At 63.7% G+C, this 115,343-nt stretch carries 89 protein-coding genes and 1 pseudogene (1 of these 90 running past the window's edge); 37 read left to right on the top strand and 53 right to left on the bottom strand.

Going from position 1 to position 115,343, the window contains the following annotated elements:
- A protein-coding gene (locus ACFMO7_RS03170; RefSeq protein WP_376794077.1) for an alpha/beta hydrolase crosses the window boundary here: on the top strand, positions 1-246 show its end. 711 nt of this gene lie to the left of the window's left edge; only the last 246 of its 957 coding nucleotides appear in the window; its start codon lies beyond the left edge, outside the window; the stop codon is at positions 244-246.
- A gap of 221 nt (positions 247-467) precedes the next feature.
- A pseudogene (locus ACFMO7_RS03165) lies at positions 468-1,988 on the top strand (IS1182 family transposase).
- Positions 1,989-2,525: 537 nt separating this feature from the next.
- On the opposite strand, the gene ACFMO7_RS03160 reads toward ACFMO7_RS03165, so the two are convergent.
- Positions 2,526-2,777 carry a hypothetical protein gene (locus ACFMO7_RS03160; RefSeq protein WP_376794076.1) on the bottom strand — a complete coding sequence of 84 codons (252 nt, stop codon included), beginning with the start codon at positions 2,775-2,777 and terminating at the stop codon, positions 2,526-2,528.
- A 653-nt stretch (positions 2,778-3,430) separates the two neighbouring features.
- On the opposite strand from ACFMO7_RS03160, the gene ACFMO7_RS03155 reads away from it, so the two are divergent.
- From ACFMO7_RS03155 to ACFMO7_RS03145, 3 genes are all read left to right on the top strand, one after another.
- Positions 3,431-3,640, top strand: coding sequence for a PTS glucitol/sorbitol transporter subunit IIA (locus ACFMO7_RS03155; RefSeq protein ID WP_376794096.1), 210 nt, complete (start codon positions 3,431-3,433; stop codon positions 3,638-3,640).
- A complete protein-coding gene (locus tag ACFMO7_RS03150; protein WP_376794075.1) occupies positions 3,640-3,786 on the top strand; it encodes a hypothetical protein in 147 nt (48 codons plus the stop codon). The genes ACFMO7_RS03155 and ACFMO7_RS03150 overlap by 1 nt, the downstream gene beginning before the upstream one ends.
- Before the next feature lie 119 nt (positions 3,787-3,905).
- Entirely contained in the window at positions 3,906-4,226 is a 321-nt protein-coding gene (locus tag ACFMO7_RS03145) for a hypothetical protein (RefSeq protein ID WP_376794074.1), read from the top strand.
- On the opposite strand, the gene ACFMO7_RS03140 is transcribed toward ACFMO7_RS03145, so the two are convergent.
- The 6 genes from ACFMO7_RS03140 to ACFMO7_RS03115 form a co-directional block, all read right to left on the bottom strand.
- Positions 4,165-4,725 carry a hypothetical protein gene (locus ACFMO7_RS03140; protein ID WP_376794095.1) on the bottom strand — a complete coding sequence of 187 codons (561 nt, stop codon included), beginning with the start codon at positions 4,723-4,725 and terminating at the stop codon, positions 4,165-4,167. The genes ACFMO7_RS03145 and ACFMO7_RS03140 overlap by 62 nt on opposite strands.
- A 245-nt stretch (positions 4,726-4,970) precedes the next feature.
- Positions 4,971-5,474 carry a hypothetical protein gene (locus ACFMO7_RS03135; protein ID WP_376794073.1) on the bottom strand — a complete coding sequence of 168 codons (504 nt, stop codon included), beginning with the start codon at positions 5,472-5,474 and terminating at the stop codon, positions 4,971-4,973.
- On the bottom strand, positions 5,471-6,307 hold the full coding sequence (locus tag ACFMO7_RS03130) for an ABC transporter ATP-binding protein (RefSeq protein WP_376794072.1): 837 nt from the start codon (positions 6,305-6,307) through the stop codon (positions 5,471-5,473). The genes ACFMO7_RS03135 and ACFMO7_RS03130 overlap by 4 nt, the downstream gene beginning before the upstream one ends.
- 9 nt (positions 6,308-6,316) lie before the next feature.
- The gene (locus ACFMO7_RS03125; RefSeq protein ID WP_376794071.1) at positions 6,317-6,850 is read right to left on the bottom strand and encodes a stage II sporulation protein M; all 534 of its coding nucleotides are present in this window, start codon (positions 6,848-6,850) and stop codon (positions 6,317-6,319) included.
- Between the two features lie 145 nt (positions 6,851-6,995).
- Complete coding sequence (locus ACFMO7_RS03120; protein WP_376794070.1) at positions 6,996-8,297, bottom strand: hypothetical protein; 1,302 nt, start codon at positions 8,295-8,297, stop codon at positions 6,996-6,998.
- A 118-nt stretch (positions 8,298-8,415) separates the two neighbouring features.
- Positions 8,416-8,712 carry a hypothetical protein gene (locus ACFMO7_RS03115; protein WP_376794069.1) on the bottom strand — a complete coding sequence of 99 codons (297 nt, stop codon included), beginning with the start codon at positions 8,710-8,712 and terminating at the stop codon, positions 8,416-8,418.
- A gap of 409 nt (positions 8,713-9,121) precedes the next feature.
- Here ACFMO7_RS03115 and ACFMO7_RS03110 point away from each other — a divergent pair, with 409 nt between their 5' ends.
- Positions 9,122-9,715: a hypothetical protein gene (locus ACFMO7_RS03110; RefSeq protein ID WP_376794068.1), complete on the top strand. Its 594-nt coding sequence runs from the start codon at positions 9,122-9,124 to the stop codon at positions 9,713-9,715.
- A gap of 234 nt (positions 9,716-9,949) precedes the next feature.
- On the opposite strand, the gene ACFMO7_RS03105 is transcribed toward ACFMO7_RS03110, so the two are convergent.
- Together ACFMO7_RS03105 and ACFMO7_RS03100 are read right to left on the bottom strand one after the other, a co-directional pair.
- Complete coding sequence (locus ACFMO7_RS03105) at positions 9,950-10,132, bottom strand: hypothetical protein (RefSeq protein WP_376794067.1); 183 nt, start codon at positions 10,130-10,132, stop codon at positions 9,950-9,952.
- Positions 10,133-10,476: 344 nt separating this feature from the next.
- Positions 10,477-10,818: an alpha/beta hydrolase family esterase gene (locus ACFMO7_RS03100; protein WP_376794066.1), complete on the bottom strand. Its 342-nt coding sequence runs from the start codon at positions 10,816-10,818 to the stop codon at positions 10,477-10,479.
- Between the two features lie 1,107 nt (positions 10,819-11,925).
- On the opposite strand from ACFMO7_RS03100, the gene ACFMO7_RS03095 reads away from it, so the two are divergent.
- Both ACFMO7_RS03095 and ACFMO7_RS03090 read left to right on the top strand, forming a co-directional pair.
- The gene (locus ACFMO7_RS03095; RefSeq protein WP_376794065.1) at positions 11,926-12,960 is read left to right on the top strand and encodes an alpha/beta hydrolase family esterase; all 1,035 of its coding nucleotides are present in this window, start codon (positions 11,926-11,928) and stop codon (positions 12,958-12,960) included.
- Positions 12,961-13,154: 194 nt separating this feature from the next.
- On the top strand, positions 13,155-13,355 hold the full coding sequence (locus ACFMO7_RS03090; protein WP_376794064.1) for a hypothetical protein: 201 nt from the start codon (positions 13,155-13,157) through the stop codon (positions 13,353-13,355).
- Positions 13,356-13,525: 170 nt separating this feature from the next.
- On the opposite strand, the gene bioB is transcribed toward ACFMO7_RS03090, so the two are convergent.
- The 8 genes from bioB to ACFMO7_RS03050 all read right to left on the bottom strand — a co-directional run bounded on the left by bioB (position 13,526) and on the right by ACFMO7_RS03050 (position 24,586).
- A complete protein-coding gene (gene bioB, locus ACFMO7_RS03085) occupies positions 13,526-14,572 on the bottom strand; it encodes a biotin synthase BioB (RefSeq protein ID WP_376794063.1) in 1,047 nt (348 codons plus the stop codon).
- A 42-nt stretch (positions 14,573-14,614) separates the two neighbouring features.
- Entirely contained in the window at positions 14,615-15,409 is a 795-nt protein-coding gene (gene bioD / locus ACFMO7_RS03080; protein ID WP_376794062.1) for a dethiobiotin synthase, read from the bottom strand.
- Positions 15,406-16,773, bottom strand: a complete 1,368-nt coding sequence (gene bioA / locus ACFMO7_RS03075) for an adenosylmethionine--8-amino-7-oxononanoate transaminase (RefSeq protein ID WP_376794061.1) — start codon at positions 16,771-16,773, stop codon at positions 15,406-15,408. The genes bioD and bioA overlap by 4 nt, the downstream gene beginning before the upstream one ends.
- Before the next feature lie 176 nt (positions 16,774-16,949).
- Entirely contained in the window at positions 16,950-18,155 is a 1,206-nt protein-coding gene (gene bioF, locus ACFMO7_RS03070; RefSeq protein WP_376794060.1) for an 8-amino-7-oxononanoate synthase, read from the bottom strand.
- A gap of 1,414 nt (positions 18,156-19,569) precedes the next feature.
- Complete coding sequence (locus tag ACFMO7_RS03065) at positions 19,570-20,394, bottom strand: hypothetical protein (RefSeq protein WP_376794094.1); 825 nt, start codon at positions 20,392-20,394, stop codon at positions 19,570-19,572.
- 329 nt (positions 20,395-20,723) lie between these two features.
- Entirely contained in the window at positions 20,724-22,328 is a 1,605-nt protein-coding gene (locus ACFMO7_RS03060; protein WP_376794059.1) for a sensor histidine kinase, read from the bottom strand.
- A 20-nt stretch (positions 22,329-22,348) separates the two neighbouring features.
- The gene (locus tag ACFMO7_RS03055) at positions 22,349-23,047 is read right to left on the bottom strand and encodes a response regulator transcription factor (RefSeq protein WP_376794058.1); all 699 of its coding nucleotides are present in this window, start codon (positions 23,045-23,047) and stop codon (positions 22,349-22,351) included.
- Positions 23,048-23,221: 174 nt separating this feature from the next.
- A complete protein-coding gene (locus tag ACFMO7_RS03050) occupies positions 23,222-24,586 on the bottom strand; it encodes a hypothetical protein (protein WP_376794057.1) in 1,365 nt (454 codons plus the stop codon).
- A gap of 278 nt (positions 24,587-24,864) precedes the next feature.
- On the opposite strand from ACFMO7_RS03050, the gene ACFMO7_RS03045 reads away from it, so the two are divergent.
- Together ACFMO7_RS03045 and ACFMO7_RS03040 are read left to right on the top strand one after the other, a co-directional pair.
- Positions 24,865-25,242 (top strand): lycopene cyclase domain-containing protein, encoded by a 378-nt coding sequence (locus ACFMO7_RS03045; RefSeq protein ID WP_376794056.1) that lies wholly within the window; start codon positions 24,865-24,867, stop codon positions 25,240-25,242.
- Positions 25,243-25,248: 6 nt separating this feature from the next.
- Positions 25,249-25,590, top strand: a complete 342-nt coding sequence (locus ACFMO7_RS03040) for a lycopene cyclase domain-containing protein (protein WP_376794055.1) — start codon at positions 25,249-25,251, stop codon at positions 25,588-25,590.
- 83 nt (positions 25,591-25,673) lie between these two features.
- Here the strand turns inward: ACFMO7_RS03040 and ACFMO7_RS03035 are convergent, their stop codons facing one another.
- From ACFMO7_RS03035 to ACFMO7_RS03025, 3 genes are all read right to left on the bottom strand, one after another.
- On the bottom strand, positions 25,674-27,047 hold the full coding sequence (locus ACFMO7_RS03035; RefSeq protein ID WP_376794054.1) for an MFS transporter: 1,374 nt from the start codon (positions 27,045-27,047) through the stop codon (positions 25,674-25,676).
- Between the two features lie 493 nt (positions 27,048-27,540).
- Positions 27,541-30,597 (bottom strand): beta-galactosidase, encoded by a 3,057-nt coding sequence (locus ACFMO7_RS03030; RefSeq protein WP_376794053.1) that lies wholly within the window; start codon positions 30,595-30,597, stop codon positions 27,541-27,543.
- A gap of 239 nt (positions 30,598-30,836) precedes the next feature.
- Positions 30,837-31,937: a LacI family DNA-binding transcriptional regulator gene (locus ACFMO7_RS03025; RefSeq protein WP_376794093.1), complete on the bottom strand. Its 1,101-nt coding sequence runs from the start codon at positions 31,935-31,937 to the stop codon at positions 30,837-30,839.
- A gap of 256 nt (positions 31,938-32,193) precedes the next feature.
- Here ACFMO7_RS03025 and ACFMO7_RS03020 point away from each other — a divergent pair, with 256 nt between their 5' ends.
- The 9 genes from ACFMO7_RS03020 to ACFMO7_RS02980 all read left to right on the top strand — a co-directional run bounded on the left by ACFMO7_RS03020 (position 32,194) and on the right by ACFMO7_RS02980 (position 44,133).
- Complete coding sequence (locus tag ACFMO7_RS03020; protein WP_376794052.1) at positions 32,194-33,474, top strand: cellulase family glycosylhydrolase; 1,281 nt, start codon at positions 32,194-32,196, stop codon at positions 33,472-33,474.
- A gap of 1,310 nt (positions 33,475-34,784) precedes the next feature.
- A complete protein-coding gene (locus tag ACFMO7_RS03015) occupies positions 34,785-35,339 on the top strand; it encodes a multiprotein-bridging factor 1 family protein (RefSeq protein ID WP_376794051.1) in 555 nt (184 codons plus the stop codon).
- A 31-nt stretch (positions 35,340-35,370) separates the two neighbouring features.
- Positions 35,371-36,195, top strand: a complete 825-nt coding sequence (locus ACFMO7_RS03010; RefSeq protein WP_376794050.1) for a hypothetical protein — start codon at positions 35,371-35,373, stop codon at positions 36,193-36,195.
- Position 36,196: 1 nt separating this feature from the next.
- Entirely contained in the window at positions 36,197-36,337 is a 141-nt protein-coding gene (locus ACFMO7_RS03005) for a hypothetical protein (RefSeq protein WP_376794049.1), read from the top strand.
- A gap of 19 nt (positions 36,338-36,356) precedes the next feature.
- Positions 36,357-36,698, top strand: coding sequence for a divalent-cation tolerance protein CutA (cutA, locus tag ACFMO7_RS03000; RefSeq protein WP_376794048.1), 342 nt, complete (start codon positions 36,357-36,359; stop codon positions 36,696-36,698).
- Positions 36,699-36,993: 295 nt separating this feature from the next.
- Entirely contained in the window at positions 36,994-38,502 is a 1,509-nt protein-coding gene (locus ACFMO7_RS02995) for a molybdopterin-dependent oxidoreductase (RefSeq protein ID WP_376794047.1), read from the top strand.
- 300 nt (positions 38,503-38,802) lie between these two features.
- The gene (locus ACFMO7_RS02990) at positions 38,803-40,710 is read left to right on the top strand and encodes a hypothetical protein (protein ID WP_376794046.1); all 1,908 of its coding nucleotides are present in this window, start codon (positions 38,803-38,805) and stop codon (positions 40,708-40,710) included.
- 53 nt (positions 40,711-40,763) lie between these two features.
- Positions 40,764-43,013 (top strand): hypothetical protein, encoded by a 2,250-nt coding sequence (locus ACFMO7_RS02985; RefSeq protein WP_376794045.1) that lies wholly within the window; start codon positions 40,764-40,766, stop codon positions 43,011-43,013.
- 4 nt (positions 43,014-43,017) lie between these two features.
- Positions 43,018-44,133: a hypothetical protein gene (locus tag ACFMO7_RS02980; RefSeq protein ID WP_376794044.1), complete on the top strand. Its 1,116-nt coding sequence runs from the start codon at positions 43,018-43,020 to the stop codon at positions 44,131-44,133.
- A gap of 25 nt (positions 44,134-44,158) precedes the next feature.
- Here ACFMO7_RS02980 and ACFMO7_RS02975 read toward each other — a convergent pair whose 3' ends face one another.
- The 12 genes from ACFMO7_RS02975 to ACFMO7_RS02920 form a co-directional block, all read right to left on the bottom strand.
- Complete coding sequence (locus ACFMO7_RS02975) at positions 44,159-45,073, bottom strand: class I SAM-dependent methyltransferase (RefSeq protein ID WP_376794043.1); 915 nt, start codon at positions 45,071-45,073, stop codon at positions 44,159-44,161.
- A 338-nt stretch (positions 45,074-45,411) separates the two neighbouring features.
- The gene (locus tag ACFMO7_RS02970) at positions 45,412-47,112 is read right to left on the bottom strand and encodes an NAD(P)/FAD-dependent oxidoreductase (RefSeq protein ID WP_376794042.1); all 1,701 of its coding nucleotides are present in this window, start codon (positions 47,110-47,112) and stop codon (positions 45,412-45,414) included.
- Positions 47,113-47,130: 18 nt separating this feature from the next.
- Positions 47,131-48,936: a WD40/YVTN/BNR-like repeat-containing protein gene (locus ACFMO7_RS02965; RefSeq protein ID WP_376794092.1), complete on the bottom strand. Its 1,806-nt coding sequence runs from the start codon at positions 48,934-48,936 to the stop codon at positions 47,131-47,133.
- A 231-nt stretch (positions 48,937-49,167) separates the two neighbouring features.
- A complete protein-coding gene (locus ACFMO7_RS02960) occupies positions 49,168-50,853 on the bottom strand; it encodes a TCP-1/cpn60 chaperonin family protein (RefSeq protein WP_376794041.1) in 1,686 nt (561 codons plus the stop codon).
- The gene (locus tag ACFMO7_RS02955; RefSeq protein ID WP_376794040.1) at positions 50,850-51,569 is read right to left on the bottom strand and encodes a hypothetical protein; all 720 of its coding nucleotides are present in this window, start codon (positions 51,567-51,569) and stop codon (positions 50,850-50,852) included. The genes ACFMO7_RS02960 and ACFMO7_RS02955 overlap by 4 nt, the downstream gene beginning before the upstream one ends.
- Before the next feature lie 264 nt (positions 51,570-51,833).
- A complete protein-coding gene (locus ACFMO7_RS02950) occupies positions 51,834-52,868 on the bottom strand; it encodes a carbohydrate ABC transporter permease (RefSeq protein ID WP_376794091.1) in 1,035 nt (344 codons plus the stop codon).
- Positions 52,869-52,934: 66 nt separating this feature from the next.
- Entirely contained in the window at positions 52,935-53,876 is a 942-nt protein-coding gene (locus tag ACFMO7_RS02945; protein WP_376794039.1) for a carbohydrate ABC transporter permease, read from the bottom strand.
- A 382-nt stretch (positions 53,877-54,258) separates the two neighbouring features.
- Positions 54,259-55,953, bottom strand: a complete 1,695-nt coding sequence (locus tag ACFMO7_RS02940; RefSeq protein ID WP_376794038.1) for an ABC transporter substrate-binding protein — start codon at positions 55,951-55,953, stop codon at positions 54,259-54,261.
- Positions 55,954-56,276: 323 nt separating this feature from the next.
- Positions 56,277-57,425, bottom strand: coding sequence for an ABC transporter ATP-binding protein (locus ACFMO7_RS02935; protein ID WP_376794037.1), 1,149 nt, complete (start codon positions 57,423-57,425; stop codon positions 56,277-56,279).
- Positions 57,422-58,702, bottom strand: coding sequence for an ABC transporter ATP-binding protein (locus tag ACFMO7_RS02930; protein WP_376794036.1), 1,281 nt, complete (start codon positions 58,700-58,702; stop codon positions 57,422-57,424). Before ACFMO7_RS02930 ends, ACFMO7_RS02935 begins: the two co-directional genes overlap by 4 nt.
- Positions 58,703-58,860: 158 nt before the next feature.
- Positions 58,861-59,967 carry an ABC transporter ATP-binding protein gene (locus tag ACFMO7_RS02925; protein WP_376794035.1) on the bottom strand — a complete coding sequence of 369 codons (1,107 nt, stop codon included), beginning with the start codon at positions 59,965-59,967 and terminating at the stop codon, positions 58,861-58,863.
- Between the two features lie 305 nt (positions 59,968-60,272).
- Entirely contained in the window at positions 60,273-61,376 is a 1,104-nt protein-coding gene (locus ACFMO7_RS02920; protein ID WP_376794034.1) for a LacI family DNA-binding transcriptional regulator, read from the bottom strand.
- Between the two features lie 267 nt (positions 61,377-61,643).
- Here ACFMO7_RS02920 and ACFMO7_RS02915 point away from each other — a divergent pair, with 267 nt between their 5' ends.
- Both ACFMO7_RS02915 and ACFMO7_RS02910 read left to right on the top strand, forming a co-directional pair.
- Positions 61,644-64,088, top strand: a complete 2,445-nt coding sequence (locus ACFMO7_RS02915) for a TIM-barrel domain-containing protein (protein ID WP_376794033.1) — start codon at positions 61,644-61,646, stop codon at positions 64,086-64,088.
- A gap of 38 nt (positions 64,089-64,126) precedes the next feature.
- Positions 64,127-66,169: a beta-galactosidase gene (locus ACFMO7_RS02910; protein ID WP_376794032.1), complete on the top strand. Its 2,043-nt coding sequence runs from the start codon at positions 64,127-64,129 to the stop codon at positions 66,167-66,169.
- 28 nt (positions 66,170-66,197) lie between these two features.
- Here the strand turns inward: ACFMO7_RS02910 and ACFMO7_RS02905 are convergent, their stop codons facing one another.
- The 4 genes from ACFMO7_RS02905 to ACFMO7_RS02890 form a co-directional block, all read right to left on the bottom strand.
- On the bottom strand, positions 66,198-67,655 hold the full coding sequence (locus ACFMO7_RS02905; protein WP_376794031.1) for an alpha-L-fucosidase: 1,458 nt from the start codon (positions 67,653-67,655) through the stop codon (positions 66,198-66,200).
- Positions 67,656-68,970: 1,315 nt separating this feature from the next.
- Positions 68,971-69,348 carry a hypothetical protein gene (locus ACFMO7_RS02900; protein WP_376794030.1) on the bottom strand — a complete coding sequence of 126 codons (378 nt, stop codon included), beginning with the start codon at positions 69,346-69,348 and terminating at the stop codon, positions 68,971-68,973.
- A gap of 813 nt (positions 69,349-70,161) precedes the next feature.
- On the bottom strand, positions 70,162-70,491 hold the full coding sequence (locus ACFMO7_RS02895) for a hypothetical protein (RefSeq protein ID WP_376794029.1): 330 nt from the start codon (positions 70,489-70,491) through the stop codon (positions 70,162-70,164).
- Positions 70,492-70,589: 98 nt separating this feature from the next.
- On the bottom strand, positions 70,590-70,862 hold the full coding sequence (locus ACFMO7_RS02890) for a hypothetical protein (RefSeq protein ID WP_376794028.1): 273 nt from the start codon (positions 70,860-70,862) through the stop codon (positions 70,590-70,592).
- 246 nt (positions 70,863-71,108) lie between these two features.
- Between ACFMO7_RS02890 and ACFMO7_RS02885 the strand changes: the two genes are divergently transcribed.
- From ACFMO7_RS02885 to ACFMO7_RS02875, 3 genes are all read left to right on the top strand, one after another.
- Positions 71,109-71,324 (top strand): helix-turn-helix domain-containing protein, encoded by a 216-nt coding sequence (locus ACFMO7_RS02885; RefSeq protein WP_376794027.1) that lies wholly within the window; start codon positions 71,109-71,111, stop codon positions 71,322-71,324.
- A gap of 398 nt (positions 71,325-71,722) precedes the next feature.
- Positions 71,723-72,022 carry a helix-turn-helix domain-containing protein gene (locus ACFMO7_RS02880; protein ID WP_376794026.1) on the top strand — a complete coding sequence of 100 codons (300 nt, stop codon included), beginning with the start codon at positions 71,723-71,725 and terminating at the stop codon, positions 72,020-72,022.
- A 92-nt stretch (positions 72,023-72,114) separates the two neighbouring features.
- On the top strand, positions 72,115-72,321 hold the full coding sequence (locus ACFMO7_RS02875) for a helix-turn-helix domain-containing protein (protein WP_376794025.1): 207 nt from the start codon (positions 72,115-72,117) through the stop codon (positions 72,319-72,321).
- A gap of 162 nt (positions 72,322-72,483) precedes the next feature.
- Here ACFMO7_RS02875 and ACFMO7_RS02870 read toward each other — a convergent pair whose 3' ends face one another.
- The 4 genes from ACFMO7_RS02870 to ACFMO7_RS02855 all read right to left on the bottom strand — a co-directional run bounded on the left by ACFMO7_RS02870 (position 72,484) and on the right by ACFMO7_RS02855 (position 76,004).
- Positions 72,484-72,954, bottom strand: a complete 471-nt coding sequence (locus ACFMO7_RS02870; protein ID WP_376794024.1) for a hypothetical protein — start codon at positions 72,952-72,954, stop codon at positions 72,484-72,486.
- The gene (locus ACFMO7_RS02865; RefSeq protein ID WP_376794023.1) at positions 72,951-74,747 is read right to left on the bottom strand and encodes a hypothetical protein; all 1,797 of its coding nucleotides are present in this window, start codon (positions 74,745-74,747) and stop codon (positions 72,951-72,953) included. Before ACFMO7_RS02865 ends, ACFMO7_RS02870 begins: the two co-directional genes overlap by 4 nt.
- Positions 74,748-75,134: 387 nt before the next feature.
- Complete coding sequence (locus ACFMO7_RS02860) at positions 75,135-75,662, bottom strand: hypothetical protein (protein WP_376794022.1); 528 nt, start codon at positions 75,660-75,662, stop codon at positions 75,135-75,137.
- 114 nt (positions 75,663-75,776) lie between these two features.
- The gene (locus ACFMO7_RS02855) at positions 75,777-76,004 is read right to left on the bottom strand and encodes a hypothetical protein (RefSeq protein WP_376794021.1); all 228 of its coding nucleotides are present in this window, start codon (positions 76,002-76,004) and stop codon (positions 75,777-75,779) included.
- Between the two features lie 403 nt (positions 76,005-76,407).
- On the opposite strand from ACFMO7_RS02855, the gene ACFMO7_RS02850 reads away from it, so the two are divergent.
- From ACFMO7_RS02850 to ACFMO7_RS02840, 3 genes are all read left to right on the top strand, one after another.
- Entirely contained in the window at positions 76,408-79,902 is a 3,495-nt protein-coding gene (locus ACFMO7_RS02850) for a LuxR C-terminal-related transcriptional regulator (protein ID WP_376794020.1), read from the top strand.
- Positions 79,903-80,387: 485 nt separating this feature from the next.
- The gene (locus tag ACFMO7_RS02845) at positions 80,388-81,395 is read left to right on the top strand and encodes an ABC transporter ATP-binding protein (protein WP_376794019.1); all 1,008 of its coding nucleotides are present in this window, start codon (positions 80,388-80,390) and stop codon (positions 81,393-81,395) included.
- 5 nt (positions 81,396-81,400) lie between these two features.
- Entirely contained in the window at positions 81,401-82,300 is a 900-nt protein-coding gene (locus tag ACFMO7_RS02840; protein WP_376794018.1) for an ABC transporter permease, read from the top strand.
- Between the two features lie 308 nt (positions 82,301-82,608).
- On the opposite strand, the gene ACFMO7_RS02835 is transcribed toward ACFMO7_RS02840, so the two are convergent.
- From ACFMO7_RS02835 to ACFMO7_RS02780, 12 genes are all read right to left on the bottom strand, one after another.
- Entirely contained in the window at positions 82,609-83,436 is an 828-nt protein-coding gene (locus tag ACFMO7_RS02835; protein WP_376794017.1) for a class I SAM-dependent methyltransferase, read from the bottom strand.
- Between the two features lie 162 nt (positions 83,437-83,598).
- The gene (locus tag ACFMO7_RS02830; protein WP_376794016.1) at positions 83,599-84,159 is read right to left on the bottom strand and encodes a hypothetical protein; all 561 of its coding nucleotides are present in this window, start codon (positions 84,157-84,159) and stop codon (positions 83,599-83,601) included.
- A 143-nt stretch (positions 84,160-84,302) separates the two neighbouring features.
- A complete protein-coding gene (locus ACFMO7_RS02825; protein ID WP_376794015.1) occupies positions 84,303-85,847 on the bottom strand; it encodes a hypothetical protein in 1,545 nt (514 codons plus the stop codon).
- A gap of 117 nt (positions 85,848-85,964) precedes the next feature.
- Positions 85,965-88,889 carry a hypothetical protein gene (locus ACFMO7_RS02820; protein ID WP_376794014.1) on the bottom strand — a complete coding sequence of 975 codons (2,925 nt, stop codon included), beginning with the start codon at positions 88,887-88,889 and terminating at the stop codon, positions 85,965-85,967.
- A gap of 117 nt (positions 88,890-89,006) precedes the next feature.
- Positions 89,007-90,284: a hypothetical protein gene (locus ACFMO7_RS02815; protein WP_376794013.1), complete on the bottom strand. Its 1,278-nt coding sequence runs from the start codon at positions 90,282-90,284 to the stop codon at positions 89,007-89,009.
- A gap of 111 nt (positions 90,285-90,395) precedes the next feature.
- Positions 90,396-93,470: a hypothetical protein gene (locus ACFMO7_RS02810; protein WP_376794012.1), complete on the bottom strand. Its 3,075-nt coding sequence runs from the start codon at positions 93,468-93,470 to the stop codon at positions 90,396-90,398.
- Between the two features lie 5 nt (positions 93,471-93,475).
- A complete protein-coding gene (locus tag ACFMO7_RS02805; RefSeq protein ID WP_376794011.1) occupies positions 93,476-94,717 on the bottom strand; it encodes a hypothetical protein in 1,242 nt (413 codons plus the stop codon).
- Positions 94,718-94,809: 92 nt separating this feature from the next.
- Positions 94,810-95,694 (bottom strand): VWA domain-containing protein, encoded by an 885-nt coding sequence (locus ACFMO7_RS02800; RefSeq protein WP_376794010.1) that lies wholly within the window; start codon positions 95,692-95,694, stop codon positions 94,810-94,812.
- A gap of 158 nt (positions 95,695-95,852) precedes the next feature.
- Positions 95,853-97,466, bottom strand: coding sequence for a serine/threonine-protein kinase (locus ACFMO7_RS02795; protein WP_376794009.1), 1,614 nt, complete (start codon positions 97,464-97,466; stop codon positions 95,853-95,855).
- A gap of 292 nt (positions 97,467-97,758) precedes the next feature.
- Positions 97,759-98,160, bottom strand: a complete 402-nt coding sequence (locus ACFMO7_RS02790) for a secondary thiamine-phosphate synthase enzyme YjbQ (protein WP_376794008.1) — start codon at positions 98,158-98,160, stop codon at positions 97,759-97,761.
- Between the two features lie 105 nt (positions 98,161-98,265).
- Positions 98,266-99,204, bottom strand: a complete 939-nt coding sequence (locus ACFMO7_RS02785; RefSeq protein ID WP_376794007.1) for a class I SAM-dependent methyltransferase — start codon at positions 99,202-99,204, stop codon at positions 98,266-98,268.
- Positions 99,205-99,475: 271 nt separating this feature from the next.
- Positions 99,476-101,776: a protein kinase gene (locus ACFMO7_RS02780; protein ID WP_376794006.1), complete on the bottom strand. Its 2,301-nt coding sequence runs from the start codon at positions 101,774-101,776 to the stop codon at positions 99,476-99,478.
- A gap of 381 nt (positions 101,777-102,157) precedes the next feature.
- On the opposite strand from ACFMO7_RS02780, the gene ACFMO7_RS02775 reads away from it, so the two are divergent.
- The 4 genes from ACFMO7_RS02775 (at position 102,158) to ACFMO7_RS02760 (ending at position 105,532) form a co-directional block, all read left to right on the top strand.
- Positions 102,158-103,123: a Rieske 2Fe-2S domain-containing protein gene (locus tag ACFMO7_RS02775; protein WP_376794005.1), complete on the top strand. Its 966-nt coding sequence runs from the start codon at positions 102,158-102,160 to the stop codon at positions 103,121-103,123.
- 108 nt (positions 103,124-103,231) lie between these two features.
- Positions 103,232-103,366 (top strand): hypothetical protein, encoded by a 135-nt coding sequence (locus ACFMO7_RS02770; protein WP_376794004.1) that lies wholly within the window; start codon positions 103,232-103,234, stop codon positions 103,364-103,366.
- 160 nt (positions 103,367-103,526) lie between these two features.
- Positions 103,527-104,453 carry a glycerol-3-phosphate acyltransferase gene (locus tag ACFMO7_RS02765; RefSeq protein ID WP_376794003.1) on the top strand — a complete coding sequence of 309 codons (927 nt, stop codon included), beginning with the start codon at positions 103,527-103,529 and terminating at the stop codon, positions 104,451-104,453.
- Positions 104,454-104,641: 188 nt separating this feature from the next.
- Positions 104,642-105,532 carry a DegV family protein gene (locus ACFMO7_RS02760; RefSeq protein ID WP_376794002.1) on the top strand — a complete coding sequence of 297 codons (891 nt, stop codon included), beginning with the start codon at positions 104,642-104,644 and terminating at the stop codon, positions 105,530-105,532.
- A 24-nt stretch (positions 105,533-105,556) separates the two neighbouring features.
- Here ACFMO7_RS02760 and ACFMO7_RS02755 read toward each other — a convergent pair whose 3' ends face one another.
- Positions 105,557-107,326, bottom strand: a complete 1,770-nt coding sequence (locus ACFMO7_RS02755; protein ID WP_376794001.1) for an ABC transporter substrate-binding protein — start codon at positions 107,324-107,326, stop codon at positions 105,557-105,559.
- Positions 107,327-107,735: 409 nt separating this feature from the next.
- Here ACFMO7_RS02755 and ACFMO7_RS02750 point away from each other — a divergent pair, with 409 nt between their 5' ends.
- The 6 genes from ACFMO7_RS02750 to ACFMO7_RS02725 form a co-directional block, all read left to right on the top strand.
- Positions 107,736-109,415, top strand: coding sequence for a thiamine pyrophosphate-binding protein (locus ACFMO7_RS02750; protein ID WP_376794000.1), 1,680 nt, complete (start codon positions 107,736-107,738; stop codon positions 109,413-109,415).
- Positions 109,416-109,689: 274 nt separating this feature from the next.
- Entirely contained in the window at positions 109,690-110,112 is a 423-nt protein-coding gene (locus tag ACFMO7_RS02745; protein WP_376793999.1) for a deaminase domain-containing protein, read from the top strand.
- A gap of 154 nt (positions 110,113-110,266) precedes the next feature.
- Positions 110,267-111,286: an SMI1/KNR4 family protein gene (locus ACFMO7_RS02740; protein ID WP_376793998.1), complete on the top strand. Its 1,020-nt coding sequence runs from the start codon at positions 110,267-110,269 to the stop codon at positions 111,284-111,286.
- A gap of 632 nt (positions 111,287-111,918) precedes the next feature.
- On the top strand, positions 111,919-112,236 hold the full coding sequence (locus tag ACFMO7_RS02735) for a hypothetical protein (protein WP_376793997.1): 318 nt from the start codon (positions 111,919-111,921) through the stop codon (positions 112,234-112,236).
- Positions 112,237-112,542: 306 nt separating this feature from the next.
- Positions 112,543-113,973 carry a deaminase domain-containing protein gene (locus ACFMO7_RS02730; protein ID WP_376793996.1) on the top strand — a complete coding sequence of 477 codons (1,431 nt, stop codon included), beginning with the start codon at positions 112,543-112,545 and terminating at the stop codon, positions 113,971-113,973.
- Positions 113,974-114,494: 521 nt separating this feature from the next.
- The coding region (locus ACFMO7_RS02725; protein WP_376793995.1) for a WD40 repeat domain-containing protein at positions 114,495-115,343 on the top strand (849 nt) is incomplete at its 3' end.

Genomic DNA, 115,343 nt, shown 5'->3' with positions numbered 1-115,343 from the left:
ATCGGGTTCGCACAAATAGATCCGAGGGAGTGGGCGAAGCGTGTCCGCATCCCCACGTTCCTCTACCAGGTCCACGACGACGTGCTGACGCAGCCGAGCGACGTACAGACCATGTTCGACAACATTCCCATCGGCGAGAAGAAACTGCAATGGATCTACGGCACCACGGCCCGCTGGGACGGCTACCTTGAGTTCCAGCGCCGCCCACAGCCGATGCTGGAGTGGTTCAAGAAATACATGTCCTGATGGCTTTTGAGTGTGGAGTGGAGTTAAGCAACGTAACTCCACCCCAGTATGAATGTGTTCGGGAAACAAGACACCTGGTTTCCTCTTCAGGTCATGAACGACTCCCTTGATCCATCGACAAGTCTCACCCTCACGCAAAGCCTCGGCCACGCAGGCTCAGCTCAAGCCGTGGGCTGAGCCTCGTTTGCCATCCGTAAAAAAGAAGAGCAAAGGAGCACCACATGCGCCCTACAGCTAGGCATCCTCCAGTGGAACTCTCACATGGAGAGCACATGGTCATCACACGCATCAAACGAGCGAAGTTGTTTGTCTTTCTCCGTTATCACCGCCACGGGTTATTTGATGACACGTTTTAAGAAGAACTGGCAACACTGTATGCCCCGGGTCTGCGTGGGCACCCTCCTATTCCGCCAGCACAATTGGCTCTGGTGACCATTCTCCAGGCATACACAGGTGCCTCGGATGATGAAGTGATTGAGGCTACACTCATGGATCGGCGGTGGCAATTGGTGTTGGATTGCCTGGATACCAGGCAGGCGCCGTTGAGCAAAGGGACTCTGGTGGCTTTCCGAAAGCGGCTCATCGAGACGCACATGGACCAACGGCTCATCGAACGTGCCATCAAGATGGCGAGCCACACTCAGGAGTTTGGAGCCCGGACCTTACGCGCAGCGTTGGACAGCAGTCCGTTATGGGGAGCGGGCCGAGTCGAAGATACGTACAATCTTTTAGGCCACGCGCTCAAAAAGGTGCTGCGCGTGGTAGCCGAGCAACAAGGAAGAGATTTGGTCGAAGTGGGACACGAGGCGGGAGCAGACGTGGTCAGTGGAACAAGCCTGAAAGCGATGCTCGACCGAGATTGGGATCAGCCAGGGCAGCGAGCAGAGGCGTTGAGCCTGGTTTTGAACGCGTTACAGGCGCTGGAAACCTGGGTGCAGGCATTACAACAGGATGAGGCGGAACAGGCCGAAGCATCTCTAGAAATTGCTCGCCAGGTGAAAGAGCAAGATGTGCAGGTCGATGAGAATGGGAAGGCCAGCCTGATCAAAGGCGTCGCCAAAGATCGACGCATCAGCGTCGAAGATGCCGACATGCGTCACGAACGCAAAAGTCGAAGTATACGAGTTGACGGATACAAACGCCATGTCTTGCACGACCTGGATACAGGTCTCATCCGTGCAGTGGGTATCACGCCTGCGAATGTGCCAGAAGCCAGTGTCGCCAGAGAGATCAGCGCAGACCTGGAACGGCAACATGTGGTGTTGAAAGAACTCCATATCGACCGGGGCTATTTGAGTAGCCATCTTGTGCGCAAGCGCAGTGGTGAGATGGAGATCTATTGCAAAGCCTCGCCGGTGCGCGAGGGGAAGCGCTTTTCTAAGCAGGCCTTTTCCCTCGATTGGAAACGGCAGGCTATCCGGTGTCCAGCAGGGCAAGAGAGGCCTTTTGTGCCTGGTGGTGTGGTTCACTTCCCCGAAGGTCCTTGTGCGGAGTGTCTTCTGCAAACGCAATGCACCACCAATTCCAAAGGGCGTAGTGTGAGCATTCATCCCGATGAAGCTTTGCTCGCGGAATTGCGTCAACGTCAGCAAACTCCAGAAGGCCGAAAGATCCTGCGTGAACGAGTGGCGGTTGAGCATACCCTGGCCCATATTGGCCGATGGCGAGGACGGCAGGCACGCTACTGTGGCACACCCAAGAATCTCTTCGATCTGGGCAGATGCGCCGTTGTCCACAACTGACATGTTCTGGCTCGTTCCCAGCAATCCTCTGCTAAGTTTCAGGAAGCTGCGTGATTTCTCGACCGGTTCTCTAGCAGCCAGAGCCAGATCAATATAGGTTCTCGTCACAAACAGACCCTGGCAGAAGCCGTTGATGCAGCACGCAGCCAGTTTGAGCAGCCTGTGGCCGATCTGCTTGCTCTGCGAGCAGACCTGGAACGCAAGGGACTCTCTGCCCGGCGGCTCTCTCATCTGGAGGGAGCTACTCTTACCTGAGCAACCTTCATCAGCAGTTTGCCCAGCACTATCCATTGACGGCTGCCAGTCTGGAGGCTGGCCTCCCCATCACAAAGGCACTAGCGATAGGTGGCTTTCCCGCTGACCGTACCGGGGGCGCCACCAATGAGGCGCTTTCTCTTCCGAGCGGGCGCCCCCGGCGTCGACGCTGCGCTGCCACGGCATGAGTCCAGCAAGCAACGAGAAAGTCACTGCCGCGCCTCGGCCTCGGGAGCCAACTCGAGCACAACTCGAATGGCAGCAGCCAGCCTTTGCCTCTCTTCAAGGTTGTAAACTCTGCCTCCCAGTGGCAATCGGGGCACAAATGACCTTGATGGGGCCGGTAGTGTCAAGGACGCCCCCAATGGTGATGGTGTCGGCACTGACGCCGGGCGTGCTCGCTGCTCCTCCACTGCCGCCGCTCGTGCTGCCACAGGCACTCACCAGGAGCAGCAGCAAACAGAGCAGCAGCCCCCTTCCCGCAACACTGGGCCAGCGGCGCTCCGCTGACACCGGTAGTCTCAGAAGCCTCATGGTCTCGCTTTCCTCCTTCCGCTGGTGACAGCCCCGTTGCTGCGCAGCCGCATCGAGTGCCGGGCCGTGCTCTTGGGCTGGGCAGACGGGCCACCGCCTTGACCGGCTGAGTGAACCATGAGTCACTCATCATATGACACATGATTCATGTATCATGATAGTCAGAAAAGCGCCGTTGTCAAGGGGGAAGTTGTCCTCTCTCCCTTGACAGATGCCTCGATATATGATACATGAATCATGTGTCACATACACCGCCGTCGATCAGCCGAGGCAGGCCCGGCCCGCAGGCTCTTTTGAGGATTGGCGGGCCGGGGCTGGCCGGCGGCGATCTCATCAGAGAGGGGCGTAGCCATGATCGCCTGCCAGACCGAGCTGGATTGTCCTTACTACGGTTGCCCGACAGTCCATACTGTCATCTACGCTTCGCTATATATCAAGCGCATTATCTGCCAGCGCTGTGCCCACGCCGTGGCATGGCCTGTGCTGCTCCTCGTGCTCGAATACTGCTGCGATCTTGCCTGGCGCACCACGGCCCTCGCCCACGCCTCAAACATGAGGCACGTGCCCACCCGATCCACTTTGTCCATGGAGAGCAATCGTCCCTCCGCTGAGGTTCGCGGAGCGAGGAGCGTCTCTTCGTCAGGTACCGGGCCATCGTTCAGGAGATCGGTCCGCTCGTTGAGGAGTTTCTGCCGCAAGGCATCCTGATTTTCTTTGATCAGCCGGCGCCTGCCGGGCTGGGCGAGGTCTCGCCGGTGCATGACGGCGCCGGCCTGCCTGCCCCGATCGCCGTCGGCGACCTGCAGCGCTTCAGCGAGCCGGCGCCTGGTGGGGGGAGACGCCGGTCGCCAGCTACCGCGTGATGGCGGTCGGAGAGGTTGCCAGCGCAAACTGGACAACGCTGGGCCGTCTGGTGATGCACTTTGATGCTGGGCGCGAGCCGGCCCTGGCGGGCCTGCCCTCCGCAGGCACCGCCCTTGAACTGCTCAGACTGGAGGAGGAGTATTAACGTCTTCTGGTAGCGGAACCTGAACAGCGCCAGCGCGAGAAGCGTCCGCTTCGCGTCGGGCTGGTAGAGGTTGGCCAGATGGGAACGGGCCTGATTGCCCAGATCGGTCAGATGCGGGGATGGTAGTGGTGGCAGCCGCCAATATTGAGACGGCTCGGGCAGTTGCGGCGTTCCACTCCTGCGGTCTGGAGAGCCTGGAGGGTCTTCTGGGCGATTATCTGCAGGCGGCCGGGCTGCTGGTATGTGCTTTCTCTGTGCGTAGCCTGAGCCTGGCGCGCGATGCCTCGTGGGGAGAGCTGCCGGGGGCGCAGCGGCTGGCGCTCAATGCCGGGGTGAGCGCTCTGAAAATGGCGCGCGAGAGCCGCAACGCCAGCGCCCTCACGGGGAGGCGTCTCCTGCATCTGCTTGAGCACTGGGTCGATGCTCAGCGACAGCCGTGAAGAGAATATTCAGCAAGGCGGGAGCGATCTGCAGTTGCTCAAGGGCGATCAGCCCAGCGAAGGCAATAATGGCACATCCCGCAATTGCGGCGAAGAGATGCGGTTGCCCCACGCCAGCGGCCGCCGTCGCCCCACGCACGATATCCGCTACAAAGCTGGCCGCCAGCGTCCCCAGGAAGAGGAGCAGCCCAGCGACAAAGACATTGGGGCTATGGACGATCAGCTCGTTCAGAATGCTATTCACCACCGTCAGCCTCAGAGCATCCACCGTCGGCACCAGCAGGAAGACGAACCAGTAGACGATCCTCCTCAGGATCGTCACCGTGTTCGGCCGCACCTCCGTTCTCTGCGCCAGACGATCGAGGCCGATGCGCGTCCCCAGCCGCTCAAAGCCGATCCTGCGCAGCACGACCATCACCGTTCTGCTCAGCACATTGGCGATCATCCAGCCGATCAGCAGAATGACCAGAAAACCCAGAACTTGGGAACAAAAGTTCAGTACGAGACTAAAGCGTTCGAGAGTGAGATTAGAAAACGCCTGACCAATATCGTTGACAACCGGCTTGCCTTCTACCCTCCTTGTGGAGACCTTTCGTGATCATTGACCGGTACAGCATCCAGAGGGAACCCTCGCGCTGCAGACCTCCCCCTTAGACAGCAAAGCCAGAAAAAAGTCATAGGGAATCAACTCACCCCACGGCGGCGCAGACATGCCAGACCAGAGCGGCCCTCATCGTTATGTCGTTATGCCAGCAACATGACCAGGACAAACAGAGAAGGAATGATCCCCACAATGAAGGCGAGGGGCCGGCGCTGCTCCCACGGCAGGGCCGCCCAGATGGCCGGGCTCAGGTAGAGACAGGAGAGACATTCGATCAGGATCTTCCAGGGCAGCGTCTGGGGCAAGAAGGGCAGACCCAGCAGCAGCCTGATGAGCAGATCAATGGCCGCGATGCGCAGCAGGATTCTGTAGGGCAGGCGGGCAGAGAAGAACCAGCCCAGGACGGCCAGGAAGAGGGCGACCAGCAGGGTCATCAGCAGGCTCACACAGACCCCCGTCAGGCCGACCAGGCCTATGACGACCGCTAGCGGCAGGCCCCGCGGCAGCAGGCCGCCCTGTCCGACGTGGAAGGCCGTATTCACAAAGGCCAGCAGAAGCAGCCCCACAAAGAGGGGATTCCACCAGCGGTCGAGGAGGAGCATGTTCAGCCACTCCACGGCTCTGTGCGCCTCCAGGCTTCTTTTCATCGCAAGGACCTCCTTTCATCATAGGCGCGAGAGGCAGGCAGCTCACCAGCGGAATCTCCCCCGTCGTCCTCCTCTTCTTCCTCCGCCGACTCGGCCTCCTCCTCATAGTCACTATCAGCACCCTCCTCGTCCTCATCGTCACCCGAGGGATCGAACCAGAGCGGCACCTGTTGCGACCAGTCAACGTCGGCCAACGGCCCGCTGTAGACGAGCTGGCCACGCCTGAGCACCAGCACCTCCTCAGCCAGCTCCCTGAGCATCGCGAGCAGATGGCTGGAGACCAGCACGCAGCGCCCCTGAGCGGCGCGCCCCTTGAGATCGTCGGCCAGCAGCGCCAGCGCCAGTGGATCGAGGGCATTAAAGGGTTCATCGAGGAGCAGAACCGGAACATCGATCATCAGCGCGCGAATGAGCGCGAGGCGCTGCAGCATGCCACGGGAGTAGCTGCGCACTGGCTGATCGAGGACACGCCCCAGGCGGTAGCGCTCAGCAAGCTCTCTGGCGCGCTCAACGGCCTCCGGCTGCCGGTAGACATCGGCGTGGAACTGCAGATGCTCCAGGCCCGTCAGGTGGGGCGTGGCAAAAGGAGCATCGGGGAGATAGGAGATACGCTGCCGCACCTGCAGCGCCTGGCGCTGGGGCGTCAGGCCAAGCACGGAGACACTCCCCTCATCGGGCACGAGCAGACCAACCATCAGGCGCAGGCTGGTGGTCTTGCCAGAGCCGTTATGGCCCACCAGCGCCGTCACCGCGCCGGCCGCAACGGTGAAGCTGACGTTGTTGAGCGCCACGAACATGCCATAGCGCTTCGTGACGTGCTGAAACTCAATCATGCATTCTCCTCACAGATGGTGGATGAGCAGCGGTGTGAGATAGCTTTCGATCAAGGCCGCCAGCACGAGCAGCAGCAGAGCAGCCAGCCCCTGCCAGAGCGTCCGCCGTAGGGCAGAGTGTTCCGGCCAGGGCGCAGCATAGAGCCAGTGCCGCAGGGCAGAGAACGGCCAGAACGCCCCGGTCCCTAGAAAGATGCCGAAGCTACTGATTTCCAGCAGACCGTGGGGCAGCAGCGCCAGGAGCACCAGGCCCGGCGTCCAGTGCGCGAACAGGGCGGCATGCACCAGGCTGCCAGTGGTTGCCCCGATAATGAAGATCATGATGGCTCCCGCCAGACCAAAGGTGAAAAGACTGGCCAGAGCAATGATCAGCGCCGTTGGCGTATTGGTGGCGATGATCTCCCAGAAAGCTTGCCCCCCGGCGAGCTGCAACGGATGCAGATGCACTGGAGCCAGGTCAAATGAGACATAGCCGCTCCAGCATCCCAGCAGGAAGAGTCCCCAAGTGGCCAGCACCACGAGCACCAGGCTGCGCACCGGCATGCGGATCTCCTTTCCTTCCTGTCCTCACTCCGCCTTATCTTGTCCTGTCCTGCCTTACTTTGCCTTGTCTTGCCGATTGCTCCTCTTGACAGCCCTCGAGGCTGACGGACTCACACACGGTTAGAGCAGTTCCCCAGCCCCCACCTCACATACAGAAAGCCGCCAGCAGCTCGATGAGTGCCAGCACCAGGAAGCCTCCCAGAGGGGACACACCGCGCCAGGCACAGTACGCCAGAGCAAAGACGCCCACCAGGCCGAGCAAGAGGCCGGGCAGGAGGCCAGGCGTGGGAGCAACCAGCAGGCTGATGACCAGGGCAACCACCATCGAAGGGAGATAGATCAGCGCACAGGCGACCATGAAGGCACGCAGGCCATCGGCTGGCGAGAGCGGCAGACCCTGGTCCTCCAGGACGCGATAGGTGTTCTGTAGATAGGGATAGAGCGGCCAGCCGAGCTGAGCCGTGGCCAGGAAGAGAGAGGCCAGCCAGAGTTCTTGATTGTTCAAATGCATCAAATACCAAATTGGAACAATATTTATGACACAATTCAATGTAAGAGGAATCACACGCAGCGTGGGAGAGAAGATCATATCGAGAGCAAGCCAGCAGGCCAGAGCCCATCCGGAGTCGGGACGCCAGCGCAGAGGATAGCCGGAGGAACGACGAGGCGCGCGCTCCTGCTGTTGCCAGTAGCGCAGCAAGCCCGGCACACTGACCCAGGCCAGCAGGGCAGTCGCGCCCACCAGCGGCAGCCAGAAGATGAGCGCTCCCCGCATGCTCTCGACAGCCCAGGTGCTCGGCCAGAGCCAGAGCGAGACCAGTTGCGTCAGATGCTCACGCAGAGTAGCAAGGAGCTGCGACTGAATCTTAAGCTGCTCCAGAGGCGAGATATCAATAACAATGATAGAGATGCATATAAGGCTCATCAGGCGAACGGGAACGGTCACATAGGCTGCTCTACGCAGAGAGAGCAGATGTAGGGCCACACCGGCCAGGATGATCAAGAGGCAATAGAGCAGCAAGGCAGCCTGCGCCTGCAGCGTCAGCGCAAAGGGAACGCTCGCTGTGAGCATACAGGCCGTCAGAGGAGCAATCAGGAAGGCGACGACAGAGAGGACGCTGGTCAACAACCACTCAAACAGCTCCACAACGGCAATACTGACCGGCGAGAGCGGCAGGGTTGTCAGAAACTCCCACTCGCGTGCCAGAGTGAGGTTGAGCGGGGCCTGGCGTCCGACGTTGAGATCGATGAGCAGCACTCCCACCATCAGCAGCCAGATCTCGAGAGCGGCCGGCGTCAGATGACGGCCCTGGCTCAGACCAAAGGCTGTGGCAAAAGTGAGCAGGCAAAAGAAGAGGGCGCAGACAGCCACAGTGCTCCAGACAAAGAATGGACCGGCGTTGTTGCGCCGCCCGCTCAGATACTTATAGCGAATCAGGGCACGCATCAGGCAACCCTTCTCAGGAGGGGAAAAGCGAGCAGGTGCTTTTCCCCCATGCGACATAGAGAACGCTACGCGCTTCAGCCGACAATAGTATACACCGTATTCCTGCCCAGGGGTCGGGCTAAAGGCTCACCGCAGCCCAGTAGCCTTGCTCCACAAGCCAGACGGTAATCGTAGCCGCGATCGGGCTGATGATGGGGAACTCCAGAGCAGCCAGCCAGACCCCACCGGAGGCTACGGCTTCGACGATCGCAATGGCAACCCCCCATTCGCAGACGTCCACTACAGAGCAGAGGAAGGCATAGACCTGGGCCCCGCCGTGCGAGAGATGGCTCAATGCGGCCAGCAATAGCAGGCTGGTCGCCAACAGCAGCCATCCCGCCAGGGAGCGCCTCTCCATCTTGAGTGCAAGCATCATTTGACCTCCTTGCCTCTCTTCCTTCATGATCAGTGGATCGAGATCCCAAAAGGCATGCCGAACGGCAACGGCCGAGCGGTCCTCTCTAGAGCCTCCAGATATACACACGACAGGTTGTCCGGGTGACAGGCAGAAAGCCCTCACTCAGGCCAAGCACGGGGCCAGCACTTTGCCGATCTACACACCGGCTAGCTGCGACAGCTCCGTCAGATCCCTCGCCGTCCGTCTGAGTAGAGAATAAAGGAAAAGCCACGTTATTTTCAATAAGCGTCCATAGCAAAATTTTCCTATTTATCTATTCCAATATTGTAATATATATTGGAATAGGAATATAGTGCTATCATGGATTTCATATAAAAATGGAATACGGAGACGGTGTACGTTTGCTGTCTCCAGAAAAAGGAGTTCTATGCGTCATCAGAACCAGGTCGGGCAGTACCAGCTACTGATCCTGATGTTGCTACGAGTCATAGCCCGTCAGCACTGCGAGATGGAGAGCCTGCTGGCCGGCGGTCGAGCCACGCGACGCGCCTACAGCGACGACGATCTTCTCTGCGGACCACTGGCGCAGATGCTCCTGCATCTGGCCGAGGTCGCCGCCGGCCGTGAGCCAGCCAGCGAGGGCCGGCTACGCCATGAAATCGAGCAGGTCTGGGCGGTGCTGGACCGTCTGGCGCTCAACGAAGACCAGCATTCCCTGGTCGATGCCATCTACGAGATGGTCAACCAGGTCCGTCTGCGCTTCCTGCCGGCGGCCGAGCTATTAAGCCTGAGTCAGGTAACACACCTGCTTGCTGTCCATCGGCCCAAGGTCTACGAGTACAGCCGCGCTCAGCCACGGCGCCTGCACGCCTTGACGCTCAACCGCCATCTCTACTTCGAGCGCGCCGAGGTTCTGGGCTTGCGGACCCGCCTGGCATCCCACGCCCTCCGCAGGGAGGCTGGGTCTGATAGCGAGGAGACCTCCAGCCAGGACCCGGAAGATCTCATGGCGAGCGAGTGAGCCACTGAAGACCAGCGCCCTAGCAGTGCAGATCGATCTCTGGCCTCCCAAGGGCAGTTCCCGCAAGGGCAATTCCGACTCCTTCCAGCTCCACAGCGTCCTCGTCTCGCTCACCTCCTGGCCAACCTGAGTGTCATCCATCAGGAGAGGCGCTTCACCGTCGCACCTCTCCTTGACCTGTCCGGTGGGACCAGTGGTCCTCAGCGCCTCTGTACAGCGCTCTCCCTTATCAAATCAACAAACCAGCGCATCTTTCTTTCCATCTCTGCGGCGCCCCGGCCTGCCCCAGGGTAGAGCCTCTGAGATCAGATAGAGTACCAGAACGAGGCTCACGAAATCGCCGAATCGGTTGACAAAGAGGCCGCTGAAGAGCACCCAGAGGATGCGAGGCTCCTTCAGCTGTTGATAGATCGGCATTCTGGGACATGATCCTCCAACTCGCGTGCGTGGAGGAGATCCAGCCCACGGCTTGTGGTCAGCGCTCCGCCCCTTTGACCTGTTCCCTCCTGATCATCTGGTCCTGTTCCTCCGTCAGACCGTCGGGCATCAGGTCAGGCAGGACGAGGAGCCGCCCGCTGGAGCGCCGACTGGCCTCTTATGCGTCCTCTATCCCGACGTTCGAGCGGGCGACCCCGATCCCACCTGCCCAATCAATGGGAGCGAGGGACGTTTGCCGCTTCCTATGACATCGGTGATGCTGACGGCACTCCCCGTCTGGCTGAAGGTGCCATTCCAGCCGAGGGTGATCGCCTGGCCATCGGCTAGCGGCGAAGAGATCGGGATAGGTCGCCCCCATGGTCACAGCCATCGCCGCCCCCCGGCGAGAGGTCGGCGACATACACGCGCTGGGGACCGATGTCCCACTGCGCCTTGTTCCGCTTCACGCTCTGGACAATGCCGGCGATGATAGCCGGCTCGCCGTAACCACGGACCTGATTCCCCGGCAGGAACCAGTTCCAGCAAGAGGGGGAGTTATAGCTGCTCGTCTGCTTTGGGTAGACGACGATGAACTGCTGCTGATCGGCCAGGGCGCTCGCCTGGGTGCTGCCGGCGAAGTCGCTCGGCGTCTGCGTACAGCCGTGCAAGATGGCGATCAGCGGCACGGTCGTACCGACTCGGTAGCCAGCGGGGGTGTCGACGTAGTAAGGGGCGACTCCCGGCTGGACGGCTGTAGATGCATTGGGTAGGTGCGGCTGCTGGCCTGCGCCGGTTGCAGGAGGAGCAGGCTGCCGACGAGCAGGGGACGAAGATATCTTCCTATGACAGTCTCCCTTGCATACCTGGCTGAAGGCCGCTGCACTCTACTGCGCTCCAGGGGCATCATGGCACCCCGCTGAACGAGCGGTATAGAGCGCGACATGAGTGGATCGCTGGATCGTTGCCTGAATGGCCCAGATGGCGAGAGGGAACGGCCGAGCCGTTGCTCATACTATACGGCACAGCACCGTGGGCGGATGCGCGTGGTCCGCCGCGCTGCGTGTACCCCGGCGTGCCTCCCACTCTCCTGCTGGCCGGCCTGGCAAAGGACCTGCGGGAAACCCCGCTTCAGGGTGCACGCACCATGGTGGCTTCCTCTCTGGCTGCGCAGCGCTGGCTGAGTACGGGCCGGCCGGCGCATTCGACTCGTATACGATATATAAATCATCCATAATATTATGATATATAAATCATTCATCATATCGCGGTGGCCCTTTCAAGAGGGAAGCCGAGAATCTTTCCACTCTGCCTCTTGACAGCGGCCTCTTTTCAGATTGGCATAATATATGAATCATATGTCATATATCGAGCACCAGACCATGCTCTTGGGCTGGGCAGAGGGGCCACCGCCTTGACCGGCTGAGTGAACCATGAGTCATTCATCATATGACACATGATTCATGTATCATTACAGTCAGAAAAGTGCCGTTGTCAAGGGAGAAGTTGTCCTCTCTCCCTTGACAGATGCCTCGATATATGATACATGAATCATGTGTCATACACACCGCCGCCGGTCAGCCGAGGCAGGCCCGGCCCGCAGGCTCTTTTGAGGATTGGCGGGCCGGGGCTGGCCGGCAGCGACCCGCGTCGCGACGCCTGACAAGCGCAGGGCAATGATGCCCTTTCCTGCCATGATGGTCACAACGGCCGACTCATCCAATCGTCGGCCGGGCCTGCTGTTCTGAAGGCGATGCCATGAGGGCATCGGCGTTGCAAGCAAGGGAGATTGCCGTATGTCGAAGGTCCTTCCCCTCTACTCCTCGCGTGTGCGTCCTCTCGTCATCGTAGGTCTCCTGCTCTGTCTAGCAGCTCTCCTGCTGCTGTCGCCGCCCGCCGTGCGGGCCAGCGGCGGGACATTTACCCAGTACTTCTATAGTGGGCCAGCCGGGAGCCGTCCCTACTATGTCTACACGCCCGCCGGCTACCGCGTCGGTGCGCCGGTGCCGCTGATTGTCATGCTCCACGGCTGCACCCAGACGCCCGTTGATTTTGCCGCCGGCACCCAGATGAACGCCCTGGCCGATCAGCAACAGTTCATCGTCGTCTATCCGCAGCAGACCACGCTCTACAATGTCTCCGCCTGCTGGAACTGGTTCCTGCCGGGGAATCAGGTCCGTGGTTACGGCGAGCCGGCTATCATCGCCGGCATCGTCCAGACGGTCGAACAGAGTACGGCCCGCTGGACCATCGACCGTAAGCGCGTCTATGTGGCGGGACTTTCGGCAGGGGCGGCGATGAGCGTCATTATGGGCGCGACCTACCCTGACCTCTTTGCCGCTATCGGGGTAGCCTCGGGCCTTGAATATCAGGCCGCCACTTCGGCCTACACAGCGCCGCTGGCCCAGCTCTACGGGGGTCCCGATCCCCAGCAGCAGGGTCAGCTCGCCTACCAGGCAATGGGGAGTCGGGCACGCGTCGTGCCCACCATCGTTTTTCACGGTCAGAGCGACTGTGTGGTCTACCCGATCAACGGAGATCAGGTTGTGCAGCAGTGGATGACAACCGACCGCCTGGCTTCGGGCGGCAGCTATAAGGCCAGCTTTGGCAGCCCGGCGAGCAGCACTAACGGCCAGGTGCCCGGGGGCCACACCTACACGGTCCAGACCTGGAACGACAGCACTGGTCGCGAGATCCAGGAGTACTGGGAGGTCTACGGCATGGGCCATGCCTGGTCAGGAGGGAGCAGCAGCGGCAGCTACACCGATCCCGCCGGTCCCAATGCTACCAGTGCGATCTACACCTTCTTTATGAATCACCCCATGCCCTAGCTGGATATTGTGCCACGGCAAGCAGCCAGACGGCTATCTGCCGGCGAGGGAGGGGCCGTCCCGCCTCTGGCAGGGCAGGCGGCGGTCGCTCCCTCCCTACAGCATAAAGTGGCTCCAGGAGCAGATCAAGAGGCAGCCACACTTCCTCGAGAAACTCAAACAGACCACAGCCGCGCGCCCTTATCGAGGAAGGCTTGCAACAGGGCTTCCAACAAGCCTTGCAAGAGGGTCGTGAGGACTTCACGGCAGCAGTTAGCAGCCGTCGCCCTCAGTTGGAGCAGCTCGTCTCCACCTTTGCCCCTCATATCCACTCGCTGCGCACGATCCGCCAGTTGCTACTTGCCATCGGCCAGGCTTCCAACCTCGAGCAATCGCGCGCCCTCCCGCTCTCCTGACCTCTCGAAGGGGAGGCCCGGGAGCCAGACCAGAGCCAGCGCCGCTCATCGGGCCAGCGGGCAAGATCCAGGCCCAAACAAGGCACTCGCCCTATCAAGCCACGACGGAGCGAGGGCCTTTTCTTCCGCCTTTCAGCCTGGACTGGCCATCCAAGGCCGCAGCCTCCCCCTCAGTCTTCACCGCCCCCGAAAGCCTGGACGCCCGTCAGAGCCGGCGCGGCCTCTTCCGGCTCTTCAGGCGCATGCTCCTCGATCTCAAACCCGAGGTCGTGAATCATCTGCCAGGTCTCCTTGTAGTGCTGCCCCGGCGTCGTCAGATACCCTGAAACAAAGACCGAATTGGCCGCATACAAGGCCAGCGGCTGTAACGAACGCAAATGCACCTCACGCCCCGCCGAAACACGAATTTCCTGCTTCGGATTGGTCAGGCGCATCAGGCAGAGAATGCGCAGACAGTCATAAGGGCGCAGATAGCGTGTGTTTTCCAGGGGGGTGCCCGAGATGGGTAAGAGGAAATTCACCGGAATCGATTGTGGTTCCAGCTCGCGCAAAGCCAGAGCGACATCAACAATGTCCTCAAGCGACTCCCCCTGCCCAAAGATCGCCCCACTGCACAGATGCAAACCTGCGCGGCGGGCCGCCTGCAGTGTCTCCCAGCGATCTTGATAGGTATGCGTTGTGCAGATGGCCCCATAGTAGCGCTCGCTGGTATTCAAGTTATGATTGAGCTGCTCCACTCCTGCCTCATAGAGCCGGCGCGCCTTCTCCTCCGAGATCAGGCCGACGCTGCAGCAGATAGCAATGTCAACCTCCTCTTTAATGCGGCGCACCGCTCGCACCAGAAAGTCGATCTCGCGATTGTTTGCCCCCCGTCCACTGATAACAATGCAGTAGCGCCGACAGCGCGCCTCTTTGGCCCGGCGCGCTCCCTCCAACAAGCGCTCCAGGCTCACCAGCGGATAGCGCTCGATAGCCGCCCGTGAAATACTGGACTGCGAGCAATAATGGCAGTCCTCGGGACAGATGCCGCTCTTAGCATTGATCAGCATGTGGAGATGGACGCGCCTGCCGCAGAAGGCCAGGCGCACACGATAGGTGGCGGCCAGCAGCTCTAATACGCGCTCATCAGGACATGTCAACACAGCGAGGCACTCCTCGCGCGTGAGGATCTCGCCCCTCATAGCCTTGTCGGCCAGACATTGAAAATCAACCTGCATGTGTCGTCGCTTCCTTCTCAGATTGCTTGCCGGTGATCAAGATCAGGCACCCGCCTCATTGAGCGGCTCGGTCGGAATGCCCTCCTCATCAGTCGAGGCCGCCGCCGGCGCATCGAAGCCCTCGGCCACGTCGAGGGCCATCCCTTCCAGCAGCTCCGCGCTCAGCAGCTGCTGGCCCAGCACGGCAAGCGCCTCCTCGTCGAGGTCGGTGAGATAGGGCGCGGGACCATAGAGCGGCACCGGGCACCAGCGCCGCAGCGCTGCCGCGTTGCTGCGCACCGCCGGGTCGCTCTCGTCGGGGGGAGCCGGATGGTTGAGGACAACGCCCAGGACGCGCGCGCGCTGGCTGGCCACGGCGACAGTCAGGCAGGTATGATTGATGACGCCAAGAACGTTGCGCGCCACCACCAGCAGCGGCAGTCTCAGGGTCACGGCCAGATCAAGCATCGTCTGCTGTGCCGTCAAAGGCACCAGCAGGCCACCAGCCCCCTCGACAAGGACCACGTCGTGCGTGGCCAGCAGCCGACGGTAGCAGCGCACGATCTCGCCAGGCTCGATAGTGACGCCGGCCTCTTCTGCCGAGAGCGCCGGCGCCAGCGGCAACGGCAAGGCATAGGGAACCACCAGCTCTAGCGGGGCCAGACAGCGCGCCGCCCGCTGCAATAGCTGGGCATCATGCGCACCCTCACGCCCCTGCTCCAGAGGGCAATCGGTCTCCGCCGGCTTCATGACCCCGACGCGCAATCCCCGCTGTCTCAGGGCCACCGCCAGAGCCGCCGTCACTACGGTTTTTCCCACACCGGTATCAGTTCCCGTCACAAAGCAGGCCCATTTCATGGGAGCACCTCCTCCGCAACTTTTTCAATGGCAGCATAAGTAATATCCAGCAAACGCACCAGCTCCGGATGGGAAATCGCCAGGGGCGGCATGATCACCAGGACATCACCCAGCGGACGCAGGATCAGCCCACGCTTGCGCGCCTCTTTGATGACGCGCACGGCCACGCGCTGCTCGGGCGGAAAGGGCTTCCTGGTCTTCTTGTCCTCTACCAGCTCGATGCCAACCATGAAGCCACACTGGCGAATGTCGCCTACAATCGGCAAGGACTCGAAGGAACGTAGCCATTCCTCCATCAGGGCGATGCGCAGCTCCAGGCGCTGGAGAGTCTCCTCCTCTTCAAAGACTTTCAGGTTGGCCAGAGCTGCCGCACAGGCCAGGGGATTGCCGGTGTAGGTGTGACCATGGAAAAAGGTCCGCCCAGGACCCAGGAAGGCACAATAGATCTCTTCTGTGGCCAGAGTGGCCGCCAGCGGCAGGTAGCCGCCGGTCAAGCCCTTGCCAATGGCCATCAGATCGGGTTCGATGCCCTCGTGCTCACAGGCAAACATCTTGCCCGTGCGCCCAAAACCGGTAGCCACTTCATCGGCGATGAAGAGGAGGCCGTGGCGCTTGGCGATCTCCCAGACGGCGCGCGTGTAGCCCTTGGGATAGACATAGATGCCAGCCGCCGCCTGAACCAGCGGCTCCATGATAACCGCTGCCAGTTCATGGGCATGGGTGCTGATGACACGCTCAACCTCTTCCAGGCAGGCCATCTGACATGAGGGATAGGTCTTCTGCAGATGGCAGCGGTAGCAGTAGGCGCTGCGTGCCTCAACATGGGGAAAGAGCAGCGGTAGATAGGAGCGGCGATACATCTCGATGCCGCCGACGCTCATGGCGCCGACAGTGTCGCCATGATAGGCGCTGTGCAGGGCAAAAAATTTGGTCCGTTGCGGCTGAGGCGAGGGACATTGCTGCCAGTATTGGACGGCCATCTTGAGGGCGATTTCAACGGCGGCCGCGCCTGTATCGGAGTAAAAGACGCGCTGCAGGCGGCCCGGCGCCAGATCGACCAGTCGCTGCGCCAGTTCAATGCCGGGCGGGTGCGTCAGGCCAAGGAAGGTCGTGTGGGCCACCCGCTCTAGCTGTTCGCGAATGGCCTGATCAATGGTCGGGTGGCGATGTCCGTGGATGTTGACCCACAGCGATGAGACTCCGTCAAGATAGGGATTGTTCTCGCTGTCGATGAGATAGCAGCCATCGGCGCGCTCGATGACAAGTTGCGGCTCCGCCTCCCAGTCGCTTTGTTGGGTGAATGGGTGCCAGAGGACGCTCTTGTCGAGATTCTGCCAGCGAATGCTTTCGCCGCGAGAGGCCATAGCATCTCCTTTCTCTTCCTCAATGTCTCCTTCCTTTCCACATTGTCGCCAGAGGGTTGGAGCGTGCGTTCGCTCTCCCCCTGCCAGGCTGCCTTGCCACGCCGACCGCGGGTTCCGCCTTTGCTTCTCGGCTTTCTGGTGCTTGTGCTCTTCTGGCGAGCCACAGACCTTGCGCCTCAGAGCAGTCTTAGCTCGCGCCCGACGCGCTCGAAGGCTTCCAGGGCGAAATCGAGGTCGCTGCGCGTGTGAACGGCCATGACGCTGGCCCGGATGCGCGCCATGCCCGCCGGAACGGTCGGCGGACGGATGGCCACGGCCAGCACTCCAGCTTCCTGCAGACGGGCCGCCATCTCGAGAGCCTGACTGGCTTCGCCGACCAGCACCGGTACGATGTGGGTGCTGGAAGCCAGGGTGTTAAAACCCAGGGCTTGCAGCCCTTGACGCAGGTAGGCGGCATTCGCCTGCAGCCGTTCGACGAGCATGGGCTGCTCTTCGAGAAGGGTGAGCGCGGCCAGGGAGGCGGCAACGACAGGAGGCGGCAGGGCGGTGGTGAAGATGAAGGGGCGCGCAACATTGATCAGGTAGTCGGTAAGCAGCGCGGGTCCTACGACGAAGGCGCCGAAGCTGCCCAGGGCTTTGCTGAGGGTGCCAACGGCGATGAGGCCCTCGTAGGCGCGAACCTCCTCATCCAGGTCGGCCAGCAGGCCCCGCCCGCCAGGACCAAGGCAGCCGGTGGCGTGGGCTTCGTCGACCAGCAACAGTGCGCCATGTTGACGGCAAAGGTCGACCAGCTCCTCCAGGGGGGCAACGTCTCCATCCATGCTGAACAGCGAGTCGGTCACGACGAGCGTCTTGCCGCTGTGACCGTTCCGTCGGGCCTCGGCCAGGAGCCGGGCAACGGCGGCGCTGTCCGCGTGGGGGTAGACCTTGCAGGTAGCGCGACTCAGGCGGCAGCCGTCGATGATGCTGGCGTGGTTGAGGGCATCGCTGAGGATAAGGTCTCCGGGACCAACAAGAGCGGTGATGATGCCAAGATTGGCAACGTAGCCACTGTTGAAGACCAGGGCGCTTTCGCTGCCCTTGAAGCGGGCGAGGCGCGCTTCTAGCTCGGCGTGCAGGGCGCTGCTGCCAGCAATCAGCCGCGAGGATCCCATGCCACAGCCCCAGCGTTCAAGAACCTGGCGCGCGGCGGCTTTGAGGGCGGGATGGTCGGCCAGGCCAAGGTAGTTGTTCGAGCTGAGGTTGAGCAGACGGCGCCCATCCCGCTCCAGCCACGGCTCGCTGCTCCCCAGTTCGGGTCGCAAGCGGCGGTAGAGCTGGGCCTCCTGTAGGGTTTGCAGCCGTGCGCGCATGAAGTCGAGGGGCCTGCCCTCTTGCATCATTCCGGGCGTTTCCTCTGTTGACGTGATGGCAACTCGCTGACCTCGCCGGCTGCTGGAATCGGGGGAAGCGGTCCGGCGAGATGCTGAGTCTGGCCCTATTGTAGCGAAGCCGGCCCCGACTGACAAGGGCGCTAAACCGCTCCTTCCGGGTCAAGCAGCGGGAGATGTCAGCCAGCCTCGGCTGGCCCCGGTTCTGCCACCTGGGGCATCATGGAAGAGGGGGAATGGCCCGGCTCGCCGCTACTCAGTCAGTTGAGGCTCTCACGCCGCGGCTGGTCGCGCAACGCTCTGGCTCGCTTACACCCACCAGATGCCGGGCCGCCCGGCCCTCGCTCGCCTCGATCTGATCGCTGCCCCTGGTCACCTCTTCGAAATCATCGCCTTGGGCAAGGGACCGCAGGATCCCGGCCTGATCACTCACCATCGGCATGGCCTACATGGCCTACCAGGGCAGCCTCCCGCGCCAGCGCGGACACTTCCTTCCAAACCGCCACCTGGTACTGCGAGCCGCCCGCCCCCAGCTATAACAGGACAGCGAGGCTACCCAGGGCCTCTACTACGTCCAGTTCTCTAGGGTCTACGCCGACAGTGGCCAGGAAAGGCCCCATCCGCTCTGCATCGAGCGTGCATGCAAGCTGGCCAGCAGCCACCAGATGAGCCTTGCCAGCCTCGCCAACGACTTCAACCTCGATGACGCCCTCTGAGCCAGGGTTGGCGGCTATGCCGAACCCTAGAATTCTGGCGCGATTTTGAGGATTTACAATTATGAAGATAAATCGCGCCTATTCAGGCCACTGCGAGAGTTGGGGACGTATATGATCGCTAAGGAAGAGGCTTACCTGCGCCTCGCCTGGATGGAAAAGCTAAATGAAGGCATCTCTCTCACCCTGACAGGACAGGATATGCAGGGCCTGCTTCCCACGCTTACGGCAGCCAGAGCTTGAGCCACCGGCTCTACGCCGTCGCTCCACATTGCTCGCAGACCTTGGGGCCACCCTTGCACGCACAGGTTGGTGATGTACAAACTGCTTGTTCTTATTCAGGACAAGCCTTAACGATCACCACGTAATATACACGGTTTGCCAGAGCACGTGCCTGGCAGCACTGCAGCAGATCATCTCCCGCCGCCGACCATAGTCCCCAGCCAGTACGGGCCAGAGCAGGCAACAGAACAGGTCTGTCTCTCTCCAGCAGCATCTCTATCAGATGGAGCCTGCGGCCACTACCTTACCTTAGCACGCTCGACGCCACTACTGAGGGGCTTGGCCCGAGGCTGGGCCCGCAATCTCCCCTGTTAAGGGCGAGCCGCCGAGCTGGCCCAGAAGAGAAAAAGCCAGAAGGCGACCCGCCATCCGTTGCCGAGATAGCTGGGCCGTCCTGCAGACCTTGCTGACCCAGGTTCCCCGATCGACACTCAGTGCGGCTCAGGCGGACGCCGCTGGACATCGCGGCGCGTGAGACTTAAGTAGGCCACAAAGAGGACCAGCAGAATCAGCAAGACCAGCGAGACCTTGCCATCGCCCAGTCCCAGGCCACCCAGATAAGGCTTACCGAGCCAGTCGGCAATCGAAGCTCCCAGTGGCCTGGTTACAATATAAGCCCACCAGAAGGCCGCAATGGCATTGAAGCCCAGCAGCCAGTACGCCAGGGCGGGCAGGGCAAAAAGAACGGTGAAGAGCAGAATCGAGGGAAAGTAACCGAGATTCAGGGTAGCCGCCGTCAGATCGCCGGCGGCTGTCCCCAGGGCAAAGGTGGCGATCACCACCGCCCAGTAAAACAGCTCGCGGCGCCCGCGATAGACGCTGTGAATCGAGAGCGTGTGTTCGCACAGGTACCAGACCACGAAGATCACCGCCAGAGCCGCCGCGAAGAAGACGGTCGAGACAACATACGAGATACCAAGGACAACGTGCATTACATCGGCGGCCATCGTGCCAAAGACCGCCACCATCAGGGCCGCCAGCCAGTAGACCCAGGCGAGATAGCGCCGCAGCGAGAGCTGCAAGATCAAGGCCGCCACCAGCCCAAAGCAGCCTAACCCCACCGCGACATAGGGATTAATCTGGTAGACCAGAAAATCCGAGGTCGATTCTCCCAGAGCCGTTGTCAGCAGCTTGATGATCCAGAAATAGACAGTGATCTCCGGAACCTTGACCAGCAATGGCTGGAGCTGCTGAGGCGAGAAGAAAGGGGAGCGCTGAGCGGCGGCCCCGGCTGCCGGTGGGGAGGAAGGTGTCATCTCAGGCATTGTTCCCCTCCTCACGCCCGTTCAGCAGCATCTGGCTCGAGCACAGCAGGCTCTTCGCCGCCGCTCCGGCAACAGAGGCCATCACAACAACAGTAAGAGATGGCATTGGACAAATCTCTCCCTCCGTGCGGAATAATAAGGCAAGACAGCAGAGCGGGATCAGCAAACACCTGTCTGCTCGGACAGAGCAGCCATGCTTTACCTCAGCCTACCCCGTCTCTGCCTGCCATCGTCTGGCTCAACGATGGAGAAAGCGTCTTGGCCACCGCCAGAGGAAAAAAGGAGGCCAACCCCTGGACCTGCAGTCAGGCCAGATCAGACTATACCTCCGCCAGTGGCAGCCTGATCGTAAAGGTACTGCCCTGACCCGGCCTGCTCTCGACGTCAACACTGCCGCCATGAGCCTGCACAATGCTGCGCACAATCGCCAGTCCGAGGCCGCTGCCGCCAGGCTCGCGGCTGCGAACCCGATCGGCCCGATAGAAACGCTCGAAGATAAAAGGTAGGTCCTCGGGGGCGATGCCGATCCCTGTATCGTTCACACTGAGGAGCGCCTCCCCCCCGGAGACGGAGAGGGCCAGCGTCACCACGCCCTCCGTCGGCGTATACTTGAGAGCATTATCCAACAAGGCGACCAGGGCCTGCTTGAGGGCATCAGCATCGCCGTAGACCTGGACCGGCATCGTTTGCAGCAAGACCAGGCGCGGACCCTCTTCCCGCTGCGCGCCGCTCTCAGTCTGCAGAGAGGGCAAAAGGCGCCGGTATTGACGAAAGACCTCCAGCAGCAGGTCGTCCAGGTGAACCAGGGCCGGTGCCCCGCGAGGCGAGGAGAGCCGCCGCTGCTCATCGCTGCGCGCCAGAAGGAGCAGATCGTTGATCAAACGCCCCATGCGCTGAGCTTCGGCCCGGGCATCTTCAAGAGCTGCCTGCGCCTCGCCAGCCGGCAGATCCGGCGCACGCATCAGTAGATCTAGATTGCAGCGAATCGAAGTAATGGGGGCACGTAGCTCATGAGAGGCATCGGCAATAAAGCGCTGCTGCGCGCGATAGGTCTCCTCCAGCGCAGCCAGCATACTATCCAACGTATGGGCCAGCTCCTCTAGCTCCCTGCTTCCTGCTGCTTCGCCTCTTTGGAGAGCCAGCCGCCGGCTGAAATCGCAGCTCTCCTTAATCTGCCGCGCCGTCAGAGTCAGACGCTGCACCGTCCTCAGCAGGCCCCGTGAGAGCAGCCAGCCCCCAGCCATCGCCAGCAGAAGCGTCAGCGTTCCCCCTCCCAAGAGCGCCGTACGCAGCCAGCTTAGCCCCCGTTCGATATCCTGCACCGAGCGCGCCGTCTGAATGACATGAGGCGCATCCCCCACACAGAGCGGCTCACTGATCAGGGTATAGACTCGGATACGCAGGCCGCCATAGCCAACGGTCGTAAAGATACCTGGCGGCTCCGCGGTCCCGCTCCATTGGAGTTGACGGCTCCTCTCAACCATCTGCCGCAGAGCCGAGGCATCCCAGGGGACCGGCTGAGGCCAGGGTGTCGCGCTGCTTGGATCAAGATAGATCGACTGCCGCTGCGGATCGGTACCGCTGGCAGAACCCGCCGTCGTGGCCAGCAACTGTCCGCTGGCGGTCAACACCTCAATCGAGACCCCTCCTTCAGCAGCATCGACCCCATTGAGCAGCACCGGCAACTGTTGCGGCCAGGCCCCTGATGCCGCCGGGTCACAGAAAGCAGCCAGGAAGCTCTTACCGAAGCGAACGCTCTCGGCCCGAGTGCGCAGCAGATCATCCAGGCCCTGATAGGCCGTACGCTCGGCCTGCAGATAGACTGGCAGACCAAAAGCCCCCAGCGCCAGAGCCAGCAGCAGAGTGTAGACAGCCGTCAGGCGCGCCGGCAGCGGCAGCGCCTTCACCAGCGCCATAGCCCGCATGGCATACTCTTCCCCCCTTGTCAGTCCTGAAGACGCAGAACATAGCCAGCCCCACGGACCGTCTGAATCAGACGCCGCTCCCCCTGCTGCTCCAGCTTACTGCGCAGGCGCCCTACATAGACCTCCAGAATGTTTGGGCTGCCCTCGAAATCGTAGCCCCAGACCTGTTCCATCAGAAATGCGCGTGTCAGAACAACACGTGGATGACGCATGAACAGCAGCAGGAGTTCGTACTCAGTGGTGCTCAGCTCGATCAAGCGCGCACCGCGCCGGGCCTGGCGCGTGGCCGTATCCAGCTCCAGGTCGGCGAAGTGCAGGATCTCCTGGCTGATAGCGGCTTGGGCGGTCCCGGGCGAGGAGCGCCGCAGCAGGGCCCGAACACGCGCCAGCAGCTCCTCCAGGGCAAAGGGCTTCACCAGATAGTCATCGGCGCCCAGTTCCAGACCCCGGACCCGGTCGGGGACCGCATCGCGGGCAGTGAGCATCAAAATGGCAACGCGGTCTCTGGCCTCCCGCAGGCGGCGACAGACCTGCAGGCCATCCAGGCCAGGAAGCATAATATCGAGGATAATCAGATCAGGGGCAGAGGCGCGCACCGCGGCCAGAGCCGTTTCACCATCGCTGGCCATCGAGACCTGGAAGCCCTCGTAGGTCAGGCTGCGTCGAAGAGTATTCACCAGCCGGCTATCGTCGTCAACGATCAGGATATGGGCTTTCATGGCTCGTCCCGTGCCTGGCAAAGAAGACAGTCGCTTCTCCGCGAGCCAGGGCAGGAGGGAGGCCTTTCAGCCTGCCGTCTGTCCTGGTCAAGCAGGCTCAACCGATCGGACAGGCTGGCCGGCCCTCCGGCCCCTTTCTCCGTTCTTCTTTTCCTCTTTTTTATTTCTTACCCCTTATGGCTGGGAGGCGCCCAGCCAGCCAATGCCCCACGGTGCTCGCGCGGGCACCGGCAGCGGGCGCTCCGCCATGCCGCTGGCGCTATCGATAGGAATGATACCCTCCGTTGGGCCGACTGCATAGAGGCGTCCTTGCCCAATCTCTAGCTCCAGCCCAGTAAAGACGCTCTGGGGCAGATAGACTGTCAGCAACTCTAGCCCAGGCAGGCTAAAAACCCAGATGCCGCGCAGACCCACGACGTAGAGGCGCGTCTGCTGCAGGGAGGCCACGGCTCCGTTAGCAAGCTGCCGTTGCATGGCTGCCGCATCGGCGGGGAGACGCGGCAGAGAAGGATGGAAGCTAGTCGTCCAGGGTTCACGGAGAGCCGTGACGCCGCCCTGGGCCATGGGCGCCAGGCTGATGAGAGCGGCCACACCCAGAGCAGCATTGACCGCGTAGACGGTTTGGGTGTCGCGCCCCAGGAAGAGGATATAGAAATGCAGCAGGGCACTGGCCTGCGGACCGGTGCCAGTCGGCAGATCCAGGCACCGCGCCACAAGCGGCACACCGGTCCGGTAGGTCAGAGGCAAGACATGGATAAAAGCCTTGTTCGTCTGGGGATTGATGTAGAGCGTAAAGGCCACCTCCCCATCAAGCGAGAGCTGCCGCGTCAGGGCCAGACCCTGCATCTTCTCATCAGGCTCATTCTTATCAACAATAGCCCCTGGAACAAGCTGACCAGCGGCCAGATCGTAGACACGCACATTGTAGCGATAGGCCGCCCGATCAAGATACTCCAGCAGATAGAGAGCATTGCCCTCGGGAGCGATGGCATCCAGATCAAAATCGCCCTTGAGGTCGATGGTCTTGACCACTTTCGCGGCCCGAGTATCGATGAGGACAATGTGAGTCATGCCGGTGGGCGTCTTGAGATCGCGCAGAGCCAGCCAGCGCCCATCACCCGAGAGCATCGACTTCCCCGTCCCAGCATCGGTGGTAGCATAGGAGCCGGGGATCACCAAAGAAGGGAGTCTGGTTCCCGTCGACAGATCGGTCACCTCGATGGTCGTCTCCCCTCCCTGGCTAAGAGCGCGGTAGAGATGCCTGCGATCGCTTCCTAACAAGCCCGCCGGGAAGATTCGCGCATTGATGGAGCCTCCGCTGCTCGGCTGGAAGACCAGCAGACGCTGGCTGCCACTGGAGGGCAAACCATCGAGCACATAGAGGGTAGGAGGGGCAGAACCCTGCGCCATTTGCCCTCCTCCACCAGGTCCCCTGGCCGCTTCTTCCCCACAGGCACTCAACAACAGAAGCAGGATCAGCAGCGCTACGATTTTCAGCCAGGAAACTTGTCGTTGTTGGCAATCGGACAGCTTATTCATAGCCTTCTCTCCCTCTGCAGTCGTCGGCGATAGCGTATCCACCTTTCTCCTCCTCAACCACCGCTATGGTATACCTGAGCGACCTGAACTGAAGCTGAAACGAGGGAGCCAAAAAAAAGACCAGGGAAGGGTAGAGACAGGCGGGCCACCCGCCCGTTGTGATGGAGAGGATGGCAGGAGGTGGCTCGCATAGAGGAGGACCAGAATAGCCGGCCCACGGCGTCCTTTCTTTCTGAAAGGAAGGAAAGAACAGCTTCATCAGGAAGAGGAGACGAACTATGACTTACGCTGGCTTTCTGGCCCTGTTCCTGCTTCTACCCTGCGCACTACTGTTGCTGCTGCTCCGCCGCCGTCTGTGGCACCGTCGCTACTGGCTCACCAGCGCCTTGCTCGCCGCGATTGTCCTGATAGCGATGGCTCCCTGGGACCACGCCGCCGTTGCGCGCGGCATCTGGAACTGGTCCCCCTCCCAGACCTGGGGACTACGCCTCTGGCTGATCCCGCTTGAGGAATATCTGTTCGCCCTACTGGAAACCCTGCTGACCACCCTCCTGCTCTGCGCCCTTCTGCCATCTGGACCGCGTCCTCACCCGCAGTCCGCCGCCGCGGCACCAGAGCCGGCGAGGCAGAACCTCAACAGGGTGAAGGGGGCCTGAACCAGGATGGCACACATCACGTATCTGTTTTTCCTGCTGGTCTGGGCCTTACCGATCCTGGGCCTGCAATGGCTTGTGGGCTGGCGCAAGCTCTGGGCCTTGCGTTGGCGCTGGCCCTGGGCCGTGCTCCTCGTCGGCAGCTATCTGACGCTGGCCGACAGCCTGGCCATCGCTCAACACATCTGGTTCTTCCAGCCCTCGCTGCTTCTGGGCCTCACCCTCGGCAACGTTCCCCTGGAGGAAGCCCTGTTTTACTTCCTGACCGCGGCCATGATTGCCCAGGGTTTCGTACTCCTGCTTCCTGGCTCGCTCAGCCCCACCTGCGCGCCGCCGATCTCTCCCGACTGAGGGAAAAGGAACAGAGGCGGGCAGCGGCGCTACCCGCCTCACGGTGGCCCCCCTCCCCAGCGACGAGGAGGAGCCAGGCCAGGCTAGGGCGTCTGGGCGGCCAGGGTTGTTCCCTCGCCACCTACCTCCTCAACGGCAGCCTGACCGGCCAGCTCCCGCCCGATCAGGGCCGTTGAGATGAAGGAAACCACGGCCATAAAGATAATGAAGACGGCGATCAGCGTGTAGGGCGGTGCCCCCGCCCCAATAAAGGAGCGCGTATTGGCCACCAGCCAGGTCGCCAGAATAGGGGCCGGACCACCAGCAGTAATCGAGGCGAGCTGGTAGCCGAGCGAAGCCCCACTATAGCGCAGCCGCGTCCCAAAGCGCTCCGAGATCAGAGCTGCCTGCGGACCGTAGAGCCAGTCGTGGCAGAAGCTGATCGAGAGAATCATGGCCAGGACCACCACTGGCGGGACCCGCGTCTCCAGCAGCAGGAAGTAGGGGAAGGCATAGAGTGCCATCAAGACACAGCCGATCATGTACCAGCGCTTGCGCCCGAAGCGGTCCGAGAGATGGCTCCAGGTCGGCATCAGGACCAGGCTGCAGACCGCCGCGATAATCAGGCCGGCATAGAGAACGCTGGAGTCGACCTTGAGCGTTTTGGAGCCATAGGAGAGAATAAAGGTCGTGAACAGATAGAACGGTGCCTGCTCCGCCGAGCGCACCAGGGCCGAGAGAATAATCTCACGCCAGTAGTGGCGAAAGACCTCCACCAGGGGAACATGGGCGATGCGTCCTGTTTCCTTAACACGCCGAAAAGCGGGCGTCTCCAGGATGCGCAAGCGAATGTAGAGGCCGACAAAGATCAACAGCACGCTCAGCAGGAACGGAATGCGCCAGCCAATCGTCAGGAAAGCCTCTCCGGGGAAGATGGCCTGGAAGCCAAGGACCGCGATGGCCGCCAGCGCCAGACCCAGCGGCACACCGGTTTGAGGCCAGCTCATCCAGAAGCCGCGCCGGCGATCGTCACCATACTCCATCGAGAGCAGGACCGAGCCGCCCCACTCGCCGCCGACGCCGGCCCCCTGCAGGAAGCGCAAGACCGAGAGCACCAGCGGGGCCGCCAGACCGATCTGAGCATAGCCGGGCAAGAGGCCCATCAGCGCCGTTGCAATGCCCATCAGCAGCAGCGTCGCAATCAGCGTTGACTTGCGTCCAACACGATCCCCAAACCAACCAAAGAAGGCCCCTCCCAGCGGACGCGCAAAGAACCCTACGAAGTTCGTCGTAAAGGAAGCGATCGTCCCGGCCACCGGATCCAGCTCCGGGAAGAAGAGCTTTGGGAAGACCGTCGCCGAGAGGAAGCCGTAGAGGAAGAAGTCGTACCACTCGATGGCTGTCCCGACAGTGCTGGCCGCCAGAATGGGGACCATGCGGCGCACAGTCACGGGACCCGTCTCTGAGACCGTTGCCATGCATTCCTCCTTGAAGCAATGCGTGAGATCAGGACATACAGCACAGCGACGTCGTCACGCTGTGGAAAGGCTCCCGGGAGCGCCTCCGCTCTCGATCACGATCGGCTTCGGCAGCAAGCAAAAGCAGCAGGACAGGCACTGTCCTCCAGGTTCCCCAGGAGCACCGGCCTCGTCTTCGCGGCACTGAACGACAGGGCAGGCGACAGCGTTGCTGGCCCGAAGAGGCAACGGCTTATTCACTTGTTGATGGTTACCGGTTGACTGGCCTTACTCCCCGCTGGATTCCAGACGGCCCCCTGGCCGGTGAGCAGCCCCCAGCAGCGCTGGTAGAGGCAGACTCCGTGCGAACGGCAGGCCAGCGGGAAGAGGAATAGAGTTAGGTATAGTATAACCGCTCGAACATGCTCTGTCCAGTGGAGCTGGCAGCGCTCCCCGAGCGGAGCGGGCTGCAGCAAGTGCTCGCTGCCCGCTCTCCCGGTAATGACGTCAAAGCTTACTCTTGCCTGGCGAGACGCAGGCCGCCGAAGGTCCGCGGCGGCTGACCCGCCAAGAGCAGCACCGCTCCCGCGCGCTGTGGGGCTACCACCAGGCTCAGCCCCTCCTCCTCAAGCCAGAGAGACTGCTCGCTCCCGGCCTCGGAAGCCACCAACAGCAGGGTCCCTTCCTTCAGCGGACGGCGCACCAGCAGCCAGGGCCGACGCTGCCCCTCGGGTTGCGGCTCCAGCGGCGTCTTCCCCAGCACTCGCCGGTAGAGACGCGCCAGCGGCTCCAGCTCGCTCGCCAGCTCCAGCGGCAGTCCGACCCATAGCAAGCGCCCAGTCCCAAGCGCCAGCTCGCGCAGCTCGTTGTGGGCCTTCCGCACATAGCCCGTCTTTTCCTGCGTAAAACTCAGCTGATAGCGGCTCCCATCCTCAAGGCGCAGCTCCTCGTAGGGAGCGACCGGCTCCGGAAGGGTGTGCCCGATGTTCAAACCTGGATCGAAAGGCAAATTATGCAGATCGCGCCCCACGACCCCACTCACCAGGGCGGTCCCTCCGCGCTCGACATAGGCGAGCAAAGCCAGCCAGGCCGCTGGCTCGCAGAGCTGCAGGGCCGGCACAATGACCACCCGAGGCCGATAGCGTTCGAGCGCCAGCTCTGTGAGGCGATGCTCGCCGACGAGCTGGGGGATAACGCCCAGCTCATTGGCCAAAGCTCGCACGGCCTGGCGCGTTGGCAAAGCTCCCAGGTCCGGGCGGGCAAACCACTGGCTGTAAGGGATCACCAGCCAGACCGGTGGCGGCTCCGGCTCCTCCTGCACCTGCCCCTCCAGCTCCTGTACCAGGCGACAGAACTCGCGCATCACCAGCAACTCCGGCTTGGCGCTGCCATCGGCGCGCACCAGGCCGATGCTATTCTCGTTCTCGCTCGTCATGTAGGCGTTGGTATGCCAGAGCCACTGGATCAGGCCAGCCCCGCGAGCCATCAGGCCCATGATCAGCTTGCGCTCCAGCAACCAGGCGTTGGCCTGCTCTGTGCGCCAGGGGCGACCATCGACGTCGCGCACCAGCATCACGCCCGTCTCCTGGATCAAATTGGGCCGCTCGGGTGTCTTATCGAGCAACATATCCCAGAGCAGGTCATCGACATTCCACCAGGGATGCGTCGTCGTATAATCGACGGCCTCAGCGTAAAACTGGGGAGCCAGCCGGGCTCCGGCCTCATCCTGGCCGACCCCGATCAGCGTCTGGCTGCCGGCGGCGCGAATAGCGCGATACATGCGGCGCGCCCAGACCACAAACATCTCCTGCGAAAAGCGCGTATAGTCGGCCACCTTCAGCAGAGCGCGGGCCGTTGTATCGCGCACCGAGGTTGAATAGTCGGTCTCGCGCGGCAACCGGAGCTGCTCCCAGGAAGGCAAATCCGCCGGCGTCTCGCGCCAGCGCAGCTGCAGTTGCTCCAACGGGTAGCGCTCTTGCAGCCAACGGACAAAAGCCTGCTGCTCGTAGCGATCATAGTTGGGCAGTGGGCGCTGAGCGAAGGCGCGAGCCGGGTCACCAAAGCTCGGCTCGTTGATCAGGTCCCATGACAGCAGCTCCAGGCGTGCGTAGCGGCGAGCCAGCAGCGACACAAAGCGCTCCTGAGCCTCTAGCGAGCGCGGATCAAGCCAGGGATTGAGGCCATCGAAGAGAGGTGGGAAGAAGGCGAAGAAGGTAAAGATGACCTGGAGATCGTGACGGCAGGCCGTCAGCACGAAGGCATCGAGGGCCCGCAGAAAGGACTCGGTTGGCACCCCAGCCGCAGGCATCACCTCGCGCCAGGCTGTCCAGAGGCCCGTTCGCAGCAGATTGATACCAGCGGCCTTCATCTCGGCCATCTCGCGGTCCCAGCGTGCCGGATTCGGCAGGCGCCAGTACTTGCGCTGCACGCGGCTATCCATGTAGGTCGTCCCGCAAACCAGAAAGAGACGCTGGCCCTGATAAAAATAGTCCCGCCCGGCCAGCAAACGCTTTCCGCGCGTTGCAGCCACCAGGGCCTCATCCCAGATCCAAAAGCCTGTCTCCTGGCTCAACCACTGGCCACCGCCAGGCCGATAGTCGGTGAGCACACGATAGAGGCCAGCTTTTGGAGGTGGCGCTAGCTGCAGATAGCGCTCATAACGGATCGACGAGGCCGGCAGCTCGAAATGCCAGCTCTGCAGCACCTCCCCGTCATCGGCGTGCTCTACCCTGATCCTCAACTCCAGTGCCAGCCGCTCGGGTAGAGTTGCCACCAGAGCTGGGGCCTCCTCTGGCTGATAGCAGGCCAGCACGGGGCGCACGGCGAAGCAGAGCGGATCTTCCAGGGCAAAAGCCAGCAAGCGCCGCAGCGGCTCAGCCAGAGCCAGCCAATCCTCTTCTGCAGCGGGTTCCCAGAGCGAGAGCAACCAGCGTCCCCCCCTGAAGCGCCCACCGACCTGATCGAGCACAAGGGCTGGGGTCGCCACCCTCTCTTCTCCATAGGGGGTAGCGGCAACAGCAAATATCAGGGGTAGCAACAGCGTATCGAATGGGCCCGCCGAGCCGATCTCTTCAGGATAGTCGGACCTCTGCGTCAGGCGTGGATAGCAGGCCCAGAAGCGTCCCGGATGCTCGGCAGAAAGGGGCAGCTCGCAATCGTGCAGAAAGAGGGCCTGCGGGGAAGGCTGCAGGCGCAGTGAGCCGGGAAGGGCCGCAGTGGCCGACAGATCGAGTGGGAAGAAGGGACCAAGGCCGAGCTGACGGGCATAGACATCCTGCTCTGGCTCTACCTCGCCGGCGGCGGTCACAGGTCGCGCGAAGGGCATACCGCCGAAGATAGCCAGATTACCCCCGCGCTCCAAAAAGCGCAGCAGGGCGTTCCAGGCGGCTTTGGGGAAATAGGGTCCGTGAAAAGAGATCAGGAGGCGCGGGGCGCTCTCCAGAGCCTCAGCCAGATGGGCCGCATCGCAGACCTCGAATGGTCCGGGCAGCAACTCGTGCAGCAGGGCCTGGCTGCAAGCCCGCGGGTAAGCTGGATCAGCGAAGACAAGCAAGCGATCTGAGCGAATCAAAGAGACCATCGTTCCTCACACAAAAGCATCCATACAAACAAGGCGCTTCCGCCCCGACCAGCGGGCGCGAGACGAAGGCGCCACGAGAATCACCTGTCAGGCAAGCCGGGGTGTCTCGAGGGCATCCCTGCCGACACGGGAGCGACGACGACAGGGCTGAGCAAGGCCGTCCGCAGAGGGCAGGCTTCCAGCCGGTAGGCCCTGGACGGACAGAGCCAGGAGCCTCGAACCTACCAGGCTCACAGCCCAGCGGCAAGAGCCGGAGCGCAGGCCGACTCGCGTTTCACCAGCTCCACATCTAGCATAGAGACCACATGCACGGGATCGGGATGGCTGATCAGGGAGAGCAGCCGCCGCAAGGCCACCACGCCAAGGGCCTCCTTGTTGACGCGAACCGTCGTCAGGGCAGGCGTCAGGTGCTCGACCATGTCGATGTCATCGAAACCAACCAGAGAGACATCTTCAGGCAGGCGCAGGCCGGCCTCACGCAGGGCCTTCATCGCCCCGACAGCCATCTCATCGTTGGCGCAAAAAAGGGCGCTAAAGGCCACATTGCGCTCTAGCAGTCGTTTGCAGGCCAGATAGCCGCCATCCATCGAGAGGCCACCGTCCTCGTATAGCTCCGGCAGAACCGGCAGGCCGGCCTCCAGCAGAGCCAGACAGTACCCCTGGGCGCGGCGCTCAATCGTGTGGACACGGTTCCTCGGCGGCAGCCGGCTCTGCTCTCCCTGGTGCCCGCGCGCGCTCTCCGCCTCTCTCACAAAGGGACCACCAAGGAAGGCGATGCGGCGATGACCCAGACCGATCAGATATTCGACGGCTTGACGGGCACCGTCCAGGTTATTGCCTAAGACGGCATCGGCCTGGGGAACATAATTGTCAACGAGCACCAGCGGCGTGCCCGTCTGCTGAATGGTCCGCACCGTGATGGCCTCCGCTGGCCCTACCAGGAGGATGCCCCCGAGACGCATATCGTAGATCGTCGTCAGTAGGCGATCGGGGTCTTGCTGGATCTCACTGATGGACCGATAGGTCACTTTGACGTTGACCCGCCGCGCCTCGCTTTCGACGCCGTGCAGGATGTGCGACCAAAAAGGATTGGTGGGGACGGAAGTCTTGGGAAGAAAAGAGCAGAAGAGGAAGCCAATCTCTCTGACCGCCCGCCCCTCAAAGGGCCGCTCTTCTCCCCCCAGTCCCTGCCGCACTCCCCCAAAGTAGCCAAGCCGCGAGGCCGCACGCAGCACACGCTGGCGCGTCTCCTCGCTCACGTTGCCATGATTGTTGAGCACCCGCGAAACGGTGCCCACAGAGACCCCCGCCTCCCTCGCAATGTCTCTCAAGGTGACAGTGTTCGCCAACGCCGATTCCTCCAAGGCTGTGAAACGTTCACGCAAAAGATAACATCCATATTGATCAATGTCAATCTTTGGGCCGGTTGTCAGGAGGCAATAGGCGGCTCAACCATGAGAAGGGGTAGTATTGACAGAATGGCATCCAGGATGGTACCATTCTTCCGTGTAACGGTTCATTGAAAAATTTGCATTGTTCTTTGAAACAACTGGAGCGCAGCCACCCATCCAGGAAGGAGCAGAGCGTATGCAGGATGCACATGCTGAGACCCCGCAACCGCAGAAGCAGGCGAGCCGGCGGGCCTTTCTAGGAGCTGTTGCCGCCGCTGGCCTGAGCCTTTGGACGGCGAGCGCGGGCTTTACCGCGGGGACGGCCTTTGCGCGCCCCAGTGCTGATGTGGAATCACCCCCTCGCTTCTCGGCTGCCAGCCTGCGGCAGAAGCGCGATAGCTTCGTGGGCCGGCGTGGGCCTGTCTTTGTGCTGGACGGCGAGCCGTTCTATTTCGCCGGCACCAACAATTATTATATGCATTATCAATCCCACTTTATGATCGACGATGTGCTCAAGGACGTCGTCGCTATGGGTCTACCGGTCCTGCGCATCTGGGGCTTTCTCGACGGGCAGCCGCACAACGGCTTTGTGATGCAACCTTCGCCCGGCGTCTACCCTGAAGACGGCTACGAGCGCTTCGACTACACGGTCTGGCGGGCGGGCCAGCTTGGCATCAAGCTGGTTGTGCCGCTGGTGAACAACTGGGACGACTTCGGCGGCATGAACCAGTACGTGGCCTGGTTCGGGGCCAGCAGTCATGACGACTTCTATACCAATCCCCAGATCAAGGCCGCCTATAAGGCTTACGTGCGCCATTTCATCCACCGCGTGAACCGTTACACGGGCAAGCCGCTCTATCACGATCCGACGATCATGACCTGGGAGCTGGCCAACGAGCCGCGCTGTCAGTCGGACACCAGCGGTCAGACCCTGACGGCCTGGGTTCGTGAGATGAGTGCCTTTATCAAGAGTATGGATGGCCTTCACCTGGTTGCGGTCGGCGACGAGGGCTGGTACAATCAGCCGGGTAACGCCGACTGGGCCTACAACGGCAGTCAGGGGGTGGACTGGAAGCGCCTGGTCGCGCTGCCGACCGTCGACTACGGCACCCTGCATCTCTATCCCGACTACTGGGGCAAAGATAATGCCTGGTCGCTGCAGTGGATCGCCGACCACATCCGCGATGGACATGCCCTGGGTAAGCCGGTGGTTCTGGAGGAGTACGGCTGGCTGGATCTGACGACGCGCGACGAGATCTACCGCCAGTGGACCAACCAGGTTTATCGCCTGGCCGGCAACGGAGATCAGTTCTGGATTCTGACGGGACTCCAGGACGATGGCACGCTCTACCCCAACTATGATGGGTTCCGCGTGACCTATCCGAGCAGCACGGCCACTGTCATCGCCCAACATGAGGCCCAGATGCGAGCCAGATCTGGGCGTCCTTCCCGGGGACCGCGTTCCCGGAGCAGTTGACAGGTCTGGAGAAAACAAGGGTCTTTGACCTCGCCAGGGCATGAGCAAGGGGCAGAGGGAAGCCCCATGCGCCGACCGGAGCGGCCAGGTTTCGCGCACCAACGGCTGAGGCTTCTGCTTTGAGATGATCGCGGATGGCGCGGCCCAGGGGCGAGCCTTGCCGATCAGCAGACCGTTACCGCCCCACCGACACCCTCACGCCCTGGGTTTCCTGCTTGTTGTGTTGTGACACTGGGCTGCCTGGATCGCCCGTTCCAGGCAGCCCCTTTTTGGGGAGGCCTCCCGCCTGGGTCTGGCCCGTCCGCCACGCCGGCCTGCCTGGCCTGACGGAATGGCCGGATGCCCTCGGGTTTTGGAAATTCACGATCGGAAGGAGAATCGAGTGGTCTCCTAAGAGCAATCGTTCCCTTCTTCCTTCCATGGCGCCTCTTTTTGAGGATGCGGCAGCGACTGGCAGCTATGCTATCGCCTCGCTACTTCCCGCCAGGGAAAAGGGGAAGCTACGGCCAGTCAATCTGGCCAGCATACCTCAGCACTGTCCTTTTCGCTCTCCCTGGAGAAGGACCTGGCCTGTACCTTACAGACGCCGCCGGCTCTCCCCCGCCAGCCGAGCAAGCCGCGCTCTGCTTCCATTCATCCGACTTTGCTCTTGCAACCCTTCGCTGGCGGTGGCAGCCATAGCCTGACGCTAAGGAATTCACAACGCAGACAGTGATGGTGAAGCTAGATGCAGAGGGAGCAGCCGTCTGGCAGGCCATTTAGCAGGAGGAGAGAAGCCGGATCCAGCTCAGCGAAGAGTTTTGTCTGTCCCCCTGGAAGGTCCGCAGACAGACAAGCCCTTCTCCAAGAGCAGAGAACCCATGCGTCTCTTCCTCCCTGGTGAGGAAGAGAAGGCCCTTCGCTTCGACCTGCCTCTCTCCATCGCCCGGGCCTGGGCTAAGACCTCAGATAGGAGAACGACGGGCGTGTCAGCCAGACACCCAGGATGAGTCCACAGAGCAGACAGAGCAGGGCAATCGTGCAGAGTAACCAGACATCTAGTGTCACCATGTGCAACCTATTGCTTATATATTGACATATAATATCTCTGGCATATAATTTCTGCATACGGCTGTCGTATTTCGCTCGAAGCATAGCACACCCCTTGAACGCCAGGAACCTCCCGCGAGGAGCCAGCACGGGAGCAGCAACGGGGCCAGGAGCATCCAGGGCAGGGGCCAATAGGGGGGCCAGCGAGCCTCATACGGCTTCTGCACGAAATATTCTTGAAAGACGGTCGCTTGCTGAGTACACTGAAAGTGAGAGCGGCGATGAGCGAAGGGACCAGAGAAGCACCTCCACTCAAGCAGGCCAACCAGTTGCTCAAGCGTGCGCGCGAGCTGCGCGGCTGGTCACGCCAGCGGCTGGCTCTTGAGCTACAGCAGGGCTTTCCTGGAGTGGCGGTCACAGCTAAAGAGATTGCTCGCTGGGAGAGGGGGAAACGCAGGCCAAGCCCATACTATCGAGAGAAACTCTGTCTGATCTTTGAGCTTACTGCGGAGCAGCTTGGCTTTATCGAGTCATCGCCCTCCGCCGCAGCAATGCCAGAGCCGTATGCCGCTGCCTCCTTTCCCAAGCCACTCGCTCAGCCTGCTCGTGTGATAACGTTGGCTTTGTCCCCAGCCAGGCAGGACTCAGAGCTGGGCGATCTCGCTACCTGGCTCGGCATCAAGCTAGCGCAGATCGTGCGGATGATCAGCTCCTGGCAGGGCCATGCACTCGCCTGTGAAGAGTTACAGGCACTGATCGATCAGGAGTTAGCCATGATCGACGATAGACTTCAACACGATAGCAGGCAGGAAAAGTTAGAGCCTATCGCGGCGTGAGGCGCTGGTCACCATCGCTGCTCTTCCGACGGTGTTGCTCTCCTGGCACCACCCGGAGTGGACGAACGAGCTACTCGCCGAAGAGTTCCTTCCCCAGTGCTCTGCCAGCCTGGCCGCCTGCTGGCATCTGCTGAAGGGCAATGGTCTGGCTACCGTCCGCGAGATTCTCCCGCGTTTTGCCCCAACCTTAATGCTCATGGCGCGGCAAACGACGCGCTACCAGCGGGTGGCAGCTCGCCTGGCCACGCAGGCCGCCATTCTGCAGGCCATCCTGGCGATGCACCGCATGGACATCGCTGGACGTGAACGCTACTGTCTGGAGGCCATTCGCTGCAGTCGCGCTGCCGCCGATGAGCGCCTGGAGTGCGCAGCACTCATGTATCTCGGCTATACGTATTCGTTCTGCTATCGCCCACGTCAGCCCCGCAAGGCAATTGCGGTCTTTGAGGAGGCGCTGCGCGTGCTGGGCACCCACTCTTGGCTACTGCGCAGCGATGTAGCGATGGGACTGGCCGAGGCCTATGCCCAGTGCGGTGACGAGCGTCAGGCGCTTCACTTTATGACGGTCGCTCAGGACGCTTTCCCTACTCGCCCAGAACTCGATCCCAGCTTCGCCTACGCCGAATGCGGCCTTGAATGTGCTCTACCAGTGGGAGGGAAAGATGTGCCTCGAGCTGAGCGCTCACTACTCCAACTCTGGCTATCAACAGCGCGGCTGGCAGGCTATGGAGCTGAGCCTCGCCACCCCCTCGGTCTCAGAACGCGCCAGCAACGAGTCAATGATTTATCGGGCCGACGCCGCCCGCCTGATCGGAGAGCTGGATCTCTTCGTCCGCTATGTACGCCAGGGGGCTGAGATGGCCCTGACGCTGGGCAGCCAGAAACGCTATAATGAGATGCTCGAAGTCTTTCAACGGGTGCCGCTCTCCTGGCAGCACGAGCCACAGATCCAGCGGCTGGCCCACGATTTTTTCAATCCGTTGCCCGCCCCAGGTTAAAGGAAGGATCGCGCAGACAATGGCAGAGTTTCTTGAGGTACGCACAACGATCGATTCGGAAGAGGGCGCGCGCGAGATCGCCCGCCAGCTTGTCGAGCAGCGTCTGGCCGCCTGTGTCCAGATCTCTGGACCCATCCAGAGCGTCTACTGGTGGCAGGGCCAGATCGAACAGGCTCAAGAATGGCTCTGTAGCGCCAAGACGCGCGCCGACCTCTACGGCGCTGTCGAGCAGGCCATCCGTGCAGTCCATTCCTACGAGGAGCCGGAGATTGTCGCCGTGCCGCTCGTAGCCGGTAGCGAGGGGTACTTGCGCTGGCTGGCGGCTGAGACGACGCCTCCCGCGAGCAGCACCACAGAGTGAGCAAGAGGGGTTGAGGAGCGCCCTCAAGCGCGGACAGGAGTCGGCCTTGTTCCCCTCCTGTCCGCCCCCGAAAACAGCCTACATCCGCTGCTTCACGCAATATGTTCTCCATGTTGTCTGTCCATCTCCCAGCACATCCGGCGTACAGCCGCTCTCGCAATCCCGGCAGCGATAGCAGAGTCTCCTTCAAAGCCCGAGCCACGTATTGAGAGTAGAGCGATCTCCATGCATGGTAGAGATAAGCGACTGCGCCAGCTTCCCTCTTATCGCCTCGGGAAAGGAGACCAGGATTCCTATGCTCGCCCTGGCTTCGCTGAGTTTTCCGCTCTGGCTGCGGCTGAACCATTTCTTGAATCTCTTCTTCATCGGCCTGCTCGTGCGCAGCGGCATTCAGATTCTGGCGGCCCACCCGCGTCTCTACTGGGACGATAGCTCGGACCCGCATCGCTCCTGGCTACGCTTCACGCGGTGTCGAGTGCCTTCTCACGGCCTCTATACTTCAACCGACGACGAGCTGGCTGCCTCGCCCTGGCTGGCTCTGCCCGGCGGGGACAACCTCGGCCTGGGGCGTCACTGGCACTTTTTTAGCGTCATTTTCTGGATCGCCAACGGCCTGATTTACATCCTGCTGCTCTTTGCGACAGGCGAGTGGACGCGCCTGATCCCAACTTCCTGGTCGATCTTTCCACGCGCCGCCCAGACCCTGGTCACTTACCTGACGCTCCACGTGCCACCCAGCAGCGATTTCCGCCCTTACGATCCTCTGCAGCAGTTGACCTATGCGGCGGTGGTCTTTCTGCTCGGCCCGTTCCTCATTCTGACGGGGGCAGCTCAGTCTCCGGCTATCGAGGGGCGCTTTCCCTGGTACGTCCGCCTGTTCGGAGGGCGCCAGGGAGCGCGCAGCCTGCATTTCTTGGGTCTGGCTGCCGTGGTTGGTTTCACCGCGCTTCACACAGCGCTGGTGCTGATCGTTCATTTCCCCGAGAACATACGTAATATTGTGCTGGGCAGCCCCCAGGGCAACTTGACTCTGGCGGTCGGGATCGCCATTGTGGCCCTGTTAGCGGTGCTGGCTTTCTACATCTGGGCCTCCTTCTTTTCCTTACGTCATCGGCGCCTCATCCAGCACGCGCTGGGCGCGCTGGTCGATCCGCTGCGTCGGCGGCTGCTCCACCGCGCGGTTTCCCGCCAACACTACAAGCCAACGGCCATTACCTCCTATTTCTGGGTCAACGGGCGTCCGCCCGACGACGAGGAGTACGCACGGCTGCAGCGGACCGGCTTCCGCGATTGGCGCCTGGAGATCCGGGGACTGGTGGCACGCCCGTTGAGCCTCTCGCTGACCGAGCTGCGGGCGCTGCCAAAACAGACGCAGATCACGCGCCATAATTGTATCCAGGGATGGACCGGCATCGCCCAATGGGGAGGCGTGCCCGTCAGCGAGATTCTGCGTTTATGTCAGCCGCTGCCCGAGGCACGTTATCTGGTCTTCCATTCGCTGCAGCGCGGCAGACAGGCGGTGCGCCCAGAGCTGCAGGAGGCTCATGCGGTCCACTACTATGAAGTGCTCGACCTGGAACTGGCCCGCCACCCGCAGACGATTCTGGCTTACGAAATGAATGGGCAGCCGTTGCCACCCGAGCATGGGGCACCGCTGCGTTTGCGTGTCGAAACGCTGCTGGGCTACAAAATGGTGAAGTACTTGCAGGCCATCGAGCTGGTGGCAGATTTCCGTAACGTGGGCCTGGGTCAGGGCGGCTTTCGCGAGGATTTTCAGTTTTATGGACGGGGGGCAGAAATCTAATTATCGGCCCCTGACCTCTCCGTTTTTCAGCGAGGAAGAGCCGCCGGCCCTTGCTGCTCATAGCCGAAATCGAATATAATAGCCCATCATCGATAGAGAAGTCGGGTGGAGAGCACGCTTTCTCGCAGCTCCTACGCGCCTGCCTGAAGAAGCAGCCGCCACCTGGTAGCCACCAGCTCGGTGACGTGACCTGCCCTTCCTGCCCGCTATCCCGCTCATGGCAGCCGCAGGACCGTCGCTACCAGTCCGTCCATCACCGGCTGCTTGCGGCAGCGGAGCCGAACGAGCAGGAGGGTGGCTATGACCAAGCTTTTCCAGGCCCACGACGGCCATTATTATCTTATCGCTGGCCAAAGGTACGGCACGCTGCAGATCAGTCCCCAGGGACTGGATTGGCTGAAACAGACGGGACTGGACTTTCCTACCGAACGAGGCCGCAACTGTGGCGTTCCACTTCCCCGGAACACCTTTCACGTTTTGCAAGACCGCAACTTTCTGCACACTCTCCAGACTTACGCGCCTGGAAAGCAGACCTCTTCCTCGACCGCAAGATTTCCTGAAGTAGAGGCGGAGGAAGAAGACGAGGAGAGTGAAAGGCCCCACGGCCTACCTCTGCTGCTGCTGGTCAATGAGCGGCAGGAGAGCTGGCAGCTCTACCTTGACCTGGTGGCTTTGCCCGGCGAAGTCTGGACGGAGCTAGACAGGCTGCGGATGACCTACGGGAACTCGGCTTTTCTCCAGGCGGGCCAGGCAGACACCCCCCTACACTTGCCCTTGTCAGATCTGGCGTTCAATAGCTATTTGCCCGTCCCTCCTCAGAAAGAAGCCTACCAACTCTTCTGCCGGCACAGCTCAGGGTGCCAGCCTCTCAGGGAGGCTCCTTCCACAAGCGGCCTCAGCGGGATATGGTCCGGGGAATTTTTCAGCGAGGCCGAGGATACGAAGCTGCTTCAGCACCAGACCCGGGACAAATGCCTGACCATCGAGCAGGATCTGCTCCTGTACTGGCTGGTGCGGAGCGACCTTGAGGCGCAAAAGGAACTGCTCGAGAGCTGGCCCGGTAAGACACGCCCAGTGGGTCCCCCTGTCGCTGGCTGGCAGTTGTGGCAATTGACATTAGCCGTCGCTGACCTCACCCGGGAGGAAGTTCAGAAGGATCTCGAGCGCTGGTCCCGCTACAGCGGACTGAAGCTGCTGCTGCCCCACTGGTCGCTGAGCCTGGTCAGTCCGCCGCTGGCACTGCCCGAGAGCGAACCGTCTCGGCTGCGCGCTCAGAGCAAGGTAATTGTGAGCTACAGTCCGCCCGCCTGCTTTGCAACAGCAGCTTTCGGGTCAGCGTACTCGGCGACGCTTGACCTGCGGCTCTCTCCCCGCGACCAGGATCACCTTCCGGAAAAGCGCTGGAGGTTGGCTCTCTCATCGGGAGCGACGACCTACCTGGCCCTGGATGGCCTGACGCCAGGAACGTATTCCCTCAAAGAGGGCAGGCAAGGGAAATACCTCGATATTGCCATCGACTCCGTTGGTGAGGAGTATGGGCCGGACTGCTGGTCGCCCGCCCTGCTGGACGGCCTGCGTTGTGCGGCAGTCGGGGCGGACGGGAGCCGCCAGGAGTTCGCGGTTTTCTGTCCGACAGCCGAGGCTGCCAGGGAGACTTCAGGGTTCCAGCTTCGGGTGAACACGGCAGAAGAGGCAGCCACTCTGCGGTGGGAGCTGGCTCCGGCAGGTTTGCCTGTGGCCATCTCCTGGCGCTGGTGCACCGCTGGCCCGGTCTGGCACCACGATCGGGCCTTCTTTCGCGTGACAACGGGCGAGCAGCTCACGGAGCGCTGGAGGCAGCAGATCTGGCCAGCCCTCTCCCAGTCCAGCCAGGCCCGCCTGATCCTCGACGGGGGAGGGCTAGGCTGCCTGGAGTTGACGCTTGTGAGGCAGGTGGAGCCACCAGGGATAAGCCCCTCCTTGCGCGCGCAGTTGCTCTGGCTCAGTCGCTGGGCCACAGCAGCGGGGCCAGCGACTCCAGCAGATAGGCTTGCTTGCTCAGCAGCCCTCTCGCCTCGGCTGCGGCAGCAGCTAGAGACCCTCGAGCGGGCCGTTCGCCGGAGCGATCCAGCGCTCTTCCTGGCCCTGAGACGCCTGCTGACCTGCCGTCTGCCTCCCTGGCTAGCGGCCCGCCTCGCTGCCCTCTTCGCGGGGAAGTCAGCACCATAGCCGTCTTTCATCTGCTGTGCGCTTTTATGCTCTTTGATGGAAAGGTCTCAGCCATGTCCGATGTGGAAAGCTATCAATGGATCGGGATCATTGCGAAAGACGATGAAAAACAGAATGTCGCTTTTCTCACTCCACTCGCATTTTGGAATGATGAAACAGAGGTCTGGGAGCCACTACCACGGCAGGCCCGCAAAGAACTCTTTCCCAACCCCGGTAAGGTTGCCTGGCCACTTGGGCAGAGCGAATGGACGACAGAGCTGCTCTACAGCTTCTGGGTCGAACCGACTCCGGAGCGCGAACACCACAACAAAGACCGTCCGACCTACGCACACTACCGTATTTCTGGCACCCCTTCTTTACTCGTGGCAGAGGATCTGGCCCAGGTGCTGAATTGGAGCGCTGTCCCGCGGGAGCGGCTTCCCCACAAGCTTAGCCAGCTTCTCGCCACTCCATGCTATACGAGAATTATCTATATCCAGCATGGGCAACAGCTCTACGGCCCGATCCCCCTCGACTACCAGCGGCTTCAGCCTCAAGCTTACGTCAATCGCAGCCAGGGGTTGCACGTGACCGTCTATGATCTGACGCCGAACAAGCAGGATCTTATCACGTTCCAGCTTGAGAACGGCGAGCACCTGCACCTCCTGACAAGAACGCCCCGAGGCGGCACCGAGCAGCAGGACTGGTCGCCCCCGGATTATGTCATCAGCAAGGTCATCAGCGCCTGTCAGACGCTGCCTCAGGTCAAAGACCTTGACATGTCGGTTCTCAAAGCTGTCAAGCGCTTCCTCGGCTCCCCAGAGGCGGAGACGCTGGCTTTCCCCCAGGCTCCGGATACGCTCGCACGCGCCCGTGCCTTGCTCAAAGAGGCAGACGAGGCCTTCACCGCCCGGGAGGAGTTCATCGACTTCGTGCTACAGCTTCCCAAAGTTCAGCAGCAGATCAACGCCGCCAGCCAGAAAGCACGCGAGAGCGCCTATCAGGAGGCCCAGCAAGAAATAGCGCAGTTCCGCTGTAAGCAGGAGGAAGAGATCGAGAGAGAGCTTGCCTCCCTCAGGGATGAGCAAACCCAAAAGATAGATGAATATAAGCAAAAGCTTGACTCTCTCAAATCAGAGATCCAATACAAAGAAGAATATCTGGAATTATGTGATCAAGAATTGGAATCTAAAAAGAAGCAGATACAAGAACAAGAAAAGCAGCAACGAGACCTTGAAGAACGCATCCAGCGGCGCCTGGAAGAGCTGCGCCGAGAGCCGCTAGAGATCCTGAGCCAGGCTCTTCTTGGATCCTGGCTGGTGGGCGCGGGAGGCAGCAGAGACGGCGGAACCACCAGCCGGCGTGCGCCAGCGGCCCCCCAACCCAGTGCCGAGATGCTCTGGTCGGGGCTAGCTGAAGCCGGGCCGGGCGAGACCATTTCCGAGGCCGCCACCCTGCTCAAGCTGCCGACCGTCCGCCCGGCGGCCCAGCGAAGCGGCGTCAGGGCCGAGGCCGTGCGTGCCTGTCTGCTTGCTCTCCTGGCGGGCCTGATTCCCACCCTCAGCGGTCCCTACGCACTGGCCACCCTGGAAGCCCTCAGCCTGGTCCTCAGCGCCGGGCGCCTCTGCCGCGTTCCCATTCCCCTAACGGCGGTGCAGCCCCTTGATCTCTTTGGGCAGCTCAGCAGCCAGGAGCGTCTCTTTCGCCCAGGTAGCTCCGTTCTAGCCGACGTCGTACTCTGGGCCGAGGACCATCCTGCGGAGCTGGCCCTGGTTGTCCTCGAAGGGCTAGACCGCGTGCCTGGCTTTCCAGTCTACGTACCACTTTTGCAGCAATACATTGTCCTGCAGCAGCGACCTGATGGAAGCGCCCTTCCGGTCCCGCTCTTTCATCCTCAGCTCCTCGACCCCAACGATCCCTACCGTCGTCTAGCCGCCTTCCGCTGGCCAGTCAACCTGCTACTGGCCGCCACCTGCGATGGCGACGAGCATAGCCTGCCTTTGCCCCGCATCTGCGAGAGCTGGCTCGCCTATCCCCTACTCAGCCCGCGGGCCTCAAGCCCCAACGGGGCGGCGGCCGCTCCCCCGCCCCGGCGGGCAGTCGCGGCTCAAAACTGGCAGCACTGGCGCCAGATCGTCAGGCAAGCGCCTATCGGCGAACCCAACGATGATGAGCAGAGCGCTGGGCAGGCCGGGAACGTCATGCGCCTTCTCCAGCAGGCTGCCACCAGCTTTCAATGCGATATTGACATCAACAGAGTCTTCAGAAGCCCGTTTGAGGCTCCCCCGGCACAGGCAGGAGTACCGGTCAGAGAGGAGAGCTAGAGTCATGAGTCTAGAGATCGAGATCGTCCAGATCGAGAGAGAAGAAGCCAGAAAGCACATTGCATATCAGCTAGTCGGCAGATTCGAAGCCCCATTGCTGGCTCTGCAGGCCGAGGCCGTGCGCGTCGCCTTGTGGGCCTTGAGCCGAGGTCGGGGAAGGCCACTCAGTCTGGAAGCCGCTGTTTCCGGGCGCACCCTGCTCTATCGGGCACGCCAGATACTGCAGCCCTATGCCGAGGCCGGGGCCGTCAGGCCGGCGGAGGCCGCTGGCGCCAGCTCGCTCCTTCAGCCCTCCATGCTGAAGCGCCTGCATGAGCAAGGCGACCTTCTCATGCTCTCACAGGCGAAGGAGTGCTGGCTACCGGCACCGGCCCGCCTTGTGCCTCTAGGCAGTCGCTATGTGCTTGCCGGAGGGCTGCCTTCCCTCCTCCTGCCAGAAGCCCTGCGACAGCAGCTCAGGCTACACCAGACCCTGCGCCTGCTGCCCTCTTCCGCGGGCCGCAACTGGCCCTTCGCCTTTCAGAGCCTGGCCAGTTGGCTTGGTCCCCAGGCTCCCAGCCTGCAGGAGCTAAACCTCTTCTTCCAACACATCCCGCTCACCAACGTTGACAGGCCCCCTGACGAGAGCGACCAGATCGAGATCTACCTTCCCTGGGCCAGCGGGCCCCAGGAAAAACGCTGGCAGCCGCTGGCGCAGCAGCGCAGCGCCCAGGGGCGCTACCTGCTGCGCTGGCGCCAGTCCCAGCCACAGCAGATCTGGCGCTACAGCATCGCCCTGTTGGACCAGGGGCGCCTTCGTCAGGAGCAAGAGCTAGCAGCAGACCACAACATCCCGCGCTTCTGCTACGCCCTCGACCAGGCCGCCGGCCGGCTTAACCAGGCCGAGTGGATAGCGACAGCCCCCGGCGGCCCCCTGGCGCTGCACCTGGAGAGCCGGCTGCCCCGACGCGAATATCGCCTGCTGCAGGCCCTCGGCGAGCAGCAGCCCAAGGACCCCAAGGACGCACGGCCCTACCGCTGGCGGGCGATCGCCGCCGAAGACCGGCCCCTTGTCGAGGCGGCTCTTCAGCCCCTGGGCGTGCGGCTCATGGAACGGCCCGGCCGCAGCAGCCTTGCTTGAGCCAGGTCAGGCCGTTCCAGCCCCCTCAGCGCAAAGGCTTGCGCCCCACCGTGACATGAAACTCGAACTCTGTTCCGTAGGTGCGCCATTCCTCCGGCAGCGAGGCCAACAGCTCGCGCCATTCCTCGACCGGCATAAAGGCGGCCACCCGCTCGGTGAGCGCCGACATCACAGCCAGCATGTCCTTCTCCAGCAAGCGCCCACCCTGGCCGCCGGCCTCTCCCATCAGCACGCCATAGGTCCGCTTCTCCACCGCGACGGCTCCCGCCTGCGCCAGCAGGGCCGGCAGATTGAGAGCAATCAATGGGTCAAAGCCCCAGCCAGCGATGGCCCGATTGACCAGGTCACGCAGGCGCGCCGAGCTTGGTCCCGGGCGATTGAAATACATGCCCGCCTCCGTCAACTGCAGCCAGCCGCCAGGACGCGCCAGCCGCAACAACTCGCCCAGCACCTGCGGCCAGGACTGGGCCGGCACCGCCAGAATCAGCAAACGCTGATGGACCAGATCAAAGCTGTTCTCCGCGAAGGGCAGCCCTTTGAGAACGTCGCCGTAGACATAATCAACGTTGGCCGGTACCGTTGGCAAGCGCTCGGGTGGCTCAACATCGACTCCGACCACCCGGCACAGCGGATAGCGCTGCCCTACCTCGCGCGCCCAGAGTCCCGTGCCACATCCCACATCGAGAATCGCCCGGGGATAGTCCTCCAGAGGCGCAATAATGTGCTGCTTCTGCACACTCATGAGGGCGTAATGCTGAAAGTTGAGGCGGTCGATCTCGGCTTCATCTTTCGGTAAGGCATAGGGGACATCCTGCAGATAGCGACGCTGCCACCGCTGTTGCTCCTCCAACGAGCGCCCTTCCCGCCGAGCCTGCTCCCACTCACCAGTCCTGATAGCTGGTAAACGCCGCGTTCTCCTGAACAGGCCCCATAAAGGCATCCTGACCTCCTTCATGACAGTATGGTAAGGTGCTCCCTGGCAGCTCCACGCTCTTCTCGCATGCCAGGCCAAAGAAGATGCAAAGAGAACAGCATGCTCCCCTTGCTCATTAGAGAGTATACTCTGCCTTCGCTCAAAAATGGAAGGATCGGCTCAAATCGCAGATCGCTTGATTGTTTGCCTGAACTTTACGGCGGCAGAGCCGACGAATATGGCAGCAGATCCAGTCAAAGCTCCAAAAGCGGGCGAGGCTACCCGCCGCGGGAAGCAGGCAGCCTCGCCCATCTCGCGAGCGCTCATTTGCGCCGCGCAGCCAGGGTCCACTGGAAGGGCAGCTCTTAGTCTAAGACGCCGATCATCTCCAGTTGCACCAGCAGGTCGAGGCCCGAGCGCAGCGGCAGGCGTGCTGTCTTCGGCAGGGCTTCCAGCGCCCCGACGGCCTCTTCCAGGTCAGCCAGGGTATGAGCGCCATCGAAGAGCGAGAGCAGAACCTCCTCACCGGGATGCAGATCCAGATAGCGCTGCGTCCGACGATTGACCACGCGCCGCGTCTGCCGGAGCGCCCCCTGATAGTAGTAGAGGCCGTCGCTCAGCTCGGCTTCCTTCAAGCGCAGAGGACGGCCAGCATACTGGGCCGCCAGCTCCTCGCGCCGATAGGGGGCGCCGAAGAGGCCGTTCACCAATTGCTGCGCCTCGTGCAGGGGATAGCTGCCAAAGAGGCTCAGCGACTCCGCCCGCGTCGCGTAGCCCGAGGCCAGGCGCGTAAAGGCCTGGCGATCGGAGAGATTCAGCTCGCTGCCGCTGCGCGCCAGGATGCGCCGCGCCTGCCAGAACCAGCTATCCAGCGAAAAGTTATTGCTGTACCAGAAGGCTGCCATATCGCGATAGGCTTGCAAATAGGTGCGATAGGTCTGGGCATAAAACTCCCAATAGCGCCGGATCTGCTCGTCGCTGTCAGCGGCGAAGCTTGAGACCAGCGTATAGGCGGCCTTCTGTCCCAGTTCATGTGCCAGCATGACGCCCGACGAGAGAATCGGATCGACAAAGCCCGCCGCGTCGCCAACCAGGGCCCAGCCCGGCCCACTGAGCTGACGGCTGCGGTAGGACCAGTCCTGAATAGCGCATACATCGCGCCGCTGATCAGCAGCGATTCGCGTCAGACGAGCTTCTTTCAGCAAATCGCGCACCTCGGGACAGTCCTGTAGCTCCTCCAGATAGAGCTGCTCCGGTCCTGCCGCCATCTCCTTCAGCGTCTGGCGATGGGTAACGAAGCCGACGCTCATCACATCGCGCTTCAAGGGGATATACCAGATCCAGCCGCGGGGCGTCGTAATGATGCAGATGCGCGTCAGCTCGGGGTAGCCCGTATACTCGTAGAGCCACTTCGCTCCCTGCCAATAGGCGAAGAGAGCGTAATTGTTCATCTGCTCGTCGTACTCGCGCAGCTTGAGCGCATGGCCGAGCAGGGCCTGCTGTCCGCTGCAGTCAAGCAGCCACTCGCACAAAACAGTCTGGGGGCCGCGCTCGGTGACAAACTCAACGCCGATGGCGCGGGGCATCTGGCCATCAGAGGGCGGGGTCGCCTCCGGCTCCCGCTCCCAGAGCACGCGCGTGACGCGCGCTCCCTGGCGGACCTCGACCCCCAGGCTGGCGGCATGGCGCAACAGCAGCTCATCGTATTCGGCCCGCCGCACCTGCCAGGCCCGTGTATAGAGGCGCGGCAGGCGCTTGCCCTGGGCCACGAGCTGCGAGACCAGCTCATCGAACTCGAAGCCCCACGGCTCACGGTTGCGCCCCCAAATGAAGGTGGCTCCCAGCTTCTCCAGAAAGCCCGCCCTGGCCACCTTCTCGTAGGCCCCCATTTCCTCCAAGACCGGCGAGGCCCCCGCTAACAGCGACTCCCCCACATGATGGCGGGGAAAGATCTCTTTTTCCAGCAGCAGCAGACGCAACTGCGGAGCATAGCGGCGGGTCAGGGCCGCTACCGTGCTGCCTGCCGGCCCGCCGCCGATAATGACCACATCGTAGCGCTTTGTCATGGTGCGTGCCTCCTCTCCCTAGAGGCGACGTTGACAGATCACCCCTCCGCTGAGCAAGGCCCAGAGCCGTGTCGAAGTGCAGGCAATATCGGCGATGCGCACCAGCGGCAGCCCCTCATGCTGGGCCTGCCAGCTCTGGCCCAGATCGTGCGAGCGGAAGATACCGCCGCCCGCCAGGACGAAGAGCAGGCGCAAGCCCTCATGCAGGCAGGAGACCACGCGCCGAATACCGCCGCCGCCGTGGCCGACCGGGCTACGGCGCCAGGTGCCGTCGGGCTGGGCGACCAGCAAGATATTGCCCACGCCCAGGGCCAGCGGCTCGGCACAACTGGCCACGAGGGGCCAGTTGGTATCAGCCTCCAGCCCACGAACCCAGGTGCTCCCGTCGTCGGTTGAATACCAGAGGCAGACATGGTACTGTCGTGGGTCGTAGGTTGCCGCCACCAGGTGCTCGCGGGTGGCCTGCAGCGCCACCAGGGGCGTCACTCCAAAGGGGGGCGCCAGTTGGTGCCAGCTCGCCCCATCGTTGGCGCTATGCCAGAGCCGCTGACCGCTGCCGCTGGCCACCCAGATCTGGCGAGCCGGGCCGTCACCGGCCCAGGTGATCAGGGTATTGCCCTCCAGGGGTTCCGCCAGCAAGAGCTGATGCTCGCCACTTCTCGGCCAGAGGCGCAGCAGGCCCTCGGGGCCGGCCAGCAGCAGCGTCTCGTCGTCAACGGCGGCGCAGCCCGTCAGCGGCAGGGTCAGTCCTTGCAGGCGCTGCCAGGTCGGCGCCTCATCTCTGGGGGTCAGCTCGAGCTGAAGCGGCGCCGTATGCGTCCCCAGCAACCACAGCCGCTCACCCTGGGGCTGCAGACGCAGGAGATCATGCAGCGGCGGCGTCGGCAGCGGACGCCAGCTCTGGCCATCATCCTCGCTTAGCAAGACGCCCTCGGCGCAGCCGGCGTAGAGCCGTCCCTGTCCCTGGCGCAAGACGTGCACCAGGCGACCATCGACCGTCTGCCAGCCGCGCCCGCCGTCGGCTGAGCGCAAGAGGCCGCGCTGCGTGCCCAGCAAGAGCGTTCCCCGCTCTGTCGTAAAGAGCGAGAGGGGCTGCACCCCCTCCAGGCCATCTGGATCTTTTAGGGGCTGCCAGCGCTCGCCCTCGGTCCCGGCCTCGGCCTGCAAAAGAGCGCCGTTCTCCAGGACCGCCAGCACTCCCCCGTCAGGCAGGCGCGTCAGGGCCTCGACCGCGCCCTCACTGCTCTCCAGGACGCGCCGCCAGCCACGCCCGCCGTCGCGCGAGCGATAGAGGCCCTCATCCGTCGCCAGCAGCGCCGTCGAGCCATCGAGCCAGAGCAGATCGGTAATTTCCTGACTTTGCAGACCAAAGGAGACGTTGCGCCAGCTACGGCCCCCGTCGGTACTGCGCAAGACGCCATTGGCCAGGGTGCCGGCCAGCAAGGTGTTATCGCTTCCAAAGCGGGGCGAGGGTGCCAGGACCGTCACGCCAACGCTCCCATCCTCGATCTCGGCGCGCTGCCAGCCGGCTCCACCCGTGAGGGAATAGGCCAGGCCCCCATTGCCACCGGCCAGCACGAGATTGCCGTAGGCCCACAGGACCGTCACCGGGGCCGGTGGCAAGAGCACTGGCCCCGGCTCCCACTCCTCAACGCGTTCCCCCAGGGCACTCACCGCGCTCCGATAGCAGGCCACGCCCCCCAGGCCGCCGGCCCAGAGGCGTCCCGGGGCCGGCGCCAGCGCATAGATCGGCGTCGGCAGCTCCGGAAGCGCCAGCTCGCGCCAGCCCTGCTCGTCTGGAGTTGCTCCACTGCCCGCTGTCATGCTCAACAGCAGACACCTCCTTCCTCGTTGCTTGCGGCACAGGTCGGGCGCCCCCTGAAAGGGACGCCGTTAGCCTCTTGTCATTATCGCAGAGCGCCGCAAGCCCGCAAGCCCTTGCCACCTGCTCCGCCATCGGCCAGCCGCCGCAGCCGGAGCAGGCCCTGGATATCCAGCCAGACCGGATCGGATCGGGCTGGGCCGGACCGGGCTGGTCTCCGGTAGCCAGGAAACTCAGGCGTTGAAGACCACGGCATCGGTCGTAATCAGCATCGTCGCCAGGCTGGCCGCCGCGCGCAAAGCGCCGCGCACAGTAGCGCAGCAATCCAGAATACCCCGCTCCCACATCGAGGCCACCTCACCGCGCAGGGCATCGAAGCCATAGTCGGCTCCCCGGCGACGCGCCTCCTCCAGCACCAGCGGCGGATGCAAGGCTCCGTGATTGCGCACAATCTGCAAAAATGGGGCAGAGAGCGCGGCCTCCAGCAGGGCGACACCCGAGCGCTCATCCTCGTCAGCAGAGGCGGCCCGCGCCTCCTCCAGGGCCGGAAGGCAGTTGAGCAGAGCCACGCCGCCACCGGGCACCAGGCCCGTCTCGTAGGCCGCCTCCAGCACACGCAGGGCCTTCTGGGCCTGCTCCTTCCTCAGTTCCAGCTCGTGCTCGCTGACAGCCCCGACCTTCAGCACGCCGATCCCGCCCGTCAGGCGGGCCAGGCGCAGGCGCAAAAACTCCCACTCGCTATTTTTCCCGCGCGGGGTCTCTCGTAGCTGAGCGCGCACCGAGGCAATGCGCTGCTGAAGGGTCGCTCTCTCTCCCTGGCCGCCGAGAAGAGTCACCCCAGTCGGAGTCAGGATGGCCTGCTGAGCATGCCCGATATGCTCGCGCCGAACGTGGCGGCAGAGCGTGCCCGTCAGCTCCGAGAGGACAGCGCCCCCGGTCAGAGCCGCCATATCGGCCAGATCATCGTGCACCAGGGTGGCGCCGCTGGAGAGCACCAACAAGCCGAGCGTCACCAGGCCACGCACGTGGTTAGCCGTCAAGAGCGTCAGGGCCGGCCCCGAGAGCGCACGGGCGACCAAGAGCAGCGGGGGCCGGCAAGGCTCCGTCAGGACCAGTTCGAGCATCGGCAACACCTGCTCAACGTCGTGCAGCTCCTCGTCGGCCAGGACAATCCAGGGCTGGCGCAGGATCAGCCCGGCCTCCCCCTCCGGCAGCAAGGCGCGGGCCGGCAGGTAGCCATCCCACTTGCCGCCCCGAATATACTCGTGGTCCAGACCGGGGCGGGGCTGCTCCTCCACAACCACTGTCGAGCACGGTCCCAGCACCTCGAACATCTGCGCCAGCACCTCACTCAACTCGGGATCGCCGGTGGCGCCCAGAACAAGGGCCTGCACCTCCCGACAGCTCCCCAGCGGACGCGCCTGACGCTCGAGGGCCACCTCGGCAGCCAGCACGGCGCGCTGCAATCCGCGGGCCAGAGCTGGCGGGCTGGCGCCTGCCGCCAGCCGGCGACAGGCCTCGTGCACCAGGGCCCGAACCATGACGGCCGCCAGGGCCACCCCATCGCCGTAGCGCTCGTGCAGCTCGAGAGCCATCTGGCGCAGGAGCATGGCCCCCAGATTATCGCTGCGCCGGCGCAGAGCAATAATGCGCCGCGCGATCGTACTGGCATCGGCCAGCACCTCGCACTCGCCGGGATTGCGCTCGTTGAGCACCAGGGTCCGCGCCGGCCCCAGAGTCATGGCAAGAGGCCGCGCCAGCAGGTCGATCCCCCGCACAAGCAAACGCAAAGCCCGCGGCAAGAGGATCAGCGAAGGCTGTTGCGCCGCCCGCCGCAGCTCAGCCACCAGGCGCCGCGCCTCCGCCAGCCGATAGCCGGTCGTGACCTCCCGCGGATCACGCGGCCTCATCGTCGTCATGGCAGCTCCACCCTCAGCTCACCGCGACGCGCCAGCAGCACCAGCGTCCGCCTCCAAAGGAGCAGGGCCGCCAGGACGGGCGCAATCAGGAAAAAGCCGGCGATCGAGAGATAGCCCACGAGCATGATGGCCAGAACCAGCAGCAAGCTACAGGCCGTCGCGAGCGGATAGCGCCAGGCCAGGCGCAGCGCTCTCCCCCCCAGCAACCAGGCTGGCTGCTCAGGCTCGGCCAGAAAGAGCGGTCCCCAGTAAGCGGCGCTGAACAGCAAGACCAGCAGCCCCAGGCGCAGCAGCACATCGACCAGCAAGAGCCTGACAGGCCCCACAGCCACAATCAACAGGCAGAGCAGGCCACAGAGTCCTGGCAGAGGCGCCAGCGTGCGCAGGCTTGGCAGAGCCAGGCGTCGCAGCTCAGCGCCCAGCGTGACCAGGTCCAGCGGCTCCTGCCGATTCAGGCGCGCCACCCCGCTAAAGAGCAGGGCCGTCGCCGGCATGAGGGCCAGGGCGCTGTAGGCCACCAACAGCAGGCGCAGTCCCAGCGGCCAGCCAGGCCAGGCCAGAGCCACCAGGGCCGGCAACAACTGCAAGGCCCAACCGACATTGAGCGCCACGAGCCGCTCCAACTGCTCGCGCAAGAGCGCGAAAGCCCCCCGGATCGGACGGCGCAAGGTCTCTTCCGCCAGCGCGTCAGCCTCGAACTCCTCAAAGAACGGCATCGTCTCTTCTCCTCCCTGTGCCCGAAACAGAGACCATAAACATGCCAGCATAGCAGCATCCAGTCACCGCCCAGACAAGCAGAGCAAAGCGCTAAAGCACCGGCACGGCGGGCAGGCAGATAGGCAGCCAGGCAGCCAGAGGCGCAGTCCGCCTTTCCCCGCCCGTCGTGCCCCGCGGTACCCGTTGATACGTCGGCCAGCCGGGCGCTCGCCGACGCCTTCCCAGTCGCGCCGGCTGACCGTGCAGGCAGGTCCTGAGCGAACCTACTTCAAGCCCTGGATGCGCACGCCGCGCAGCAGATACTCGCGGCAGAGAATAAACATCACAAAGATCGGGAAGGTCTGCAGGAGAGCCAGGACCATCAGGCCGTTCCAGGAGAGGCCCGCCGCCAGGGCCGAGCGCATGGCTGCCGACTGGCTGAGAGCAGTGGCGCGATCCATCACCCCCGAATTGATGAAGTTGTTCATCACCGTATAGATCGCCAGAGCCGTCGGCGCCTTGTCGTTGCTCTGAATGACCAACTGCGGCCAGAGGAAGCTATCCCAGACGGCGTAGAACTGAATCCAGGCCACCACCGAATAGACCGGCACACTCATCGGGAAGACAATGCGGCGGAAAATGTTAAACTCCGAGCCACCATCGACGCGGGCCGCCTGCAGCACCGAGTCGGGGATAGTATCGAAGTAGCCCTTGAAGATCAGGTAATTGTAGGCGTTGAAGATGCCCGGCACAATGATGGCCCAGGGCGTATCGTAGAGCGAGAGCGTCGGGAAGGGCTGATCCGTGCCCGGCAGATTGGGAACGGAAGCCCCCGGAACAGCGAAAGGAAAATTGAGCGTCAGAAAGAGCATCGGGATCAGGAGCACGGCCAGCGGGATCATCAGCGTGCCGATAAAGAAGAGAAAGGCCCAGCGCGCGCGTCGTCCGCGCAGCAGCTTGCTGGTGGCATAGGCGGCCATCGAGGTCACCGGGATCGAGATCAGCAGGGTCACCGAGGTCATAAAGAACGAGTTCCAGAAATAGACCCAGAACGGTTCGCCCGCCGACCCGGCCAGCAAGGCTCCAGCGCCGCTGTTCTCGGCCCACTGGATCACCAGCTTCCAGGCCGCCAGCGTTGGGTGCAGCGGCCAGAGCACCGGCGTCGTCGACAGCGTATCCTGAGCCGGCGTGATCGAGGTCACAATCATGATGTAGAACGGCAACAGGTGAGTCAGCACGCCCAGCGAGAGCAGGATCACCATCGCCCACCAGCCCAGCCTCAGCAAGGGCTGCTTGCGACCAACCTTCGGAAAGAGCATAGACACAACAAACACCCTCCTTGTGCGACCTGCCAGCGAGGACGCCGGTCGCCGTGCAACGCTCCACTAGGCATCGGGGTCCTCCTTGAAGAAGGTGCGGAAGAGCACCACGATGGCAAAGATGGCCAGGAAGAGATAGATCGAGAGCGCCGTGGCATCGGCGTAGCGCTGGTTCTGGATATAGGAGAAGAGGTAGAGCATCACCGTGCGGCTGGCCCCCTCGGGCTGGCCGCCCGTCAGGATCTGCGGCCAGGTGTAGTCTTGCAGCCCCTGGATGATGCCGTAGACCAGCATCACAGCGATGACGGGGCGCAGGCGCGGCAGCGAGACAGTCCAGATTTTACGCCAGAAGCCAGCGCCCTCGATCTCCGCCGCCTCGAAGTAGGAGCGCGGGATGCCCTGCAGTGCCGCCATATAGGCCAGGCCGGCCACGCCCGGCCCAGCGACCACCACCGAGGGAAAGACCAGCCAGAAGAGAACTTGATGGGGATCGTTGAGAAATGGCTGGTGCGGCAAATGGAGAATGTCGGTGGCAATGTACTCCAGAAGACCGTACTGCTCATTGTAGAGATAGCGCCACAGGATGCTATTGGCGATGACGCTGATGGGCAGGAACCAGAGAATCATCATCCAGCGCATCAGGCGCGGCGGCAGCTCCATCAAGAAGATAGCGATCAGCAAGGGGAAGATAAAGGTCAGGGCCACCAGCATGGTCCCGTAGACAAAGGTGACGCGAAAAGCCTGACCCACCAGCGGATCATTCCAGACCCGCATGTAGCTCTCCAGCCCAGTAAAACGGCTGGGCAGCATGGGCTGAGCATCGGTGAAGCTGATCAGAAAGGCCATGACTAGCGGATACCAGCCCCAGACGAGCTGAAAGAGGGCCGCCGGCAAGAGAAAGAGCCAGGTCTCGAGCCGATTGCGCCGTCGCAGGCGCTGGGCCTGCAGGCCCTGGGCCGTCTCGCTCGCCCGCGCTGCCACCGCCACTTCGGTGAGCGATTCAGACATTGCTCCTACGCTTCCTTCCAGAGATCAATAGCTGCCTGGGTCCGTTATTGTCTGCTTCCTTCCGTTGAGCCGCCTGTCCGCAGAGCAGATCGGAGAGCGGAAGGCATGGCAGGCCAGCCAGCGCCCGCCCAGCGGTGCCTGGCTGGCTGACTGGTTGACTGGCAGTCACCTGCCCAGTCAGCCCCTGGGACGGCCCTCACCACCGGAGCAGAGGCCAGGGAAGGCGCGCCGCCCGGCGGGGCCAGGACAGACCGGGGCAGGGCTGGGCAGAGCCGGCGAGTCCGTCGGGGCCCGGCTCGCCAGCTCTGCCCGCCTGCCAGGTCAGCACAGCGACACTGGCCCTACGCGGGAGGCCGGGGAGGGTCATCCTTGCGCGGCTGACTCAGCCTCCCAGGGCCGGCAGCACCTTCTGCACATACCAGGGATGGAAGAGTTCCGCCGAGTAGAGCGGGGCGTACTTGGCCCAGAAGGCATCGAGGTCGGCAAAGAACTTCCTGGCACTGGCAATGAAGGTCTCCCGGGGCACGCTGGAGGAGAGCGAGGCGAACTGCGCGTTCTGGACGTTCTGCAGCTTCAGGAGGACCGCCGGGATGCTGTCCTGGGTATAGGCCAGGCCCGAGTTGGCGTCGTTCCAGGCGTCGCCCGTGGGACCGGGATTCTGCTCCGCCGGGAAGTAGAGGCCGGGGTCGGGCAACTGTGGAATGGCGGCGGCAGCGTTGACTGCCTGCATCGTCAGCTTGCCCCAGGCCTGTTCGGCGGTGCCGTTGATGCCATAGTTGATCTGCAGCTTCGACATCGGCGGAATCTCGAGAAAGACATCCTTGAGGTCATGAGTGACCTTGTAGATCTCCTGACGCTGCTTGACCAGCTCGTCCCCGATGATAAATTGCACCAGGAAGTCGAAGGCTTTAGCCAAGGCCGGCTTGTTGCGCTGCAGGTGGGGATCGATGGAGCCGATGGCCGAACCGGCCTGCGTGGCGCCGAAGGAGCCGAGATAGCCGATGGGATGCGAGATCCAGCCGACCACCTCCTCAAAGGGCTTGCCCACCCTGGCGGCAATGTTGACGGCGCTGGTCGGGTCGGTGACCGGGCGCGTGAAGAAGCCGGTATTGTTGGCCATCATGGCCACATCCCCGCGGGCAAAAGCCTGAGCCACGTCGCTGTCGCCCGTCGAGAGCGAGGAGGTAATCGATTTGTCCGTGAAGTACATGCCGCGCCAGTTCTCGATGACCTGCTCGTACTGGCTGAGCCAGGGGGTGAGATTGTAGCGCCAGGGCCAGGCGTTGGAGGGAGTCGGCTCCAGGCCGAGGGCTCCGTAGCCGGTCGGACCAGAGTTGAGGCCGTTGGCCTGCAGGCTCTGGTCGAACACGTAGAACTGCAGGGCCGCCCCCTTCATCTTGGCGGTGGTCAGGGCCCTGGCCAGCTTACGGAAGTCGCTCCAGGTCCAGCCTGGCGTCGGCTCAACCAGCCCGGCCTGCTGGATGAGATCGCGGCGGAAATACATGCCGTCGCCCGCCCCGTAGCCGCCCGGAGTGCCGTAGTAGCGCCCGTTGACCTTCCAACTGCGGTAGACGGGCAGGTAAATATCGGTGAGCTGACTCTCCAACCTGGTGCTGACGACCAGATCGGTGACGTCCGCCGCCAGGCCGCGCGCGAAGGCACTGCGCACAACATTGTTGATGAAGGAGCCGAGAATGTTGCCCTCAAACCAGGTGGGGGCGGTGCCGGCGGCAATGGCCTGGGTCACAGCGGACTGGCTCCAGATGTTGGTGTCGGTATGCTTGATCTTGACGCCAGGATTCTTTTTGAGCCAGTCGGCCAGAGCGTCGGCGTAGGCTTTGAGGGTGATGTTGCCCTTCTGCTGCTCGGCGGTGGGCATGGCATCGCCCGGCCAGCCGTTGGTCAGAAAGGTTACGTTGACGACCGCGTTGGAGCTGCTCCCTCCACAGGCGGCCAGCATGGCCCCACCCGCCAGGGCCACGCTCCCCGCAGCAGCAGCGCGCAGGAGCTGCCGGCGCGTCAGCGTCCTTTCGGGCGAGAGTAGCGGCTCAAGAAGGGTGCGCGTTTCGTCCGTCATGATCTTCTCTCCTTCTTTGGATGCTTCTCCGGTTGTCTGGGTCCATCCTGTCTTCCTGCATCTGAAGCCTGCGTTGGGCCGCGTTCAGGGCGGCCTGCCTCCGCTACCTGACGCGCTGCCTGTCCTGGCCCATCCCTCCAGCGCTCTGCTCGCCTGCCGACCCACCTCCAGGCTGCACATCAGTTCAACCGCGTGTGCGGTCAAGCTCTGGTCAGCCGCCGGGTCGCCCGTGACTCAAGTTCTAGTTATGGGAGCGATCCCAAAAACTCTAGTGTTAGTGTACATAACAAAAGGAGAACTGTCAAGTTTGCTACGGCATAACTCTATTCCACTTGTAAAGCCCGCTCCGAGCGCGGATCGAAGAGCACCAGGCGTCCAGGATCCAGCCCGATCGGCAGCTCGGCCCCTGCGGCCGGCAGGGCCTCCAGCTCCTCCGGCTCCGGCCAGACGGCTACCAGGCGCGGGGCCGGCTGCCGGGCCGTCGGCAGCTCCAGCGTGACCTCTACTTCGCCGATCAGGGGTTCGACCGTCAGAGCGCGGGCGAGACAGCGACAGAGCTGGGGTGAGGCGGCAGCCGCGGCCTGCTCCAGCTCCCAGGGTGGGACGATCTCGCGCGGGCGCAGGCCCACGATGATGGTCGGCTCCGGGCGGCTGGTCAGTGCCTGCTGCCAGGCGGGGTTGAGCGGCAGGCGCAGCTCGCCCAGGGCGCAGCAGGGGCCGTCCGCCCCGCTGACGATCTCTCCTTCCAGCAGGTTCATCGGCGGATTGCCCAGGAAGCGGGCCACGAAGAGGTTCGCGGGCCGCTCCAGCAGCTCGCTGGGGAGACCAACCTGCTGCAGGCGGCCTTCGGCCATGATGGCCAGGCGGTCGGCCAGGGCCAGGGCCTCGCTCTGATCGTGGGTGACGTAGAGGCTGGGAACGCCGCGCAGGCGGTGCACGGCCACGACGTCGCGCCGCGCCTGATGGCGCAGGCGCGCGTCGAGGTTGGCCAGCGGCTCATCGTAGAGAAAGACGTTGGCGTCGCGGGCCAGAATGCGCGCCAGGGCGACGCGCTGCTGCTCGCCCCCGCTCAGGGTGTCGATGCCCCGGCGCAGCAGCGGCGTGAGCTGCAGCTTCTCGGCGGCCTCGAAGACGCGGCGCTGAATCTCTTCCCGCGGCAGGCGCTGGTTCTCCAGACCGTAGGCGATGTTGCCGTAGACGTCCATGCTCGGGTAGAGGCCGTAGTCTTGAAAGACCATGCCGACCTTGCGCTGGCGCGGACTGAGGTCGGTGATGTCCCTGCCGCCCAGGAGGACGCGCCCGGCATCGGGACGCTCCAGGCCGCAGATGATGCGCAGGACGGTCGTCTTGCCGCTGCCCGATGGTCCGAGCAGGACAAAGAATTCTCCGTCTTCGATGCGAAAGCTGACGTGGTCGACGACGCTGCGCCCGTCGTAGCGCTTGACGAGATCCTGTACTTCGAGTGTGCTCACGCTCGCTCTTCCCTCTCGTGACTGGCTTGGCTGGTTTCGGACTCTCTCACCCTGACAGGCACCGGCTCGCTCGCCGTCGGCGCGGGCGCCGGCTGGCCCGGTTGGCGATCGTGCAGCAAGGCTCGCCCATCATGGGGATCAAAGAGGTGGATCTTGCGCAGGTTGACGGCCAGCGGCACTTCGCGCCCGAGATAGCTGCCGGGCAGGCGGGCTTTGAGGGTGGCGACGAAGTCGCGGGGGGCCGGCTCCAGAGTGCTCAGGTAGACGGTGCAGCCGCTGACGGTCGGCTCGATAACGTTGACGAGGCCACGGATGGTGCTCTCCTCGCTGACGGCGAAGTCGGCGCGGCGCGGCGGCTGCAGGTGCTCGGGCCGAATGCCCAGGTTCAGGCGCTGGCCGCTGTAGGGGGCGACGCGCTCCTGAAATTCCCTGGGCACGGGCAGGGTGAAGGCCGGATGCACCAGGCGCAGGCCCCCGTCTTGCCCAGGCCGCTCGTCAGGGCGCACCTCGACCTCGAAGAGGTTGATGCCCGGGGAGCCGATGAAGAAGGCGACGAACTGGTTGCAGGGCCGCTCGTAGAGATCGAGACCACTGCCAACCTGCTGCAGCTTGCCGTCGCGCATGACGGCTATGCGGTCGCCCAGTGCCATGGCCTCGGCCTGGTCGTGGGTGACGTAGACCGCCGGCTGCCCTTTCTGACGGTGCAGGGTCAGGATGTCTTCGCGCGCCTGATGGCGAAGCTGGGCGTCCAGGTTAGCCAGCGGCTCATCGTAAAGGTAGAGAGCGGCGTCGCGCACCAAGGCCCGCGCCAGGGCAACGCGCTGCCGCTCGCCTCCGCTGAGCTGGCGCGGCTTGCGCCCAAGCAGGTGCTCGATCCGAAAGAGGCGGGCCGCCGTCCCAACGCGCTCGCGGATGAGGCTGCGCGGGGCATGGCGAGCACGCAGGCCGTAGGCGATGTTCTCGAAGACCGTCAGGTGGGGAAAGATGGCGTAGTCCTGAAAGACCATCGCGACGTTGCGGTCGCGCGGGCGAATGTCGTTGACCAGACGCTCGCCAAAGTAGATGCGCCCGGCAGTGACCGGCTCCAGCCCGGCCAGCAGACGCAGGGTCGTGGTTTTGCCGCACCCAGAAGGACCCACAAGGACGAAGAGTTCCCCTGGCTGGATGCGCAGGTTGAGATCATCGACGACAGCCCGCTCCCCAAAACGTTTGACGAGATGCTCGATGACAATGCCTCCGCTGGCCGGACCCATCGGCTCTTCCTCCTTACCAGTCAAGATTGACTCCCTATGCTCTTGGCATCATGTTCATTCAATTGCTCATGGGACCGCTGTCTGTCTGTCAAACTGTCTGTCCGTCCATCCGCCTGGCTGGCCGGCTGATCGGCGGCGCGCGCCGCTCCCCGCAGGGCCAGGCCAGACCAGGAGCCGCCCGCCTAGAAGAGGTCCGGTGGGCCAGGACTGGCCAGGAGCCGCTCGTCGTCGGCGGCAAAGTAGAGGAGCTGCTCCCAGTCGGGCCGCAGGCGCCGCAGGCCAGCGCCCTCGCCGGCCTGCTCGAGGGGCAGAGAGACGGTGACGCGCTGCCCGAGCCAGGTACCGTAGAGGAGGGCGATGCGCTCCGTGGGAAGCTGCTCGCTGTGGCTGACCTCCAGCGGCCGGCCGTCCTCCTGGTCGCGCAGCCAGTGCTCGGCGCGTACGCCCAGGCGCAGAGGACCCGGCGGCAGGCTGGCGGCCAGGGAGGGCGGGAGCGGCCAGCTTTCTCCGGCCAGATAGAGGCGCCCTTCGCCCACGGCGGCGGGCAGGACGTTGAGGGGCGGGCTGCCGATGAAGGTGGCGACGAACAGGTTGGCGGGACTGTAGTAGAGGTCGTCAAAGCTGCCTACTTGCTCGATGCGCCCCGCCCGCATCACGGCCAGGCGGTCGCCCATGAAGATGGCTTCTTGCTGGTCGTGGGTGACATAGAGAGTGGTGACCTGAAAGGCGCGCAGGAGCTTCTTGATCTCGATGCGCGTCCTCTCGCGCCGCTTGGCATCGAGGTTGACGATCGGCTCGTCCATGAGGAAGATGGTGGGGTCGCGCACGATGCAGCGGGCGATGGCCACGCGCTGCTGCTCGCCTCCGCTGAGCGTCTCGGGGAAGCGGCCCAGCAGGTGCTGAAAGTCGACGCCCATCAGGTCAGCGGTGCGCCGTACGCGCTCTTCCATCTGCTCGTGGGTGTAGGCATGGTGCTCGAAATAGTAGGCCAGGTTCCCTTTGCTCTTCATGGCGGGATAGAGGGCGTAATCCTGAAAGACCATGCCGACGCCGCGGTCCTGGGGCTTGATCTCGGTCATGTCGACGTCGTTGTAGTAGATGCGCCCGTGAGTGGGGAATTCGAGGCCGGCAACGACCTTGAGCAGGGTGCTTTTGCCGCAGCCGGAGGGGCCGACGATGGCCAGGGTCTCGCCGTCGGCCACCTCAAGAGAGATGTCGCGCAGGGCCGGCTGGCGCCCCCCGGGACCGTCGTAGTCCTTGACGATGTGTGCGAGTCGCAGGCTGGTCATGCCTGTCTGCCTTCCTCCCTGAACTGCCCGGTGGTCGGCCCCGGCTGCTCGCTCTCCTCCGGACCGACTCCCGGCGATTCCTTTCTTCTCTGCTCTTCTGCTTCGTCCGGCTCTGTCTGTGCCCTCCGTTGCTTTGCCCTGTTGCGCTCCTCCCCGCTCCGCGCTCTCTCCCTCCGGCTCTCCTCGGGCCGCCAGCCGAGGCTTGTTGAGATTCTGTATTCTGTATTCTCTGTAGGCGGCGGCGGAGGAGCCGGCGCGCCGCGGCTGGTCTGGCGCCAGAGCAAGCGGGAAGATGGCGACCTGGCCTAGCTGGCCGGGGAGCCGGGGCCAGGAGCGGATCTTGGGGCGAGGCGGTTGCCGGCCCCGCTCTCGGCCTGGGCGGAGATCCGCTGGCGGTAGCCACAGGACTGGCGAACGATGAGGGTGGTGGGCAGGATAATCTGGGCGCGCTCGCGTCGGTTGTGCTCCAGTTGCTCGATGAGCAGCTCGGCGGCGCGCGTGCCCATCTCGACGCAGGGCTGGCGGATGGTCGTCAGTTCGGGAAAGATCATGGTTGTCTGCAGGAGGTCGTCGAAACCGACGATGGCCAGATCGTCGGGGACCTTGAGGCCGCGCTCCTGGACGGCGCGCACGACGCCGGCGACCATCATGTCGTTGGAAGAGAAGAGGGCGGTCGGCGGCTCTGGCAGGTCCAGAAAGCGTTGTGTCCAGGCGTAGCCGCTGGCGGGGGTCCAGTCGCCGTCGCCGACGAGGGCCTCGTCGAAGGGCAGGCCGGCGGCAGCCAGGGCCTGGCGATAGCCCTCCAGACGCGCATGGGTGCAGACGTCTTTGGCCAGCCCCTTGAGCATGGCGATGCGCCGGTGCCCCAGGGCGATCAGGTGCTCAACGGCCTGGCGCGCCGCGGCCACGTTGTCCACGTCGACGTACTGCAGGTCCTGGTCGTCCTCGGGGTCGTGGCCAACCCGCACGTAGGGCATGCCCGCCTCGCGCAGCATGGCGGCGCTGCGGTCCTGCCGGTCGCTGCTGATGAGCACGACGCCGTCGAAGTGGCGCCCGCGCAGCAGGCTGAAAAAGGTGGCCTCGTCCATGTCTTGCCGCCCGATGAAGAGCATCGGGGTGTAGCCCTGCTGGGCGCAGACCTGGCTCACGCCGCGCGCGATCTCGGCGAAGATGGGGTTGCCAAAGAGATGGTGGGCGTTGTCCGGCAGGATCAGGCCGATCAGGCGCGTCTTCCTGGTGACAAGCTGGCGCGCCGCCGCCTGCGGCGCGTAGCCGTAGCTGTTGATGACCTCCCGCACGCGCTCCCTGACGCTCGGCCTGACGTTGGGTTGCCCGTTGAGCACTCGCGAGACTGTTGAGCGAGATACCCCGGCAATGCGCGCGATATCCTCGATCGTTAATTGCGACATGAGCCACCTGCGCGTGTCCAGGTCAGTTACACGTTTACTTTTGGCTGAAGTATCGTGTACAATAGCTCTGGGATCGCTCCCACAACGCTGCTATGTGCAAGCTTACCCGATCCTCTTCCTCCTGTCAAGGGGTGCGCCGGCCGCTGGCTCCGGCCGCTGGCCCGGACAGGCGGGGGATGGCGCGGGTTGACTGAGGACAGGATGTCGGTACTATCGGACAAAGCAAGTAGGCATGCAACAAGGAAGGAAGGAAGAAGGAGTCTCTTCATGGCAGAGCCGGTTCCACTGCTTCCCTACAATCTGTACATGACTGAGCCGCCGCGCCTGCCGGTGCGCGGGCCGGAGGATGAGGGCGGTCCCGATTACGTGGTGGAGGCCAGGCTGCTGGAGCGCGGCGAGCGAAGCGTGCGGCTGCAGGGGCGCACGCTCAGCGGCTCGACGGTCCTGGTGACCCTGGGCCTGGTGGCCGACGGCATCGCGCGCGTCGTGCTGGAGGAGGAGCCTGATCCGACGCGCGTCCGCCTGGCGCGCGATCTGCCTCCCCCTCCGGCAGAGGTGCCGCTGCTGGTCGAGGAGCTGGCGACGGGCCTGGCTCTGCTCTCCCCCTCGTTGCGTCTGGAGGTGACGCTGCGCCCCTTCGGCCTGCGCTTCGTCGATGCCTCTGGCCGGACGCTGCTGGCCCAGAATTATAGTGAGCTGACCAATGTGCGCATGAAGCTGACGATCCTGCCCTTCGGGCTGAGCCGCGTCAATGGTCAGCGCGTGGCCTTCCACGATACGTTTACGGCGGAGCCGGACGAGCATTTCTTCGGCCTGGGCGAGAAGTTCACGGATTTCGATAAGCGCGGCCAGCGCATCACGACCTGGAATTGCGATTGCGGCGGGGCCTTCAGCGAGCGCGCGTATAAGAATGTGCCTTTTGTGGTCAGTTCGCGCCGCTATGGGATCTTTGTCGATAGTCCCTGCGCGGTTGATTTCGATATGGTGGCCAGCAATACGGCGACGTTCACGCTGATCAGTCGCGATAGCGCTCTGGATTATTATGTGATCGCCGGGCCGGATCTGAAGACGATTATTACGCGCTATGCCTCGCTGGTGGGCTTTCCGATTCTGCCGCCGAAGTGGGCTTTGGGAACCTGGATCTCTTCGGGCTTCCAGCGCGATAGCCAGGCCCAGGTTCTGGAACGGGCGCGGCTGATCCGCGAGCTTGAGATTCCTTGCGATGTGCTGCATCTCGATTGCTACTGGCAGCGCTTCGGGCGCTGGTCAGAATTGCTCTGGGATGAGGAGCGCTTCCCCGATCCGGCCGGCCTGATCGCTCAGTTGAAGGCCCAGGGCTTTAAGGTCTGTTTGTGGATTCATCCCTACCTGGGAACGGCCAGCGAGCGCTTTGCAGAGGGGGCGGCGCACGGCTATTTTTTGAAGAATGCCGCCGGGGAGCCGTATGTGGCCGATCTGTGGGGCGGCTTCCATCCGCCGGTGGCGATGCTGGATGTGACGCACCCGGAGGCGGTGGCCTGGTTTCAGGGGCTGCTGCGCGAGCAGTTGCGCCTGGGGGTGGATGTCTTTAAGACGGATTTCGGCGAGGGGATCCCGACGGATGTGGTGGCCTATAGCGGGATCGCGGGCGAGCGCTTGCATAATCTGTATGCTCTGCTCTATAACGATGCGGTGGCCGAGGTGACGGCCCGCGAGACGGGCCGCGCGGGCCTGGTCTGGGGCCGCTCTAGCTACGCCGGCGGCCAGCGCCACGCCGCTCAGTGGAGCGGCGACCCCAATGCGACCTTTACGGCCCTGGCTTCAACGCTGCGCGGCGGCCTGAGCCTCGGGATGTGCGGCCATGCTTTCTGGAGCCACGATATCGGCGGCTTTACGGGCCAGCCTTCCCCCGAGCTGTATATCCGCTGGGCCCAGTTCGGTTTCTTTTCTCCTCTGACGCGCGCTCACGGCAATAGCTCTCGCCTGCCCTGGGAGTTCGGCCCGCAGGCGCTGGAGATCTTCCGCTTCTATGCCCGCCTGCGCTATCGCTTGCTGCCCTATATCTATACCTATGCCTGCATCGCGGCCCGCACAAGCCTGCCGCTGCTGCGGGCAATGGTGTTGGAGTTCCCCGATGATCCGGCTACGTATACGCTCGATCTGCAGTATATGTTCGGCTCGGAGCTGCTGGTGGCGCCGCTCTACCGCGCCGGCGGGGAGCGCCCGGTCTATCTGCCCGCCGGTCGCTGGGTCGATTTCTGGAGCGGGGCTATCCTGGAGGGGCCGCGCACGCTCCAGGTCCAGGCTCCCCTGGAGCAGCTCCCGCTCTATGTGCGCGCTAATTCGCTGATTCCGACGACGGAGCCGGTTCCCTTCGTGCGCGAGGAGCCGTTCGCCTCGGTGACCTTCGAGGCCTATCTGTTGCCGGAGGGAAGCGGCAGCTTTACGCTCTGCGATCTGGATGGGGAGACGACGGTGACGGCCCATCTGCAGGGCGGAAGGCTGGCAATCGAGGTAACGGGGGCCAGGCGCCGGCTGGGACTGCACTTGCTGCCGCTGGCCGGGCGGCCTCCGGTGGAGACGGTCCTGCTCAATGGCCGGGCCTGCCCGCGCTGGGATGCGGCCAGCTCCGGCCCAGAGTTGGGAGAGGCGGCTCTTGCCCCCGCGCAGGCTCCGGCTTCGGGCTGGCTCCCCCTACCCGATGGAGGGATTCGGGTGACGATGGTCCTCTGAGATTCGTCCTGTCTGGCATCATGCCCAGGAGGAAATGCATGGAGGCCTTTCCACCGTTGAATCCGCGTGCTCCTTTTATCTGGTACGGTGGCGACTACTATCCTGAGCAGTGGCCACGCGCGCTCTGGGATGAGGATCTGCGCCTGATGCAGGCGTGCCGCTTCCGCGTGGCAACGGTGGGCGTCTTTAGCTGGACGGCCTTGCAGCCGGCGGAGGAGCGCTTCACCTTCGGCTGGCTCGACCAGGTGCTCGATAAGCTGGCGGCGGCGGGCTGCAAGGTCTGTCTGGCAACGCCAAGCGCGGCTCAGCCGGCCTGGCTGTCGCAGCGCTATCCCGAGGTGCTGCGCGCCGATGCGACGGGCCGCCGCCGCCACCACGGCTGGCGCGTGAATTATTGCCCTACTTCTCCTCTCTATCGCCGCCTGGCTTCGGAGCTGGCCGCTCGCCTGGCCGAACGCTACCACGCCCATCCGGCTCTGATCGCCTGGCATGTCTCGAACGAGTATCTGCCTGCCTGCTATTGCGAGCAGTGCGCGGCGGCTTTCCGCGATTGGCTGCGCCTGCGCTATGGCAGCCTCGATGAGCTGAATCGCCGCTGGTGGACGCGCTTCTGGAGCCATACCTTTACGGATTGGTCGCAGATCGAGCCTCCTTACGCCAACGGCGAGGGGTCGATCCATGCTCTGACGCTGGATTATCGCCGCTTCCAGAATGAGATGTTGCTGGAGTGCTTTAAGCTGGAGCGGGAGGCGATCCGCCGCTTCTCTGGCGATGTGCCGATTACGACCAATCTGATGCGCTTTTATCGCGACCTCGATTATCGCCTCTGGGCGCGCGAGATGGATGTGGTGGCCTGGGATTGCTACCCTTCCGTGGAGGATGAGCCGCTGGATATCGCCCTGGCCCACGATCTGATGCGCGGCCTGCGCGATGGGCAGCCGTTCCTGCTGATGGAGCAGTCGCCCAGTAGCCAGAATTGGCAGCCGTACAATACGTTGAAGCGCCCGGGGGAGCTGCGCTTGCAGAGCTTTCAGGCCCTGGCCCACGGGGCGGAGTCGGTCATGTTCTTCCAGTGGCGGCGCAGCCGCGGGGGGATCGAGAAGCTGCATGGGGCGGTGATCGAGCATGGTGGGCGCAGCGATACGCGTGTCTTCTCCGAGGTGCAGGCCCTCGGTGCGGAGCTGGAGCGCCTGGGCGCGCGCACGCTGGGCGGGGTGACGCCGGCTCAGGTGGGCTTGCTCTTCGATTGGGAAAACTGGTGGGCCCTGGAAGACTGCAGCGGCCCAACGCGCGAGAAGCGCTATCTGGAGACGCTGCGCTCCCATTATGCTCCTTTCTGGCGCCGCAATGTGCCGGTGGATGTGGTGTTCTGGGATTCTCCGTTGGAGCGCTATCGTTTGTTGGTGGCACCCTTGCTCTATTTGCTGAAGGAGGGACTGGCGGAGCGCCTGGCGGCCTTCGTTCAGGAGGGGGGAAGGCTGCTGCTGACCTATTTGAGCGGGATGGTCGACGAGTGCGATTTGGTCTTTGAGGATGGCCCGCCCGGCCCTCTGCGCCATCTGCTGGGGATCTGGCAGGAGGAGATCGATGCGCTGCCTCCAGGACGGACGAACCGTCTGGTCTTGAACGATGGACGCTCGTTTGTTTGCGGCCATCTGTGCGCGCTGATCCATTGCGAGGGGGCCGAGGTCCTGGGGCGCTACGGGGAGGATTTCTATGCGGGACGGCCCGCGCTGACGCGCCATCGGGTGGGCCAGGGCCAGGCGTTTTATCTGGCCTGCGAGCCGGAGCCGGCTTTTCTGGAGCTGTTCTATGGGGAGCTGTTGGAGGAGCTGGGGATCGCGCCGGTCCTGGCGACTCCTCCTGGCGTGGAGGCGACTCTGCGCCAGACGGCCCGCGAGCGCTTGTTGTTTGTGCTCAATCACGGGCGCGCGCCGGCGACGGTCTCGCTGCCGCCGGGACGCACCTTCGAGGAGCTGCTCTCGGGCCGCCAGGTGCAGGAGCGGTTGACGCTGGCCGGTCTGGGGGTGGCGCTTCTGGCGGAGCCGCTCGAGACGACGGGGGAGGGCCCGGCCGCCTGAGTGGGCCGCCCCCCGGCGCCCCCCTTACTTAGTTGGGGGGCAGGATCTTGAGGACGCCTCCGCGCTCGCCCGGCGGGTCGGCGGGCAGGTCGATGTGCAGGCCGCGGTCGTCGCGCTGCCAGCGCAAGGGGGCGTCACCGCCCAGAAGTTGGACGGCGCCAATGGCCTGGGGCGCCTGCGGCCCTCCGGCGGCCAGGGCCTGGATGCTGATGCGGCCCCCCTTCGGCCAGACGGGCAGCAGGACGTAGAGGGTCTGGCCGCGCCGCGTGAAGCGCAGGTCTCTTTCGCTAAAGGCGCTCTGCTTTTCTTCGCTGAAGGGGCCGCCAACGCTGGTGGTGGGACCTTCTCCGTGGAGGTGCCAGGGCTGGCTGTCGTAGATGGCTTCGCCGTTGATGGCCAGCCAGCGCCCGAGCCGACGCAGCAGGTCGCTTTCGGCTTCGGGAATGCTGCCGTCGGCGCGCGGGCCGATGTTGAGCAGGAAGACGCCGTTCTTGCTGACGGTGTCGATGAGGTCGTCGAGCAGGGTGCCAAAGGTTTTGTAGTCCTGGGCGCTGGTGTAGCCCCAGGAGTTGCGGGCGAGGCTGGTGTCGGCCTGCCAGATCCGCGGGCTGAGGGTGGGCCGGCGCCCGCGCTCGATGTCTTCGACGGCGCAGCCTTCGTCAAAGGCGCCTTCTTTGTAGGTGATGACGACTTCTTCTCCCCACTGGGCGGCCCGGTTGTAGTAATAGGCGGCGAAGCGCGCCAGATAGGGCCGGAAGGCGGGCCGGGCGATCCACCAGTCAAAGTAGATGAGGGCGGGCCGGTAGCGCTCGACTAGCTCGTAGAGGCGGGCCAGCCAGTCGTCAAGGAAGGCTTGATCGGGCGGCTCGTCTTCGGAGCGCGCCGGCCCGTAGAGGTCGGCGTAGCGCGGGTCCTGAACGTCGCTGGGCAGGCGCCTGCCTCCGTTGAAGAACCACCAGTGCTCGGCCCGGTGCGAGGAGAGGCCAAAGGTGAGGCCGGCGGCCCGCACGGCAGCGGCTAGCTCTCCCAGGACGTCACGCTTTGGCCCCATCTCGACGGCGTTCCAGCGCGAGAAGGAGCAGCGATACATGGCGAAGCCGTCGTGGTGCTCGGCGACGGGGACGACGAAGCGCGCCCCCGCCTGACGGCAGAGGTCGGCCCAGGCGGCGGGGTCGAAGCGCTCGGCCCGGAAGCGCGGGAAGAAGTCTTTGTAGCCGAAGCGCTCGGGCGGGCCGTAGGTGGCCAGGTGATGGCGGTGGGCCTCCGTGTCGGGCAGGTACATGTTGCGCGGGTACCATTCGTTGTCGTAGGCCGGGACGGCGTAAGGCCCCCAGTGGATGAAGAGGCCAAAGCGCGCCGCCGCGTACCAGGCCGGCACTCGCCAGGCACGCAGTGCCTCCCAGTCGGGGAGGTAGGGGCCGGCCTGGGCCAGCCGGTCGATCTCTCTGAGCGCTTCCTGCTGCTCATAGCTTTTATGCTGCTGCACGGAGAGGCTCCTCCTTTCCGTCGCTTTGCGCTTTCTCTTGCCTGTGAGTCCCATTCGGCATGGCGGGACTCGGGTCGGGTGAGAGGGAGACTTCAAGGGTCTGGCCGCCCGCGATGGCTTATTTCACTGCCCTCATTTCGGTATCCTCGAACTTTCGCCACCCTTAAACGGATCGGGGTCGCCGGCGGCGCCCCCCGCAAGAGCCAGCCCGGCTCGCCCGGGAGGACGGGTTGCTTTCTTCGGCCTCTTCGCCACCTGAGGCTCTGTTTTTGGGACCTCTGGGCCTCGCTTTGCTTCCGCTCCCCCTTCAGGAGCAGAGCAGACAGGGAGGAGGTTGGCACCTCGGCGGCCGGGCGGGCGAAGGACGAGGTTCGAGGGAGCTGCGGGCCGCGCTCTTCGCTCTGGCTGGCAGGCGAGCGGGTCGACGACGCGGTCGGCCGGCAGCTTCAGGCCCCGGCGATGGATCAGGGGGGAGAGCGGCGGCCTGGCGACGACGCTGCCCGGGCAGGTCGAGCGGGAGCGCTGGCGGGCGAGGCGGAGCGGGGACCGCAGGAGGATGGCTTGCAGGACGGTAGAGCTTCCTGCCGGCTCAGCCAGGATGGGCTGCGGCTCAATGGGCCTCTCCAGGGAAGCGGGGGCCTGGAGCAGGCCGGGAGGGCGACAGCAGCGGCGGCTCGCGCTGATCCCGGCGACGGCCCGGCCCGCCCAGGCGACGACCAGGCTGGCCTCGAGACGATCTCTCTCCCGAGCGTTGCTGATCAGGGCGCGGCGCAGGCCGCGCCGAGGCGGGAGGGCGGCGGTCTGGAGCAGTCTGGCGGTCAGGCCCGCTCGCTGACAGCCGCCGGCGCTGGTCAGCCTGGGCCTGGTCTGCACTGCTGTCCTCTTTCGTCGGTCAAGCGGCGGCTACTCCTTCCTTGCCCTGGACGGGCGTGCTGCCTTCTCGGGCCGCTGGTAGACCGTCAGGCACGCTCTACAGGAAAGGGTAACAGAGGGGTCGCGCCCCTGTCAAGTGGGAACGCTCTCAGGGGTGGCCGGCAGGCCAGGGACTTGCAAAGAAGGACACAGCGGCGGGACCGGAGGGCGCCGTGAAGGGGGCTACGACGCCACTCCGGTCCCCGTCCGCTGCGCCCGGATCAGAAGAGGGCGCTACAAAGAAGGGCGACAAAATGAAACAGGAGAGAGGTATCTGGTGTAAAGAACTACTCACCGCCTTTGCGAGGCGCAGCGAGGTATGACCAGACCTCGCCGGCTGCGCCCCTTGAGCTGAGCCGCGGCGCGCCGCGCTCAGCGCCTGGCTCACCTCTCGCCTCTCGCCTCAGAGAATGCACCACGGCTCGCCGTCAAGCTGTGGATAGTCGCGCCGATGGATGCGCTCCGCGCAGCCAGGACTGCAGGCGCTGAAGGCGATCGAGGCGTATTCAAGGACCTTGTGCAGGCAGAGGTCGCTGGCGATGCGCAACTGCCACTTTTCCGGCAAATAGCGGTACTCATGGGCCACATAGTCGCGCAGCTCCTGGGCCAGCCGGGGAGGCATGCGCAGACCATAACGATGGTCGGTCAGGCGACCACAAATACAGCGGGCGGGCGCGCTCGCTTCGGGAGAGGGGGCCGCCTCTCGCTGGGACGGCGGCGGCTGGCCGGCGCGGTCCTGGTCCTGGTCGATGAGGGCCGCGCGCTCTGTCTGCTCTGGCATGGCGTGCTTGCTCCTTTACGTTTCTCGCTAGCTAGAGCTGGCCCGACGACGAGATGGACGAGCATGGCCAGATTGGGCCGGATTGAACGGGACAGGGTTCGCTCCGACCCGACCGACTCGACTCGACCCGACCCGGGCGGCTCCGACCGGGCCGAGCCGGACCGGGCCAGGCTGGGCCGGGCCGAGCCGGAAGCGGCGGCGGCGCCAGCCTGACCGGCCAGGACGCGGCGGGCGCGCACCCCAAGACCCCCACTCCCGAGAACACCGGGGCCTTGGCGCTCGACACCCTGGCGCCCGACCGGCGGGCTGGCCCAGCCGCTCACCCTGCCTCCCTGCAGCTTCTTCCCCCGCTCCTCCTGAAACATCCCTGATCTGAGGCTGCAGCGGACGTGGCCGGCCCGGGTCCGGGGAGCTGCCGCAGGCTGCACGGGCCGCCCACCAGGGCGCCGGTGCCAGGGCCCACGATCAGGGCCGGCGCCTGGCCGCCAGCCGGCAGGGCTGCGGCCCCCAACGGCCCGCCCGCGCGCAGCGAGAGTGCGAGCGGGCCGGGGGTGATGGCTCGCAGGAAAGGAGCGTCGGTACGCGACCACGATCCGCCCGGGATCCCTCCGGGCCTGTCGCTGGCTGCTCCTCATGCCGCTCGTATCCCCCCAGACGGCCCCAGAGGAGACCTCGCGCCGACCCGCCCGGGCCTGGCCGGGCTCGGTTCAATCGAGCCAGGCCCGCAACGCGCCAGCGGAGCTACCCCTGCAGGCCGCCACGAGGATGAGGACGAGCCGGCAACAGGTGCATCCAGTTGAGCAAGGAAGAATCTCAAGGAAAGGCAATGAACCGGGAACGTTCCCCCCGCACTGACGGGTGGGTGGGCGCAACGTCCCGCCTGCTTGTCGCGCCCCAACGCTCCACCCCCATAGCTCCCGCGGGGGACGAGAACGGCAGGAGACGAAAACGATAGAGCAGCTCGCGCTCGCCTCCTCCTGACTCCCGGTACCAAATCTGCACCTCCACTGGTACAATCACAAAACGCTTCAGCCGCCGGCAGTGCGCCAGAAGTTGATAGGGCCAGCGATATTCTCCCACCAGAGCCGCCGGCCGGCTCAAGCTCTTCCGCTCCGGATGGATAATCTCTAGTTCATATGCCATAGTTCACGGTGCTCTTAAGTTCATTGTACTCGCGGGCCAATAGCAATGAATCGGTGTTCTTTTTGCATCTTTAGTCACCATAACGACTCACAAAGACGCTAGCCATCCTCTCCAGGTTCCGTCTCTGCCGCTCCCCCCTCCAGCTCCCGCTGAACGCGCCTCTCTCCTAAACGCAGGATCTCCTTCCCCGCTCGCTCAACAACGATGACGAACGGGTCAAAGGCCGGCTCGGCACTTAGCTCCCGCAGGATCTTCCAGACACATCGCCCACAGGCAGCAGGCAAGAGAAAGAGGTCGCCCCCACCCTCGCGATAACAAATCACCAGGTACGGCTCCCTCTCCCCCCCTCCCCCAACCGGCGGCAGGTTCATCTCTTACCTCCAGGTTCCTCTGTAACATGAGAGCCTGTTTTCCTCTACAAGATTAACATCTATCTTCCAACGTTTCCAGTACGTAATTAAGTGACTTTAAAAGATAATCTAAAAAAGTGATCTCGATAAGTTACTCAACGAGGTCACTCAATTGAGTGACTTGATCTGGAGACTCCCCATAGAACAGCTCACTCCGCTATACTCCTAAGTAAATCTCATCAATGAGGCTTATTTGCGAGCGAGAATATGTTCAGGTTACGAGTAGAAGAAGTTATTAGACGACAGGGTAAAACAGTGGGATGGGTAGCAAGAAAGGCAGAATTATCCTATTCCGTCGTCAGGAGGATGGTCAAAGACCCTCACTACATGCCGCAGGCCAGAACACTCATGCAAGTGGCCAGGGCACTCAAGTGCCGAGTTGAAGATCTAGTCGAGTACTTCCCCGATGAGGAAGATGCCTGAGCTGCTGCCTGTCTTCGACTCCTTCCACTGTTCGCTCCCCTAGCTCATCACAAAGGGAAGCCGTGCTTCCCTTTGCTTGTTATCCCCATGGTTAGATAGCCCCACCTAAATAGATAGGTGTGCTCACATATATTTATTTACACCTATCTATATAAATAGTTGTAATTAACCGGGTTCTTTTAATCAGATAAGTACACTTATAATTTTTTCAGTGGTGCAAATAGAGCTGGTGGTCTAAACCGCTCAATTGCATCCCCCAGAGCAGCTTCCATATGCAGGATCAGAGGGCGCTTAGCTGGATGCGATAGTAGTGAAAGCAGGGCTATTGCTTTCGCGTGGGGAGCTGTTTTGGGGAAATTTTACACAAGATGGGCGACAAATTCAGGAAGGAGTAGAGGATGTACCGTCTACGAGTCAAGGAGGTCCTTCGTGAAAAGGGCGTCACACAGACATGGCTCGCACGGCACACGACACTTACTGAAGCAATGGTACGACGACTAGTACGTGACCCCTCGTATCTCCCCTCGATAGCAACAATGGCCAAGGTTGCTAAAGCACTGCAGGTCCATATCGATGATCTGATTGAAGAGATTCCCGATCTACCTCCATTTACTCAGGTCACTGAGTCGCCGCTCTCCTCACAGACGCACCCGCACGAGGGAACAGGTCAGCAGATCAATAGGCACACCACCCGCTGATTAACGTACGGAACTAAAGCAGTCAGGTTGTCCGGACAAAATGAGTTTTTTTTCCTGCTCTCTAGCGGGGCGTGAGGTAAGGAGCGTCAGGCATGTACCGATTACGGCTACATGTGATCCTGCACCAGAGAAGGTTGAGTGCCCAATGGCTGGCACAGCGCACTTCATTGCCAGAGGCAACAATTAGCCGTATGCTAAAAGATCCTTTCTACATGCCTCCAGCCTCAACGCTGGTGCGCATTGCACGAGCTTTGCACATTCCAGCCGAGGAGCTTCTTGAGGAACTCCCCGATCGCTAGCCCAGTGACTCTCCACAGCACTAGAAGCACCAAGGCGTGCCCGCCCGGCATCCTGGCGATGTCGGGCGGGCGCGTCCTCTTGCTGGGAGGGAGAGCGGGCCGGTGCGGCGGCGGTCCCTCTCGGCGGGGAGCGGACGGCGGTTGCCGTTCTGGGGAGGGCGCTCAGCGGGCCGCGGCGGCCAGGGCATTGACGGCCAGCACCAGGCCAATCAGGCGCTCAATCTGCGGCTCCAGTTGGTCCGCCGCTTGCGCGCTCAGCGCCCCATAATCGCGCAGGCGAGCCGGGCGCAGATCCTCCAGATCGCTCCAGAGCAAGCCGAACTCCGCCAGCGCCACCGTGCGCAGGCTCTCCTCCTTCTCCGGCAGCCGATAGGCCTGGGCCAGGCGGGCCACCTCTGCGCGCAGCTCCTCCAGGCGAGCCAGCAGCGCGGCCCGCTGCTCGGGCGTAAAGGGATCGACCATGCGCGTCAGGGTCAGCGGCGGCCTCTCCCTGGCTCGCAGGCGCTCCTCCAGGCGCCAGGCCGCCAGCTCCAGGCGGCGCAGGGCTGTCATCAGAGCCAGCCGCTGCCCCGGCGAGAGGGCGGGCGGCGCCTCCTCTTCCGGCTCTGGCCGCTCAAAGGGTGGCTCCCTCATCGGACACCTCCTTCCTCCTCGGTCAGCCCGCCCCCCTTGAGCCGGGCGCGCATGCCCGGAGCCAGGCGCAGCAGCGTGCGCAGACGCACAAAGAGCGGCAGCACCAGAGCCAGGGCCGGCCCGGCAAAGGGCAGGTCATAGCGTATCAACCCTTCCGGCGTGCGCGGCTCGAAGAGCGTCAGTCCCGAGCCGAGCAAGGAATAGCGCAGCTCCAGCGACGAGAGCGACCAGGGGGCCAGGCAGCGCACGAGCACCGGCCCCGGCGCTCTTCCGGGAACCGCGCGCCCCTCGGGAGCCTCCAGCACCAGCAGCCCGCTGCGCGTCAGGGCCAGCCAGCGGGGAGGGCTGCCGTAGCCGTCCAGAGCCGGCAGTTCCAGGCTGAGCAGCACCTCCTTATCGTCCAGGCCCTGAGCGGCCAGCCACTCCATCAGAGCCGTCTCAAAGCGCCGCCTCAGGGCCTCCGGCAGTTGGCCCCCCAGATCGGCCAGCTCCTCCCGCTGGCCTGGCCCCGGCTCCCAGGGCGTCAGTGTCGGCCAGACCCGCAGGCGTCCCTCCCGCTCGCGCTCCTCCGGCGGCAGCGGCAGAAAGGCCCGCACCAGGGCGCTCAGGCCCTGCAGGGCCTCCTCGGCCTCGGGCCAGGCCGGGAACTCGAAGCCCAGCCGCTCCTGGCCGCCGGTCGCCGCCACCTGCAGCACCGCTCGCAGCAGGGCCGGCGGCTCCCCGCGCATAGCGCGTCGGCCATCCGGCGCCGGCCCCTCGCGCTCGATCAGGCAGGCCCGCAGCCGTTCGACCGGCAACGTGCGCGCCACGTAGCCTCCCTCGCTAAAGCTACTGCCCTGAGCAAAGTAGGCTTGCAGCCAGAGCACCTGGCGATCGCTGACCAGGAGCAGCCCCTCCGGCAGATAGCGCTCCTGGCGACGCAGCAGGCCCTGACCCAGGCGCAGACGCAGGCGCGGGCGCTCGACAAAGGCCAGCACCTGCTCATCCTCATCGAGCAGGTGTCGCAGGACCGGCTGAAAGCGCGGCGCCACAAAGCGCAGCAAGCGGGCCGGCTCGGCGAAGGGCAGCGAGGCATCGGCCCGCAGCAGCAGGCCCCCGGCGCGCAGCGTCCTCTGCAGCTCAGCCAGGCTGGCGGCGGTCCGCCAGGTCAGCGGAGCCTCCTGGTCGCTGCGCGCCTGAGCCTGCAGCGTCCCGCTGGGCCGGGCCACCTGACGAGCACGCCGGGCCTGGCGGACGGCGGCACGCAGAGAGCGCAGAGCCTGAGCCGCCTCCTCTGCCGTCAGCCAGCGCAGCGCCGGCGCGCCCGCCGACGACGAAGCCGCCGAGGTTGAGCGCTCGCGGACAAAAAAGTCCTCGACCTGACGCCGCCAGGCCGGCTCAGCCAGGCGTCTCAGTGGCGACGGCTCCTCCCCCGCCTCTCCCTCGCCGTCGGCCAGGCATCCCAGCCAGAGCCAGTCGGACGGCTCGCGGGCCGGCACCATCTGAAGAGCCGCCACCAGGCGCACACGCAGCCACGTCTCGGGGGGCGCGCTCTGCGGCAGCAGGAGCAAAAGACGAAGCTGCAGGCCCTCCTCCGGCCTGCAGACGGCCAGATCCGCTGGCAGCTCTGGATGGGAGGGAGCCAGCCCGCACACCCAGAGGCGGCCCTCCTGCCAGCGATAGCGCAGGCAGTCCCTCTGAGGCAGCGTCACGCAGGCCGTCAGCAGCGGCCCAGGCTCGCGGGGCCGCTCGTCGGTCAGCCGGCCCTGTCCTCTAGCCTTCTCAGCCTCATGATCCGGCGATGGCAACGACATAGCGCGGTCATCCTCCCCTCTGGACCGCTGGCCTGCCGGAGCCTGCGCCCTTCTCTGGCCTGCTGGCCGTTTTACGGGCGCGCGGTCAGCAGGTCAGCAGGTCAGGCAGGCAGCGACCCTTCCGTCTGGTCTGGTCGCTGGGGGATGGAGAGCGAGGCCAGGAAAAAAATGGCTTCTACACACCATCCCCCAGAGAGCGAGATAGTGAGTAGAAGCCATCAGCCGAGAGCGGCGTTATGCGGGCCTCATCGCAGCGGCCAGCGAACGGCTCCGACCCGCCGGCAGCAGGGACGGGGCCATTCGCCAACAGCACCAGCGTAGACAGTATAGTTCACAGCGCGCAGTCCCGTCAAGGGCGGCCCTGAGTGAGACAGAGAGGTCCGGCCCTCACTCCTGGCCGTGGGCCGCCTGGCGCAGGCTGAGCAGGAGCCGGGCCGCCTCGGCCGCCGTCAGCCAGCGCAGAGGCGGAGCCGGCAGCCCCGAGGCAGACAGCAGCCAGTCCCCAAAGAAGCCCTCCAGGGGCCGGCCCCAGCCAGGGGCCGTCTCCCCCGTTGTCAGCGGCTCCAGCGGAGGCCCCGCCTCACCCTCAGCCTCAGCCGCCTGCACAAACAACCAGCGCGCGCAGGGAAGAGCGGTGGCCTCCGCCTGCAAAGCCCCCAGCAGGCGGAGCACCACCTGACGGGTCCCCGGCCGCCCCGTCGGCAATTGCTCAGGCATCAGCACCAGGGACGGCAAGCGCTGCCCCCGCGCGAGCGGGCCAGAGCCTGGCTCCAGCCAGGCCAGGCGCCAGCCGTAGCCAGCCAGCGGCGAGGCCGGCAGGGTGGGCAGTCCTGGGGCGGCAGCTCCCTCGGCGCCTGCTGGTCGCCGCTCGGGTCTGTCGCCCCGTCCCTCAGGCGTATCAAAAGCTCTCTCCATCGCTTGCATCGGCCTCCTTTGTCAGTCCGCTCTGGCCAGAGCCGCCAGCCCAGGACAGGACCGAGGCGCTCGCCGGTCCCCCAAAGATGAACCGGTCTCCGGCAGCCGGAGCCATCAGGCTCCTGGCCGCGACTGGCGCCGGGCCAGCAGGCCCATCGCCAGGCCCATCAGCAAACCCAACACGCCCAAGCGCCAATCCAGCGCTGATGCCCCCCCATGCGCCATCACCAACAGGCCGCTGCCCACGTAGACGAGCACGGCCACCACCAGCAAAGCCAGGCCCAGACCGAGCACCACCGGCAGCAGCCGGCGCCCCACCTGGGGCGGGCGTCGCTCAGCCACGCGCATCGCTCCTTTCCGCCCTGCTCGCTTCCCGAGAGAGGCGAGCAGGTCCACCAGAGACCCCCAGAAAGAGAGGTCCCTCTCCTTCATGCCCTTCTTTATCCATCGCGCTTATTATACAAGCTATCCAGGCGGGTAGCCAGAGCGGAGCGGGGCGCCTTCCGGGCACGGCGGGAGAGAGCGCCCGAAGCTGGAAGAGCGCCTCCGAACTTTGATATACTGGGGAAGGCAGAAAGCCCCATCCAGCCCCAACGCAGCAGCGAGCGAAACCAGGAAGGAAGGCCGCCGCAAGCCGAGGGGGGAGCAACGCCATCGTGGTTATTGGGAGCATCCTGGGCCGGCAGCGGGGCCAGGACTGACGAGCGGGCCGTCTCCCTGCGGGCCTGGGGGAGGAGAGGACACCTTGCACTGCGGCGAATCAGCAAGAGCGAAACCAGCCACCCAGACAGCCAGCGAGATCATCTGGAGAGCGGAGCAAGAGGACTACGTCCTGCGTCGTGGGCCACAGGCCCCACCGGAGCCAGTACCGCGGCAGGCGCAGGAATGGCGGGCCTGGCTAGAGCAACAGAGCGCCCTCACCTTCAAAGGGCGCCTGGGACGCCTCAGCCTGCGTCGCGAGACCCGCAAAGGGCGCCCCATCTACTGGTACGCCTTCCGCCACTGTCTTCATCGCACCTTCAAGCAGTACATCGGCAAAACCGAGGTTCTGACCCTGGAGCGTCTCGAAGAAGTAGCCGCCGAGCTAGAGCACAGCTGTCGCCACCTGCACGAGCGCATGCGAGCGCGCCACGGCTCGCCCTTCCATCAGGCAGCGGAGCCGTTGCTGCTCGCCAGGCTCAGGCCACCGCAGCCAGCCAGCGATCTCATCGCGCGCGAGCCACAGCTCTCCCTTCTCGAACGCGGGCGTGAGCGGCGGCTCATCCTGCTCTGTGCCCCGGCGGGCAGCGGCAAAACCACCCTCGTACTGCAGTGGCTGGCCCACCTCCGGAAGAGCGAGAGCGGCGCCCCACCCGTAGCCTGGCTCACCCTTGAGGCCGGCGACAACGAGCCAGCGCGCTTCTGGCGCTACCTGGTCGCCGCCTGCGCCCCCTGGCTCCCGGCCGAAGAGAGCCAGCGCCTGGCCACCGTCGAAGGCAGCGTCCTGGCCAGCGGCCTGGCCGCTCTGCCCTCGGTCGCCGTCAGCGTTAGCGAGCCGCCGGCCAGCCTGCTCGCCCCGCTGCTCAACCTGCTCAACGAAGGCGGTGCCCGCGGCCTCCTCATCCTGGACAACTACCACCTCATCAGCAACGAAGCCATTCACCAGATCGTGGCCCTGCTCATCAGCCACCTGCCCGCCGGCCTCTGCCTCGTCCTGCTCACGCGCGAAGAGCCGCCGCTGCCCCTGGCCGGCCTGCGAGCCGCCGGAGAGCTACTTGAGCTGCGCGGCCCAGAACTCCGCTTCACCCAGGCCGAAAGCGCCGCCTTCCTGCAACCCTACGGCCTGGCCCCCGCGCAGCTTGAGCAGATCGAGCGGCTCATTGCCGGCTGGCCCGCCGGACTGCGCCTGCTCTCCCTCCTGCTCGAGCGGGAACGCCTGGCCAACGAGCGAGACGGCAGGCCGCTGACCCCCGCCGTCCTGGAGCGCCTCCTGAAGGACTTCCGTGGCAGCCAGCATCTCCTCTTCGACTACTTCAGCAGCGAAGTCCTGCAAGGGCTGCCGCCGCACCTGCAAGACTTCCTCCTGCGCACCTGCTGGCTGCCGAACCTGCAGCCCGACCTCTGCCGAGCCGTCAGCGATCGCCGGGAAAGCGCCCAGCTCCTGGCCGAGCTGGAGCGCAGCAACCTCTTCATCGAGCGGCTGGAAGAGGCCGGCCAGACCTATCGCTACTACCCCCTCTTCGCCGAAGCCCTGCAGCACGAAGCGCGCCAGCGCCTCTCGCCCGGCGAGCTGCGCCTCATCGCCTACCGGGCCAGCCGCTGGTACGAAGAACACAACCAGCTCAGCCAGGCCATCGAACTGGCCCTCCAGGCCGGCCTCAGCGAGCGGGCAGCGGATCTCATCGAGAGGCAGAGCATCCCCCTGCGCCTGCGAGACGAAGGCCAGTCCCTGGCCCGCCTGCGGAGCTGGCTGGCGGCCCTGCCCAGGCCAGTCATCTGGGGCCGGCCCCAGCTCTGCCTGCTCAGCGTCCTGACCGTCCTCGACGCCCTGCGCGACGAGCGTCAGGCAGCCGGGCGCGAGCCTCGACTGACGCCCGCCGAGGAGGCCCAGATCAACGAGCTACTCCGGCGTGCCGAAGCGCAATGGCGGAGGAGCGACGATCGGGCCGGCCTGGGCCGACTCTACGCCTGTCGGGTTCTCGTCCTGGAGCACCTGCCGGCCGCCGGGGGCCGGGCCAGCCAGCAGGCCCAAGAGAGCGCCTCCTACGCCCGCGCCGCCCTGGAGCAGCTCGCCCCCGAAGAGAGCGACTGGCGTCTTCTCTGCCTCGGCCACCTCTTCGGTCAGGCCCTGCAGCAGGGCGACCTTTACGAAGCCGAGCGCCTCACCCGCCAGATGGAGAACCTCCTGCCGCCCGGCAAGAGCCACCAGAGCGCCGCGGACGAATGGATCGGCAACCTCAGCGGCCTGCGGGCCTTCATCCTCAACCTGCGCGGCCAGCTCCAGGAAGCCGCCCACCTCTACCGACAGCTCACCACCCTCAACGGGCCGCAGCACCCCCTCACCCTGCTCTCCATTCTCAGCCAGGCCCAGATCCTCTACGACTGGAACAACCTGTCCGGAGCCGAAGAGCAGCTCGCCCTGCTCGAAGAGCGCCTCAACCGCCTCCTGGCCGAAGGAGAAGGCGACGAGCGCCGAACCGCCCTGGCCTCGCTGCTGGGACTACCCGTCGCCCAACTGCGGGCCCTCATCCGCCAGGCGCGCGGCCAGCTCGACGAAGCCTGCGCCAGCCTGCGCGGCCTGCTCCTCCAAGCCTACCGGAACCTCTCCCTGACGGAGATCAACCACTACCTGCTCTGCGACCTGCTCGTCTGGCTGGCGCGCCTGGAGCTGGCCCGCGGCAACCCCGAGGGCGCCCGTGACAGCCTCTATGACCTGGGGCGGCTGCTCGGGCTGATCGGCAGCGACCACCGCGAAGAACGCGAGCCAGTCAGCGAACTGGTCGTCAGCGAGGGCCAGCCCCGCCTGGCCGCCCGGTCCACCCCCGACAGCAGCGCCCTCCCGCCTTCATCAGAGGAAGGGACCGACGGCCCGCCAGTCCCCGAGCACCAGGTGGAGGCCGAGGCCGAGCGGCTGGTGCCCACCCGTCAGGCGCCCAGCGGCCTCATCCTCGAGCAATACCAACTGCTCAGCGCCCGGCTCCTGCTCGCCAACGGCCAGGCCCGTCAGGCCAGCCTGCTGCTAGAAGCCGTCCAGGAGCGCGCCCAGCGCTACGGGCGAGGGCGCAGCCTGCTACAGGCCCGCCTGCTGCTCGCGCGGGCCTACGCCCAGCAGCGCGACCCCGTCCTGGCCAGCGCCTACCTCTGCCGCGCCCTCGAGCAGGCCCACATCGAAGGACACCGCCGCCTCATCCTCGACGAAGGCGAGCCCCTGGCCGCCCTCCTGCGCGAACTTCTCCCGCGCCTGCGCGGCCAGTTGCTGCGGGCCTATGCCGAGGGACTCCTGCAGGACTTCGCCGCCACCCGCAGCCAGCAGCCTCCCATCATCACCACTGTCGAAGCCGCCCCGCCCGAACCCTTCTCCGCCCAGGAACTGCGCGTCCTGCGCCTGCTGGCTTCCGGCTGCACCAACGCCGAGATCGCTCGCGAACTCGTCGTCTCCATCAACACGGTGCGCACCCACCTCCAGCACATCTACCAAAAGCTCAACGTCCACAGCCGTCACCGGGCCATCACCGCCGCCCGCCGCTACGGCCTGCTCTAACAGAACCCAGCCGGGCCGCGCCCGCCCGCCCGCAAATCACCCCGGCCATCATCCAGAAGGATGACGCCCCACCTTCGGGCCGGCGCTACACTAACAACGTCAGCGCCAGGGCAGAGCACCTGCCAGGGCCAGGCCGGGCGGAACTGTGGGCCGGCCTGGCCCTGGCCCCACAAGCCACAACGGCGACAGCGCGGGCTGGTCTGAGCCGGAGCGAGCCGCCGCTCCCCGGGAAGGGGGAAGCGGCCCGCCGGGATCGCCAGGAGAGAGGAGAAGAGAGAAGAGGAGAGAAGGAGAACAGGTGGAGTTGAACGGAAGGAAGGGGGCAGAGGAGAGGCGGAGGAGGAGAGGCGGCGGGCGACAAAGGTCAGGTAGGAGGGCGGCAGGCCAGGCCAGGCCAGGCCAGCGTGGAGGCCGCGCCCGAGCGCATCCTTGCCCGTGTGAAGCCAGGGAACGTCATTCCAGCCATGAAAGAAGGCAAAAGATCGATGCAGACCATCACCACCAGCGAGAGCCAGCCTGGCCAGGAGAGAGAGGCCACGGCGGAGGCCGTCATCCAGGTTGAGGACCTGGTCAAGCGTTACAAGAAGGCCGAGCGCAACGCCGTCGACGGCGTCAGCTTCAGCGTTCCTGCCGGCAGCCTCTTCGCCCTGCTGGGGCCAAACGGGGCCGGCAAAACGACCGTCATCTCCATTCTGACCACCACGCTCAGTCCGAGCGCGGGCCGCGTGCGCATCGCCGGCTACGACCTGGAGAAGCAGGCCCACCAGATCCGGCGCCAGATCGGCATCGTCTTCCAGAAGCCCAGCCTGGACGAGAACCTGACCGCCGAAGAGAACGTTCGCCTGCACGCCTCTCTGTACGGCGTCTACCCCTATCGTCCGGCCTTCCGCCTCATGCCCGCCGCCTACCGGCAGCAGGTCGAGGCCCTGGCCGAGCTGCTCGACATCAGCGAGAGCCTCTTTCGGCCCGTCAAAACCTTCTCCGGCGGCATGAAGCGCAAGCTAGAGATCCTGCGCGGCCTGCTGCACCGGCCCGCCGTGCTCTTCCTCGACGAGCCGACGACCGGGCTTGATCCCGAGAGCCGTCATAGCCTGTGGGACTATCTGCGGCGCGTGCGCGCCACCGGGCGCACGACCATCTTTTTGACCACCCATTACCTCGAAGAAGTCGAAGAGGCCGATGCCGTTTGCATCATGAGCCGTGGCAAGATCGTGGCCTCCGGCACGCCGGCCCAGCTCAAGACCGCCCTTACCAGGGCCAGCCTGTTGCTGGATGCTCCCGATCGCCCCCGCCTGCGCCAGGAGCTGCAGCAGCTCGGGCTGCCTTTCCAGGAGGGGGCCGTCTTCGAGCTGCCCATCGCCGGCCCCGCCGTCCAGCGCCTCCTGCAGCGCCTGGAGACCCCGCTCAGCCTGGTGCAGACGCGCACTCCCAGTCTGGAAGAAGCCTATCTGGAAATCATCGGCCGGCAGACCCTGGAAAGTGAGGAGGAATAGCAAGCATGTCAGTACAATCTCATCCGTCGTCCCTGCCCAACACGGCCTCTGCCGCTGAGGCCAGCCGCCGCGACGAGCTGCTGCGCCTCATCCTGGAGCCGAAGCAGACGCAGCGCCCTCTCAATGCCACCTGGAACGCCATCGTGACGATCGTCGCGCGCGAGATCATGCGCTCCCTGCGCGATAAGGCCCTGATCATCTTCTCGGTCATCGTGCCCTTCCTGCTGATTGCCGGCCTCGAGGGGCCGCTGCAGAGCAACTTCGGCCAGGCCGCCGGCTACAGCCTGACGGGCTTCGCCGCCACCGGCATGCTGGCCATGACCCTCTATCAGTACACCCTGCAGGGCATCCTCTCGCTGGTCGAGGATCGCGAGAACGACTTTACCCAGGAGCTGCTGATCGCCCCCGTCTCGCGCTACGCCCTGATCTTCGGCAAGATCCTGGGGGCCTCCCTGGTCGCCCTGGTCCAGGGCCTGCTGGTCCTGCTCCTCGGCGTCTTCTTCTTCGACTTCCCGCTCTCGCCCCTGGGTCTGCTCTTCCTGCTGCCGGTGGCCCTGCTGATCTGCTTCTCCGGTGGCGCCCTCGGCGTCCTGCTCATCTCGCTCTTCAGCAGCCAGCGCAGCGCCAACCAGGTCATTCCCATGCTGGTCTTCCCGCAGTTCTTCCTGGCCGGGTCCTTCGCCCCCATGCGCAACCTGCCCTGGTATCTCGATCTGCTCTCCAAGATCACGCCGATGCGCTACGCCGTCGACCTGCTGCGCAACGTCGTCTACAGCGGCCAACCCGAGTACGGGCAGGTGGTTCTCGAGGCCCCCTGGATCAACCTGGCCATCGTCTGCGCTCTGACGCTGGCCTGCCTGATCGCGGGCACGCTGCTCTTCGTGCGCAGCGAGCGCGAGCGCTAGCGCCCGGGGGTCCGCCTCCTTCCCACAGCGCCCAGCCGCCCGCCTTGCTCCGGCGAGCCTACCCTGGCTGGCCGCCAGCTATGTGGCCGCTGGCCCAGGTCAGACGGAGAAGGAGAGGCCGGCAGCCGGACGAACGGGGACCGGCGGACAGGTGGCAGGCAGGCAGACAGCCAGACAGGCGCGCGGAGAGCGCAAGCAGACAAGCCAGCAGCCAGACAGGCGCTGATTGGCAAGTAAGCAGACCGGCCGGCCGGCCGACCGGCTGGTGCGCTCCCCGCAGTCCGGTTCCGTTAGCCCGCCAGGCGCGCTCAGGTGGCCGAAGCGGGACGCGAGCCGCGCACGGCCCAGGCGCGGGCGGTGAGAGTAATCGAGCCATCGGCGGCGCTGGGCAGGGTCGCCCGCAGGCGTTCGCGCAGGGCGGCTCGCCGCTCCGCCGGCAGGGACATGGCGTAGCCCGGGGCTGGCCCCTGGCCCCCAAGGAAGGGCGACCAGTAGTCCTCGAAATCGCGGAAGCGCGTCTCGATCTCGATCGGGCGCAGGGTCACCGCTTCCAGGCCGGCAGAGGCAAAGAGCCGCTCCAGCGGCTGCGGCTGACAGAGCGGAAAGCGTCGTCCCTCATCGAGGTTCGCCGCCTCGGGATCAAGGGCCGTCGCCGCATCCCAGAAAGCGCGCATCAGCCCCATGCCCTGGGCATAGTCCCAGACGTAGAGGGCGACCGTTCCCCCGGGCACCACGGCGCGCCGCATCTCGGCCAGCATCTGGGCCGGCTGGGAGACAAAATTGAGCACCAGCCCGCTGACCGCCAGATCATAGCTGCTGTCGGCCACCGGGAGCTGCAGGGCATCGGCCACCACGAAAGAGACACGTGGATCGGCCAGTTGGGCCCGGGCAAAGGCCACGTAATCCGCTGAGCGATCGATGCCGAGCAGGGCCGCCGGGGCCGCCAGAGCCAGCACGGCCGCCGAGAGCGCCCCGGTCCCGCAGCCCACATCGAGCCAGCGCAGGCCACGCGGCTGCCCCAGCCAGCCCACGAACTCCTGCGCGACCAGACGGCTCCAGCGCCCGACATACGGCTCGTAGGCCGTCGCCGCGCTCCAGCGCTCTTCGGGACCTCTTCCCTGCGGGTGCTGCTGCATCACAAGCACACTCCTTTCTGGTCTGGTCTGGCTGAAGCCGGACCGGTCCCGGCCCGCCATCACTACAAGATGAGCACGGACCGCGCGCGCCGGAGGCAGACAGCGAGCGATGGCCGGCGCCACCGATCTGCCTGGAGCGCTCCGCTTCGCTGCGCTCAGCCGCTAGAGGAGGGAGGACGGGCAGCTCTCAAGCCGCTCAGTAAACAGATAGACGTCGATCGTTAGCCTGTTCTGATCCTGGCCCAGGGTATAGAGAGGATCGTAGAAGGAGGTACAGGTAAAGGCAAAGTGCTCCCGGCTGCCCATCTCGGCGAGCAGGCTCATGGCCTTGCGCGAGACATCGAGCGCGGCCCCGATGGCGTCCACGCTCGGGGCGCCATCGTAGACAATGACCAGGCCCGCCGTGCGCCCAACCAGGAAGGACTGCCCTCGCACCTGCTGCTTGAAGGCCGCCACGGCCCCAGCATCGTTGCTCAGCAGACCGTTGGCATCGACCGTCACCGTAAAGCGGTGATGGTGCAGCTCAAGGCGCGGCAGAACTGTCGGCGTCGGCGTCGCTCTCAGGACCGTCGGCGTCGGCGTCGGCGTCATCGGTGGCGGCACCCTGGCGTAGCTGTTGGCGGCCAGAAAGATCACGGCCAGGCCAAGCAGCAGATCGGCGAAGAGCCAGCCGGCCAGCAAGGTACTCTCACGCACGCGGGGAGGACGAGGAAAGCTGGACATTGTCGGATGCTCCTTCTGGCGTTGCCTTGCTTTGCTACCCTCTGCGTCGCTCGTCGGCAGCCCTCTCCCTCTCTCGCAGGCAGCTTCCGCCTCAGCCCAGGGGCCTGCCCGCCACAGAGAGAGAGGACGAGCCACCGGCTCGCTCAGATCAGCCCGTCGCCGCCCTCATGGCGCGGCTTCAAGGAGGGAGCCAGGCTCCGAAAGGCACTGGCCACGTCGCTGATCAGAGTCGCCGCCCGGCTTAGCTCCTCAGCCCCCTGACGCAGGGTCTGCACGGCCTCGCTCAGGCTGCCGGGCGCGCCCGGCGCGGGCAGGCGCCCATCCTGCAGCGCCGCCGCCTGCAGACGCAGGGTATCCTGCATATCGACGGCAATCGAGCGCAGATAGAGGGACCCCTGGCCCAGAACATCGATGGCGTCGTGCAGGTTGGTCAGCGCCTCGCCCAGACGGAGCGCCATGCTCTCCTGGGCCTGACGCTCCTGGGAAAGCTGGCCCAGGAAGCTCTGCCAGTCCCTGGCGGTCTCGTCCAGATGCCTCCCCAGGGCGGTCAGTTGTCCTACCGCCAGATCGAGCGTATCGATGCTGTTCATCAAACGCTGCCAGCCCTGGGAGAGCGGCGCCAGAGCAGCGATGGCCTGCCCCAGGCGATCGTTGGCATCGACCATCTCTTCGAGCAGGCGCTCATGGCGCTTCTCCAGACGCTGCAAAGGCTCGCCGACCTGCTGCAGGCCCTGGGCCACCGCCCGGCTGGCCTCCTGCAGCATGGTGGCCGCCCCTCGCAGCTCGTCAGCCAGGCGCCCGCTCCCATCGAGCAGCTCCGCCAGGCGCTCAAGTAGCTGCCGCCCAAGAGCGAACTGCTGCCCAAAACGCTCGTTGATAGTCTCGACGGAGCGCAGCAACTCTTCCGCTACCGTCTTGAGGCGCTCGCTCGCCTCCGTAAAGCGCCGCTCGAGACCATCGGCGACGTCGTCGAAACGCTGCCCGAGGCGCGCGGCCAGACGATCGAAGGTCGTGAGCACCTCGCTGGCCATTTGGTCAATGCGCAGGGCCACCTCGGCCAGATTCTCGCCCGGCGTCAGAGCCAGGTGCTGGCTGCGCAAGGCGAGGGCGGCCCCGCTGATCGCATGGGCCAGGCGACGCTCAAAGGCGAGCGCCTCCCATTGGCGTTGCCGCTCGCCGCGCCGCTCCAGCCAGAGCACAAGCAGCGTTAACAGAAAAACAATCAACAGAAGAGAGGCATCGATGAGACCAACGCTGCTCAGGCTCCAGACAGAAGCCAGACGCCCATCAAAGCCTTGTTGCCAGAGATAAAGAAAGGATTGCTCAACATCGGGCGGGCAGAGGCTGCGCCTCTGCAAGCAGGTCTGCAGCAAAGCCTGATAGCTGCTGCTGGCCTGGGCAATGCCATACCAGGTGACCATGATCGGCACAAAGACCAGCACATTGCGCAGCCCCTCGAGCAAGCGCAGCAGACGCCGATCAGGTTGCCGCTGCTGACGATAGCTGCTCACGATGAGAGCAGGCGCAATGTACGCCTGCAGGTCGAGGCCGCTCCAGGTCGCCCCTGCCGCCTGCCCCGCGAGAGCGGCCTGCAGCGTGGCCAGACGCTCGGCCCCGGCCTCGTCAAAGCCTCTGACCTCGCGCTCCAGACTCGTTAACTCGTCCTGAATTTTCTGCGGATCAAGCATACATGACTCCTGATAGCAAGCAGAGAAAAAGCAGTTTGAGGATATGTGGAGATGAAGATGATCGGGATCATAAGCCTCCTCGGCAGCCTGACTTCCCTCCGCTCCGGCTGGCCCCCCTCAGAACCGTCGGCGCAGACGAGGACGCCAGGGGAAGGGCCACGGCCAGCGCCCCCAGCGCCTGGCTGGCAACCCCTCGGGTTTCAGCTCCTCGAGGGTATAGCGGGTACTGACTACATTCCCTTTTTTCTTTTTTTGCCGTTTTGAAAGCTTTAACTCGTTTGCGAGAGTTTTATAAAGCACATGATAGCGCCCGCTCTCCAGGAGGGTCCACAGACCATCCAGGGCCCGAGCGAGATCGGGAGTCTCCTTGCGCTCCATCAAAGCCCTGGCGACGGACCGCCAGTATTGAGCCAGCCTGACCAGGTCGTCGGGAAGGGCAATCCTGGGCGTGGCCAGGACCTCAAGGAGCCTGCTCGTCTCGGGCTGGCGCAGCTCTTTCAGGTCGAGAGCCTCCAGATAGCGCCGAGCCAGAACGTGGAGCTGCCTGCACTGGGCATAGGCAGGCACCGTCAGAAAGGAGGGGCCATAGCTCTTCAGCAGCCAGGCGATTTCGTCGGGCGCCAGTTGGCTAGAGACCAGCAGCATCTGCAGATCAAGGGGATCAGGTTGGCGCTCCAGCCAGGTGTTCAGCAACCGAAGCTTCTCCTCGTGCTTGAACTTCCCCTGCACGACCTGTTGATAGAAGAAGAGACCGATGCGCGTGCGCAAGAAGAAGGGGTCGCCTTTCCTGGCACACTCCCAGATCAGGTCGGCCACTGCCCTCACCGATGTCGGTGGCCAGACCAGCAGCAGCCGCTCGCGCAAGGCATCGGAAGCCTGAGAGAAGAGCAGCCTCAGCAGCTCCTCCCTGGAAGAGGAGAAAGAGTAACAGAAGAGAGTAAAGAGGCGCAGGCACAGCTCTTCCAGGGTCGGCAGGCGCGTCTGCAGGTAGAGCTGCGCATACTGCCGCAGCCCATTGGCATAGCTCTGCAGACGCTTCTGGAGATAGTCCTGCCCCACCCGCCATAGCTCTAACTCGCTTAGCTCTTTGAGCAAGGCCGAGTCGCCCAGCAGCTCTCCCAGCTCGCCTTCGGTAGGCGGAGGACTGAGCTGGCAACAGATAGTCAGCAGATCGAAAGCGGGAGCCATCGGGTTCCTGAGCAGCAGCCCCGCCAGGGCGAGAGCGTCATCGCGCTCAGCTCCGCCCTGGGCCTGGCCCAGCAGCCGCCGTAGCTGCCGCCAATCGCCTTCCCTGAACAACGACGGCATGGCAACTCCAACCGGCGTCAGGCTCGCCAGCACCCGCCGCAAGAGACGCAACAGCTCTCCACGCCAGGCTGCCGGCAGGGTCAGCGAGAGCAGCGAACGACAGGACTCCCAGTCGCGATAAGCGCTCAGCAGCCTCCCGACTACCTCACGGTAGCGCTCTGACTCTCGCCTCGCAAGCACGCGAGCCGCACAGGCCAGCACAGTAGTGCAACGGTCCGGCCTTTCCTGCAGCAGACGCTGAGCCGCCGGATCATTGAGGAGACCTGCGACCAGCTCCCCGAGAAGGCCAGGCTCCGTCTCCAGGGCCTCCAGCGTCAGCAACAGACGGACGCGAGCCGCGGTGGAGAGTTCGCCCCTCCGCCAGAGATCGCGCGCCTCGTTCTCGAAGCGCACCAGGCCCTGATCAAGTCGCCTGTCCTGGCGGCGCTGGACGGCCAGGGCCCGCAGATCAGCCAGCAACCGGTCGAGGAGCATCTCGCCCTGCTGGCTCTCGCAGAGCAACTGCAAAAGCTGGCGGCGCACCATGAGCTGGGACCAGTCGGCGGGATGATGGCGAATAATCTCGACAATCGCTTCCGGCGTCAAGACATTCTGATTATTTCTCCAGCGCTTATAGCCTTGCAAAAAGCTGTGAATATCGCTGTAGGTACCCTCCAGATCACGGTGAAGCTGCTCGATGAGGCCAAGCTCACCTCCGCGGAAGGCGCCAGAGACCAGCTCGGCAAAGTCCTGCGCCTCCGGCAGCTCGCGCGGCGCCGTATGCAGGCCGGTAAAGAGATTGAAGATCCAGGCTTCGCGATGGAAACGCTCGCTCAGCCAGGTAGCCGCATGCTCGGCTCGCGCCGGGCAGGTAGCCACCAGGGCAAAGGCCCGCCGAATGGCGCGCGAGTCGCTCAAGTCGCCGCTATCCTCATAGGTACTAAAGGTCAGCCGCTGGCGCAGAGACGGCGGCAGCAGTTGCGCCAGGGCCCAGACCAGCCAGGCCGCCTGGTCAGGAGTAGCAACCAGACAGATAGGAGAAAGGCCGCTCTCGGCCTGACCTTCGCCAGCCAGGACCTCGTGGCCCCCGCGCTTGAGCTGCGAGGCCGTCTTCGCCGCCTCGTTCTGGGCCTGAAGACTGTCAGCACGCTCTTGCTGATCGAAGAAGGCCAGCAACAGCAAGGGCAGAAAGTCCAGAGCAGCGCGACGCTCACTCTCACTGAGCAGGATAAAGTCGGGTCCCTGGGGCACCACCTCGGAACTAAAGGCCGCCTGCCAGCGCCTTGCAAGGCGCCGCTTCAGCTCCTCGTAAGGAATCGGGGGCAAGGTCAGGCCGTGCCCGGGGTCGTCGCTGGTCCGCCAGAGCAGCTCATCGCGATAGCGCCAGAAGCAAATGGCCCAGTCGGCGCTAAAGGCAGGTTCCAGGCCGGCCAGCAGATGCACAAAATAATTGCCAGGCCGCCCAGCGCCGTCGCGCCCGGCATAGACCTTATGTAGCAAAATTCGCTCGCTGCCGATCTTGACGAGAGCCAGGGCCCGCGGCGCCTCCTCGAGACTGAGGCTGGACACCTTGGCATCGGCTGGCAACTGATATCTCAGATAAGGCCGCATCTGGTCCAGGCGCCCCCCACTGCTCAACCCCGGCGAGCAGGCCCGCACGCGATAGCCGGCGGCGAGCGCACTCTCCAGGCCCCGGTCAGACCAGGTATACCAGAGCTGCTCAATCTGTTGCGAACTTGCCGCTTGCTGGTTCATCGTCCGCTCCTCCATAGTTGCAGGAATGGCACAGCCTCGGGCCGCCGCTTACCCGGCCAGCCCACGAGCCGCCCACCTTCAGGGCCGAGTCAGGCGCCGATACCGCGGGGCCCCCCTCTAGGGATGGGGGAGAGACTGGGCAGCCGCCCCGTCCTGCGACCTGACAGCGCCGGCCCTGCCGATCTGAGCCGGCAGCAGGCGCAGCTCGTGCAGAACCCAGAGGAAAGGGTCGAGACAGCGCCAGGGATTAATCGCTGGAATCTCTCCCTGCGCGTTAGGGGTGTAGCCAAGGGCCGAGACCGCTGTGTAGCAGACAGGAGCAAAGAGCTGTCCCTGATAATATTCGACAGTCGAGAGAAAGCGCTCAAGGTCATGTTCGTAGAGTATCTGGCGCACTTCCTGATCGACGCCGGCCAGATCGATCAGATCGAGGCCATTGCGGTAGTCCGGGCTACGCCAGAGAAAAGGATATTGCATGCTCACCGGCCGCAGCTTCTTCAGCAAGTCGGCTTTCGAGAGGGCAATGGCCAGGGGGCGAGGAGAGCGCCCCCTCACCTGAGAAAGCGGCTGGACAATCTTGGCAAAGCTGTCGAGCGGATGCCCCGCCGAGAGGCTGTGGCCATAGCGAAAATGGGGATCGTTCGGCAGACTGGCCCGCATCTTGGGAATGGTCACCGGATCAAGCATAAAGATGATAGCGTCAGCCGTGAGGACATAGGGAGCATACTGAACCTGCCTGGTCTGAATAACGTAGTCCTCTCCCGAGGTATCGTAGATGACAAGATTGAAACGCACCGGGGGCAGATCCGGCTCCAGACGAATACCGATCTCATAAATGACCGGCTGATGGGTCGTATCGATAGCGCGCGGTGTCCCGCGCGGCACCATCCGATCGACAAAGAGCGGCTTGCTATAGTCGCGCTCGTAACGCTCGCGAGCCTCGGGCGTCAGGCAGGTCAGCTTGAAGGGCAGGCGACTGGGGAGAAAAGCCCCCTGTTCAAGCAGGCGCAGGAGCACGGCGATATAGACGCTCTTGCCCGAGCTGACATCGCCAATGATGGCAATCGTCACCTGGCGCGTGCGCTCGATATTGTAGGGCAGAGGATACTGACAAGACGGACAGAGACGCACCGCCTGCCTTCTGGTGAACTCCTCGCCCATCAGCGAGGCAGGAAAGAGGATCGAGTAGGCACGCCGCAGGCCATGCGGGGCCTCCTGCAGCGGCACAACAGTGGAAAAGGACTGCAATTCCGGTAGACTGACAATCGTGCAGGCGCCAGGGTAGAGGCGCTGGCAGCACGAAGGGCAGGTGGCGGTCCGTCCGCGATAGAGCAGCCTGGTCAGCAGCTCCCAGAGAAAGCCGACTGCCTCTCGCAGAATCTGCCGCAAGCTCATAAGATAACGCTCCCTCTCATGGAATGGGCCTGACACTGCCAGGCCAGCTCAAGCCAGTCTCAGAGTCCTCAGCCTCCTCCCTCCTCCATCTCTGCGCGCCGCTCTCTCTCCTCAAGCGAGATCCAGCTCGACTCCGGGCGCGAGAGAGGCCAGGAACAGGCGCCCCGGCCACCAGGAAAGGTCGGCGTCCGACCAATCTCGCTGATAGTGATAGCCAGCTTCCTGCTCCAGCAGCCTGCCGTTCCCGTGCTGGCGCCAGTCTTGGGGCAGCAGGGCACAGACCGCCACAAAGAGCTGAGAGCAGGCCCCTACCGGCAGTTCCAGCGAGGCCGCCCCCCGGCCAATTGGCTCGGGATGGCTGATGATCCGCCAATCAGCCAGGTGTGCCAGTTGCTCCAGACGCAGCGGTTGCGGCAGGGGCGGCAAGGCCTGCCTGTTCCAGCAAACCAGGATGTAGCGCAGCAAGGGGTCAGCGGTCCAGTGCCAGGAGACGACCAGGCTCTGGCCACCGGCAGTGGAACGCAGAGCCAGATGGAGCTGCTCCGGCTGTAGCTGCTCCGCCAGACGCCGGGCGGCCACCTGGAGCTGCAAGGAATGGCGCGCCAGCAGCTCAGGCAGGGGAACGCTCCTGGCGATCAACAAGATGCGCCGGTAATCGCAGGTCCGCCAGGCTTGCTGCAGCTCCTGCAAGAGGGCAAGCGTCTCCAGCTTCTGACGCTGGGCCTCCTGCAGCAGCGAGGGGAAGGCTTCTAGCAGGGCCGGCGTGTAGAGCGAGAGCAGCTGCTCATCGCTGGCCCCCTGCTTCAGGAGATGGAGCAGCTCCAGGCCCTGACGCGCTAGCTGCAGGCGCCACTCCTGGGCGGGGGTCAGACGCCCAAGGAGAGCCTCGGGCAGCTCATTAAAGGCCGCCAGCAGGCGTCGTGGTCCCTCCTCGGCGCTCTCTTGTTCGGCTGTTGCCAGCGCCAGCGTAAAGGCTTGCCAGCGCTTTTCCCGTTCCCACAGCTCATCGAGGCGCTGCCGCTCCTCGGGAGCAAACTGGAAAGAGGCGGCCTGGCCGTCCGCCCGCAGGCGCTTATAGAATTCCAGCAGCCGCTGATCGTCGTGGTAGACCGCCACGAACTCCTGGGCCAGCTCCAAGAGCTTACGCTCGCTGGGGCTAAGCGGCAGCTCGGCGAGTAGAGGATGGGCGGCAGCCGCGATCAGCCGCGGCTGGCGCGATTGGAGCGCTAACAGGAAACGGCTATAGATCTTCCAGCGTTCGCGCGCCAGCTCCAGGCGCGTGCGTTCCTCGGCGGTGAGCAGAAAGCCCGTGTCGGTCGAGGCTTCCTGCTCCAGTTGCTCGCCCAGACTGACGAGTTCGGCATCATCGTCGGCAGCCAGAGCTGCCCAGAAGCGGCGTGCCAGCAGCAGCCGTTCTCGCTCGTCGGGCGTCAGAGCCGGGCACTCGTCCAGCACGGGATCATCGGCCTCGGCTACGGCGCGCAGACGGCGGCTGCCCAGGGCCGCACGCAAGCGAGCCAGGACCGCCAGACGGCGCTCGGCCAGCCTTACTCGCCGGTGCTCCTCAGCGCCCATCTGCAGCTCCGCAGCCAGCGGCGAAAGCGTGATGGCCTCGTAGGCCGCTAGCAGGGCCTCATCGGCGACGGCAGGATCGTCGGCCAGGGTACAGAAGTCCGCCGCCAGCCTGCCGAGGCGCTCCTCTTCTGCAGGTAGCTCCAGGCCGGCCTGCCGCAGCTCCGTGTAGGCCCTGGCGATCGCACGCACCTCACGTGACTGGCGCGCCTTCTCCCAGGCCCGGCGCACCCGCTGACGCTGGCGCGCGGCCTGCAGCTGAGCCTGCTCCTGGGAGGAGAGGATCGCCAGCCCAGCGTACTGGCTGAGAGTGGCCGCCGCCTCAAGCAGACTCTTATCGTCCTGGCTGGCCAGCGCCTCCCGAAAGCGCCGTCCCGCCTCCAGCAGGCAGCGTTCGCTCCTGGTCAGCAGATGCGAGCCATCGAGAATGGTGTCGTAGCTGTCCAGAATGCTCGCCAGTGAGGCTCGGCCAGCGAGGGCCGCGCGAAAGCGCTCTCGGGCGGCCAGCCGCTGGCGAGCCAGCTCCACTCGCGGCAGATGGGGTTGAGCCGGGGCATAGGTTTCCAGCGGCGGCAGCCAGAGACCGGCAATCTCCTCGTCGTCGTCGCTGGCGATGGCCCTCTCCAGCTCTTTGAGAGCGTGCTGGGACTCGTAGTTGGGATCGAGCAAGCGAAACGGAAAGCGCACCTGTTCAACAGGCTGCTCACAGGCCGCCCACAGCATCCGGGCCAACTGAGCCACCAGCGGATCATGCGCTCGCAGCAGCTCCTGAAAGAGCCGCGAGTTCTGGGGATCGGCGAAATCTGCGGCGGTAAAGAGCAGGGACTCAGGAGGATTGCCGCGCTCATCGAGGCGGGCATAGCGCCCCCAGAGTTCGGGATCGCTGGCCAGGGCACTCAGGGCGGTCGTAATCACCAGGGCAGAAAAGGCATCCGTCTCTTCATTAAAGGGGCGCCGACGCATCTGGGGATGCTGGTAGTCCTCTTGCCCGGCCAGCACCGGCGGGTAACTGGACAACGGCGGGATGTAGACCCCATCGTAGTCGACCAGCACCAGTTGCCCATCATCGCGGACCAGCACGTTGCTGCCCGCCAGGTCGCCATGCGCCATGTGGGCCTCACGCATGGCCAGGATCAGCTTCTGCCAGCGCTGGCTTAGCGCTCTGAGCGCCCTCCGATCGCCCTGACGGCAATAGGCATGAACCGCCTCGCAGAGGGTGCGCCCTTCAACCCACTCCATAGCGATCAGAGGACAGACCTCCTTGCGGTCCCTCTCCTGGACCAGGATGCCTTGCTGATAGTAGGTGAAGCGAACCGTTATGGCCCCTAGAGCTGGCTGCTTCGCAAAATAGGTCGCCATGAGGCGATAGCGCTCCTCGGTGTCGGCTCCCATCTCGACATGAAAGCAGCGCAGGGCACGCATCTGCCCGCTGCGCGTCCGGAACTTATAGACAATGGCAAAGCCGCCCTCTTGCCCCCAGGGGCGCCGAATCGGGCCCCGGCGTGTTGCCAGCTCAATCATTTCGACCTGGCCCTCGCGCAGCTCAGGATCGGGAACCAGCAGGCGAGAGCGCGGAAAGAGCATCGCCTCATCAAAGTCCAGACGTCCCGGCATAGGCCCTACTCCGTCCTTTCTCCCTGGCCGGACCTGTCAGGATCTGGGGCCTGCCGGCCAGCCGAGAGCGGCAAGTCAGCCTGCGGGGCCAGGGCCTCCTTGCTGGCCTGGCCCACCTCCTCGACCTCCCGCACCCCCAAAGCGGCCAGGGTTCGGCGCAGCTTAGCAGCACACGGTTCGGCAGCCAACAGGGGGGCATAGCTCTGCCAGAGCCGGGCCGCCTGCTCAGCGGCATCGGCCCGATCGAGGAGGGGGCGAAGCTGCCAGAGTAGCTCGTCGAGAGCCTCGGCCACGCTCCGCGCCAGAGCGATCTCCTCCGGCCCGACCAGGTCCAGCCCCTGGAAAGCACTGCCGTCGCCATAGAGCACGGCCATCAGGCGGCGATCCCTCGCGCGGCGCGCCTCCTCAAACTCCTCCCGGCGCTGGGCCTGGAGAGCGGCTTGAGACGCCTGCGTTGTTCCCAGCAAAATGGCACCCTCGCTCAACCGGTGATGGCAGATTAGCACCACAGCTGAGCAGTCGTCATCGGCCAGCCCCCGGCACGCCCGACACTCCTTGACAAACGTCTCCCAGGAAGAGGGCTTCTGGCGGGCCACCAGATCAAAGCACTGTGCGGGACTCAGACTGCCATCGCCCCCCGCCAGAATCCAGCGCGCCAGGGCATCGGTGGCCAGCAGCAGGCAATCGCCCGCCCCAAGTGTCAGCCAGCGCTCCTTCAGGCGGTGAAAGGAGCGCCGGAAGAGGGTTGCTCGCGAAGGTAGACACAGCGGAGACCTGGCGAAGTCCACGGGCGAGCGCAGGGGAAAAGAGGCCACCTCCTCGCTGCCAGCCCGCCGCCAGAGCAGGCAGCTATCGCCGATCGCCAGCATCTGGACCACTATCTGCTCCGGCTCCGACTCTACCACGCGCAGCGTCGCCAGAGTGGCCTGGCTGCCCTCGCGCAGCCATTTCTGACGCGCCATCGGCGGCAGCCGTTCCAGCTCCTTCCGTGGAGGAAGCGCCTGCTCATAGCGGGTACGGGCCTGAGCAAGCCACCACTCCAGCTCAAACGGGTCAGCGCTCAGCAGCGGGCACTCGAGGAAGAAATGCACCAGCGTCACAGCCCACTGGCGGGCGAAGAGCGTCGTTCCGGCGCCGTCGGCCAGCGCGAAAAGCCCGCGTCCCGCATCGAGCGCGCAGGCATCCTCAAGCGTATCGAGGTCGTGCTCCGATTTCCAGTACTCCAGAATCCTGATCTCGGCAAACATCGGCTGATCGCCTCCTCAGCCCCCAGACCGCTGCACGAGGAAGCTCTTCCTACCAGCCCCCAGCTCACGCGGGCAGGCCCAGGCCGCCCCCCTCAGCGATTCGGGTCCAGCAGCTGGGTAGCTGGAATACTGGCAAAATTGAACATCAGACGTATCGAGACAGCGTCGCCGTTAAAGATCAGGCCACGCGCGCCAGGACTCAGATCGCGGTGCAGCATCGATGAGAGTTGGACAAGACTGGTTTCCGGCACCAGGCTGCTGATACGAAAGAGCAACTGGGCATAGGGATCGTTGGGCAGCTCACTCTCGGAGGCCGGATATTCCACCGGCGCGCTGTTGAGATTCGTCAGGTGGACCGTAAAAAGCAAGGCCGTCCCATCGGCAGTGGCCACGCGGCACAAATCCTGAGCGATCGGCGTCGGGTCACCGTCGGTGGATTGACCATCGGTCACATTGATCACCACCGGCGGATAGTTGCGCGGATTGGCCGCCGCCCAGCGCTGGGCCAGCTCGGCAGCCCGCCGCAGCGCCGCACACATCGGCGTTCCATCTGAGGCGACCGGCTTCACCCAGACTGGGAAGGAAACTTCCACCTCGTAGACAGCTCCCGTTTCATCCAGCTCGCGCCTCTTGCGCCGCTCTATGGCCAGAGGCTGATCCTGCAGCTCGGCCAGAGACACAAAGTCCTTGCGCCCCAACCCTCCCTTAAGAGCCGAGGTCACACTCGTCCCGCTGTAGCCCAGAATGGCCACCTCGGCCCGCGGACGCACCTCGGGTATACCTTCCTTGTCAATCACAGTGTTAGCCGCAATCAGCTCGTTGAGGAAACCGTTGACGACGGTCGCCAGCATTTCGCACTTACGTCGTCCACCTCCAGCCTGCTGCAGGCCAAATGGCTCTTCCATTGATCTCGATTGATCAAGCAGCAGAATAAGACAGCCAGGCTGATGGCTATTCCACGGCTGGGTGTACGGCATAGCTGTCTTGCTCCTCTCTCGGCACTTCCCGCTAACGCTTGATCCTCTACCGGGAGAACGCTAGAGGAATGCCAAATTTACGTATCTTTACCTAGAGTCCAGTTCGACCTGGAAGCAAGCCTCCGGTCACCTGATCAGGGAGGCCGCTGGTCCCGCCCCTACCAGTCCAGGCGCCGCCTGCCATAGCTACGGACACTTGAGAGCACAGCCCCCCCCGCCGCCAGGGCCGGCAAGGGGGCGAGCAGAGTCACAAGCGGCATATGAGGCCAGATCTTCACTATCAGATTGAAACAGAGAAAGCCAATACCTGCTCCCTCATAAAGAATCACTGGCAGAGCAGACACGAGCATCATAGTAGGATTGCGCCGGCTAATCGCCAGGTAGAAGATGGCGATAATGAAAGGAATAGAGAGCAAAATGGGCGGCCATAGGTTGGGAAGAGCGATCAGCCAAAGCAGTCCAGCCAGCACAATGAGCAAGCTATGCACGAAGCGGAAGAGGCGAAAATCTGGCAGGTGGAGAAAAGAAAGGTGGCCGCTCCAGAAATGCACAGGCCTGGCCGGCGGCGTCTTGACGGAGAAGGCCGGTCCCTTTAGGAGAGCCGGAGAGGTCTGGGGGAGCGTGACCGAGGAGGCGCCGCTGTCCATGAAAGTCGAGCGACTACCGAGAAAGAGATTGGCTGGTGCGGAGATCGGCACGGGACCAGGTCCAGAGAGCGACCCCAAGCCGGATCGAGGAGCAGGCCCGGCTCCCGCAGCGGCTCCAGAGGCGGCCTTACCGGGAGGAGAGGTGGGAGCAGCGGGCGAGGAGGCGGACTGCGACTGCGAGGGGCGTTGGCTCGTTGCGACGGCCTGCTCAAGGGCCTCGGCAAAGGCTCTGACCGTCGGATAGCGCTGATCGGGATCTTTCTCCAGGGCCTTGAAAATGACCGCCTCAACGGCGGGGGGAATATCGCTAAAGCGAGCCGCGAGCGGCGGCGGCGCCTGCGTTCGATGGAGCCGCATCAGCTCCTGCAGGCGCGCCTCCGGATCGGTGGCTGGGCAACTGAAAGGCGGTGCGCCGGCCAGCCACTCATAGCAGGTCACGGCAAGAGCATACTGATCGCTGGCGCGGCGGCGCTGGCCATCAAAGCGCTCGGGGGCCATATACTCGGGCGAGCCCCAGATGGCTTCTCTCCCTGGCCAGGGCAGGGCTGCCACCTGGGGATCAGCGATGTGCAGCGTCTTGTGTCCGATAATGGCAATGCCGAAGTCGCTCAGCCAGATCTGCCCGCGCTCGCCAACCAGCATGTTCGCCGGCTTGACATCCAGATGGAGCACGGCCTTCTCGCGCCCATCAGGTTCACGAAAGTCGTGAGCATACTGCAGCGCCGCCGCTACCTGCTGGACATAGTCCAGTGCCCGCTCAAGAGGCAGGCGCTGGCCGCGGGGGACAAGTTGGCGCAGGCTACCGCCCGGGGCCAGAGGCATGACCAGGTAGGGCAGCGCCAGCCGCCGTCCGCGCAGCTCTAGCTGATAAATGCCGTAGTCGAGAAGCCTGATAATGTTGGGATGGTTGAGGCTCGAGATAATACGAACCTCGCGCTCAAAGGCGGCCTGGTTCTCCGGCGCCTCCAGAGAGCTTCGGCCGATCTTGATGGCTACCTCCTGGCCCGCTTCCCGGCGGCCTCGATAGACCGAGGCGAAGCCACCGCTGCCCAGAATCTCGACCAGCTCGTAGCGATCAACGTGCTGGCCAAGGAGGGCCGAACTTTCGATATCTGCGTTGCTCATGCCTTCCCTCCCTTGGGCGGGGGACACCTACCAGGGCCGCAGGCCAGCCCCAGTCAGGTTCAGGCCGAGAACCAGGCCGGCAACTCGCGCCTGCGGCCTGGCTCTGGCAAGGAAACCTCAATGGTAGCGCGAATTGGGCCAACTTCACTACATAAATCAGCTTCTATTTACAGGATTTACAAAGTGCCCTGGCCTGGCGGAGGTAGGGCGGGACTAGCTGGCGGCGAGAGAGCGCGGCCGGCGGGAGACCATGGGGAGCGTCGGCCTACCGGACATTCTCCAGGACCAGCGGTTAGCCGGAGCAGGTCAGGTGCAGGGTGCGGCGTCGCGGGCCATCCAGCTCGACCAGCACGATACGCTGCCAGGTTCCCAACAGCAGGCGCCGGTGGGCATAGGGGACCGTCAGCGACGGCCCGATCAGCGTGGCCAGAATGTGATCGGGGGCATGGTCCGGATTATGAGGATGGCGGTAGCGGATCGCCGGGAGCAGGCGGCGCAGGGCTTCGAGCAAATCGAGATCGGTACCTGGGTCCAGGTCCATTGCCGCCACCGCGCAGGTCGTATGCGGCACAAAAACCGTACACAGGCCGCTCTCCGGCTCGACATCGCGCAGGTAGCCAGCCACCGTATCGGTGATATCGATGACCTGATCCTTGTCACGGGTTTCAACTGCCAGAATCTTCATCTGAGCCATCAGATCGTCCTCCGGTGAGACATCAGATTGACCCCGGTTGCCACAGCCTTGCGTGCCGCCAGAATCCGGGCAGGCGCCCACCGCCCACCCGCTGGTCGGACCTGTTCAGCTTTCTCCCTGCGGCGACCCACCGCTGGCCAGCTCTGGCCTTGGGGCCTGACCAGGCTTGCGGCCACAGATCGTCAGGGCATAGCAAAGACCAACATGCTCCTCGCTCAGCATTTCCAGAAGCATCTGCTCATAAAGGGCATCGAATTCGGCCTCGCTGAGAGAGGCGAAGTGCAGCAAGAATGGCTTTGTCAGGGCGAAGGCCACCTCGGTATCCTTGACGCTGATGGCATACATCTCGCTGCCGTAGGAGCCGTCGACCACATAGGGAGCCTTGCGGATGGCCTCAAAGCCGGCCTCCTTCAGCAGCTTGCCGAGCATATAGGGGACGCCCGTCGTGTGGCCATCGACCGAAAAGGTGCGTTTCAGGCGGGCCAGCGCCGAGTAGAGGTGACCCATCATCGTCTGAAAGGCCGGGCTATTGGTCACCGTCAGCTCAGGCTCAGAGAGGCGCAGCAGGCCGCCTGGACGCAGCAGCCGCCAGCACTCTGCGATCAGCGAGCGCCAGCTCTCTTGATCCATAAAGGCGAAGATCCAGCGGGCATTGATCAGATCGAACGAGGCATCGTGGAAGGCCAGAGGCTGCCGGGCATCCATGACCTCGAAGGAGACGTTTGTCAGGCCGCGCACACGCGCCTGTGCAAAGGCATAGCGGATCATCGTTTCGCTGATGTCGAACCCCACGACCTCCATCGAGGGGTGGGTAGCCGCCAGGGTGAGGGCCCAGCCCCCAGGACCACAGCCGATATCAAGCACCCGGTGCACGCTGCTGAGTTCCTCGGCGCTCAGCTCGGGTAGCAGCCCGCCCATCGCCTGCGTCAGCAGTTGGTCCTGCATCATGAGGCGCGACGTCTCGGCCGCATCTTCAGCATCAATCGTATACTGGCTCTGGCCTGTGGGCTTGGGAGAGGAGGCAGCTTGATCAGAGGCAGCCATTGCGTTTCTGTCCCGTCCTTTCTCTGCACTTCAGCAAAGGCTGAGGCCAGGCGCATCCAGGGCAGACAAGCAAGCAACGGATTGGGACGACCCGGCGCTGTCGATTGCTCGCAGGCTACCGGTCTGCGTCGGCATAGTAGCATGCACTTCAAGATGATCAGACCCGAGTGGGCACGGCAGCCCTGTAGCCAGTCTACCGACTGGTACAGGTTTCAGGATAGATCATCAGGAGAGGCGTGTCAAGCGGGAAGAAAGACCGCGACTTCCAGGCTCAGTTGAGCAGGGTCCAGGGATGCCAGCCGCCGTCAAACCACAGATGCTGCAGGGCATTTGAGTCGGCACGAGCGAATACGTCGATATAGGCCGGCCCCCAGGAAATGGCGGTGGGCGAGGAGACCAGATGTCCGCCGAAGGATTCCCAGGCGGACCAGCGGCCATCGTAGGCCAGGTGCAGAAGCGCGCTGGCAGGTGAGCAGACGAAGACATCCAGACGGTGGCTGCCCCAGGAGGCCGCGGTCGGATCGTAGATGAAACTGCCGCCGAGGGACTCCCACGGTCCCCAGCTTGTTTCAAAGGCCCGGTGCCAGAGAGCATTATCCGCCCCCCGGGCGAAGACATCCAGGCGGCCCGGTCCCCAGGAGACGGCTGCCGGAGCCGAGGTGATTACGCCCCCCAGCGATTCCCACTCATGCCAGAGGCCGTCGTACCACTTATGCCAGAGGGCCTGATCGGGGCCGCGGGCAAAGACGTCCAGCCGCCCGGCGCCCCAGGAGGCCACTGCCGGATTCGAGGTCAGGCTACCGCCCAGGCTCTCCCAGTCGTGCCAGGAGCCATCAAACCAGCAATGTAGGAGGCTGTTGTCGACGCCACGCACAAAGAGATCGAAGCGCTCAGGTCCCCAGGCTACGGCCACAGGATCGAAGGCCAGCGAGCCGCTGAGCCGCTCCCAGTCGTGCCAGCGCCCATCGAAATGGCGATGCCAGAGGGTATTGTCAACGGCGCGGATGAAGAGATCGAGCTGGCGGACGCCCCAGGAGGCCAGGGCCGGACGGCTGTTAATGCCCATGACGAGGGCCTGGGCGGTCGCCTGGGCCTGGGCCTGGGGTGTAGAATTGGCCGGGCGCGCGCTGGGCGTGGGCGATGGCCGGGGCTGGACGCTGGCCGTAGGACGGGGGTGCAGCGTTGGGGGCGCTGGTTGTCCCAGGCTGCGCAGCCAGTTGAGCCGTTCCTGCAGGGTAGTCACGGCCAGGTCACAGGTAGCGGCGCTGAGCAGGGTCAAGGCTCCGATTCTTACCAGAGCCTGGCGACGCGAGAGCGGCTGTGCCGGCGCCAGCGGTTTGCCAGGCGGCAGAGCGGCAAGGGCGGCTGACAGCCAGCGCAGAGAGCGCGACGGCACCCAGGAGGCGGGCGCTGGAGTGACGGGGGACGCCAGCACGGGTAGCGCTGCCGGCTGCTGGACGCTGGCAAGGCCCGCTTCGGCCTCGGGACCGCCGCCCGGGACCACCGGGGCGGCGACCGCCGCGGCGGCGCTGCCAGAAGGGGAGGGAGCTGGCTCGTCGGCGGCTGCCTCGCTCTGCTCTGAGGATGTGGCCAGGGCCGCTGGCTGGGCGGGCAGGCGACGCGTTTCCTTGCCAGGCGCCAGACGCGCGGGCAGCAGCAAGGGCTTGCCAGGACGCCACGGCTCGGCTTCGACGGCGGACGAGGCGGCCAGGCGGGCCGCCGGCACCTCCACCGTTGGCTCGTCAGCGGCCTGGGCTAGAGCCGCTTCGAGGGCACGGGCAAAGTCGGCGACGCTGGCAAAGCGTTCGCGCGGATCTTTGGCCAGGGCCTTGAGTACGACCGTCTCGATGGCCGGCGATAGAGAGGGCTGCTTCTCGCGCAGCGGAGGCGGAGGCGCTTGCAAGTGCTGCAGAGCGACGAGCATCTCGCCTCCCACGAAAGGAGGACTGCCACAGAGCCACTCGTAGACCACCACGCCCAGGGCATATTGATCGCTGGCCGGTGTCGGCGCCCCATCGATCTGCTCGGGCGCCATATAGGTCGTGGTTCCGGCTGCGTTGGGCGGCGCGTAGGGCGTGCGCGTGACCCCGGCCCCCGGGGCGCGCATGGCAATGCCAAAGTCGCTCAGCAACAGGACAAAGTTGTCGCCAAGCAGCATGTTTTCCGGCTTGACATCACGATGGATGATCTGGCGGTCGTGCGCATACTGCAGGGCCGCGGCCACCTGGCGCACGTAGGAGAGCACCCGCCCCGGCGTCAGGACGCTGCCGGCAGGATGGCGCTGGCGCAGCGAGCCATAGGGGGCGTAGTTCATCACCAGATAGGGCGTCTCGTCTTGAATGCCAAATTCCAGGACGCGGATAATGTTGGGATGCGAGAGGCGGGCAATCGTGCGCGCCTCGGCCAGGAATTGGTTCAAGGCATCCTGTGTCAGGCGCGTCTGGAGGACCTTGATCGCCGCCGGTGTCTTGAGATAGATGTGCTCGCCCAGGTAAACGCGGGCAAAGCCGCCGCTGCCAAGCACTTTGAGCAGACGGTAGTTACCGAGTCGTTGCCCTGCATAGTCTATCATCGGCCCGTCTCGACCCTGCTTTGTGGTTGCATTGCTTGCTTTCTGCGCTTCAGTCTGCCTCGCTCTGTCTCGCCTTGCTGCGCTTCGCTAGCGCAACCGCCTTCCCGCCCTCCTCGGGCTTATTATAGCGTACGCTCCCTTTTTTCGGGACAAAAGTCTCATTGGACGGGAGAAAATAGTACTTCTGGCGTAGCTTTTTCTCTTCTCCACCCACCGGAGTAGGGACGACAGCCAGTTGTCGGCGCCCGCACTCGCCCGGTATACTGAAGCATGGCTGCCAGTCGTGCGGTTCCGGTCAGTCTTGTGGCCGGCTGGGTCCGGCGACTGACAATCAGCCAGCTTGCAAGGCGAAGAGAAGAAGGGAGCGACAGGCAAGGCCCTATGTTGAATGACCCCGTTTTGTTGAACGATTGGCATGTGGTGGCGTATGCACCCGCCCTTCCCGAACGTCAACCGGTGGCAGCGCGTTTGCTCGATGAGGATCTGGTGCTCTGGAAAGTCGATGGGCGCGTGCATGTCTGGCGCGATCTCTGCGTGCATCGCGGCGCGCGCCTCTCGCTGGGACGTGTCGAAGAGAATCGCTTGATTTGCCCGTATCACGGGTGGACCTACGATGAGGAGGGGCATTGTGTGCGCTTCCCAGCCCATCCAGAGCAGAGGCCTCCGGCAACAGCTCATGCGCGGGTGTATCGCAGTTGTGTGCGCTACGATTGGGTCTGGGTGACGCTGGGCGAGCCTCAGCAGGCTGTGCCGGCTTTTCCCGAGTGGGATGATGCGAGCTTCCGTAAGGTGCACACCGGTCCGTACTCTATTGAGACAAGTGGACCACGGGCGATCGAGAATTTCCTGGATGTAGCCCATTTTCCGTACGTCCATGCCGGCCTGCTGGGCGACCCCGCCCATGCGGCGATCAACGATTATACGGTGGAGATGGGCGAGGATGGGATCACGGCCCGCGATATTACGGTCTGGCAGCCAAACCCCGATGGTAGCGGCCAGGGCGCGGAAGTGACCTATACCTATCGTGTGCTGCGCCCGCTGACGGCTTATTTTGTCAAGACGTCCCAGGGACCGCGCTTCGCGATGTTCTTTACGGTGACGCCGGTGAGCGAGCGCCGCTGCATTGCCTGGCAGTATGTGGCTTTGAACTACGGCGAGCAGAGCGAGGAGGAGATCCGCCGCTTCGAGGACGCGGTGATGCAGCAGGATATCCGCGTGATTGAGTCGCAGCGCCCAGAGCTGCTCCCTCTGGATCTGCAGGCAGAGCTGCATCTGCGCTCGGACCGCACGGCTATCGCTTACCGCCGCTGGCTGCGTCACCTGGGGATGACTTTCGGGACCGCTTGATTTGCCGCTTTTGCTTTTGAAACACAAAGAAAATGATTGATCCTGTTACTCCTGGCTCCTTTGTTCGTCCTCCACAATAGAGGAAGGCGCACAAAGAGGGGCAGCACAATGAGTGCTGCCTCCGACCCGTCCGGGGTGAGGCGGCTGGCCTCGCCCCGCCGCAGCGAGGAGCACATTGGCGGTACCTGGCCGGCCCTCTTGGAACGCCGCTGCCAGCGTCTGGCCGAGCAGGAGCGCTCTTGAGAAGGCCTCGGAGAAGGGGGCCGAGAATAGCTTACAGTGGTCGATCCGCTTGTGGATACTGAACTGGACAGCGCCGTCAGCGCAGCCGAGCAGCCGGCTACAGGCGCCCATCTCCGCATGTCACAGCTACAGAAGCAGCAGGAGAGGAGGTCGCGAACCTGTGAGCAGCCCTCTCATTCACGATGTCAGCAGCAGCAGCAGTAGCCATACCCACCGTCGCCTTAGCCGCAGCAGACGCTTCCGTCAGGGCCGCCAGGCGCGCTACGCACGCTATCTCGGCTCGCTTCGCCGTGTTAGTCGGCAAGCCGTTCAGGCCACGCGTCGCCGAGCGCCGGTCTGGCGGCCCTCGCCCTTCTCGCGCTACGCGCTGGCCTGGCTGGCCGCTTATCTTTATGGCTCGCTGCCACTCGTCTACTGGCTGGGACGGCGCAGCGGCGTCAACCTGCGCCACAGCGGTTCCGGCAATGTCGGCGTCTCCAACCTGCTCAGCAGCAGCAAGCGAGGGCGACGCTGGGCCGTGCCGGCGGCGCTCTTCGATGCCTCCAAAGGCTACCTGCCCATCAGCATCTGCCGCCGCCTGGGCTACCCGCGCGAGGTGGCCGAGCTGGCCGGTGTCTGCGGCGTCGTGGGTCAGTGCTGGCCGCTCTTCTTGCGCTTCAACGGCGGGCGCGGTCTGAGCGCCTTCCTGGGCGCCGCTCTGCAGATGAACCGCCGCGCCGGCGTCCTGGCTCTCTCGACCCTGGCCAGCGGCGTCCTCTGGCGTCTCTGGTCGCTGCTCTCTCACCGGCAAGCTCCCGCGCCGACCGCCCGCTGGTCCTGGACCGGCTCGCGCTACGCGATGCCGCGCAGCACGCGCAGCAAGGTGGTACCGCTCAGCGGACTGGCCGCTATTGTGCTCTTCACCCTCATCTGTCTGCGCGAGCATGAGCGGACGCGCCGTCAACAGCTCATTCCCCCTTTGCTGGCCGCCCTACTCCTGCTGCGCCGCCTGACCGCTCCACTGCCCGACGACGCCGAGCATGGTCCCACACGCCAGCCCACTGCCCTGCTCTATCGCTTGCTCTACGACCGCAACACGCCCGAGTAGACGCGATCTCACCGCAGCGGCGAGCTTTCTGGGGCGCGAGCTGGTTCTGATCTCTGATGTTATGTCCCACGTCGGCCTGGGGGAACCAGCCCTCCTGAGCAGGCCCCGTCTACTCTAAGTAAAGTAAGGACAGAAACAGGAACAGGAATAGGAAAAGGAGCTGAGAAGAGGAAGAGGCGACTCCAACAATGATCGGTATCGTTACCGATAGCACAGTGGGACTGCCGCCAGCCCTGGCTGCCTCCCTTGGCATTGCTATTGTGCCGCTGGTCATTCTCTTCGATCAAGAGGCCGTCCTCGATAGCGATCTCGATAACAGCACGCTCTTCCGCCGTCTGGAGAGCGCCCCGGCCTTTCCTCATACGTCGCAGCCCTCGCCCGCTGCCTTTGCACAGACCTATAGCCGCCTGATCGCCGCAGGAGCCGAGGGCATTTTGACCATTGTCCTCTCGGCCCGCCTCAGCGGCACTTATCAGACCGCGCAGCTTGCCCGCGAGCTGCTCCCCGAGGAGCAGCGCCAGGTGGTACCCATCGAGATCCTCGATTCGCAGAGCGCCGCTATCGGCATGCTGCCGGCGGTGCTGAAGGCCGCCGAGGAGGCCCGTCAGGGGATGCCCCTGGCCGCTATTCGCGCCCACGCTCAGGAGGTGCTCGCTCGCACACACTTTCTTGGCGTCTTAGACACGCTGGAATTTGTGCGCCGTAACGGGCGCCTCAACGGAGTGCTGGCCACCCTGGGCGACCTGCTCGATCTGAAGCCGATCCTGGTCCTGGAGCGCGGACGGATCGTCTCGGCTGGATTGGCGCGCAGTCGGCAACGAGCCTACCACCAGCTCGTTCAGTTGATTGCCGCGCTACGTCCTATCGAAGGCATCATCCTGGGCGAGTCCAGCCCTGGGGCAGCCGAGGACTTGCGTCGGGCGCTTCAGACCATCTATCCAGGTGAGCTGCCGCTCTATCCGCTGGGACCGGCCTTAGCTCTCAACACCGGCCCGGGCACTGCCGCTGTGGCTGTTGTCAGCCGCTCACCGCTGGCCTTGAGCGAGCACGCAGCGAACAGGGACAAGCAGTCAGCCTGACGAGCGGCCAATTTTCTTCTCTGCTCAGCACCTCTCTTTGAGCAGACAGCCCCAGATCTGCTCGACCTGGGTATGGCCAGCCTGGTCGAGATGGAGCAAGAGAACCGGCTTATTAAGGACGTTCCCGTCGCTGCCAAAGGCAATCGTCCCTGTAATCCCTTGCCAGGCCTGCTGGCCGCTGATCTGCAGCAGCGCCTGCTGTACCCGCTCCCCTGTCAGGGGCAGACGCTGCTGGAAGAGTCGATAGCAGGCTTCAGCCAGGACGGAGACAGCATCGTAGGCCAGCATGGCATCGGCATCAGGTCGGGTGTAACCATAGGGACTGCGACCAGGGGGCGTCGGCCCGAAGCTGGCCGCGTAGGTTTCTAAGAAGGTCTCCATCTGGGGTATGGTGTGCCCATGCCATTCGTCCGGGAAGGCAAAGGCTGTAAAGTAGAGCCGTCCGCTGCGAAAGGCGGGGCGCGCCTCCTGGGCATAGTTGCCATAGATATAGAGCGCGTCGCCCCCGAGCACCAAGGGGCAGGCCCGTGTGGCGACTTTGGCCGAGGACAGGCACGGGGGCAGGGCTTCAAGCAGGACGCTGACGTCGGCGGAATAGCCGGCAAAGTAGATCAGGTCAGGCTGGCTCTGGAGGGCTGCTTGTAGGAGGCGTGGCAAGCTCTGGGGCTGGCCAACCTGGTACTCTTCGGTAGCTGTGATCCGATGGCTGGCATCTTCGAAGGCCAGGCGGAAGGAGGAGGCCAGACTCTGGCTGTACTTGTCGCGTGGATCTTCGAAGAGAGCAACGCGATGGGCATCCAGGGTCTGACGAGCATAGAGGGCGGCGTCCTCACCCTGCAAGGCATCAGGAGGCGCGATGCGGGCGAAGTAGGGCAGGTTGCGCAGATCGTTGCCAGAGGCGGTCGGTGAGAGCATCGGCAGGTGGGCCTGGTCAACCAGAGCCACGCTTTCACTGACATCCTGGCTGAGTTCCCAACCAATAATACCTACGATGGGAGCGCCGTCAGATGAGGCCGAGGCGGCCCGGATGATCTGACAGGTCACCTGGTCGGCCCGGCCACCGCCAGCGTTGGCCAGCAGCAGACGCACTCGCAGCGTGTGGCTGTCGTTAAAGATGCGCTGGGCGATGTAGGCCCCCTGCAGAATGTCATGCGCGCCTCCGAGGTAGTTGGAGATGAAGCGCGTTGCAACCACCAGGGTCACGGTGGGCAGACTACTCTGTTCGACGGCCACGTCTTCGGCATAGATGCGCGCCTCGGCATCGTTTGTCACTTGCTCAGTGGCACTTTGCCAGAGCGACTGCGCCTCAGAAAGGTTGCCGCTGCGATACTGTTGGGCTGCCTCTTGCTTGCGTGCCAGATCGGGTAGGCTGGTGTCCAGAACAGAGGAGCCGTCGCTGATTCCGACAAGCTGACCGTCGGGAGAACGCGTTACCCCGAGATAGGCCGAGGAGGCCAGGTTATTGCGCGGCAGGCTACAGCTGGCGGTGGGCGTCACCTGGGGCCAGACGCGCGGCACGATGTTCCAGCCAAGAAAGACCAGCAAGAGCACGCACGTGAGGATCACCCAGAAGCGTGTTTTCACGACCAATAGGGCCAGATCATCTCTGAGAGCCTTCAGTAGCCGAATGAAGCCCACGCGCGCCTCATGAAACTGCAGGACAACCCCAATGGCGCCGATGAGTAGCCCGATAAAGGCGGTTAACTGAGCGGAACCGCTCGCTTTGTAGCAGAGCCAGCAAAGGATAACGATGAACAGGAACAGAAAGCCCAGTTGGGCCAGGCGTCTGCTCATGCTGGTCCCTCCTTCCTTTCCCGGAAGGAACATTCAGGACAACTAGACCTCTCCTGATGTAGATAGACGCAATATGTAGATAGACGCCATAAACAGAGACCGTTTGCTGCTCATTATAGAGCACTGAGCAGCGTCTGCCTATCATGCCTTTCTCCTGAGGATTGGCAGGGCAGAGCCAGCCTGGCGCGGGAGCAGGGCCTGTACTATGATAGAAGGATAGCCGCGACCCGAGCATGAGGTGAAAGCGGGCAGGGGACCATCCCCGTCCCCGACCGGAGAGCCTTGGCGAAGGAAGGGCTTTCACCTTCCGAGCAGGCAAGGAGGCCGGCGAAGACAGCGGCAGCGGAGGCCGGCAACTGGGTCTTGAGCGAAGGCAAGGGGAACATCATTGAGGAGCAATACAGGAGCGATGCAGCAAAGCGTATCTTTCACAGGCGGGCAGGCCGTGGTAGCCAGCCTGCGCGCCCATCATATCGAGGTCGTTTTTGGCATTCCGGGAGTGCACAATCTGCCGATCTACGACGCCCTTTACGATGAGCCAGGGATACGTCACGTGTTGGCGCGCCATGAACAGGGGGCAGGCTATATGGCCGATGGCTATGCGCGCATTGCCGGGCGACCGGGGGTGGCGCTGGTGATCACAGGGCCAGGTGTGACCAATATTGCGACGCCGCTGGCCGATGCCTATGCCGATTCGGTTCCGCTGCTGGTCATTGCTACCAGCCTGCCGGGCAAGACCGATGGGCGCTCCTGGGGACGCCTGCACGAGCTTAAGGATCAGCTCGGGCTGGCACAATCCCTGGTCGGCTGGTGCCACGAGGTGCAGCGTGTGGCCGAGATTCCGGAAGCCATCGCTGAGGCGCTGCGCCAGACACGCGCGGGGCGGCCCCGTGGGGCCTTTCTGCAGATCCCACTTGATGTGCTTGAGGAGCAGGAGAGCATATCGCTGGCAGCTTTGGAGGAGAGTGATGCTGAGCCTCCGGCGGCTCCCAGCGAGGAGGCCTTGCGGAGGGCAGTGGAGCTGCTACGGGCAGCTCAGCGGCCTGTGATCCTTGCTGGGACTGGGGTAAGCGCAGCAGGGGCAAACCATGAGCTGCTGCGCCTGGCTGAGCTGTTGCAGGCGCCTGTGCTGCTCGGAGGTAAAAGCCACGATGTGTTGCCCAACGATCACCCTCTGGTGATTACTACGCGCGGGGCCCCGTCACGCACGCTTGGTCCCCTGCTGAGTCGCTCCGATCTGGCGCTGGTGATCGGTAGCAAGCTGGGCATGCAGCGTACAACCCTGCCAGCACTGGAGCGCAGCCGCAGTGGACCGACAGAGGCTGGTCGCCTTCCGCTGCCTGAGAGATTGATCCATATCGACATCGACGCCGGCGAAATCGGGCGACGTTACCCGGCCAGCGTCGGGCTGGTCGCCGATGCTCGTTTGGCCCTGATCGCCCTGCTGGAAGGACTACAGGAAAATCCGGGGCAGTATGAGGATCGGCGCGAGGAGGTGGCTGCCGTACGCGCCGCTTTAAGCAAGCGAGCATTCCAGATCTATGGCGAGGTCATGCCCTGGCTGGAGGCGCTGCGGACGGCCCTGCCGCGGGAGAGCGTTGTGGTGGCCGATATGACGATGGCTGGTTATGCTGCCGCTCAGGTGTTCCCAGTCTATGAGCCGCGCAGCTTTATCCACGCCTCCGAGCTTTGTTCGATTGGGACGGGTCTGCCGCTAGCGTTGGGGGCTCAGCTGGCAGCCCAGGGGCGCCCAGTGGTGGCCCTCTGTGGTGACGGCGGCTTTCTGCAGAACGTGGGCGAGCTGGCAACGGCGGCCCAGGAGCGCATTCCGGTCGTCACCATTGTCTTTAATGATGCCAGCTATACAGCGGTCAAGAACGATCAACTGCAGCGCTTTCCTGGACGCAGCATTGCCACGACCCTCGAGCCTCCCGATTATGTTGCTCTGGCGCACGCTTTCCGTATCGAGGGCCAGCGCGTTGAGGCGCCGGAAGCGCTGGTCGCCTTGCTGGCCAGGCGAATAGGACAGCCAGCCGAGGAGGCGCGCCCGCTCTTGATCGAGGTGCCGCTGAGCCAGCAAAGTCACTAAGTCATGTCGGCTCCTGGCAAGCCAGGGGCCGACTTTGATGAAGCGCTCGCTCCTTGTCAGGCCTCTCTTCTCTTGCTATTCTTCATAATACGGTAAAGGTAACGGATGGACCAATGTTTCTGTGGTGAAGAAGATCAAGATTGATGAGCTGCATTTGGGCGACCCGAGGGATTAGAAGCAAGTACTCTGCATTGTGTCGCCTTATCCCGTATCAGGTTATTAGATATCTGCTGGATAGAGATCCAGGAAACTAGCATGCAGAAGGAGGAAGGCGATGACCCCCTCTTCCCAGTCGAATAGGGGCCGGCCCGATGAGTGGCCGCGGCGGAACTGGGCCTTTGCCGAGTATGAGCAGGTACCTGGACAGCGCGTTACGCTGGTGGCAGAGAGCAGCCTGCGCGATTTGCCAGGTACGGTGCCAACACCGGCCCCAGAGTCTCGCTACTTTTTTCCGATCTGCCTCGCTCGCAGCCAGGGAACAGCCCTCCACGAGGCTGACGCAGAGGACAAGCTACTCCACGAGCTGGCACGGCGCTTCAATCCCCGTCACGAGCCGGTCTGTCTGGTGCAGGCCAGGGTCCGGCTCTACAGCGAGCGCAAGCCCTGTCCAGTTTGCGAGGATCTGATAGCCCAATTCCAGCGTATGTTTCCCCGCATCGAGCTGAGAGTGGACTACGATTTTGAGCCTGCATTCTAACAAACAGGTAGTTGACAACCTCCTCAGCGCTAGAGCGGCGAACGGCTCTCCAGCTCAGGGCAGTGCAGACTCTCTATTGCAGGGAAAGGTCAGCCTGCAACAGGCGACATCAGTCAGGTCAGGCTAGCCAGTTCAGGAAAGGAGTCTTTGCTCAATGTACTTTGATCGGTTGAAAGAGCGCTTGAATCAATACCAGCAGCTTTACGGACACTGGCAGCCTTGCTATCCCGCATGGGTCGACCAGCTAGAGCAGCGACTCGGCCTGCGCTTTCCAGCAGCTTATCGTGAATTTTTGCTATGGCTTGGACATTGGAGCGGGGGACTGCTTGATGGCATCTCTTGTGGCTGGATGCACCTTGAATTCAATCAGCGCTGGGCTCGGGGCACCTTGATGGCCCGTGGGCCGATTCGCAAACCCGGACTTGCCAATGCCCTGCCAGTAGATGCGCTGGTTTTTTGGCGCGAAGGTTATGATCGCTTTGCTTTCTTCCGGAGCAATGAGGGAGATGACCCTCCTGTTTATGTGTGGCAGCCTCTGTCCGGCGAGCCTGGTGCCTGGCAGTCCTCCGGCAGGCATTTGGTAGCTTTTCTAGAGGAAGCGCTTGAGCAGGCGCTCAGGCGCCGAGCGCTGCTGCACGAGGCGCTAGTGCGTGGCACACCGCCCCCAGGCGGCTACCTGGGACGTGTACGCGCTCGCTATGAGGCGATGGCGGGCTTGCTTCCAGGACCTGTCAGGGGCTGTCAAGAGCAGGAACTTTCTGAGCTGGAGCGGGCACTGAGATGTCGTTTACCCGCGGCTTATCGCGAGCTGCTTCTCTGGCTTGGCCGTTCTCATCAGGGCATTCTGGGCGAGTTAGCAACCTCGGTCGAATTGCTCCTGCCTCTGCAGCAGCAGGCTCGCTACTGGCTGCAAGCCGACCGTACGCCAGTTCGCTTGCCGGAGGATGCTTTCGTCTTTTACCAGCGCTATGAGTCGGCTTTTGGCTTTTTCCGCCTGAGCGAGGGAGAGGACCCTCCCGTCTACGGTCATCCTGATGATCCACGCCAGCGCCGTTTTGAGTGGTGGCATCGCCACCTCAGTGATTTTGTGATGGCTCAGTTGGAAGAGAGCATTGTGTTGGCCGAGCGGCGCTGTCTTTGGGAAGACTCTCAGGGAACACGCCCGCAGTCATAGCGGCCCTGAGGAAAGCCGGTCAGAGAGGGGATGGAAAGAGCGAGTTCTCTCTTCTTCTTGCTTCCCCCCTCTCTACCTGGTGCCTCCTCACAGGAGATGTGGATTTCCTCTACAGCCGGCCGCCGAGGTCGACTGCACGTACCGTACTTACTGTTTATGCTGCGCTGTCCCAGTCCGATGCTCCCTGGACCAGGTCCCACCCCTCTCCTCTTGTCTCGGACTCCACTTTATCAGGTCCTCCCCCTACGCTCGAGTGCTATCCTGTTCGCCCTGGACCTCTCTACGCTTTCCAAGTTGTCAGGGGTTGTTCTCTGAGTTATTTCTAGTTACCCATCACTCATGAGCTGAACCTTTACGAGACAGAATTTGATCCTTCCATCTGTCAGCATCCTCATACGACCTTTCCATCAGGTGTCTTGTTTTTCAAACCAAGTAGGGCATTTTTCCTATCCAGAAAATATTGCCTTCTATCCACCCTTTATGCTACCATAATACCAGTAAATAGAAATATGAACATTATCACAATATAGCATGGCGCTCTTCTCCCGACTCCAGGATGCACCTCAGCATCATCAGTCATAGCTGCCAGCCTGGCCTGGTAACTAGTGCTAAGTGAGGAAAGGAGAGATCTCATGCCCGATCTTATTCTGTTTGCTCCGCAGCGCTTGCTTCAGGCATCTCAGAATATCTCTGTCCGTACTCAGGATCTGCAACAGTGCACTCCATCCCTGCTTGATGAAATCAACACGATCAGCCAGCAGCTTCCTCCTGCCTACTATGAACAAGCCTATTGGCAAATCATGCGGGCGCGCGCTTTCCTTGACCGTTCGATGGAGATCCGCGACCGCATCGCCACTTTTCTGAAGTGTGCTGCGACTGCTGCTCAGCAACTCGATCAGGATCTTGCCCAGACCTTCAGCAGCGATGCTTCTTCCTCTACCGGACAGTAAGTCAAGCCCCCTCTTACTTTTTCAGAGGAAGGAGGCCTCTCGCAGATGGCTGGTCCTACCCGCATTCATTTTGAGAATCCCGTGACCATTTTTGCCGAAACGATGGCACAGCCACTGGAGGAGGCGGCCAGGCACTGGCAGAGGCTGGTTCAGGAGCACGCAGCAGCCAATGATCATCTGCATCAGCAGAGCAGTGCCGTCTCCGATGTACTCGGCTCGCGGGCCTCACAGGCCTTTGGTTGCGTCGTTCAGAAGCAATATCAGTACACCAAGAGTATCACCGACTCTCTTCAGCAGCTAGCCAACATGCACCAGCAGGCTGCTGATCAGCTCAGAGCCAGTGCCCGAGACGCTGACAGGATCGTGGCTCCCTTCCTGTCTCTGGTCAACCATATCATGGACCAGCTTACTCCCGACCTTGTTGTCCGTGAGGGAGAGGCCCCTATCCACGCTGTCTGCGCAGATTTGCGTCATACCCTCAATAGCCTCGATCACAGCACAGGCAAGCTGCTCCACGATGTTTTCAGCCTTAACTTGAGTGGCTTGGCGCACGATGCTGAGGAGGAAGGGAAGGAGCTGAGTCGGCTGGTAGGCGATGCGCTGGCAGGACTGGCTGTCGTCGAGCCTGCGCTGGCCCAGTGGGCTGCCGAGACTGCACAGGTAATGGACTGGCTCTCTAACCAGGGGGCCAGGCTGCTCAATAACGTGGCTGATCATGTCCTGAACATCGAGGACCTCTTTACCGCCGCTGCCATCCTCTACGATCCTAATGCCTTGCCACGAGAGCGCCTTGGGGCCGTCTTCCTGATCGCCTGTACTCTCTACCAGGACCTGACTCTTTTCTGCCCAGAGGCAGATATCCTGAATTTCGCCATGCATGGAGTCTTCGAGGCGATTGGGAAGACTGTTCTCAAGGACCTTCTGGAGGAGGGCGGCAAGCTGCTGTTGGAAGGGAGCGCAAAAGGACTGAGAAAGTTCTTAGCTCTCTTTTCTCGAAGTGCTGAAGAGGAAGGTGCTCAAAGAGCCGAACAGGAGGGATTGCACGCAGCAGAGGAAGGAGCAAGCCATGGCTTGACCGGAGGAGATCCTATCCCTCAAGGAGATAGGCCAGGCGAAAACTTTGTCGTTGATAGCCAGGGCCGATCTTATAGCGTCCCAAGCAACTATAGGCCGCGCTTCGGCAACCAGGTCTCAGCCGATTTTGAAAGAGCGCAGGAATTCCGCCAAGAGATAATTGATTCATTTATAAGCCAAATACCATCTAATATATCGAAAGAAGAAAGAGATGAACTTATTAGAGGAATAGAAAGAGATTGGTCTTGGCGCAATCATAATGTGTGCTTTGTAAGATATAAGCTGGAAGATGGAACAACAGGAGAAATACTTGCTATAAGTGGAGTAGAAAGCCCTCGCGGAGCCCTCGCTGTGGCGAACAACGAGCGAAAGTTCTTACCCACAGCATTTCAATTTACCGACAGTGGTCGCGTCAATCTGCCACTGTCGGACTCAGAAGACAAGGCTCTCCACGCACTGGCCAGTGAGCTTGACCGGTTGCAAGAGCAAGGCTCTGGCCCAAAGGTAGTGCAGGTCTACCTTTATAGCGAGCGCGAGCCCTGCCCCTCGTGTTTGGGTATCATCCAACAGTTCGAGCAAAGATATGGTATCAAGGTGGACGTGAACTTTGATTTTGAGTATATTGGCCCGCCACGGCAGGTGCTCTCGAATGCGGTCCCTTGAGGACTCTCTTTAGCACGCTCCCCAACGATTTGAGGGTAGCGTCAGGTGCGAAGCCGGTTGCCCCTCCGTGAAGGGCGTCTCCTGGAAATGGCAGTCGACCTGGCACCTGTTTGCATTGCTATCGTTACTGTATACTCGACTGTATACTCACAGCCAGGCTCTGAGGATTGAGCGCTTTGGGGTACTGGCTTCCATAGCCGATAGCTCAGGAGGCAGCCCCTTCCAGCCATAGCCACCTCCCGCCAGAGCTGGCGGATCGCTAAAGTTATGACAGCTCTTCGGCAGAGCAGGCCGACCCACAGCGAAAGCCTGGCTCCCTTTTCGACTGCCCGCTTCTTGCCTTGACCTCTTCCCTCGTCTGTGATATGCTGCTCTATAGCCTCTATAGACTTCCTTGCCTGCCAACTATGTTCTACGGTGAAAGGTATGAATCGCCGTTCTCCCAGCGCTTCTTCTATTGCTCATAGTTACCGATTTCCTGATGACCCTGTGATTCTCTTACCGAAGAAGGAGGCTGTCGCATGATCCAACCTGTGTTGCGCTACCACCACCAGCAGGCTCGCGGCGTCACCGCCTGCGCCTGGTCTCCCGATGGCTCTCGGCTCGCCGTCAGCCACCTCCCTCGGCAGCTTCAGCTCTGGGACCCTGCCTCCGGCTCCCTGCTGCGCTCCTGGCCCACCCCTTCGACCGACTGGCTCACCTGGTCCCCCGACGGCTCCCTCCTCCTCTCTAGCTCCGAAGTCTGGGATGCTCATACCGGCCAGCTCCTGCTGCGTCTACACAGCACTCCCCTCGCCCTCTCTCCAGACGGAACCATCCTCGCCTGCCGCACCACCACCGCCCTTCTCCTGCAGGACCCCCGCCACGGCCTCTTCCTTGAGCGCCTCCCCCTTCCTGAACCCATCTCCCGCATCGCAACCTGCGCCTGGTCCCCCGACGGCTCCCTCCTCGCCGCCTACTGCAGCCTCGATTATCCTTACGGAGCCATCTTCCTCTGGCAGGTCTCCACCGGCCAACTGCTCCTGCGCCTCCGCGACCACGTCGGCGCTCCTTCCGCTCTCGCCTGGTCCCCTGACGGCTCCCTCCTCGCCTCCGGCGACTCCAACGGCTCCCTCTCCCTCTGGAACCCTCGCTCCGGCCAGCTCCTCCTCCGACTCTCTCACCCTCGCTCCATCTCCTCCCTCGCCTGGTCCCCCGACGGCTCCCTCCTCGCCTCCGGCGACTCCAACGGCTCCCTCTCCCTCTGGAACCCCCACTCCGGTCAGCTCCTCCTCCGACTCTCTCACTCTCGCTCCATCTCCTCCCTCGCCTGGTCCCCCGACGGCTCCCTGCTCGCCTCCGGCGACTCCAACGGCTCCCTCTCCCTCTGG

It is taken from the genome of Thermogemmatispora sp. (assembly GCF_042408735.1).
Taxonomy (GTDB): Bacteria; Chloroflexota; Ktedonobacteria; order Ktedonobacterales; family Ktedonobacteraceae; genus Thermogemmatispora.
The sequence above is the reverse complement of the archived record's forward strand: the minus strand, read 5'-3'. Positions and strand labels throughout refer to the sequence as shown.

Coding starts and splice junctions, on each gene's coding strand:
- ACFMO7_RS02775 (WP_376794005.1), top strand. CDS start 102,158: ATGTTGAATGACCCCGTTTTGTTGAACGATTGGCATGTGGTGGCGTAT.
- ACFMO7_RS03145 (WP_376794074.1), top strand. CDS start 3,906: ATGGTAGTGGTGGCAGCCGCCAATATTGAGACGGCTCGGGCAGTTGCG.
- ACFMO7_RS02990 (WP_376794046.1), top strand. CDS start 38,803: ATGACCAAGCTTTTCCAGGCCCACGACGGCCATTATTATCTTATCGCT.
- ACFMO7_RS02925 (WP_376794035.1), bottom strand. CDS start 59,967: ATGACCAGCCTGCGACTCGCACACATCGTCAAGGACTACGACGGTCCC.
- ACFMO7_RS02955 (WP_376794040.1), bottom strand. CDS start 51,569: ATGCCGTTCTTTGAGGAGTTCGAGGCTGACGCGCTGGCGGAAGAGACC.
- cutA (WP_376794048.1), top strand. CDS start 36,357: ATGGCAGAGTTTCTTGAGGTACGCACAACGATCGATTCGGAAGAGGGC.
- ACFMO7_RS02780 (WP_376794006.1), bottom strand. CDS start 101,776: ATGATAGACTATGCAGGGCAACGACTCGGTAACTACCGTCTGCTCAAA.
- ACFMO7_RS02795 (WP_376794009.1), bottom strand. CDS start 97,466: ATGAGCAACGCAGATATCGAAAGTTCGGCCCTCCTTGGCCAGCACGTT.
- ACFMO7_RS03040 (WP_376794055.1), top strand. CDS start 25,249: ATGGCACACATCACGTATCTGTTTTTCCTGCTGGTCTGGGCCTTACCG.
- ACFMO7_RS02820 (WP_376794014.1), bottom strand. CDS start 88,889: ATGAACCAGCAAGCGGCAAGTTCGCAACAGATTGAGCAGCTCTGGTAT.
- ACFMO7_RS02980 (WP_376794044.1), top strand. CDS start 43,018: ATGAGTCTAGAGATCGAGATCGTCCAGATCGAGAGAGAAGAAGCCAGA.
- ACFMO7_RS02885 (WP_376794027.1), top strand. CDS start 71,109: ATGTTCAGGTTACGAGTAGAAGAAGTTATTAGACGACAGGGTAAAACA.
- ACFMO7_RS02945 (WP_376794039.1), bottom strand. CDS start 53,876: ATGTCTGAATCGCTCACCGAAGTGGCGGTGGCAGCGCGGGCGAGCGAG.
- ACFMO7_RS03005 (WP_376794049.1), top strand. CDS start 36,197: ATGGCCCTGACGCTGGGCAGCCAGAAACGCTATAATGAGATGCTCGAA.
- ACFMO7_RS03060 (WP_376794059.1), bottom strand. CDS start 22,328: ATGCGGGCTATGGCGCTGGTGAAGGCGCTGCCGCTGCCGGCGCGCCTG.
- ACFMO7_RS03160 (WP_376794076.1), bottom strand. CDS start 2,777: ATGAGGCTTCTGAGACTACCGGTGTCAGCGGAGCGCCGCTGGCCCAGT.
- ACFMO7_RS02900 (WP_376794030.1), bottom strand. CDS start 69,348: ATGCCAGAGCAGACAGAGCGCGCGGCCCTCATCGACCAGGACCAGGAC.
- ACFMO7_RS03110 (WP_376794068.1), top strand. CDS start 9,122: ATGCGTCATCAGAACCAGGTCGGGCAGTACCAGCTACTGATCCTGATG.
- ACFMO7_RS02845 (WP_376794019.1), top strand. CDS start 80,388: ATGCAGACCATCACCACCAGCGAGAGCCAGCCTGGCCAGGAGAGAGAG.
- ACFMO7_RS02995 (WP_376794047.1), top strand. CDS start 36,994: ATGCTCGCCCTGGCTTCGCTGAGTTTTCCGCTCTGGCTGCGGCTGAAC.
- ACFMO7_RS02950 (WP_376794091.1), bottom strand. CDS start 52,868: ATGCTCTTTCCGAAGGTTGGTCGCAAGCAGCCCTTGCTGAGGCTGGGC.
- ACFMO7_RS02910 (WP_376794032.1), top strand. CDS start 64,127: ATGGAGGCCTTTCCACCGTTGAATCCGCGTGCTCCTTTTATCTGGTAC.
- bioA (WP_376794061.1), bottom strand. CDS start 16,773: ATGGCCTCTCGCGGCGAAAGCATTCGCTGGCAGAATCTCGACAAGAGC.
- ACFMO7_RS03065 (WP_376794094.1), bottom strand. CDS start 20,394: ATGACACCTTCCTCCCCACCGGCAGCCGGGGCCGCCGCTCAGCGCTCC.
- ACFMO7_RS02785 (WP_376794007.1), bottom strand. CDS start 99,204: ATGGCTGCCTCTGATCAAGCTGCCTCCTCTCCCAAGCCCACAGGCCAG.
- ACFMO7_RS02970 (WP_376794042.1), bottom strand. CDS start 47,112: ATGACAAAGCGCTACGATGTGGTCATTATCGGCGGCGGGCCGGCAGGC.
- ACFMO7_RS02940 (WP_376794038.1), bottom strand. CDS start 55,953: ATGACGGACGAAACGCGCACCCTTCTTGAGCCGCTACTCTCGCCCGAA.
- ACFMO7_RS02835 (WP_376794017.1), bottom strand. CDS start 83,436: ATGCAGCAGCACCCGCAGGGAAGAGGTCCCGAAGAGCGCTGGAGCGCG.
- ACFMO7_RS02895 (WP_376794029.1), bottom strand. CDS start 70,491: ATGGCATATGAACTAGAGATTATCCATCCGGAGCGGAAGAGCTTGAGC.
- ACFMO7_RS03055 (WP_376794058.1), bottom strand. CDS start 23,047: ATGAAAGCCCATATCCTGATCGTTGACGACGATAGCCGGCTGGTGAAT.
- bioF (WP_376794060.1), bottom strand. CDS start 18,155: ATGATGCAAGAGGGCAGGCCCCTCGACTTCATGCGCGCACGGCTGCAA.
- ACFMO7_RS02920 (WP_376794034.1), bottom strand. CDS start 61,376: ATGTCGCAATTAACGATCGAGGATATCGCGCGCATTGCCGGGGTATCT.
- ACFMO7_RS02870 (WP_376794024.1), bottom strand. CDS start 72,954: ATGAGGGAGCCACCCTTTGAGCGGCCAGAGCCGGAAGAGGAGGCGCCG.
- ACFMO7_RS03150 (WP_376794075.1), top strand. CDS start 3,640: ATGGCGGTCGGAGAGGTTGCCAGCGCAAACTGGACAACGCTGGGCCGT.
- ACFMO7_RS03125 (WP_376794071.1), bottom strand. CDS start 6,850: ATGCCGGTGCGCAGCCTGGTGCTCGTGGTGCTGGCCACTTGGGGACTC.
- ACFMO7_RS03045 (WP_376794056.1), top strand. CDS start 24,865: ATGACTTACGCTGGCTTTCTGGCCCTGTTCCTGCTTCTACCCTGCGCA.
- ACFMO7_RS03120 (WP_376794070.1), bottom strand. CDS start 8,297: ATGCGTGCCCTGATTCGCTATAAGTATCTGAGCGGGCGGCGCAACAAC.
- ACFMO7_RS02770 (WP_376794004.1), top strand. CDS start 103,232: ATGAGTGCTGCCTCCGACCCGTCCGGGGTGAGGCGGCTGGCCTCGCCC.
- ACFMO7_RS03050 (WP_376794057.1), bottom strand. CDS start 24,586: ATGAATAAGCTGTCCGATTGCCAACAACGACAAGTTTCCTGGCTGAAA.
- ACFMO7_RS03015 (WP_376794051.1), top strand. CDS start 34,785: ATGAGCGAAGGGACCAGAGAAGCACCTCCACTCAAGCAGGCCAACCAG.
- ACFMO7_RS02825 (WP_376794015.1), bottom strand. CDS start 85,847: ATGCTTGATCCGCAGAAAATTCAGGACGAGTTAACGAGTCTGGAGCGC.
- ACFMO7_RS02740 (WP_376793998.1), top strand. CDS start 110,267: ATGTACTTTGATCGGTTGAAAGAGCGCTTGAATCAATACCAGCAGCTT.
- ACFMO7_RS02915 (WP_376794033.1), top strand. CDS start 61,644: ATGGCAGAGCCGGTTCCACTGCTTCCCTACAATCTGTACATGACTGAG.
- ACFMO7_RS03020 (WP_376794052.1), top strand. CDS start 32,194: ATGCAGGATGCACATGCTGAGACCCCGCAACCGCAGAAGCAGGCGAGC.
- ACFMO7_RS02875 (WP_376794025.1), top strand. CDS start 72,115: ATGTACCGATTACGGCTACATGTGATCCTGCACCAGAGAAGGTTGAGT.
- ACFMO7_RS02880 (WP_376794026.1), top strand. CDS start 71,723: ATGTACCGTCTACGAGTCAAGGAGGTCCTTCGTGAAAAGGGCGTCACA.
- ACFMO7_RS03095 (WP_376794065.1), top strand. CDS start 11,926: ATGTCGAAGGTCCTTCCCCTCTACTCCTCGCGTGTGCGTCCTCTCGTC.
- ACFMO7_RS02840 (WP_376794018.1), top strand. CDS start 81,401: ATGTCAGTACAATCTCATCCGTCGTCCCTGCCCAACACGGCCTCTGCC.
- ACFMO7_RS02865 (WP_376794023.1), bottom strand. CDS start 74,747: ATGTCGTTGCCATCGCCGGATCATGAGGCTGAGAAGGCTAGAGGACAG.
- ACFMO7_RS02975 (WP_376794043.1), bottom strand. CDS start 45,073: ATGCCTTTATGGGGCCTGTTCAGGAGAACGCGGCGTTTACCAGCTATC.
- bioD (WP_376794062.1), bottom strand. CDS start 15,409: ATGAAATGGGCCTGCTTTGTGACGGGAACTGATACCGGTGTGGGAAAA.
- ACFMO7_RS02960 (WP_376794041.1), bottom strand. CDS start 50,853: ATGACGACGATGAGGCCGCGTGATCCGCGGGAGGTCACGACCGGCTAT.
- ACFMO7_RS02745 (WP_376793999.1), top strand. CDS start 109,690: ATGACCCCCTCTTCCCAGTCGAATAGGGGCCGGCCCGATGAGTGGCCG.
- ACFMO7_RS02760 (WP_376794002.1), top strand. CDS start 104,642: ATGATCGGTATCGTTACCGATAGCACAGTGGGACTGCCGCCAGCCCTG.
- ACFMO7_RS02750 (WP_376794000.1), top strand. CDS start 107,736: ATGCAGCAAAGCGTATCTTTCACAGGCGGGCAGGCCGTGGTAGCCAGC.
- ACFMO7_RS02830 (WP_376794016.1), bottom strand. CDS start 84,159: ATGTCCAGCTTTCCTCGTCCTCCCCGCGTGCGTGAGAGTACCTTGCTG.
- bioB (WP_376794063.1), bottom strand. CDS start 14,572: ATGCAGGTTGATTTTCAATGTCTGGCCGACAAGGCTATGAGGGGCGAG.
- ACFMO7_RS02730 (WP_376793996.1), top strand. CDS start 112,543: ATGCACCAGCAGGCTGCTGATCAGCTCAGAGCCAGTGCCCGAGACGCT.
- ACFMO7_RS02890 (WP_376794028.1), bottom strand. CDS start 70,862: ATGAACCTGCCGCCGGTTGGGGGAGGGGGGGAGAGGGAGCCGTACCTG.
- ACFMO7_RS02790 (WP_376794008.1), bottom strand. CDS start 98,160: ATGGCTCAGATGAAGATTCTGGCAGTTGAAACCCGTGACAAGGATCAG.
- ACFMO7_RS03115 (WP_376794069.1), bottom strand. CDS start 8,712: ATGATGCTTGCACTCAAGATGGAGAGGCGCTCCCTGGCGGGATGGCTG.
- ACFMO7_RS02810 (WP_376794012.1), bottom strand. CDS start 93,470: ATGCCGGGACGTCTGGACTTTGATGAGGCGATGCTCTTTCCGCGCTCT.
- ACFMO7_RS02735 (WP_376793997.1), top strand. CDS start 111,919: ATGCCCGATCTTATTCTGTTTGCTCCGCAGCGCTTGCTTCAGGCATCT.
- ACFMO7_RS02815 (WP_376794013.1), bottom strand. CDS start 90,284: ATGAGCTTGCGGCAGATTCTGCGAGAGGCAGTCGGCTTTCTCTGGGAG.
- ACFMO7_RS02755 (WP_376794001.1), bottom strand. CDS start 107,326: ATGAGCAGACGCCTGGCCCAACTGGGCTTTCTGTTCCTGTTCATCGTT.
- ACFMO7_RS03105 (WP_376794067.1), bottom strand. CDS start 10,132: ATGCCGATCTATCAACAGCTGAAGGAGCCTCGCATCCTCTGGGTGCTC.
- ACFMO7_RS03035 (WP_376794054.1), bottom strand. CDS start 27,047: ATGGCAACGGTCTCAGAGACGGGTCCCGTGACTGTGCGCCGCATGGTC.
- ACFMO7_RS03130 (WP_376794072.1), bottom strand. CDS start 6,307: ATGATTGAGTTTCAGCACGTCACGAAGCGCTATGGCATGTTCGTGGCG.
- ACFMO7_RS02860 (WP_376794022.1), bottom strand. CDS start 75,662: ATGGAGAGAGCTTTTGATACGCCTGAGGGACGGGGCGACAGACCCGAG.
- ACFMO7_RS03135 (WP_376794073.1), bottom strand. CDS start 5,474: ATGAAAAGAAGCCTGGAGGCGCACAGAGCCGTGGAGTGGCTGAACATG.
- ACFMO7_RS02800 (WP_376794010.1), bottom strand. CDS start 95,694: ATGCCGTACACCCAGCCGTGGAATAGCCATCAGCCTGGCTGTCTTATT.
- ACFMO7_RS02965 (WP_376794092.1), bottom strand. CDS start 48,936: ATGACAGCGGGCAGTGGAGCAACTCCAGACGAGCAGGGCTGGCGCGAG.
- ACFMO7_RS02805 (WP_376794011.1), bottom strand. CDS start 94,717: ATGTTTGCCGAGATCAGGATTCTGGAGTACTGGAAATCGGAGCACGAC.
- ACFMO7_RS02985 (WP_376794045.1), top strand. CDS start 40,764: ATGTCCGATGTGGAAAGCTATCAATGGATCGGGATCATTGCGAAAGAC.